Genomic DNA, 110213 nt, shown 5'->3' on the forward strand with positions numbered 1-110213 from the left:
GTGGGCCACCATTCCACCATTGAACTAGTGAAAGGCCGCAACGGGTGTGATCGAGTACCGGATCGATCGGCGCAGCGGCGTCTCCACCTACCAGCAGATCGTGCAGCAGACCAAGCAGGCGCTGCGGCTCGGTCTGCTGGAACCCGGGGACAAGCTGCCGACCGCCCGTGAGGTGGTCGAACTGACCGCGATCAACCCCAACACCGTGCTCAAGGCGTACCGCGAGCTGGAGCGCGAGGGGTTGGTCGAACCGCGGCCCGGGCTCGGCACGTTCGTCCGGCGGTCGCTGGCGCGGCCGGAGGCGGCGGCGGACGGCCCGCTGCGCGGCGAGCTGGTCGGCTGGGTGGACCGGGCCCGCGCGGCCGGGCTGGAGCGCGAGGACATCGCCGCCCTGATGGCGTCCGTCCTGGAGCAGCGCGCCGAGTGAGCAAGCGGGTGCCCGCGCCGGAGCGGCGGCACCGAACCGAGCGACACACGTAAGGGGTACCGGGTGGACGACGACCCGACACGCGCGAGTACGGCCCTGGCGGCCGTCGGACTCGGCATGCGCTACCGGGGCGACTGGGCTCTGCGCGGCTGCGACTTCACCGTCCCGGCCGGGCGGATCAGCGGGGTGGTCGGCCCCAACGGCGCCGGCAAGAGCACCCTGCTCGCCCTGGCGGCCGGCCAACTGGAGCCCTCCGAGGGCGAGGTGCGGGTCTTCGGCGAGCCGGCCGGCTCGCCCGGGCCGGGCGCCAGGGTCGCCTACGTGGCGCAGGACAAGCCGCTGTACGCCGGCCTGACCGTCGCCGAGACGCTGCGGATGGGCCGCGAGCTCAACCCGGTCTGGGACCAGGAGGCCGCCCAGCAGGTCGTCGACCAGGGCGAGTTGCGCCCACGGGCGCGGATCGGCTCGCTCTCCGGCGGCCAGCGCACCCGGGTGTCGCTGGCGCTCGCCCTGGGCAAGCGGGCCGATCTGCTGCTGCTGGACGAGCCGATGGCCGACCTCGACCCGCTTGCCCGGCACCAGCTGATGGGCACCCTGATGTCGGCCGTCGCCGAGCACGGCACCACCGTCGTGGTCTCCTCGCACGTGCTGGCCGAGCTCGACGGCGTCATCGACCACCTGCTGCTGGTGCAGCGCGGGGGGATCCGGCTCTCCGGCGACCTGGAGGACGTGCTGGACGGCCACCGGCTGCTCACCGGACCGGCGAGGGCGGACGGGCCGCCGGCCGAGCTGGTGGTCGAGCAGCGGGTCGCCGGACGGCTGGCCACCGCGCTGGTGCGCACCGGCGGGGAGGGCGCGGGCGCCGGCGGGGGCTGGCGGGCCGAGGGCTGGGAGGAGGAGCGGCCCGGGCTGGAGGAGCTGCTGCTCGGCTACCTGCGGGGGCCGGGCACTGCGGCGGGCGCTCCGGCGGACACTGCGGCGGGCGCTTCGGCGCGCTTTTCGGCGCGCGGCGGGGAGAACGACGAGAAGAACGGCGAGAAGGCGGCATGAGCACCGACGTCCTGACCGGGTCGGCGGCGCCCGCCGCCGACCAGCGGGAGCGCCCCGCGAAACCCCGCCTGCGCGGGCTGCTGTGGCTGTCGCTGCGGCAGAACCGGGTGCTGCTGCGGGTGCTGGCCGTGCTGCTGGTGCTGGCCTCGGCCGACCTGGTGTGGATCCACTTCGCCCTGCAGCACATCGTGGGCACGCTGCACCGGACCGGCTGCTACGCACCGGAGACCTGGGGGTCGAACACCTGCTGGGTGCTGCTCTCGCCGGTCAGCCGCCCGCACTTCTGGTTCATGTCCGTGCTGCAGCCGCTGGTCACCGCCCTGCCGCTGCTGGTGGGCGTGTTCGTCGGCGCACCGCTGCTGGCGCAGGAGTACGAGCGCGGCACGATCCGGCTGGTGCGCGCCCAGTCGGTGGGCCCGGCGCGCTGGCTGGCGGCCCGGCTGGTGGTCCCGGCCGCGGCCGTGCTGGTGGTGGCCGGGGTGCTGGCCTGCCTGATGACCTGGGTGTGGTGGACGGACATCGTGCACGGGGTGGCCGCCTTCGACCCGCCGTTCCAGGCCTTCACCTACCCGGCGCTCGGGGTGGCGCCGGTGGCCTGGACGCTGTTCGCCTTCGCGGCGGGCGTGCTGGCGGGCCAGCTGACCCGGCGGGTGCTGCCCGCGATGGCGTTGACGGCCGCCGTGGTGGCGGCCGGACACGGCCTGGTGCGCTGGGTCCGGCCGTACTTCCACTCGGCGGTCGAGGTGCTGGTGTCGGCCGACACCGCGCAGCCGCCGAACGCCTGGCTGCTCGACCGGACGGCGGTGCTGGCCGACGGCACCCGGGCGCGGGCCTCGTACTGCCTGGGCGGGCCGGAGTGCGCGCAGGCGCCGGAGACCTGGCTGCGCTACCACCCGGCCCGGCACCTGGTCCCGATCCAGCTGGTCGAGGCGGGGGTGCTGGCGGTGCTCGCCGCCGTGGTCCTGGTGGTGGTGTTCCGGCGGGTCGGCCGACCGCGCTGAGGCGCCGGCCGGGGACGGGGACCGGAGTCCGGCGGTGACGACGGTTCGGTGAGGACGTTTCGGTGAGGACGGTTCGGTGACGACCTGACGATTCGACCACCCACGAATTCGTCAGATGGTATGCATACGCGGTGATCATGCGTACCACCCGGCCGTTCCGCCGGGCGCTTCCCGCCGCCGTCCTGGCCGTCCTGCTCGCCTCCTGCAGCAGCTCCCCCGGCCCCGCACCCGCCCCGCCCTCCGCTCCGCAGGGCGCGTCCGCCCCGGCCTCGCCCAGCCCCACCGCGAAGCCCACCGGTGCGGACGACCCCGCGCTGCGGGCGTTCTACACCCAGCAGATCGCCTGGGCGCCCTGCCCGGACGACCCGAAGACCGGGAAGCTCGACGAGTCCGCGCTGCAGTGCGGCCGCCTGCGGGTGCCGCTCGACTACACGGACCCCGCCGGGGAGGGCATCGAGGTCGCGCTGGCCCGCAGGCCCGCGGCCGCCGCCGACCGGCGGCTCGGCTCGCTGGTGCTCAATCCCGGCGGCCCCGGCGGCTCCGGCATCCAGCAGGTGCAGTACGGCGCCGACTCGTTCAAGGACCTGAACGCCCGTTACGACCTGGTCGGCTTCGACCCGCGCGGGGTCGGCGCCAGCACCGCCGTGCACTGCCTGGACGACGCCGCGCACGACGCCTGGGCGCTCACCGACGGCCGGGCCGACGACCGGGGCAAGGCCTACGCGGACGCCTGCGCCGCCAACTCCGGCAAGCTGCTGCCCCACCTGGGCACCCGGGACGCCGCCCGCGACCTCGACGTGCTGCGCGGGGCGCTGGGCGACCCGAAGCTGAACTACTTCGGCTTCTCGTACGGCACCTACCTGGCCTCCAGCTACGCCGAGCAGTTCCCGGACCGCACCGGACGGCTGGTGCTGGACGGTGCCGTCGACCCCACCGCCGACCAACTCGACCAGCTGATGCAGCAGTTCACCGGCTTCGAGAAGTCGCTGACGGCCTTCGCCGCCGACTGCGCCGGGCGGGAGCAGTGCCCGCTGGGCAAGGACCCCGCCAAGGCCCCGCAGAAGCTCGCGGGGTTCCTCGACGGGCTACGCGAGCACCCGCTCGCCGCCGGCAAGGGCCGCGAGCTGACCTCGACGGCGGGTTGGACCGGCACGCTGAACATGCTCTACGGCAGCGAGAAGTCCTGGGAGTACCTGCGCAACGCGCTCAGTTGGGCGATGCTCCGCGACAAGGGCGACTACCTGCTGGCCATGGCGGACGACTACAACGGGCGCGGCGAGGACGGCCACTACACCAACATGTTCGACGCCTACACCGCCATCCACTGCGCCGACCCGGGCGCGGACGCCCCGAGCGCCGACCGCCTGCGGGCGGTCCTCGCCGCCGCGCACCAGCAGGCGCCGCTGGTCACCGCGCACTTCTCCGAGAAGGACATGTTCGACCCGGACTGCCGCTCCTGGCCCTACCACTCGACCGAGCAGCCGCACGTGGTCGAGGCCGCGGGCAGCGCGCCGATCCTGGTGGTCGGCTCCACCGGCGACCCGGCGACCCCGTACGCCTGGGCGGAGAAGCTGGCCTCCGGGTTCGCCCACGCCACCCTGCTGACCCGGGAGGGCGACGGGCACACCGGCTACGGCAAGAGCGCCTGCATCCGCGCCGCCGTGAACGGCTTCCTGCTCGACGGCACCATGCCGGCCGCCGGGACGCGCTGCCCCACCCCGTGATCCGCGACCGCGGCCGCGACCGCAGCCGAGGTCGCTGACCGCTGACCGCGCACCCGCCGACCGGACGGGCCCCCGGAACCGGGCGGTTTCTAGGGGTTGTTGCAACACGTGGTCGGTTTGATCAGGCCGTGATGAGTTTATGCAGGCGCTCGGCTGGGGTTTCCCAGCCGAGCGTTTTGCGTGGGCGGCCGTTGAGTTCGCCGGCGATGTCGGCCAGGTGCTCTGGACTGTGTGCCGACAGGTCGGTGCCTTTGGGGAAGTACTGCCGGAGCAGGCCGTTGGTGTTCTCGTTCGAGCCGCGCTGCCATGGGCTGGCCGGGTCGCAGAAGTAGACCGGAATGTCGGTGGCGATGGTGAACGAGCCGTGGGCGGCCATCTCAGCACCTTGATCCCAGGTCAGCGACCGCTTCAAGTGACCGGGCAGGGTGCGGACGGTTTCCACGAGGACGTCCCGCACGTGCTCGGCGGTGCGGCCGGCCGGCAGGTGCAGCAGCATCACATAGCGGGTGGCGCGTTCGACGAGGGTGCCGATGGCGGAGGCGCCGTCCTTGCCGATGATGAGATCGCCTTCCCAGTGGCCGGGCACCGCGCGGTCCTCGGCCTCGGCGGGACGTTCGCTGATCATGACCATCGGGGTGGAGAAACGCGGCTGGCGCTGCTGGGGCTGGCGGCGGGGTTTTCGGCGTGCGCGCCCGGTGCGCAGGGCAGCGGCGAGCTCGCGGCGCAGTTCACCACGGCCTTGGACGTAGAGGGCCTGGTAGACCGTCTCGTGGACCACGTGCATCTCCGGCCGATCGGGAAAGGTGTCCCGCAGAGCCTGGCAGATCTGCTCGGGGCTCCACCTTTTGCGCAGGCGGTCCTGGATGAAGCCCCGCAGTTCGGCGTTCTGGGCGATCTTTCCTGTCTTCGGCCTGCTCCGGCGGGCTTGCGCACGGGCCTGGGCCGCATGAGGACGGTAGGCGCCGCTCTCCGGGTGCCGATTGCGGTGGATCTCCCGGCTGATCGTGGAGGGGCTGCGGCCCAGCTCGGCCGCGATGGCGCGGATCGTCGCCCGCTCGCGCAACCGGTCGGCTATGTGGATCCGGTCGGCCTCGCGCAGATACCGGGACGGGCCGCAAGGCGGTGCCTCCATACGGATCGGAGGCACCGCCTTGCGGCCGCCGGACGCATGACGGCCGTTGCGCCATCGTTTGCCGGTCCGGGCGTTGATCCCGACCATCCGGCACGCTTCCAGACTGCTCACACCCTGATCCATGAGCCGGAAGTATTCCTCCCGCTCACGGACCAGCTTTCCGTGTCGCCGCCCCGCCCGGTCCTTACGGATCTCGAAGTCCATCACACCCCTTGAACTGGAGTGTTGCAACGACTCCTAGAACCCAAGCCGTTCCCGGGGGCCCGTCCGGCGTTGTCGGGGCCGGCGGTTACTGTTCCTCCGCAGGTCATCGGGGATCTGCGGGTGGCCGGGGCCGCCCGGCCGGGGCGAGGAGAGGGGTGGGCGGTGCGTCGCTGGGAGTTCACCGAGGGCGGCTCGGACAAGTTCTGGGAGGCCGGGGCCGAGGGCGCCTCGGTGACCGTGCGCCACGGGCGGTGCGGGTCGGCGGGGCGCGCGCAGGTGCGGGAGTTCGCCTCCGAGCGGGCCGCGGCCGCGCACCTGGCGAAGGCGGTGGCGGAGAAGGAGCGCAAGGGCTACCGCGAGGTCGGCGGCGCGGTCCCGGCACCCCCGGCGGCAGCGCCCGCGGACCCCGCCGACGAGGACGCGTTCGTCCTGCCGGACGGCTGGCGGCGGCTGCTGCTCCCGCGCCGGGGCGGGGCGCCCCGGCCGCCGGCGGCACCCGTCAGGGACGCGCGGGAGCGGCTGCTGGCGGGGATCGCGGAGCGACGGGAGTGGATCGAGGAGGCGCTGGCGGACCCGCGCAGCGACGGGGGCGCGGTGGCCGCGGCCCGGGCGTACCTGGCGGGTGCGGCGGATCCGCTGGGGGCGGCCGCCGTCGCCGTGCTGGCCCGGCTGGACGGCGAGCGGGCCACCGCGGACGCCTGGGTGGCCGGGCACGGCCTGGTGTTCGCCGCCCTGGCGACCGTGGAGCTGCTGGAGGTCGAGGTGGTCTGGCGGTCGTCGGCGGCGACGCGCCGTCAGGCGCCGGTGCTGTCCGCCGGTTCCGCGCACCTGCCCCCGGACCGGCTGGCCGTGGCCGGGCGGGTGCGGGCGCTGCTGGCGGCCTGCCCGGAGCCGCTGTACCGGGAGGCGGTCGGGGCGCTCGCCGGGGTCCGGACCGGCCTGTCGCGCGAGGTGGCCGCGGCCTACCTGGTGCCCACCGAGCGGGAGTGGGTGGACGCCTGCTGCCGGCCGGGGTCGGGGCACCGCGGGACGCGGCGGGCGATGCTGCTGTGCGCGCTGTCGACGCCGGAGCAGGTGGCGGCGCTCGCGGAGCCGGCCCGGCTGGAGTGGTCGGCCGCGCTGGTCGCCACGGTCGCCGACGGCCTGGGGCCGGCGGCCGCGCCGCTGCTGCTGCGGGGCGTCGAGGAGGCGTACGACGGCGTCGAGCGGCGGCTGCTGTGCGACGCGCTGGCGCTGCTGCCCTCGGACGAGGCCTTCCGCGGGCTGCTCGCCCACCAGGCGGACAAGGCGGCCCGGCAGGCGCTCCTGGCGGCGATGGGGCACTGGCCGCGGCGGGCGCTGCGGCTGCTGACCGAGGCGGTGGCGCGGGCCCGGACGGCGGCGCCGGCCCGGGCCGGGCGGTCGCGGCCGGAGGACGCGCTGGTGGCGCTGCTGGCCGGGCACGCGGCGGCGCACCGGGCGGCGGCGCTGGAGCTGCTGCCGGGCCTGCCGGCCGATCGGGCGGCGGTGCTGGCGCCGCTGACCGAGCTCGGCGACCGGCTGCCGGACGCACCGGCGGCGGACCTGCCGGCAGTGCTGGTCGACCCGCCGTGGGCGCGGGAGCGGGTGGTGGCGAAGCCGCGGGTGGTGAAGGGGCTGGTGGCGCCCGCCGGGTGCGAGGTGCGCTGGCTGCCGGGCGAGGAGCGGGAGTGGGCGGCGGCGCCGGCGGGGGCGTACCGGGTGTGGGAGTACCAGGGCGACTGGGCGGTGGCGGCGGAGTCGTTCCGGCAGCACCGGCTGCACACGTACCAGGAGTTCACCCTGCTGCTGCGGGCGCCGCGGGAGGTGGCGCGGCCGCTGTTGGCGGACTGGTCGGGCGTGGAGTACCTCGGGGAGGAGGAGGCCGCGCTGCGGCTGCTGGTGGTCCGGCACGGGGCGGACGCGCTGGAGCCGCTGCTGCGGGCGGCGCGGACGGATCCGGCGGGGCTGGGCGGGGTGCTGCTGCCGCTGCTGGGCGTCGAGGTGGCGCGGTGCATGGCGGACTGGCTGGTGCGGCTGAAGTCGGCGGGTGCGACGGCCCGTTCGTGGTTCGCCCGGCACGGGGTGGCGGCGGCGCGGCTGCTGGTGCCGGACGCGGTGGGCCGGGCCGGGGTGGCCCGGCGGGGCGCGGAGCAGGCGCTGCGGCTGGTCGCGGCGGCGCACGGGGCGGCGGCGGTGCGGGAGGCGGCGGCCGGGTACGGGGCCCCGGCGGCGGAGGTGGTCGACGCGCTGCTGTCGGCGGATCCGCTGGTCAACGCGCTGCCGGCGAAGCTGCCGGTGCTGGAGGCCTGGGCGGATCCGGCGGGGCTGCCGCAGCTGCCGCTGGTGGGCGGCGGGGCGGCGCTGCCCGTTGCCGCGGCGGGGCACCTGGTGATGGTGCTGGCGCTGTCGCGTCCGGGTGAGCCGTACCCGGGGCTCGCCGAGGTGGTGTCGAGGTGCGATCCGGCGGGGCTGGCGGAGTTCGCCTGGGCGCTGTTCGAGCGGTGGCGGCTGGCGGGCCTGCCGGTGTCGGGGGCGTGGGCGCTGCACGCGCTGGGCCCGCTCGGCGACGACGCGACGGTGCGCCGGCTGTCGCCGGTGGTGCGGGCCTGGCCGGGCGAGGGGGCGCACCACCGGGCGGTGGACGGGCTGGAGGTGCTGGCGGCGATCGGCACCGAGACGGCGCTGCTGCACCTGCACCTGATCGCCCAGCGCGTCCCGTTCAAGGCGTTGAAGGCGCGGGCCGGGGAGCGGATCGCCGAGGTGGCGGCGGGTCTCGGGCTGACGGGCGAGCAGTTGGCCGACCGGTTGGTGCCGGACTTCGGGGTGGACGCGGCGGGCACGGTGGTCGTCGACTACGGTCCGCGGGCGTTCACGGTCGGTTTCGACGAGCAGCTGCGGCCGTTCGTGCTGGACGGGTCGGGGCGGCGGCGCAAGGACCTGCCGGTGCCGGGGGCGGCGGACGATCCGGAGCTGGCGGCGGTGGGGCGGGCGCGGTACGCGGAGCTGCGGAAGGAGGTGCGGGCGACGGCGGCGGACCAGGTCCGGCGGCTGGAGGCGGCGATGGTGGCGCGGCGGTCGTGGTCGGCGGCGGAGTTCACCGGGCTGCTGGTCGCGCACCCGCTGCTGCGGCACCTGGTGCGGCGGCTGGTGTGGCTGGCCGAGGCGGCGGGCGCGGTGACGGCGTTCCGGGTCGCCGAGGACTCGACGTTCGCGGACGTCGCGGACGGGGCGTACGCGCTGCCGGCGGACGCGGTGGTCCGGGTCGCGCACCCGGTGCTGCTGGCGGCCGGGGAGCTGGCGGCGTGGGCGGAGCTGTTCGCGGACTACGAGGTGCTGCAGCCGTTCCGTCAACTCGGTCGGCCGGTGCACGCGTTGACGGAGGAGGAGCGGGCGGGGCACCGGCTGGCCCGGTTCGAGGGCGGTCCGGCGGTGCCGACCGGGCGGTTCCGGGCGCTGGGGCGGCGCGGTTGGGAGATCGGCGACCCGAGCGACAACGGCGTCTCGCGCTGGGTCTCCCGGCCGGTCGGCGACGCGGGTCACCTGGTGGTGGTCCCGGAGCACGGGATCCCGGTCGTGGGGCAGGACGCCTACCCCGAGCAGTCGGTGCGGGGCGTGTGGCTGAGCGCGCGGCCGGACGACTACCGGCGGGACGGGGAGGCGGGGCCGACGCTGGCGGCGCTGGATCCGGTGCTGGCCTCCGAACTGCTGGCCGACCTGGTGGAGTTGACCGCGCCGTGAGCCGTGCCGTGAGCCGTGCCGTGCATCGCGCCGTGGGCGCCCGGGTCCTGCTCCCCCGCCGCGTCCGGGGTCAGGCCAGGCGGGTGAGCAGGATCCGGCCGCCCAGGTAGGCCCCGCCGTCGATGGCGAGGACCCGGCCGCCCGCGTAGCGCAGCGCCTCCCGGACGCGTTCCGGGGGGATGCCGAAGTACGCGCTGAGCGTGCTGTGGCCGTGGACCAGGACGGTGCCGCCGAGGGTGTCCAGGACGCGGGCGACGGGGTCGTGCGGGGCGCCGGCCCGGGCGCCCCGGAAGGAGCCGCGCGAGCTCATCAGGCGGCTGAACTCCAGCCAGGCCTCCGGGCGTTCGTCGGCTAGGGCGGCGCGGGCGGCGGCGTTGACGGCGGTGACGCTGCTGCCGAGTTCGAGGTACCGGGTGGTGTCGGAGTGGACCAGCAGGTGGTCGTCGACCAGGGCGGCGGCGGGGAGGGCGGCGAGCCACTCCAGGTGGGAGGGGGTCAGCCGGCGCAGGTCGTCCTCCCGGCCGCCGAAGCGGAGCCAGCCGCCGTGGAACCCGTCGGGCTGGTCCCAGCCGGGGACGGGGTCGGTGCCGAAGCGGTGGGCGGCGAGCAGTTGCACCTCGTGGTTGCCGAGCAGCGCGCCGACCTCCCCGCCGGCGTCCCGGGCCTGGGCGGCGAGGCGGCGGACGTCCTCGACGACGCCGATGCCGTCCGGTCCGCGGTCGACGTGGTCGCCGAGCAGCCAGAGCCGGGCCCGGCCGCCGCTCCAGTGGCCGTCCTCGTCGACGAGTCCGGCCGCGCGCAGGACGGCGCGGAACTCGGCGCGGTGGCCGTGGATGTCGGCGGCGACGTACAGCGGGGTGCGGTGTGGGGGCACGGCCGGACGCTATCAGGGCGGCGGCGCCGGGGTGGATGCGTCGGTCCACGAATCGTTGCCGCAATCGGGGAGACTCCGGGGGTCGAACTCCGGTACGGTACGTCAGCCGAACGGCTCTTTATGCCTACCTTATGTCCAGTTATGGGATCCCTGTGAACATTGACTTCAGCCTCGACCCGGCCTTCTCCTGGTACGTCGTCATGCTGATGATCAGCGGTCTGATCACGATCTGCACCGCACTCGTCCCGGCCTCCGGCCTGAGCGCCGGCTGGCGGGTCTTCAGCACGATCGCCGGTGTCGCGATCTTCGGCTACGGCGTCTACCTCGCCTTCTTCTTCGAGGGCGGCCAGTACATCATCGCCCTGAAGGCGTTCATCGTGCCGATCCTGCTGGTCGCCAAGTTCGTCCACTCCATGGTCAACCGCGCCAAGGGCACCCCGGTGCCGCCGCAGTACCCGGCCGCCCCGGGCGCCTACCCCGGCCAGGCCCCGTACGCGGGTCAGGCCCCGTACCAGGGCCAGGCTCCGTACCCCGGCCAGGCCCCGTACCAGGAGCAGGCGCCGCAGCAGCCGGGCCAGGTCCCGGCCCAGGCTCCGGCGCCGGCCCCGGGCCAGGCCCCGGTCCCGCCGCCGGCCGGCGGCCAGGGCGTCTGACCGGCCGGTCACCCCTGCGCGAGGCTGTTCACCGGAGCGCCGTCCCCCGTCACGGGGGGCGGCGCTTTCGCCGTCCGCCCCGGCGGGGCGGGCCGACTCCGGTGCGCGCCGGGCCTGTTGACGGACTTTACGTGTTCATGGATAGTCACACGCGCGGGAGCGCCCCGCGGGCGGGAAGGGGTGGCGGAATGGGAGTCCACGGGGTGGCGGCGGCCGGTGCGCGGGAGGCGCGGTTCGATCCGCTGCTGGCCGACCGGGTGGTCGAGGCGCTGCTGCTGGTCGGACTGCCCGTCGCGCACGGCGGCCACGGGCCCGGCGTCCACCTGTTCGCCACCGGCTCGGCCGAGGACACCGGCAACGCCCACGACCTCGACCCGGAGCGCTGGCCGCTGACCCTGCGCTGGCTCTGCTCGGCCCGCCTGGAGGACGCCGCGGCGGCCGGCGGCGCCGACAGCCCGTGGCCCCGGACCCGGCGGCTGGTCGCGGACAGCATGGAGACCGCGCTCGCCGAACTCCTGCCCGCCCTCGGCCTCTCCGCCACCCGCGACACCGCGGACGGGCCGACCCGGGTCGGCCCGTCCGACTCCCCCGCCGTGGACCTCCCCGCCCCCGGCGCGACCGGGCCCGCCCCGGACCCGGTCGCCGAACTCCCGGCCGGGGCCGTCGCCGCCGTGCGCCGCGCCGCCGCGCTGGCCGGCCTCCCGCTCGCCGCGCACCCGCGCGCGGCCGGCGTCCTGCTCACCGCCTGCCTGCCCGCCCCGGACGCCGCGCCCGTCGCCGACGTCGCCTGGCGCCCCTCCCCCCGACTGCCGGACGGCCCGCCGGTGGCGACCGCCGTCCGGGAGGCGATGCACCACGCGGTGGGCTCCGTCCTGGTCGGCTGCGGACTGCGCACCTCCTGGCACCGCCCCCCGGACAGCGCCCCGCACCTGCACGCCGCCGACCACTGACCGCCCGCCCGGCCGGCCGGGCCGCTTCTCACCGGGCGCTCAGCCGCGGCTCATCGCCGCCCAAGACGGGGCGCCGAGCATCGTCCGCATGACAGCGGCATCCCCACCACCGGCATCACGAGCGTCGACCCGCGGGCGGCGGCGGGCCGGGCGGATCAGGCGTGCGGTGGTCGTGGCGGTGCTGCTCTCCGCGCTGGGGTCGTGGCTGGTGCTCTCCCGGCCGACGGGCGACGCCCGGGCGCGGGCGGCGGCCTCCGTGGCGGCGACGGCTCCGGCGTCCGCACCGGCGTCCGCACCGACGACTACCGACGCCAGGGCCGCGGACATCGCGGACGCCGCGCTCGCCGCCGCGCTCGACGGCCTGGACGGGCACTTCGCCGTCACGGTCGCCGACCCCGCCTCCGGGGCGTCCGCGGCCTGGGGCGAGGACGCCTTCGTCACCGCCTCGATCGTCAAGGTCGACATCCTGGCGGCGCTGCTGCTGCGCAACGACGGCGTGCTGACGGGCGCGCAGAAGGCCTCGGCGGTGCTGATGATCGAGCGGAGCGACAACGCGGCCGCCGGCACGCTGTTCGACGCGGCGGGCGGTGCGGCGGGGCTGGACGCGGCGAACGCGGCCTTCGGGCTGACCGGGACGGTCGCGGGGACGGACGGCTACTGGGGGCTGACGACGACCACGGCGGCCGACCAGGCCCGGCTGCTGCGGGTGGTGTTCACCGAGGACTCGCCGCTGGGCGCCGCCTCCCGCGCCTACCTGGCGGAACTGATGGGCCGGGTCGCCGACGACCAGGACTGGGGCGTCTCGGCGGCCGACCAGGGCGGCGCGGTGGAGCTGAAGAACGGCTGGCTGCCCCGGGACGCCACCGGGCTGTGGGTGGTCAACAGCATCGGCCGGATCGGGTACGGCGGCCGGAGCCTGCTGGTGTCGGTGCTGAGCGACGGCTCGGCGACCGAGGAGACCGGCATCGCGCTGGTGGAGTCGGTGGCGTCGGCGGCGGTCCGGGCATTCGCCGACGCCTCGCACTGACACCTCGCGCTGACGCCTCGCACTGGCGCCTCGGCCGGGAGCGGCTCAGCGCGCCGCGCGGGCGACCACCCGCAGGTAGCGTTCGATCGCCAGATGCTGGAGGCCGAGCGCGACGGGACGGCCGAGCCGGGCGTACCAGCTGTCCAGCCGGGAGAAGGCGGTGACCTCGAACCACACCTCGCCGTCGGCGTCCGCGCTCACCACGAACGACTCCTCGCCGCACTCGGGGTGGCCGGGGAGGGTGCCGTAGGCGAAGCCGATCCGGTCGGGCTCCTCGACGGTCCAGACCACCCGGCAGGGGAGGACCAGCCGGGGCAGCCGCAGGCCGGGCAGCGAGATCCGGAGCAGCACGGTGGCACCGGGGACGGCCTTCTCCGGCGACGGGTGGAGCGCGAAGCCGGAGCCCAGCTGGACGCCCCAGTGGAGGACGTACGAGCCCGCGCGCTCCAGGACGGCGGGGCCCCGGCCGAGGTGGACGCGGCGGCGCAGCCGGGAGTAGCCGGCCGGCAGGGCGGCGTCCCGGGTGGCGCCGACCTCGGGGTAGCCGGGGGCGGCGGCGCGGGCGGCCCGGAGGCGTTGGTGCAGGTCCTTCGACGGCATCCGCCCGTTGTACGCCGGGCGGGGGCCCGCGGCCAAGTCCCGGCCCGGGCCGGGGGGCGTTCCGCCTGGTCGGGCGGGGTGGCCGTGGCGCACCTCACCCGCGCGGCACCGCCCCCGGCCGGGCGGTCGGGTCAGCCCTGGACGGAGGCCCAGAACTCCTCGAAGGAGAGCTTGCCGTCGCCGTTGGCGTCCTTGGCGTTGATGATCGCCTGGGCGACGGTCTCGGTGACGTAGTAGTCGCCGAGCTGCGCCATGACCGTCTTGTACTCGCGCGCGGTGACCCGCCCGTCGCCGTCGACGTCCAGGCGCGCGAACGCCGTCCGTGCCGCTTCGATGTCCGCCATCGGACCCACCCCATCTTCTTGCTGTTCCACCGGTGCTGAACGCCCGGTGCTCGACCCCGTGTTCGGGCGCGCGGGCCACAATAGCCGCCCGGCGCGGGCCTCCGACAGGGCGGTCCCGTCATCGGTCCCGGTCAGCGGTTGCGGCGGTCCCGGTCAGCGGGTCCGGGCGGGTCCCGGCGGCGGGTCCGGGGCGTCCACGAGCGGGAAGGGGCACGGGCTCCCGGAGGTGGCGGCCAGCGCGGCCAGGGCTCCGGGGCGGCCTTTGGTGAAGCCGTGCTCGGGCAGGGCCGGGAGCCGGTCGCGCACCGCGAGCGCCTCCTCGTCCGCCCGGCCGTGCCAGCTGTCGCGTCCGGTGGCCGCCGCGAGCCGGCGCAGGGCGTAGAGGCGGCCGGCGTACCCGCAGCACAGGTCGTGGCCGCGCGGTCGGGCGCGCAGCGCGACGCGCATGGCGGTCTCGGCGGCCGACTGGAGGTCGGCCCGGCCGGGGGTGCGGGCCGCGGCGAGGAAGAGCAGGCAGAGTCCGGTCGCGCCGTTGCACCAGCTGGCTTCCCAGCCGGGGCGGCACCACTGGCCGAGTCCTTCGTCGTGTCCTTCGAGGTGGGCTTCCAGGGCGCGCCGGATCCGCTGGAGGGTCCGGTCCAGCGGGTCGGGGTCGGTGGCGGGTCGGCCGGTGGCGGTCTGCCAGGCGAGGAGGGCCAGCAGCCGGCCGGGGGTGCCGTGGGCCAGGCCTGGCCGGGGGGCCGGGTGGGCGGGTGGTCCATCGAGTCGCCGGGCCAGCCGGTCGCCCAGTTCCTCCAGGGCCGGTGCGTCGCCCTCGGGCACCTCGGCCAGCAGGTGGGCGTCCAGCAGGAGGCGGGAGGCCGTGCCGTGGGTGAGGTCCGGCGGCGTCCGGGGGGTGGGGCGGCCGCGGTGCTCCGCCAGGTAGGCCCGGGTGGCTTCCGCGCGGGCTTCGCGGTCGTCGAAGGCGTGGGCGACGCCGACCGCGCAGGCTAGGACGCCCGGGGTGCCGTGCCAGGCGCCGCCGTCGGGCGCGTCCGCCGCCGGGGGGCAGCCGGCGGCGTCGGTGCGGGCCTTGTCCGCCCACAGGACGGCCGCCGCCAGCAGCGCGGGGTCGTCGGTGAGGCGGCTCGCGGACAGCAGGGCGCTCGCGGTCCCGGCGGTGCCGGCGGCCTGGTCGGACGGGAGCGGCTCCGGCGGGAGGGCGGCCGGCGCGAGGTAGCCCTGCTGGTGCTCGCGGCCGGGGTGGTGGAGTCGGCCGGTCCGCTTCCCGATCCGCCGGTTCGCGCGGTCGGCGGCGTCGGTGAGGGCGGCGGCGAACTCGGCGAGGCTCGGCCAGCGTCGCTCGGGCTCCCGGCGCAGGGCGCGTTCCAGGACGGCGTAGGTCTCCCGCAGGGCCGGGTCGGCGTCCTGGCCGTACCGCGGCCGGAGGGTGCCGGCGGCCAGCCGTTCCAGCAGGTGCCGTTCGGTGTCGGCGAAGGGGTAGTGGTGTTCGCCGGTGAGCAGGAAGTGCAGGAGCGCGGCCATGCTGTACTGCTCGGCGGCCGCGGAGTTCGGGACGTCGCCGGTGCGGTCGAGCCGGGCCCGTGCCCACTGGGGGTCCATCAGGCGGGGCACCCCGTGCCGGGCCGTCGGCGCGTCGAGGGGGCAGGCGTAGGGGAAGTCGATCGCCCAGACCCGGTCGTCCTCCCCCAGCAGGTAGTTGCCGCCGTGGACGTCCCCGTGCAGCAGTCCGGCCCGGTGGACGGCGCGCAGGGTGTCGGCCGTCCGGACGCAGGTGCGCAGCAGGCGGGACGGGTCGGAGCGGCGCATGGTCTGCGCCGCCTGGTCCACCCGCCGGCCGGGGACGCGCCGCATGACGAGGAGCGGGCGCCGCTGCCCGTCCCGGGTGAGGGCCACCGGTTCCGGGACGTGGACGCCCCGGCCGCGCAGGTAGCGGAGCGCGGCGGCCTCGTGCCGCAGCAGGCGGTGCTGCGCCGGGTCCGCTCCGGTGTCCGGCCCGGCGGGCTCCGCGGGTTCGCGGGGTCCGACGGGTTCGCGGCCGAGTTTGCAGACGACCTGGCCGCCGTCGGGGTCCTCGGCCGCGTACACGTCCGCGTCGTCGTAGGACTGGAGGCAGGCGGTGACCCGCCAGCGGCCGATCGTCTCCCCGGCCGTGTGGACGGGTCCGCGGCCGCGGTCCTCGACCGGGCCGATGAGGCCGAGGTGGCGGAGGTGGGCGAGGGTGGGGTAGCACTCGTCCAGGACGAGTTCGGGGGGCCGGCCGGTGCGTCGCGCGTGGCGGATCACGGCGGTGACGACCGGGGTCGGGTCGTGGAACTCGGCGATCAGCCGCAGCACCTCGCCGTTGACGAAGGCGGCGTTGCGGCGGCCGTTGCGGCGGCCCAGGGCGGCGCCGTCCGGGTCGAAGTCCGGGCCCAGGGAGTCGCGCACGTCGGCGGGGAGGTCGCGGGCCGGGACGACGGACAGGTCGCCGGGGACGACGAGGGGCGGGTCGGCGGGCATCACGGGGCTCCGTCCGTCCAGGTCCAGTGCCGGGTGTCGACGCCGGCCAGGTGCAGCCGTTCCAGCGCGGCGGCGACCCGTTCCCGGGCGGGTGCGTGCCGGGGGGCCGCGGCGAGCGTCCCGGCGGCGAGCCGGCAGACGTGCAGGCGCCAGCTGGCGCGCTCGTACCAGGTGGGGCGGCCCGGCCAGTCCGGCGGGTCGGTGGCCCGGGTGACGAGGGGGCCGGCGGCGGTGGCGGCGGTGAAGGCGAGGGGGTGGACGTCCAGCGGTCCGACGGCGGCGGCGAGGTCGGCCGCCACCCGGTCGGCGGCGCCGGAGTCCGACAGGTAGAGCACGAACTTGTCCGGGCGCAGGACGGTGGGGAGGTCCCGGCCGAGTTTGAACCCGCTCACGGCGGGGTCGGCCAGCACCGGCACGGCCTGTCGCAGCACGGCGGGCAGGTCCTCCGGCAGGCAGCACAGGTAGAGCTTCGTGGTCGGGTCGGTCGACGCGGCCGGGGCGGCCGCCGGGTCCGTCCGGGGCGGCGGGGAGGGCTTCGTCCAGCGTCGCCAGACCCACGAGTCGGGGGTGCGCGGCAGGCTGCCGAATCCGGCTTCCGCGAGCCCGAGCAGCCCCAGCCCGAGCCAGCCCGCCACCGCCTCCTCGTCGGGGAGCCGGGCCGTCCAGCGGGGTGTGACGGGGTGCCGTCCGTGGAAGTAGAGGCGCCGGGTCAGGGTCTCGGCGTCGGGCCGCGGGAAGGCCGCGGCCCACCACAGGGCGGCGAGGTGCGCCGAGGCGTCGTCGGTGGCCTGGCGCGTCCACCGCTCGGCGGGGCGGTCGGGCGGGGTCGCGCGGAGCACGCCCTCCAGTTCGAGGACGCGGACCAGGTCCCGGTCCAGCCGCACGTCCGCCGCGCGGACCGGGCCGCCGCGGGCGACGTCTTCGACGGCTGCGGCGATGTCGGGCGGGAGCAGTCTGACGCCGTTGCGCGGCTCGTCGGCTATCAGCGCTCCTCCCCCGGGGGGAATGCGCAGCCCGGCGCACTCCTCCCGTTCCTGCGCTTCGTCGATCGACGCGTACGACCAGTCCGGGGCCAGGCCGACGCGTTGCGTGGAGTGCACGGCTCCGGGTCCTCAGCCTTGTCGCGACTGGATCGTCTGGTCCACCTGCGCCAGGGCCGATGTGAGCGATTCCCGGAGGATGTTCAGCTCGACCTCCGAGAGGTACGGTGCGTCCTGCAGTTGCGAGGTGCCGGTGCAGGTGCAAGTGCAGGTGCACGTACAGGTGCAGGTGCACCCGCAGCCGCCCTTCCCGGGACCGCCGGAGCTGTCGTCGCTCCCGAAGACCTCGTCGAACGCGGACGCGACGCGGTTGCCGCTCCGCACCAGGCCCCGCCGGAGCGCGGTGTCCTCGACCCTGACGGTGAGGTTGTTGATCCTGTAGTCAGCCACGGGTCTCGTTCCTTCCGGTCCGGACGGACCGTCAGCGGCTGGGCTTCTGCTGGGCGATCTCGTCCAGGTCGTTCAGCGCGGCCCGGAGCGACTCCCGCAGCACCGTCAGTTCCACGTCCTGGATCTCCAGGTCGTCGGTGATGGAGCTGCCGGAGGTCGAAGTGCACGAGCAGGTGCACGTGCACGTGCAGCCGCAGCCGGCCGCCTCCGCCACCACTTCGTTGTTGCTCGCCGCCGTCTTCGCGTTCCCCAGGAACCTGCCCTGACTGTGGATCACGCCGCGGGGCAGCACCTGGTCCTCGACCCGAACCGTGAGGTTGCTGATTCTGTAGTCGGCCATGACGATTTCATCTCTGTCTTCCGCGCCCGCAGGGCGCGCCGTCTCGATGAAGGAAGGGAAAAAGGGAAAGGTGCGTTCCGCCGGAAATCGTCACCCGGACGGACGCTTCAAACTGGCTCCCCTCAGACTAGACCCGTACCGTGCCCGGCGCGTGCCGGGCCGCGCGCTCCCCCGGCGCGCGGGGTGGCCCGGGGTGTGCGACCGCACGCTGCCGTAGGGCGGGGCGGAGTGGAAAGGATCGGTTCCGCACGGCGAGTCGGTTTCCACGGTTCCGGGGAGAGGCACGGTCATGGCCAACGGGTTCCAGCGCCACAAGCTGACGAACATGTTCCACGCGTTCGACACCGACGGGAACGGCTACCTCGACGAGGCGGACTTCCGGGCGCTGGCCGACCGCTGGGGGCGACTGCCCCGGGTGGCGGCGGACCCGGAGCTGGCGGCCCGGGTGGAGCGGGTGATGCTCGGCTGGTGGGACGCGCTGTACGAGGCGGCGGACGCCAACGGCGACGGGCTGGTCGACATGGACGAGATCCTGGCCATGGTGGACCGGCTGCCCGGGATGCGGGAGGCCGTGACGGCGACGGCGGACACCGTCTTCGACGCGGTCGACGAGAACGGCGACGGCCGGATCTCCCGGGAGGAGCACCGTCGCCTGGTCGACGTCTGGAACGGCCGGCCGACCGACACCACCGGCGTGTTCGAGCTGGTCGACCTGGACGGCGACGGCTTCCTCTCCCGGGCGGAGTTCACCGAGCTGTGGGCGCAGTTCTGGATCAGCGCGGACCCGGCGGACCCGGGCAACCACCTGTGCGGCGCGCTGTCCCCGGAGCCGCCGGGGGCGCGGCCGGAGGCACCCCGGGCGGCGGACCTCACCGCCGGGGCGTAGCCCTCCGGCCGTCGCCGGTCAGCGCTTGGAGATCGCGACGTTGCGGATGTTGACCGGCAGCGTCGGGAAGCCGTCGCCGGGGCCGTTCTGGTCGTCCTCGCCGCCGGCCGCGATCTTCTGCAGCACGTCGAGGCCCGCGGTGACCCGGCCGAAGGGGGTGTAGGCCGGGGAGAGCTTGGTGTCCTTCCAGACGATGAAGAACTGGCTGCCGTTGGTGTTCGGCCCGGCGTTGGCCATCGCGACGGTGCCGGCGGGGTAGGTGGCGCCGGTCAGGTTCTCGTCGGGGAAGGAGTAGCCGGGGCCGCCGCTGCCGGTGCCGGTGGGGTCGCCGCACTGCAGGACGTAGAGCCGCTGGGTGGTGAGGCGGTGGCAGTGGGTCCGGTCGAAGTAGTCCTTCTCGGCGAGGAAGCGGAACGAGTAGGTGGTGCAGGGCGCCTGGTCGGTGAGCGCCTGGAAGGTGATCGCGCCCTGGCTGGTGCGGAGGGTGGCGCTGTAGGGCTTGGCGGCCTTCTTGGCGTCGAAGACCGGGATGCCCTTGAAGTTGTCGGCGGGCACGGCCGGGGTGTACGTGCACGTGGCGGCGGTGGCCGCGTCGGCCGTGGGGGTGGCGGCGGAGGCGGTGCCCCCGGTGGTGGACAGGGCGAGCGACACCGTGGCCAGGACGGTCAGCCCGGCACCCCAGGACGTGCGCTTCATTCGACAGCCTCCGCGGGTGGAGAGGATCGAGCTACGGACAGGATTGGCAGGGACCTGCCCACCTTGCCCGCTCCGTGAACCTGTCGGCACCCTCGCCGCACCCTTCCCCTCCCCCGTCCGCCGCCCCGCCCGGGCCCGCCGGACCCTCGCCGCGCCCCGTCCCCGCACGCCCCGCCCCTCGGGCACGGGCGCCGACGCGGTCGGGGCCGCCGCGCCCGTCAGCAGTGCCGTTCGAGGTAGAGCAGGGTGAGTCCGCCCTCGGAGGCGAACTCGTGCGCGACGTACTCCGTCCAATCGCCGGGTGCGGTCGGCGCGTTGGCCTCGGCCCAGGCGGCGGCGCGCTCCTCGGGGGCGAGGTGGCGCAGTTCCCAGGGACCGCTGATCATCACGTCGGCGTCGCGGACGAGGCGGGCGGCCCGCCGGGGGTCGATCGGGGCGGTGCGGCGGCGGTGCCAGCGGTAGCCGTCGTCGTCGGTGAACTCCCGCGTGCCGCCGGGCCAGCGCCGCTCCCCGGTGAGGGGCTCGGTCCGTTCCGTCGGCGGGAGGGCGGCGACGAACGCGGCGAGACCGGGCGGTTTCGGGGGGCGGCGGGCCACTGGCGCGGGGTCCTCTCGGGTCAGGTCTGCGGCGCGCGGGGGGCGCGGGCCCGGACGACGGCCACATAGCGGACGGTGAAGACCATCGGGACGACGAAGCCCGCGACCTGAACGACCAGCGCGGGCGTGGAGTGCCCGTGGCCGCCGTGGGCGAGGGCGCCCAGGACGACGGCGCTGATCGCGAAGGCGGCCGTCCAGACCGAGGTGATGACCACGTTGACCCGGATGAACGGTTTGAGGTCCCAGAACTCGCGCGGGGTGGTGCGCTTGGCGATGCCGAGCGTGAACGGCTTGCCGATCAGCAGCGAGACGCCGGCGATCAGCGCGAGGACGGCGGAGGACAGCGCCGCGGAGTAGTCGCGGACGCCGGAGTGCGGGTCGGCGAAGGCGATCGCGGCGAGGACCGCGAAGTACAGCGCGGAGCCGGTCTCGATGATCAGCGCGTCCCAGCCGGCGCCGGCCGCGCGCTGCTGGACGACGACGGCCGCCGCGATCACCAGGCCGGCCAGCGCGGCCCACTGCCACTGGGCGGAAGGGATGACGGCGAAGACGATCCACGGCAGGAACGTGCGCAGGTATGACATGGGTCGGGTTTCCCCCTCGGTGACCGGCCGATGCTCCCTCCGGCCGTCCTTCCCCACCACGGTATCCACTGCGGGTGCCGCCCACACCGCCCTCCGGCTGGACGGATCATGACACTTCGTGAGCCGGCCGGATCATGCCACCCGCCCGCCCGCACGGGTGGCGGACGGGCGGGCGGGCGTACGAGGGGCACGGGTCGGTCCGCGGTGTTCCGTCCCCGGTCGGGTCCCTCGTGCGGCGGAGGCGCTTACCCGACGGCGATCCCGAAGGCGACCTGGGCCCGGTCGCCGGCCGAGGCGGTGACCAGGTCCGGTCCGGGCGCGCCGGCGGCGGTCAGCGCGGGGGCGACGGCGTACCCGTCGGCGTCGGTGAGGGCGTCCGCGTCGGCGCCGCCGCCGGGGAACCCGAGGCCGGGCCCGGGGGTGGCGAACCGGACGGTGGCGCCGGCCACGGGGTGGTGGTCGTGGTCGACGGCGCGCACCTTGAGCCGGACGGGCACCTGCTGTCCGGCGGGCACCCGCTGGTCGTCGCCGTCGACCGCCCACAGCCGTTCGACCCGCCCCCCGGGGTCGGCGGCGGTCGGGGCGGTGGGCACGGTGACCGCGCCGTACGCGGCGGGGCCGGTGGTGACGGTGCGCTCGGCGGGCGTGGAGTGCGCCTGGGTGCTGGTGGCGGTGAGGACGGCGCCGACGGCGAGGGCGGCGGCCGCGGCGGCGGCGCGCCGGTGGAGGGGGTTCATGCGGCTCCTGGAGGGGGACGGGGTCAGCACGGGCGGAGCGACTTGAGCGCGTCGTTGTGGGCGTTGCCCCGGCTGGCGGGTGCCATCGCCATGGCGGTGCCCTGGTAGTCCTTGCCGGGGTACCAGCAGTACGCCACGGGCGAGTTGTTGACCCAGGCGGAGATGCCCTCCCTGCCGGTGAACCGGGAGCCGTCGGGCAGCTGCAGGCGTTCGGTGTCGGGGAGTTCGGTGCCGGGCAGCAGGGCGACGGCGGCGTGGTCGAAGCCGGCGCCGTCGTAGAGGCAGACCCAGCCGGCCGGGCAGTCGACGTGCCGGGCGACCCGGCTGTCGCCGTTGAGGACGTGCACGCCGGGCGGGTTGCTGACGGGGACCGCGAGGGCGGGGGCGGCCAGGGCCGGGGCGGCCAGGGCGGGGGCGGCGCCGAGCGCCAGCGCGAGCGCGGCGGCCAGGGCGAGCGGGCGCGCGGCGGTGGGGCGCCGACGGGCGGGGATCGGCATCGGGCGTGTCCTCACTTGGAGTTGGGGAGTGCTTCGGTCCACACGGCCTTGCCCCGGACGGGGGCCTCCTCGGTGACCGGGCCGATCCGCTGGTAGCGCCGGGTCTTCTTGTCGCAGTCGAGGATCCGCTCGTAGGACCCGGTGACCTGGACGGACTCGATGCCGACGTGGCGGGTGTAGCCGACGCCGGGTCCGGCGACCAGCCGGACCTCGGTCTCCTTGTCGACCGTGTTGGTGTCGGTGACGGTGAAGCCGTGGTCGGCGCCGAACCCGGTCCGCACGCCGGCCGAGAAGGCCTCGAAGCCCGCATCCGCCTCGGAGCCGGCCTCGGTACCGGCCTCGGAGCCGAGGTCGACCCGGTGCGAGAAGGTCCTGGTGAGGGCCTCCTCGGTGCGGACGGTCCGGTCGAGCGGTTCGGATCCGTCCCGGTTGTCGAGGGTGAACGTGTCGGCGACGTCGCGCTTGAACACCGGCGTGCCCTCGGGTTCGAAGTGCCACCGGCCGTCGCACGGGACGGCGGGCTCCTGCGCGGGGGCGGCGGGGGCCGCGCCGGCGAGCAGCAGCAGGGCGGCGGCGGGGGCGGCGGCGCGCAGGGCGGTCCTCAGGAGTTCCACGGCGTCCCCAGCAGTCTGAGGTCGGTGGCCTGGTCGGTGCCGTCGGCGGTCCACCACACCTGGGCGTTGGCGCCCCTGGGGATGGCGAAGTCGGCGTGCGCCGACTCCTTGGCCCCGACCTGCCGCCAGATGACGTCGCTGGTGCCCTTCAGGCTGCCGGCGCACTTCGCGGCGTCCACGTTGGGGGCCTTGCCGCCGTCGCAGTCGTAGACGACGAGCGAGAGGTCGGCGGGGGCGCGCCCGGTGTTGGTGAAGACCAGTCGGCCGCCCTCCGGGGTGGGGCACCAGCTGACGGTGCCGCCGGTGACGGGGACGGCGGGGCCGGTGGGGCCGCTGCAGCCCGGGTCCAGGTCGCGGGCGGCGGGCGGCATCGCGGCGGCGCCGGGGGCGGGGCCGGGGACGGGGGCGGCGGCGGTCAGTGCGAGGACGCTCGCGGGGACGGCGAGGGCCGCCGGGAGGCGGCGTCGCCAGGGGGTGCGGGGCATGTCTCTCCTGCGCGGGTGGGGCGCCCGTGGGACGGGGCGGCCGCCGAACCGATCGGCGGTCACGCTCAGTCATCACCAGGACGGGCCGCCGCCTATCGTTTCGTTGACGCACTGTCACCCGATCGGCCAGCCCCGCGGCCCCGCCCGGACGATCGGCCGCTCCCCCGCCGGTGACGGAGCGTCAGCGGCGGCCGGAGCGGCCGCTCATCGGAGTTCCGCCTCCGGGGGGAGGCGGTGGACGCCGGGGAGGTGGGCGTCCAGTTCGCCGGGTTCGAAGCGGCACATGCCGACGGCGTGCCAGAACTCGCCGGCCACGTCGCCCTCGTACTTGTAGGCGCCGGAGGGCAGCAGGGCGGCCCAGCCGCCGGGGGCGCCGAGCAGGGTGGCGAGGGGGGCGGCGCGGCCGTCGGGGTCGATCCGCCAGAGCCGGACGGTGCCGTCCTCGCCGCCGCTGGCCAGCAGGGTGCCGTCGGGGTTGAAGGTGACGGCGAGGATCCGGCCGGTGTGGCCGCGCAGGCCGGCCGTCTGGTCGCCGGTGCGCGGGTCCCAGAGCCGGACCACCCGGTCGTCCCCGGCGGTGGCGAGCAGCGGCAGGGCGGGGTGGGCGGCGGCGGTCCAGAGCCGTCCGACGTGGCCGGCGAGCCGGTGCCGGACGGCGCCGTCGCGCCAGATGAGGGCGGTGCCGTCCCAGGAGGCGCTGGCCAGCCAGCCGTCGCCGTGGCCGGGGGCGCCGGGGACGGCGGCGACGGCGTAGACGCGGTCGGTGTGGCCGGCGAGTTCGGCTTCGACCCGGCCGGTGGCGAGGTCGGAGATCCGGACCTTGTGGTCGTCGCAGCCGGTGAGCAGGCGGCGGCCGTCCGGGGTGAAGGCGATGGAGCGGACCCGGCCGCGGTGTTCGCGCAGGGTGGTGAGGTGGGCGCCGGTGCGGCGGTACCAGACCCGGACGGTGTCGTCGTCGTTGGCGGTGGCCACCAGGACGCCGTCGGGGCTGAAGCCCTCGGCCCAGACGTGTTCGGTCTCCACGTCCATCTCGCGCAGGTACTCGCCGGTGCGGGCGTTCCACAGGCAGAGGTCGCCGTCGTTGGTGGCGGTGGCGAGCACCGCGTCCTCGGGGCTGAACTCGGCGGAGACCAGCCGGCTGCTGCGGCCGGAGAGGTCGCGGACCCGGCGGCCGGTGGCGGGTTCCCAGAGCCGGACCACGCCGTCGTTGCCGCCGGCCGCGAGCAGGGTGCCGTCGCCGCTGAAGCTGAGCGAGCCGATCCGGCGGCCGTGGCCGCGCAGCAGTTGGCGGCTGCGGCCGGAGGCCGGGTCCCAGAGCCGGACGAGTCCGTCGTTGCCGCCGGTGACCAGCAGGGCGTCGGTCTCGGCGCTGCCGCGGCCGGCGCCGGGGCGGAACCGGCAGGCCCAGACCGAGCCCCGGTGCTCGGGGGGCTGGCGGCGCAGCGGCACCACCCGGTGGCGGCCGCCCGGGGCGTCCCGGGTGACCCGCCAGATCCGCACCCCGCCGTCGCTGTCGCTGGCGGCCAGCCGGGTGCCGGCCTCGTCGAAGGTGACCTGGTAGATCTTGCCGGTGGAGTCCTCCGGGCGTTCGACGGGGGTGCCGTCGAGCGGGTTCCAGAGCCGGACCTGGCCCTCGGTGTCGCCGCTGGCGAGCAGGTCGCCGTCGGGGTGGAAGGCGAGGGTGTAGATCCGTCCGGCGTGGCCGGTCAGGGTGTGCAACGGGCGGCGGCCGGCCGGGTCCCAGATCCGGACGGTGCCGCCGGTGCCCTCGTCGTCGTCGCCGCCGTCGGCGGTGACCAGCAGGGTGCCGTCGGGGCTGAACGCGCTGCGGTAGACGGTGCCGCGGTGGCCGGGCAGGACGGCGCGGCGGCGGCCGGTGGCGGTGGACCAGAGCCGGGCGCCGCCGCCGGAGTCGCCGGTGACCAGCAGGGTGCCGTCGGGGCTGAACACCGCGGTGTAGACGGGTGCGTCGTGGCCGCGCAGGCGGTGCAGCGGGCGGCCGGTGGCGGTGTCCCAGAGGGTGACGGTGCCGTTCGGGTCGCCGGTGGCGACCAGGCGGCCGCCGGGGCCGAGCGAGACCGGCCAGACGCCGCCGGGGTGGACGTCGAGGCGGTGGCGGCACTCGCCGGAGACCTGGTCCCAGAGCCGGACGGTGCCGTCGGCGCTGCCGGTGGCGAGCACCTCGCCGGCGAACTTGACGGCGTAGACCCGGCCGATGTGGTCCTTGAGGGTGCGCAGCGCGGTGCCGGTGACGGCGTCGCAGACCAGCACGCTGCCGTCCTCGCTGCCGACCGCGAGCAGCCGGCCGTCGGGGCTGAAGGCGACGGGTTCGGGCAGCCGGGTGGAGCGCACGTCGAAGCCGTACGGGACGCCGACCTCGGAGGGGCTGAACCCGGCTTCGACGGGCAGGCCGGGGGCGATCGCGGCGGCCCGCAGTTCGGGGGCGGCGAGGGCGTCCGGGTCGGCGGCGGCGGAGATCAGGGCGGCGCGCTGCCAGCGGCTGCCCTGCAGCCGGGCGCCGCGCAGGTCGGTGCCGAGCAGGCGGGCGCCGCGCAGGTCGGCCGAGCGCAGGTCGGCGCCGGAGAGGTCGGCGGCGTCGAGCCGGGCGCCGGCCAGGGTGGCGCCGCGCAGGTCGGCGCCGGAGAGGTCGGTGCCGAGCAGGCGGGCGTCGGTGAGGTCGGCGCCGGACAGGTCGACGCCGGACAGGTCGCGGTGGGAGAGGTCCTCGCCGGCCAGCGGGGCGCCGCGCAGCACGGTGTGCGCGGGGACGCGCAGCCGGTCGAGCACCTTGACGGCGTTGAGCCGGGCGGCCTCGCCGGCGTCCCGGCCGTCGTCCAGGACGGCGCGGGCCCAGTCCTGGCAGGCCTGGCGGTCGGCGAGGTCGCAGAGGAACTCGACGGCGAGCCGGCTGAGCGGGCCGCGGGCGAGCAGTTCGGTCTCGCCGCGTTCCAGGGCGGCCGCGGCGGCCCGGGCGACCAGCCACTCGACCACCGAGCCGTGGATGAAGTGGAAGACGCCCTCGTCGGAGCGGACCAGCAGGCTGCCGGAGCCGACGGCGTGCGCGACCTGCGAGGTGGGCATCGGGCTGTCGGCCAGGCCGGTGAGCACGCCGGCGATGTCGACGATCTCGTCCAGCGCGATGGAGCTGCGGCCGCTCTCCCACAGCCGCAGGGCGAGCAGCGTGACGGCCTGCCAGAGCTGTTCCAGCCGCAGGCCGGGGGCGGCGCCGGGGCCGCCGTCGCCGCGCCGTTCCTCGAACCGCAGCCAGGAGGTGAAGAGTTCCTGGTAGAGGCCGGCGGCGCTGAGCGCCCGGCCGGCGCCGGCCACCGCGCGCAGCCGGTCGTGGTCGAGGTCGGCGACGAAGCTGAGCAGCCGGGGGTTGCGGCAGAGTGCGAGCAGGTCGGGGATGGCCTCCAGCAGGCGCATCCGGCGGGCGGCGGCGTCCGGGTCGCCGTAGCGGTTGGTGAGGTAGCTGCGGATCTGGTGCGGGGTGAAGTCCTGGACGGCGACGAGTCGGCGCTGCGGGAGCAGGCCGACGCGTTCGCCGAGCGCGGTGAGCACCTGTTCGTGCGAGCGGAAGTGCTGGGTGCGGCTGGTGACGACGATCTTGGCGTTGTCGACGGCGGCGTCCAGCAGGACCTGCAGGTGGTCGGCGGCGCGTTCGTAGCTGACCCGGTTGACCAGTTCGTCGAAGCCGTCGAAGAGCAGCACGACGCGGCCCTGCCGGAGCATGTAGCGGAAGGTCCGCAGGTCGAGGGAGTCGATGCCGTGCTCGGTGAGGTGGGCGGCGACCAGGCCGTCCAAGGAGTGCGCCTTGTCGAGTGCGCTGAGGTCGATGAACAGCGGGGTGAGGTACGGGAGTTCGGCGGGGATGCGGCGGGCGGTCTCGCGCAGCGCGAAGGTCTTGCCGCGGCCGAAGTCGCCGAGCAGCAGGACGAACCGGCCGTGGTCGGAGTCGAGCAGCCGGAGCAGTTCGTCGACCAGGCCGTCGCGTTCCTCGGCGCCGGGCCGTTCGGCGTCGCGGTAGCGCTGCGGCAGGTAGAGGTCGGGCTGGTACTGGCTGTCGGCGGCGAGCCGCTCGCTCTGCGCGGAGACGTAGTCGCGCAGGTCGAGCAGGCCCTGGAACTCCAGGAAGCTGCGCAGCCGCACGCCTCGGCGGCGGGCCCGTTCGCGCAGGGCGAGGGAGGGCGGCGGGCCGTCGTGGACGAGTTCGGCGTCGGGGGCGGCGCCGTCGGCGTGCACCTCGTCGACGAAGCGGTCGACGTCCTCCTCGGTGGGGGTGCGCACGCTGACCGCGACCCGCTGCTGGCGGACCAGGCCGGACTCGGCCCAGGTGACGAAGAGCTGCGGCGGCGGGCCGGCCACCTCGCGGATCTGGGCGCCCTGGTGGCGGGTGCGGCAGACCTCGGCGACCCGGGCGAGCAGGGTGTCCAGCGGCGAGGCCAGGCGGCGGACCTCGCGCTCCGGGTCGGCGGCGGGGCGGGCGCCGTCCAGCTGCGGGGGTTCGGCGGTGGAGGGCCGGGCGGCCGGTTCGGGGGCCGGGAAGACCCGGCCGGCCCGGCGCCAGGGGGTGGCCACCCGCAGCGGTTCGGTGCCGGGGGCGGACCAGCGGGTCAGGCCCTCGCGGGTGAGCTGGAGCAGTTGGTGACCACCGGCGGCCGGGGCGGCGAGAGTGGTCAGCTCGCCGGCCGAAGTGGTCAACGTGCCGAGGGCGGTGCGGGCGGCGGCCGGGCCGTGCAGCAGCAGGTGCAGCCGGGGTGCGGTCAGCCGGGCGAACCGGTCGGCGTCGCGCAGCGGCTCGTCCGGCGGTCCGCCGCGCACCGGGTGGGCGGGGGCGGCCGGGTGGCGCAGCGCGCCGATCCGCAGCCAGCCGTCGTTCTCGTACGGGCGCAGCGCCTGGGCGAACCAGGCGGTCTGTTCGGGGCCGAGCCAGCCGTGGCGGTCGTCGGGGCGGTGGGACCAGGCCATCGTGGAGTTCAGCCCGGCGACGACGGTGCCCAGCTCGGGGACGGGAAAGAGGGTCCACGGCTGGGCGCTGTCGAAGACCAGGTCGAGGCCCTGGTAGAACTCCTGGAACAGCCGGGAGTAGTGCCGCCACTTGGGCCAGTAGGGCGGGGCGGGGCGCACCTCGTCGGCCTCGCAGGTGGCGAAGTAGGCGCGCGAGGCGGCCTGGCTGACGTCCTGGCCGCCGGGGACGATCGCCACCCGGTGCGGTTCGAGGCCGAGCAGGGTGCGCATGCCGGTGAGGAAGGACAGCGCCTGCTCGCACTCGCGGGGGCTGCCGGAGGCGGTCAGGTCGCCGGTGACGACGACCAGTTCCGGGGCGGGGGCGCCGGAGTCGGCGAGTTCCACCAGGTCGCCCCAGACGGCGGCCTGCAGGTCGGCCGGGTCGGCTCCCCGGCCGAACCCGGGACCGGCCAGGTGCAGCACGGTCACCGCCTCGCGCCCGCCGGCCCGCCCGGCCGCCAGCGGGTACTCCGGCTGGACGGTGGGCCGGCGCCGGGCCGTCCGCGCGGCGGCGGGGGTGTCGGCGGGGGTGTCGGCGGGCGTCCGGACCGCCGGCGAGAGGGTGCCCGGGCGGCCGGGGGCGTCGGCGGGCCCCGGCACCCCGCCCGGGTAGCCGGGCCGCAGCTCGGGCCGGGAGCGGCCGTCCATCGCCGCCGCGACCCGGGTGAGCAGCAGTTGCCGGGCCTCGGCCGGCCGCTCGACGCCGACCAGGTCGATGTAGGTGAGGGTGGCGAGCAGCCCGTCCACCGGGATGTCCTCGATCCGGACGGTCACCAGCCGCCGCTCGGGCGCGTCCGGGTCGGCGCGCAGCGCGGCCTGCCACTCCATCCGCCCGTAGCGCGAGCGCTCGTAGTTGCGCGAGAGCAGCGCGATGACGGCGGCGGACTCGGTGATCCCGCGGTCCATGAAGTCGACGAAGTTGGTCCCGGGCACGAAGTCCCACGCCTGCAGGAACGCCCGGTAGCCGGCCTCCTCCAGCGTCCACGCGATCCAGGCCGCCCAGCGTTCGTCGGCGGGCGAGTAGCTGATGAAGAAGTCGATCGGCCCGGGGCCACCCGGGGTCGCGTCAAGAGCCCCCATACGGAGAGCATATGACCGCACCGGACGCGGGTAACCCCCTTTTCCCCCAACCCTTTTGGGTGATCCCACCCCACTCGGCCCGGCCTCGCCCGTGCGGGCGGGGCCAAGATCGCCGTGGCGTCCCGGGGGGGCCGTCTCGACCCCTCCTCGGGGGCTGTGCGACCCTGGCATCCGTGCTTGCGTACTGGCCCGCCGTCCGACGGCTGCACCCGCTCGACCTGCTGGCGGGCGGTCTGCTCGCCCTCGGCCTCCTCTTCCTCGCCACCGGACTGCTCCCGACGGAGTCCGCCGGGGCGGCCATGGGACGGATCGTGCCGCTGCTCGCCTTCCTCGGCTCGGTGGTGGTCCTGGCCGAGCTGACCAGTGCCGCCGAGGTGTTCGACGTGCTCGCGGCGCGGGTGGCGCGGGCCGGCCGGGGCAGTTACCCGGTGCTGTTCCTGCTGTGCGTGGGGTTCGCGGCGCTCACCACGACGGTCCTCAACCTGGACACCACCGCGGTGCTGCTCACCCCCGTGATGCTGGCGCTGGCCGGGCGGGTCGGCATCGCGCCGCTCCCGCTGGCGATGACCACGGTCTGGCTGGCCAACACCGCGAGCCTGCTGCTGCCGGTCTCCAACCTGACCAACCTGCTGGCGGCCGACCGGGTGGCGCTCTCCACCGCCGGGCTGGCCCGGGCGATGTGGGCGCCGCAGTTGGCCGCGCTGCTCGCCACCATGGCCTGCCTGTGGGGGTTCTACTGGCGGCGCGGACGGCGCGGCGCGGACGGGTACCTGCCGCCGGACGTCCAGCGGCCGGAGGACCGGACGCTGTTCCGGATCTGCGCGCTGGCCTGCGTCGGGTTCCTGGCCTGCAGCCTGGTCGCCGCCGTCCCGCTCTGGGCCGCGTCGGGCGGGGCCGCCGCGGTGGCCGTCGCGGCCTACGCCGTGCGCCGCCCGGGGGCGCTGCGCGCCTCGCTGGTGCCCTGGCGGCTGCTGGTCATGGTCCCCGGGATGTTCCTGGTGGTGCAGACGGTGGACGCGCACGGCCTGCACCGGCTGCTCGCCGCCGCGATCGGCACCGACGCCGGCCCGATCGGCCTGTTCCGCGCCTCGGCGGTCGGCGCGGGCCTGTCCAACGTCCTCAACAACCTGCCGGTCTACCTGGCCGGCGAGGGCGCGGTCCCGCCCGGCAACCACCAGCAGCTGCTCGCCCTGCTGATCGGCACCAACGTCGGGCCGCTGATCACCCCCTGGGCCTCGCTGGCCACCCTGCTCTGGTACGAACGCTGCCGCTCCGCGGGCCTGCGGGTGCCGCTGCGCGGTGTGGCCGGCACCGGCGCCGTCCTCGCCGTCGGCGGCGTGGCCCTGGCCACGGCGGCACTCGCCCTGACGGGCCCCGCCTGAGCGTCCCCGCCCCACCGCCGGGCGGCGTCGGGGCGGCACCGGGTCCGCCGGGTCACGCCCCCTCGGCGTCCGCCTTCCCCCGCCCGGTTCCTCCGGGGGTGCCGGGGCCGGTCGCGCGGGCGACCAGGGCGAGCAGGTGCGGGATGATCTCCGGGCGGCCCGCGACGTAGCTGCGGGCGGTGTCCGGTTGTCCGATCCGCGGGTCGAAGCCGCTGCCGTCGAAGGCCCGGACGGCGAGTCCGGCTTCGGTGGCGAGCAGGCTGCCGGCGGGGAGGTCGATCTCCTCGGCGCGGTAGCCGACGAAGCCGTCGATCAGGCCGCAGGCGAGCAGGGACCAGGTGAGCAGGGGCGCCCAGAGTTGGAGCACGCGGCGGGCGCCGCCTTCGAGGCCGTCCTTGAGGGCGCGGGCGACCGGGTCGTCGCGGGCCACGCCGTGTCCCTGGGTCCAGCCGAGGACGGGGCGGCCCGGGGCGGGCGGGCCGGCCGGGGCGCGCAGCCGTCCGGACGGGCCGTACGCGCCGCCGCCGTGCACGGCCCGCCAGGTGCGGCCGGCGACCGGGTCGTGGACGACGCCGACGACCGGTTCGCCGTCCAGGCAGAGCGCGATGCCGACGACGTAGGCGGGCAGGCCGATGACGACGTTGTTGCTGCCGTCGAGCGGGTCGACCAGCCAGGTGCGGCGGGCGCCGGGCCGGTCGGCGGTGGTGCCGCCCTCCTCGGCCAGGATGCGGTCGGCGGGGAACCGTTCGGCGAGTCGGCGGGTGACCAGTTCCTCGGCGAGCAGGTCGAGCTCGGTGACGACGTCGCCGTCCTCGCCCTTGCGGTCGACGCGGTAGGCGTCCAGGAAGCGGGCCCGCAGCAGGGCCCCGGCCTCCTCGGCGGCCCGCACCGCGGTGCGGCACTCCTCCGTGAAGTCGCCGAAGCCGCCGACGCCCCCGGCGGCCCCGGAACCCCCGGCCGGGGCGGCGGCCGGGGCGCCGCGCTCACCGGGTGCCGTGTCGTCCACTGATCCTCCTGGCTGCCTCGTCGGCGATCCGGGCGGTCCGGGCCGTGTCGCAGAGCCGTCGCACGACGCGGCGGGCGGTGCCGTCGACCGGGCCGAGCACCACGTCGACCGGCCCGGGGACGGTCCGGCCGAGGACCACGGTGGCGGCGGGCGCGGCGTCCGGCAGGAGGGTGGCGTGGAACTCGCCGGCGCCCAGGGTGTACGTCTCGCCGCGGGAACTGGTCTGCTCGGTCAGCGGCTCCCACCTGACCAGTCGCGGGGTGGGGCGGATCTCGTCGGTGCCGTCGGCGCTGCGCACCTCGTACGCCCGGTGGGTCGGCCGGGCGGGTTCGTCGTGCACGCGGACCCGCAGGTTGCCGATCCGGCCGTAGAGCACGCTGCTCTTCAGCTCCCAGCTGTGGCAGTGGATCTCGCGTTCGGCCCGGGCCGGGCCGGGGTCGAAGACGTGGACGCAGACGCCGTGGGCGCCGTCGCGCAGCACCGGCAGGCAGTAGAAGCCCAGCGGGTGCGCGACCGCGCGCAACGACCGCGCGCCGGAGGCCACTTCGGTGAGCAGGCCGCCGACCAGGCCGGCCAGGCCCGGGGTGGCGGCGGTCTGCCCGGTGGCCCGTTCGAGTGCCGTGTAGAGGTCCCTCATCCCCTCTGCCCTCCCGTGCGGGCGCGGCGCGCGCGGCTACCGTCGGTACGGGTTCTCCGCGTGCAGCGCCCGGTCGATGATGTCGTTGACGTCCCGGTCCGAGAAGGCGGTCGGCAGCGGGATGCGCAGGTGCTCGAACAGCCGCCGGGCCTCGTCCACGGTGGGGTCGTCGCCGAGCGGTTCGGTGTCCCGGAGGTCGAGTTTCACCGCCTGCTCGCGGTAGTGGTGCAGTTCGGTGACGTAGTAGTCGTAGAGCGGGCGGCCGCGTTCGACGTAGATGCTGACCCGCCTCGGGTCGTCCTGGGTGATGATCAGGCAGGAGGCGGAGACGTCGAAGCGCAGGGACGGGGCGATCTCGGAGAGGTGGACGTCGATCTCCAGGGTGTCCAGGCGCTGGCGGTACCAGGCGGCGGCGAGCACCGTCGCGTACGACTCCTTCCGGGTCCGCTCGACGCTCCAGCCCGCGTCGCGTCCCCCGGGCGCGCCGCCGGTCCGGCGGTCCGAGGTGCCGAAGGTGCCGCGGAAGCGGGCGTACGCGGCGCAGACCGCCTCGTTGCCCGGGTGCACGATGTCGATCTTCACGGTGAGCGCGCGGCGGCGCCGGCGCGCCTCCTGGACGCACTCGGGCAGGGTGACGGCCCGCAGGTAGGTGCCGGTGCCGCCCTTGAACACCCAGCGGTCGGTGTCCTGCCGGGCCCGTTCCAGGGCCCGTTCCAGGTCGACGCCGGCCAGTTCGCGCACCGACGACAGGTTCTCCAGCGCCTGCCGGGCGCCCTCGGTGGCCTCCCGGATGTCCACCACCCGCCGGCGGCGCTCGGCCAGCGAGCCGTACACCACGGCCGCCAGCACCAGCAGCGTGGCGCCGGAGACGACGTTGTCGCCCAGGCCCCCGCCGAACAGGTCGAGCAGCCCGACGGCCAGCGCCCCCGCGAGGGCCACCACGCCGTCCGAGTTCCTGAGCACCCAGGCGATCGCGCTCTCCAGCCGTCCCCCGCCGCCCGTTCCCCCGTGTGCCACGCCCGCCCCCTTCGACGCCGACATGGTACGGGGGCAAGGGATTTGGCGAACAGAGCGCCTCCGGCCGGATCGGGTCGCGGCCCGGGCCGCGAACAGCCGCACCCGCTGCTCGCGGCCGGCGCGGGCGCTACTCGGTGGTGGTGAACTCGGCCATCATCGCCATGTCCTCGTGTTCGAGGTTGTGGCAGTGCAGCAGGAACCGTCCGGCGTAGTCGGTGAACCGGACCGCGACCTCGACGCCTTGGGCGGGCAGCACGTCGACGGTGTCCTTCCAGCCGGTGTCGTTGCGGCCGGGCCCGCCGCCGGCCCGGCCGAGCACCTGGAACGGGTCGAGGTGCAGGTGGACGGGGTGGTGGAAGTCGGTGACGAACCGCCAGACCTCGACCTGGCCGAGCCTGGGCGCGGCGATCGAGCGGCCGGGCCGGTACTCCCGGCCGTTGACGGTCCAGTGCTGCTCGCCCTTGCGGAACACGAAGGTGCGGGTGTTGACGGCCTTGGCGGGGTCGAGCCGTTCGACGGTGGCGAGCTTCTCGGGGAGGCGGAAGTCCTCGTCGGTCGCGGAGCCGACCTCGAAGGCCATCACCTCGCCGGTGCGGCCGTCGCCGAGCCGGTTCAGCAGGCGCACCCGCGTCCCGGCCGGGTAGCGGGAGAAGTCGACCAGCACGTCGCAGCGTTCGGCGGGCGCGAGGTCGACGCCGTCGTGCCGCAGCGGGCGCTCCAGCAGTCCGCCGTCGGAGCCGATCTGCACCAGTGCCCCGCCGCCGGCCGGCTGCGGGTCCAGGGCGAGGCGCAGCCGGCGGGCGTTGGCGGCGTTGAGCAGCCGCAGCCGGTACCAGGCGCGGTCGACCCGGGCGAGCGGCCAGGGCGCGCCGTTGACCAGCATCACGTCCCCCAGCACGCCGTTCATGTAGGCGTCCCGCACGCCGGGGGCACCGCCGGGGAGTTCGGGGTAGGCGAAGGAGCCGTCGGCGGCGAACGAGCGGTCGGCGATCATCAGCGGCAGTTCGCGCGGGCCGTGCGGCAGGCCGAGCGCGGCCTCCTCCTCGTCCCGGACCAGGTGGAACCCGGCCAGGCCGCGGTAGACCTGCGGGCCGGTGAAGCCCATGGTGTGGTCGTGGTACCAGAGGGTGGCGGCGCGCTGCGCCATCGGGTAGGTGTGGTCGCGCTGCGGCAGGACGGTCGCGCCCTCCGTGCCGGGCATGCCCTCCATGCCGGGCATGTCGTGGTGGGCGGCGCTGCCGACCAGGTCGAGCGGGTGGCCGTCGCTGTCGTGCGGGGTGTGGCCGCCGTGCAGGTGGACGGCGGTGGGGCGGGGCAGTTCGCTGCGGTGGGTGACGACGGTGCGCCGTCCGCTGCGGGATTCGACGGTCGGGCCGGGGAAGGTCCCCTGGTAGCCCCAGACCTCGGTGTCGTGGCCGGGGAGCAGCCGGGCGGTGGCCCGGCGCGCGGTGATCTCGTAGTAGTCGGCGTCCGCGTCGCTGCGGACCGGCCGCAGCACGGCGGGGACGGGCAGTTCGACCGCGTAGCGGGCGGGCGGCGGCAGGGCGCTGCGCAGCAGCTTCCCGGGTTCGCCGCCGGGCAGCAGCCGGTTCATCAGCGGCGGCAGCCCGAACGCGGCGCCGAGTCCGAGCGCGGCGGCGCCGCCGGCGCCCAGCAGTCCGCGCCTGGTCAGCCGCCCGCTCACTCGGCGCCCGCCTCGGCCGGGACGCGCGCGGCCGGGGCGTCCTCGGCGTTCCCGGTCCCGGCGCTCCCGGCCTTGGCCTTGAAGGCCTCCACGACGGACTTCTCCGCCATCACGAACACGCCCACGCCGAGCGGGACGTGCAGCAGCAGGATCCGCTCGTCGCCGAGCGAGTACTGGACGAGGCACAGCAGCGTGAGCACTCCGTACTGGACGGCCGGTCCGCTCGGGCCGCGCGAGAGGCGCCACACCAGCAGGCCGGACACGGCGGCCAGCAGGGAGACGGCGGAGAGCGCCGTCGCGGTCTGCTTGTGGGCGTCCAGCAGGGGGTAGTAGCCCTGGAGGAAGCCGCCGGCCAGGAACGGCATGAGCAGGGCCAGCAGGGCGGTGAGCGCGGCGGTCGCCCGGAGGGCGGTCAGCGGCCAGCGCGGTGGTTCTCGGTGCTCGGACATGGTGTCCCCCGTGATCGAAATGTTCGGCGATCATACTGTCCGACGAGCACCAAGTCCGTTGATCTTCCAAGGAGGTTGAGTACCCGTCAGGCACCGGGCGTCACTCCACCGGCCGGACGCCGGGCGGGGGCCCGGCGGAACGGGCGCGGTGCCCCGCCCCCGCCGAGCGGCCTGGCGGGGGCGGGGCACCTGGTGCGGGGTCAGCTGCCGGGGACGGTGTCCTTGAACGCGGTGCCGGCCGAGCGCAGCGCGGCGATGTTCGTGGCGACCTGGGCGGGGCTGAGCACCTGGTCCTTGACGAAGTACACGTAGTCGACCTGCTGGTCGTACGAGCGCGGCGTCGTGGAGTACTGCCCGGCCAGGTCGATCAGCCAGTGGTTGAAGTCGATGAACTGCGGGGTCTCGGGCAGGTAGGGCGCGCCGTGGGTGGCGACGACCTGGCCGTCGATCCAGTAGGTGACGTTGCTGTTGTCGATGGTGAACTGCAGCAGGTGCCAGCCGTCGAAGGACTGGCGCTGCTCGCCGTGGGTGTTGACGGCGTTCCACGGGTCCGGGTTGTAGGTCTCCCAGGTGGTCTCGTACATGATGTTGCCCTGCTCGCCCCAGCCGCCGTTGGGCAGGTACTCGAAGTCCTGCTCGCTGTAGTCGGGGTCCATCGGGGCGTTGAGCGGGGTGAAGGCGAAGAAGGTCTGGTTGACGTGGTCGCCGTCGGGGCCGCTGTTGGGGGCGTCGGCGAACTTGACCCGGGCCGCGTAGGTGCCGTTCTTGAACTTCCGCGCGGTGGTCTGGATCTCGGTCTCCCTGGTGCCGGAGGCCGTGCCGTCGGTGGTCAGCCGCAGGTTGAGCACCTTGCTGCCGCCGACGGTCGGGAAGGTGACGTCGGCCGGGGACCAGGTGGCGCCGGGGACGCCGGGGCCGCCCTGGCCGGACTTGACCGTCCAGCCGTGCTGCTGGACGGCGGCGTCGGAGCTGGTGGTGTAGGAGAAGTCGTCGAACAGGACCGGCGCGTTCGGGTCGACCGGCGGGGTCGAGGTCGAGCCGGACGGGGACGGCGAGGCGGACGAACTGGGTGACGGGGACGGGTTGTTGCCGGTGGGGGCGGTGCCCCAGATCAGCGCGCCGTCCTCCTGCAGGGTGACCTTCCGCCAGTCGGCGTAACCGGTCTGGGCGCCGCCGAAGGAGTAGTCGTCGGACTGGGTGAGGGTCTGCCAGTCCGAGCGGTAGAAGCGCAGCTGCATGTCGCCGGTGGACTGGCCGGGGGCGAGCGAGCCGGCGCCGGCGGTGAAGCCGATCTCCAGGTAGCGGTCGGCGGTGGCGGTGGGGTTGGCCAGGGTGCCGAAGGTGCCGGTGATGTTGCCGCAGCCCTTGACCGCCCAGGAGCAGGCGAAGCGGTAGCTCACCGACGGGCCGTCGGACTTGAAGTAGTAGCGCAGGGTGATCCGGTTGAGCGCGACGGTCCCGCTGCCGGTGTTGGTCACCTGCAGCCAGGGCTCCGACTGGTCGGCGGTCGCACCGGAGGCGCTGGTGCGGTACTGGACGCTGAACGCGTCGGCGGCGGACGCGGGGACGACGGTCAGCGCGGTGGCGGCCAGGCCGGCCGCGGCGATCGCGGCGGCCGCGGCGAGCCGGGCGCGCCGGCTGGTCGTGCGGGGGCGTGCGGACACGGTGGTTCCTTCCGTGGGGGGAGGTGCCCCGCGGTGCGGCGGGGCGGTGGGACGTTCCGACGGTGCACGTGCGGGTGCGGCGGCGGAGCTGGTGGTCCGCGTGCTGCGGGCGGCCGCTGACGGTGGGTCGGCGGCCGGGTCTGTGGGGGCCTCAGATCGGGCTGGGTTCGCGTTCGGCGTGGTGGACGCCGAGCGCGGCGAGGCGGGGGCGGTGCGCGGCGAGGGCGGGCAGGAAGTCCCGGACGTAGTCGCTGGCGGGGTTCCAGGCCCGGTCGGCGATGGCGCACAGCCGGGGGTAGGCGAGGTAGTCGAAGTGCTCGGCGGTGGTGACGAACTCGCTCCACAGTTGGGCCTGGGTGCCGAGCACCCGGGCCCGTTCGGCCTCGTCCCAGTGCGCGGGGGCGGCCTGGTGGGCGTGCGCGGTGGCCAGGTCGACGACGTGCTCGGCCTGGCCGAGCGGTTCGTCCGGACGCCGGCTCTGCGGGTAGTCGAGGTAGGTGGCGCGGTGCGGGGCCATCACCACGTCGTGGCCGCGCCGGGCGGCCTCCCGGCCGTGCTCGGCGTCCCGCCAGGGCATCACGGTGAACTCGACGGGCAGCGTGGCGCCGTCGGTCTCGGCCCAGCAGACCGGGACCCGGCCGGCCTCCAGCAGGTGCCGGCCGACCTCGCCGAGGAACCAGCCGCGCAGCTGGGCGGGGGCGGCCAGGCCGAGTTCGGCGGCCCGGCGGCGGGCGGCGGGGCTGCGCTCCCACTCGACGGTGGGGCACTCGTCCCCGCCGAGGTGGACGTACCGGGACGGGAACAGTTCCAGCGTCTCGTCCAGCACCGTGCGGCAGAACGCCAGCGCCTCGTCGTGCACGCCGAGCACGGTCTCGCACACGCCCCACTCGGTCCACACGTCGAGCTGCCGCCCGGGCTGGTTGCCCAGCCGCGGGTAGGCGGCGAGGGCGGCCCGGGTGTGGCCGGGCATGTCGATCTCGGGGACGACGGTGACGCCGCGCTCGGCGGCGTACCCGACCAGGCGGCGCAGTTCGGCCTTGGTGTACGCGCCCTGGTGCGGCAGCGCGTCGTACGCGCCGGACCCGGCGTGGCCGGCCATGCTGCGGGCCCGGCGGGCGCCGACCTCGGTGAGCCGGGGGTAGGCGTCGACGGGCAGCCGCCAGCCCTGGTCGTCGGTCAGGTGCAGGTGCAGCACGTTCAGCTTGTGCAGGGCGATCCGGTCGACGGCGGTGAGCAGGCGCTCCAGGGGCTGGAAGTGCCGGGCGGTGTCGATCATGAACCCGCGCCAGGCGTGCCGGGGCCGGTCGGTGATCCGGACGGCGGGCAGGCTCCACTCGACGCCGGCCACCGGGTCCGCCGAGAGCGCCTCGGGCGGCAGCAGTTGGCGCAGCGTCTGCACCGCGTGCCTCAGGCCGGCGGGCCGGGCCGCGCGGAGCACCACCTGGAACGGGTCGACCGTCAGCCGGTAGCCCTCCTCCCCCAGCTCCCGGTCGCCGGGGTCGAGCGTCAGCACCACGGTGCCCTCCGCCCCGGCCGCCAACGGCAGCCCGGTCGCGGGGCGCAGCAGGGTGCGCAGCAGGTCGGCGACGGCGGCGGCCTCGCCGTCGGCCCGCACGGTGGTCCGCTCGGTCAGGGTGAACCGTCCGGCGGCGGGAACGAGATCGACCGGAGTCGGCAGGATCACGGGGGTGGTCTTCTTCCAGGGGTAGGGACTTCGGATGGGTGGGTCGAACAACCGGCAGGCCCGGTACGGCCCCGGGGCCCTCCGCCCCGGCGGCGGCCGGCTCGCCGGTCCGCCCTCGGGCGGTGCGACGAGCGCCCACGGCTCCCGGCCTCCGGCCGGCCTCGCCGGTGACGGGCCCGGGAGGCCTCCGGCACAGCCGGTCCGTCCTCGGGCGGTGTCAGCCCTTGACCGCGCCGGCGGTCATGCCGGTGGTGACCTTGTTCTGGAGGAACAGGAAGACCAGCAGGACGGGGAGCATGAAGAGCGTCGCGGCGGCCATGGTGGCGCCCCAGTCGGTGCCGAAGACGTTGGCGAAGGAGGAGAGCCAGACGGGGAGGGTCCGGGCGTCCTGGTTCTTGATGATCAGGGTGTTGGCGAAGGCGAACTCGTTCCACGCGGTGATGAAGCCGAACAGCGAGGTGGCGAGCAGGCCGGGGGCGAGCAGCGGGAGGGTGATGCGGCGGAAGGCGGCGGCCCGGGTGCAGCCGTCGACCTGGGCGGCCTCCTCCAGTTCGGCGGGGACGGCGGCGAGGAAGCCGCGCAGGGTGACGATGGTGAAGGGGAGGGTGGTCATGAAGTAGACCAGGGTGAGCATGCTGAGGCTGTCGAGCATGTCGGTGTCGCGGGCGATCACGTACATCGGGATCAGCAGCGCCTCCCAGGGCGCCATCTGCGCGGTGAAGACCAGGAGCAGGAACGCCCGGCGGCCGCGCCAGCGCAGGCGGCCGACGGCGTACGCGGCGAGCAGGGCGACGACCAGCGAGAGCAGGACGGCGCCGAGGGTGACCAGCAGGCTGTTGCGCCAGTAGCCGCCGAAGCCGGGGGCGTGCACCGCGGTGGCGAAGTGGTCGAGGGTGGGGTGCAGGGGCAGGAAGGTGGGGGTGGCGGACTGGATCTCGGCGGTGGGTTTGAAGGCGGTGGCGACCATCCAGTAGACCGGGAACGCGGCGGTGGCGAGGACGGCGAGCGCGGCGAGGTTGAGCGGCAGGCGGCGCAGTCGGCGGGGGGCGAGGAGGTTCACGCCTCGGCTCCTTCCTGGCGGTGCATCCGCCGCAGGGTGGTGACGAGCGCGGCGAGCAGGATCAGCACGGTGAGCGTGGAGGCGGCGGAGCCGAGGTCGTACTTGTGCAGGTTCTGGGCGATCTGGAAGGCGTAGACGGGCAGGGTGGTGGTGGCGCCGTCGGGGCCGCCCTGGCTGACCACCCAGATCTGGGCGAAGCACTTGAAGGTCCAGATCACTTCGAGTGAGGTGACCAGGGCGAACAGCGGCCGCAGCACGGGGACGGTGACCAGGCGGAAGGTCTGCCAGGCGCCGGCGCCGTCGATCCGGGCGGATTCGTAGAGCTCGTGCGGGATGGTGGTGAGTCCGCCGTACAGGGTGAGCGCGGCGAACGGGACGGACTGCCAGACCACCAGCAGGACCAGCACGGTGAAGGTGGCGCCGGAGTGGGCGAACCAGGCGTAGTCGTGGTAGCCGTGCAGCCCCAACTGGTCAAGCGCCCAGTTGACCACCCCGAAGCGGGACTGGAACAGCCACTGGAACACCGTGGTGGCGGCGATCACGGGGGTGGCCCAGACCAGGACCAGGGCGCTCATCACGGCCAGCCGCATCCGCTTGCCGAGCCGGACCAGCATCAGCGCGACCAGCGTGCCGAGGCCGGTGATCAGCAGGGTGTTGAGCGCGGTCCAGGCGAGGGTGCGGGCGGTGACGGTCCAGAACTTCGGGTCGGTGAGCAGTTCGGTGTAGTTGTCGAGGCCGGTGAAGGTGGCGCCGCCGCGGATGAGTTCGGCCATCCGGAAGTGCTGGACGGAGATCACCAGGTTGCGGGCGACGGGGTAGAGCAGCAGGTACGCCGCGCCCACCAGGGTCGGGGCGATGAGCAGGTAGGGCCGGATCCGGGTGCGGAGCGGCGGTGGCGCGTCGGTGGGCACGGCGGGGTGTTCTCCTGTCGGGGTCGTGCGGTGCGGAGGGGCCGGGCCCGGGGTCAGTTGCCGCTGAGCGCCTTGGTGATGGCGGTGCCGGCGCTCTTGCCGGCGGCGCCGGGGTCGGTGCCGGTGAGGACCTGGGTCATGTACTGCTTGATCGGGTTGTCGGCCTCGACGGCGGCCCAGTCGGGCGAGTTGGGGGTGGCGTGGCCGTTGGCGGCGCCGGCGGCCATCGCGGCGGCGCCCTCGTCGCCGCTGAGCGCGGAGGCGAGCGTGGTCCGGTTGGGGACGTAGCTCATCTCCTTGGCGATCGCGGTCTGCCACTTGTCGCCGGCCAGTGCCTTGACCACTTCGTAGGCGGCCTGCTGGTGGCGGGAGGACTCGGGGACGATCAGGTCGGAGCCGCCGGTGAAGACCGCGCCGGGCTTGCCGGCGCTCTTGCCGGGGATCGGGAAGAAGCCGAGCTTGTCCTTGAGTTCGGGGTTGGCCTTGAGGATCGCGGCGGCGCCGCCGGGGGTGGAGATCAGCTGGGCGGTGCGGCCCTGGGCGAACACCTCGGCCTGCGGGGGCTTGGCCTCGTCGGAGTCCTTGGGGCCGCGGCCGAGGGCCTGGAGCTGCTGGTAGAAGCCGATCGCGGCCTTGGCCTGCGGGGTGTCCAGGGTGCCGGCCCACTTGCCGTCGGCGCCCTTGGCGGCGAGGTCGCCGCCCTCGTCCCAGAGGAAGCCCGCGAAGACGTACCAGGTCTGGCCGGTGAGGTAGATGCCCTCGTTGCCGCCGGTGTTGAGCTTCCGGGTGTCGGCGATCCACTCGTCCCGGGTGGTGGGCGGGGTGGTGATGCCGGCCTGCTGGAACAGGTCCTTGCGGTAGATGACCACCCGGTTGGCCGCGTACCAGGGGATGCCGTACTGCTTGCCGTCGATCCTGCCGGGTTCGGCGAGGCCAGGGATCCAGTCCTTGCCGCCGAGTTCGGCGGTCTTGTCGCTGAGATCGTGCACGCCGCCGCTGGCCGCGTACTGGGCGACCTGGGTGTTGCCGACCTCGATCACGTCGGGGGCGTCCTTGCTGGCCAGCGCGCTGGTGACCTTCTGGCCGATGCCCTCCCACTCCTGGATCTGCACCTTCAGGGTGGTGCCGGGGTGGGTGGCCTCGAAGTCGGCCTCGAAGTCCTTGAGGAAGCCGTCGGTGACGCTGTCCTTCATGATCCAGACGGTCAGTTCGGCCGGGCCGGCCGCGTCCTGGGCGGCGGGGCCGGAGGAGCAGGCGGTCAGCGTGGCCGCGCCGAGCAGCAGGGCGAGCGCGGAGCGGAGGGTGGTCGGAAGTGCGGTGGATCTCACGGTGGGTGCCGCCTCGGGGTGCCGGAAGGGATGCCTGTGGAGGGGGTGGCGCTGGGGTGCCTGGGTGCGAGTGGATGCGCGAAGAGGGCCGACTGTTTACCAGTTGACTTGACTGGTCCGGTCGGTGGTAAGAGAAGGTGGCACAGCCGCCAGACCCCGTCAAGGCCCCGCACACTGCCCGGACACGCCTCCGAGCTGCGAGGGAACCTGCCGACCCGGGGCTTCCGGGGTCCGGGCGGCCACTGGTAAGGTCCGCGAACTGGTCTGGTATGGTCTGACCAGTTCGGAGCGAAGGGATGGAACGATGGCGACGGATTCGTCCGGCGGGGCGGGATTGAAGCGCGATCAGGTCAGGGAGTACCTGCGCGAACTGGTCGAGACACTGACCCCGGGCGACCCGGTGCCGTCGGAGCGGACGCTCTGCGTCCAGCTCGGCGTCTCGCGCCCGACGCTGCGCGCCGGGGTGGACGAGCTGGTGGCCGCAGGGCTGCTGGTGCGCGAGCACGGTCGCGGCACGTTCGTCGCCCCCGCCAAGATCGTCCAGGAACTGACCCCGTCCAGGGGCGGCGATCCGTCGTTCAGGGTGCCGCGGGCGTCCGGGAGTTGGGCCAGTCAGGTGCTGGAGTTCACCGCGCTGCCGGCGGGGGCGGCGATCGGGCGGCGGCTGCGGCTGTCGCCCGCGGCGCCGATCCTGCACATCGTGCTGCTGCGACTGGTCGACGGCGAGCCGATGGCCATCGAGCACCTGCACGTCCCGGCCGACCTGCTGCCCGGCCTGACGCCGGACGACCTGGAGCACGGCGACCTGTACCAGCTGATGGCCGGTCGCGGCGTGCACGTCCACGAGGCGGTGCAGGCGATCGAGCCCACGGTGGTCAGCGAGCGCGAGGCCCGGGTGCTGACCGTTCCCCCGCTCTCCCCCGCGCTGCGCTTCGACCGGTTGACCACGGACGCCACCGGCCGCCCCGTCGAGTACGTCCACTCGCTCTACCGGGGCGACCGCTACCGGATCGTCTCCCGGATCTCGCTCGCCGACCCGTCCCCCACCGCCCCCGGCGACTCCCGCCACCACCCCGGCATCCCGCCGGGTGACCTGACCACTCTCGGCACCGGCCCCACCGTGACCACCGGGGACGTCCAGCCGCTGCTCTGAGCGGGCGGGGTCGGAAGGCGTCCGCAGGCGGGCCTCACCCGGCCGCGGACACCTCCCCGACCCCCTCCTCGGCCGCCCCGGCCTTCTCGACCCGCTCGTCGGCCGCCCCGGCCCGCTCCGCCTCCCAGCGGAGCAGGTCGCCCGGCTGGCACTCCAGCACCTCGCAGAGCGCGGCGAGCGTCGAGAACCGCACCGCCTTGGCGCGGCCGTTCTTGAGCACCGCCAGGTTGGCGGGGGTGATCCCCACCCGGTCCGCGAGTTCGCCCACGGACATCTTCCGCCGGGCCAGCATCACGTCGACGTCGACGACGATCGGCATCAGATGACCTCGTCCAACTCGGCTCGCAGCAGGGTCGCTTCGGCGTCGCGGGCGACGGCCTGGGCGAGCAGCGCACGCAGCACGTGCACGACGAGGGCGACCCCCAGGACGGCCAGGCCGATCCCGCCCATGACGAGGGTGACCCCGGGGTCCTCCCGCTGGCCGGGCGCGTTGAGGGCGGTGACCGTGAACCACACCAGGGCGGCCGCGACGATCGCGCCGATGATGCCGTCCACGTACCGGAAGGCGGCGGGCGAGAACACCGTCCCGCGCCGCACCATGCTGACCAGGCGCCACACGCAGACCAGAACGGTCTGGGCCGCTCCGAGGCCGAGGACCGTGGCCACCCGGAACGCGGTCAGCGGGAGCGTCCCGTCCTCCGGGTCTCCCCCGCCGATCAGCATCCACAGCATCAGCGCCTGGACGAGCACGGTGCCGGTGAGCACCACCGCGAGCACGACGCGCAGCGCGCGTACCGTCAGTTTCCCCATGAGCCTGTTCCGCCCTTCCATCGTTCTGCGATGGGAATCTATCGATTCTCGATAGTCTGGGCAAGGGGTGGTCGGCCGGGGGCGCACCGCTCAGTCGCGCGGGGCGCTGTACCACCGCCACTCGGTGCGCCGCTCGTGGCCCGGCAGCTCGCCCCGGCCGGTGGCCCACAGCAGGGTGGGCCAGGGGTCGGCGCCGGTCGGCGCGTCGGGGAAGAGGCGGTGCAGCACCCGGGCGCTGATCCCGGCCGGGGCCGTCCAGGGCAGGCCGAGGCCGAGCGCCAGGTCCTGGGCGTGGGCGAAGAGTTCGACCAGGCCCATGGCGGCGCAGCCCTCGGCGTCGGCCGTGCCGAAGCCGTGGAAGGCCCGGTCCTGCGGCCGCGCCGTGCGGACCATCGCCACCAGCAGCGCCCCGCACGCCTCCAGCACCTGCACCATGCCCGCCGGACCGGACGCCCGCTGGGCGAAGACCACGTTGGCGGGCTTGCCGAGCGCCTCCCGCCGCCAGACCAGCGGCACGAACCCCTCGGCCGGCGGCGACTGCGGCCCGAGCTGGGCGGCGTAGGAGAACAGGTCGTCCGCCAGGTGCTCGGCGGTCTCCCAGCAGCTTCACTCCAGCGTCCCGGCGGGCCGCTCCCAGTCGGCGTCCGCCGCGCCCTCCAGCAACTCGACGACCAGCCGGAGGCCTTCGGCGAGGTCGTCCGCCGTCACCGGTCCGACGGCGGCGGGCCGTCCCACCTGCTCATGATCAACCATCCGCCGAGGGTACCCCCGCCCGGGCGGGGCTCAGCCGTCCGGGCAGAGCTCAGCCGTCCGCCCCGACCGCGCCGCTGATGCCGTAGAGCACGTCGCGCAGGCCGGGGGCGGCGCGCTCCTCGTCGCGGCGCCAGACCAGGCGCAGGCGCAGCGCGGGCGGCGGGTCGGCGAGGTGGAGCGGGACGAGGGTGCCGGCGGCGAGCTGCTCGCGGACGGTGAACTCGGGGAGCAGCGCCATGCCGAGGCCGCGCTCGGCGCAGGCGCGGGTGACGGTGACGCCGCCGGTGTGCAGCCGTTCGAGGCGGTCGCCGAAGTGCCGGTGGCCGGCCAGCGCGAAGGAGCACTGCGGGCTGCCGACCAGCAGCCGGGTGCCGAGCAGGTCGGCGGGGCGCAGGTCGGTGCGGTGGCGCCGAGGGTGGTCGGGGGCGGCGACCAGGACGAGCGGGACGTCCCGCAGGTCGAGGTGGTCGAGGTCGGCGGGCGGGAGGGGGAAGCCGAGGCCGCCGAGCGCTCCGGCGGTGTCGAGCAGCAGGGTGGCGTCCAGGGCGCCGCCGGCCAGGTCGGCGAGCAGCGCGCCGCGGTCCGCGCCGATCTGCAGGGTGACGCGCAACTCGGGTCTGCGCTCGGCGAGTCGGGCGAGCAGCGGGGGCAGGTGGGTGGCGGCCAGGCTCTCCAGTGAGCCGAGTCGGACGGTGGGGTGCTCGGTGGCGGTCTCGTGCCGGGCCTGTTCGGCCTGTTCGCGCAGCCGGGCGGCCCAGGGCAGCAGGCGCCGGCCGGCGGGGGTGAGTGCCATGCCGCGCGGGCGGCGGTCGAACAGGGCGGTGCCGAGCGAGGTTTCGAGGGCGCGGATCTGTTCGGAGACGGAGGAGGGGGCGAGTCCGAGCGCGCCGGCCGCCTCGGTGACGGTGCGGTGTTCGACGACGGCTTCGAAGGTTCGCAACTGCCTGAGTTCCAAGGGGTGTTCCGCCTTCCGTGCGGGCTGCCGCCCTGTCGTCCCGCTGTCCTGTCGTTCGCGGCCAGGGTACGCGTTCGGTTTCGCCGAACGCACCGTCCGGCCGGGCCGGTCGATCTTCGCCGTCCCGCCGTACGACAGTGGGCGCCTGTCCAACCCCTCCCCGTTCTCCTGGAGTTGTCACGTGTCGACCACTGCCGTTCCCCGCTCCGCCGCCGGGCCGTCCGCGCCGCCGGGCCGTTCGCGGGCGCTGCTGGGGCTGTCGCTGTCGTACTTCGCGGTGCTGCTGGACACCACGGTGCTGGCGGTGGCGGAGCCGGATCTGGCGGCGTCGCTGGGGAGTTCGACGGCGGGGCTGCAGTGGGTGGTGTCGGCGTACAGCGTGGCGTTCGGCGCGGTGCTGCTGTCGGCGGGGACGGTGGCGGACCGGTTCGGCGCGCACCGGCTGTTCCGGGGCGGGGCGGCGGCGTTCGGTGCGGCGTCGCTGCTGTGCGCGCTGGCGCCGGACGTGTGGGTGCTGGTGGCGGCGCGGGCGCTGCTGGGGGTTGCGGCGGCGGCGTCGGTGCCGGCCGGGATGGCGTTGCTGGGGGTGCTGTACCCGGTGCCGGCCGAGCGGGCCCGGGCGGTGTCGGTGTGGGCGGCGGTGAGCGGGGCGGCGATGGTGTGCGGTCCGGTGCTGGGCGGGGCGTTGGTGGGGTGGTTCGGTTGGCGGTCGGTGTTCTGGCTGAACGTGCCGCTGACGGTGCTGGTGCTGGTGTTGACGGCGTCGTCGGCGCTGCGGGCGCCGGGGCGGCCGGGCCGGGTGGACTGGTGGTCGCAGGCGGCGCTGGTGGTGGCGCTGGCGCTGCTGATCGACGCGCTGATCGCGGCGGGTTCGGGCCTCGGGTGGCACGTGGCGCTGTCGGGTGCGGGGGCGGTGCTGGCGGGCGGGTGGTTCGCCCGGCGGGAGCGGGCGGGCGAGTTGCGGCGCGGGGTGCTGGCGGCGGAGGGGGTGCGGACGGCGCTGGTGGGGGGTGCGGCGGTGAACTTCGCGGTGTTGGCGGTGCTGTTCGTGCTGCCGCTGGTGTTCGGCCGGTCCTGGGGGTGGTCGGCGGCGCTGGCGGGGGCGGCGTTCCTGCCGATGACGGTGTCGCCGGCCTGCGTGCCGCTGCTGCTGACGGGTCGGCTGGTGGCCCGGGTGGGTCCGTGGCGTCCGGTGGGGGCGGGTCTGGGCCTGCTGGCGGCGGGGTGTGCGGGGGCGGGGTGCGCGCTGGGGTGGGGTGCGCCGTACGGGGTGCTGGCGGTGGCGTTGGTGGCGGTGGGGTTCGGGGTGGCGCTGTCGCTGCCGGCGTTGGTGGCGGGGGTGGTGGGGGCGGCTCCGGCGGGGACGGCGGGGTCGGCGAGCGGGTTGCTGAACGCGGCGCGGCAGGTGGGCGCTTCGCTGGGGGTGGCGGTGGCGGGTGCGCTGGTGGGTGGGTCGGCGCCGGGTGCGGCGGGGTCGGCGGGGGCGTTGCTGGTGGCGGCGGCGGTGTGTGCGGGGGCGGCGCTGCCGGTGCTGCGGCTGGCCCGACGGTTGGCGCGGGCAGCCTCCTGAGCTGGGGCGACACCCACTCCCCTCTCTCTCGACATCAAGCATCTTGATATCAAGACACTTCTCGGGCAGAGTTGCTCCCCGCACGGACGAACGACCTTCACCGAACGGGGAGCACCATGCGCGAGCGCGCGAAGACCGAGGGCTTGGCCGCCCAGCTGCGACGCCCACCGGGCGGCCGGGACGGCCGGACCATGCTGCTGACCCTGTTCGTCGACCGCACCGGCACCGGCGTCTGGGCGGCGGTCTGCGTGCTGTACTTCACCGAGCTGAGCCGCCTGACGGCCGCCCAGATCGGCCTGCTGCTGGGCCTCTCCTCGGTGGCGGGCATCGCGGGCACCCCGCTCGCCGGGCGGCTGGCCGCCTCGTACGGGGTGCGGCCGGTGCTGATCGGCTGCCACCTGCTGCGGGTGGCGGCGCTGACCCCGGTGCTGTTCTGCTCGGCGTTCTGGCCGCTGCTGGTGCTGGTGGCGCTGGCCACGCTGGGCGACCGGGCGGCCCGCGCGATGGAGATGCTGTACGCCACCGAGGTTGCGGGCGAGCGCCGCTCGGCCTACCGGGCGCTGTCGCGCACCGCGATGAACGCGGGGTACGCGGCGGGCGCCGGCCTGGCCGCGCTGGGCCTGGCGGTGGGCACCCCGGCGGCGTACCGGGCACTGGTGCTCGCCGACGTCGCCTCCTACCTGGTCGCGGCGGCCCTGGTCGCCTCGCTGCGCGAGCCGCGCCCCGCCGGGGCCGCCGACGGCGCCGCCGCCGCGGACCCCTCGCCCCGGCCCAGCCCGTGGCGGGACGCCGGCTACCTGCGCTTCGTCGCCCTGGACGCGGTGCTCACCATCGACGACGCGATCCTCAACGTCGGGCTGCCGCTCTGGCTGATCCACTCCACCCGCGCCCCGCACGCCCTCGTCCCGGCCTTCCTGGCGGTCAACACGGTCGTGGTGGTGCTGGCCCAGCTACGGGTCTCCGCCCTGGTCCACTCCGCCCGCCAGGCGGTCCGGGTCGTGCCGGTGTACGGGTTCGCGATCCTCGGCTGCTGCGCGGCGGCGGCCCTGGCCCACCGGACGGGGGCCCCGGCCGCCTCCGCGCTGCTGCTGGTCGCGGCGGTGCTGGTGACGCTGGCCGAACTGGTCCGCTCGGTGGTCTCCTGGGAGCTGTCGGTGGCCCTCGCCCCCGAACGGGCCCGCCCGGAGTACCTGGGCGTGGCGGGCATGGCGCACTCCACCGAGAAGGCGGCGGGCCCACTGCTGCTGACCGGCGCGGTGCTGGCCACCGGCCCGCTCGGCTGGCTCACCCTGGGCGCGGCCACCACCGCGGCGGCCTACGCCCAGCGCCGCTACGGCGCCCTGCGGCTGGCCGCGCTGAGCCGCTGACGCGGCCGGGCCCGGCCGCCGGCCTCATCCGGTCACCCGGTCAGCGCGGCGACCTCCGCCACCACCGTCCCGTACAGGTCGCCGACGGTCGCCAGCGCGGCGGCGTGCAGCTGCGCCGCCGGGACGACCGTGCCGTCCGGCCCGGGCAGCGCCCGGGTCGCGCACGCCTCGGCGACCACCGTCGGCCGCCAACCGCCGCGGAAGGCGCCCTGCGCGGTGAACGCGACGCACATGTGGGTCATGAACCCGGCCAGCACCAGGTCGCGGCGCGGCCCGTCCCCGTCCAGCTCGGCCAGCACCTCGGCCAGTTCGGTCCCGTGGAACGCGTCCGGGAAGGTCTTCACCACCACCCGTTCCCCGGCCGCCGGCGCGACCGGCGCGCTGATCGCCCCGATCTCGGCCCGGACGTCGTACGGCGTCCCCGGCCCGCCGTCGTTCACCACGTGCACCACCGGGGCCCCGGCGGCCCGCGCCGCCGCCAGCAGCCGGGCGCCCGCCGCGAGCGCCTCCTCCGCGCCCTCCAGCTCCATCACGCCCTCGCGGTAGGTGTTCTGGTAGTCGATCAGCACCACCGTCGCCTCGCCGAGCTTCGGCGGCGTGCCGTCCAGTCCGATCACCTCGCGCAGGGTCGCGGACGCGTTCATCATGCTCATGACAGAAATCTCCTCTGAAAGATGGAATCCGGGAACGTCGACGACGGCCCGGGGACGGGTCCGGGGAACGGGCCCGCTACAGCCGGAACCGCTTCCGGTACGCCGCGGGCGTCGTCCCCAGCCGCCGCCGCATCGCGCGGTGCAGGGTGTCGACCGAACCGAGGCCGCTGGCGGTGGCGATCCGTTCGAGCGGCTGGTCGGTGCCCTCCAGCAGGCGGCGCGCGGTCTCGACCCGGGCGGCCTCGACGTACGCGGCGGGCGTGCTGCCCGTCTCCTGCCGGAAGACCCGGGCGAAGTGCCGTTCGCTCAGGCACATCCGCGCGGCCAGCGCGCTCGCGGAGAGGTCGCCGTCCGGGTGCTCGGCGATGTGCAGGCGCAGTTCGTCGATGTCCCGGCGGGAGGTGGGCGGGCTGCTGAGCGGGACGGAGAACTGGCTCTGTCCGCCCTGCCGCTTGAGGTACATCACCAACTGCCGGGCGACGGACATCGCCAGTTCCTCGCCGTGGTCCTCGGCGACCAGGGCCAGCGCGAGGTCCATGCAGGCGCTGATCCCGGCGCCGGTCCAGATCGCGCCGGAGCGGACGAAGATCGGGTCGGGGTCGACCGTCACCCCGGGGTGGTCGGCGGCGAGCTGGGCGGCCGTCGACCAGTGGGTGGTGGCGCGGCGGCCGTCGAGCAGTCCGGCGGCGGCGAGCAGGTGCGCGCCGACGCAGACCGAGGCGACCCGTCGGGCGGCGGGGGCCTGTCGGCGCACCCAGGCCACCACGTCCGGGTCGATCCGGGCCCGGGGCCCGTCCGTTCCGGGTTCGACCGCGCCGGGGACCAGCAGGGTGTCCACGGCCCCGGTGACCTGGTCGAAGGTCAGGTCGACCGCCAGCCGGACCCCGGCCGACGTCCGGACCAGGCCCTCGGCCGGGCCGGCCAGCTCCACCCGGTAGCCGGCCCGCCCGCCGCTCTCCCGGTTGGCGAGGGCGAACACCTCGGCCGGGCCGGTGACGTCGAGCAGGTCGACGTCCGGGAAGACCGCGATCACTACGCGGCGGTTCGTGGACATGCCCCCATCCTGGGCCGTCCGCGCCGCCGTCCGCAATGACGCGGTTGCGGCGGATCCTGCCATCGCCACCGCCTCGACCTGCGGAAACGCCGGAGCCCCGAGGACGGTCCGTCCCCGGGGCCCGGCGCGCCGCCGTCGCGGTCAGGAGCGCTGCTGCCCGAACAGGTCGACCCGGATCGGCTCGCCGCCCGCGCCCTCGCCGTCCTCGGGGTCCTGCGGGGAGAGCGCGATCGCGATGCCCGCGACCGCGAGGACGACCATGATGCCGACGGCGAGCGGCAGGGCGAACTGCGAGGCGGGCGTGCCGTCCCCGATCGCACGGCCGTCCAGGGCGACGCTGACGGCGGCCATCGCGGTGTAGTGCATGGCGACCACCGCGACGCCGGCGATCAGTGCGGCGCCGAGCGCGGCGGGCAGGCCCTTGACGTGCAGGGTCATCCAGAGCGCGGCGGTGGCGGCGGCGACGGCGATCGCCACCGAGGCGACGACCAGCGGGGTGTCGTACGAGACCTCGCCCTCGACCTGCATCGCGGCCATGCCGACGTAGTGCATGACGGCGACGCCGCAGCCGGTGAGCACGCCGCTGACCAGCAGGGTGCCGGTGCTCTTGCCGCGGTAGCCGACGTAGCCGATGCCCAGGCCGACCACGACGACGGCCACCAGCAGGCTGAGCAGGGTCAGCGGGACGTCGTAGACCAGGCGGGAGGAGTCCACCCTGAAGCCGAGCATCGCGAGGAAGTGCATGGACCAGATGCCGCAGCCGAACGCCCCGGAGGCGAGCGCCAGCCAGCCGAAACGTTTCTGCGGCTTGAGGGTCATGGCCCGCGCGGTGCAGCGCAGTCCGATCGCGGCCCCCGCGCAGGCGATCAGGTACGCCACGACCGGATTCACCCACCCGTACTGAAAACCGTCGAGGTGGGCCATGGTGTCGTGGTTCATGAAGGTCCGATCGGAAACGAATTGCCCGTGCGATATTGCCGCAGAGACAATACCGCCCCGTGACCATTGGTCCGCACCAAGGTCCGTTTCCTCCTTCACCTCCCCTTTCCCGCATCTCCACGAACCCACGCTCCGTCACCTCCGGCGACGCCCCGCCAGCCGGCGCCCCACCCGGCGCCCCGGCGTCCGTGGCAGGCTGGCACCCGTGGAACAGCTCTCCGAACCGCCCGCCCCGCTGCTGGTCGTGGACGGCGCGAACGTCGTCGGCTCGGTCCCCGACGGTTGGTGGCGCGACCGCCGGGGCGCGGCCGTGCGGCTGCGCGACGCGCTGGTGCCCGTGGCCGCGGCCGGACTGCCCGACCTGCCGGGCCCGTTGGCCGTGGTCCTGGTGGTGGAGGGCGCGGCCCGCGGCGTCGAGCCGGTGCCGGGCGTGCGAGTGGTCACCGCGCCGGGCAGCGGCGACGACCGGATCGTCGACCTGGTCGCCGCCGAGGCCGCCGCCGCACCGGGCCGCCGCCTGCTGGTGGTCACGGCCGACCGCGAGCTGCGCGCCCGGGTCACCGCCCTGGGCGCGGAGATCCTCGGCCCGCGCGCGGTGCGTCGCCGCCCCTGACGGGCCGACGGAAACCGACGCCGGGTCAGCCGACTTGCCTCACAGGCACACTGACCGCAGGTCACCCGACCCGGAAGGCACCCGGGAGGCACCCTGGAGACACCCGGGCGACCACCGCTCAGACCAGTCTGGTCCGGGCGGCGGCCGGGCGGGTGCGACCGCGGGAGGTGACCGCGGGGCGGCTGGGGCGGCGGTCCGGGCGGGCGGGGCGGCCGTCGCCCTGGGCGGGGCGGGTGGCCAGCGCGGCCTTGAGCGCACGGAGGGCCAACAGGACGGCGACGGCGGCGAGTTCGGCGGGTTCGGTGGCGCCGCGTTCGGCGGCGGCGCGCTGGCAGGGCGAGCACCAGACCGCGCTGGCCCGGCCGCCGTCGGGGTAGTCCAGGCCGACCGGCACCAGGTAGTGGCAGCCGCAGCCCTGGCAGACGAAGAGCAGCCTCACCGCCGCACCACCCCCGAGCCGCCGCACACCGAGCACGGCGACCAGTAACTGCGCCGCACCGGCTGCTGCCTCCCCTGCGCGTCGGTCTCCACCGAGTGCTCCGTCTTCTCCGTCCCGCGCGCCCCGCCGCAGCCCGGGCATGCCTGCTGCTCAGCCATCGGCCACCTCCAGAGCACAGACCGTAGCGTGCCGACCCCGTCCGCGACAGCGGTTCGCCGTCGGACCACCCGCCAATGCCACCCGCACACCCGTACGGGGCGCGCACCACCCCGCGCGCGCCGGTCCCGCGCCCCCACGCGGCGTCCGATTCCCGCCAGCGGGCCGCCCGGCGGTGCGGGATGATCCCGCGCATGAACCCGAGCACCGAGGCGAACCACCAGGGCATCCGGATCGAACACCGGGGCGCCGTCCCGCAGGTCGACCCCACCGCGTACGTCGCGCCGACGGCCACGCTGGTCGGCGACGTGCGGATCGGGCCGCGCGCCCGGGTGATGTACGGCGCGGTGCTGGACGCGGAGGGCGCGCGGATCGAGGTCGGCGAGGCGTCGGTGGTGTGCGAGAACGCGGTGCTGCGCGCCTCCGCCGTCGCCGCCGAGCAGCCGGTGCTGATCGGCGACCACGTCTTCGTCGGCCCGCACGCGACGCTGCTGGGCTGCACGGTGGAGCGCGCCTGCTACCTGGCGACCTCGGCCACCGTGCTGCAGGAGGCCGTGGTGGGCACCGGTTCGGTGGTCGCGGTGGCCGCCCTGGTGCACGCCCGCACGGTGCTCCCGGCCGAGTCCTTCGTCCCGCCGTACCTGACGGCCCTCGGCGAGCCGGTGCGGCTGCTGGCCCCGGGCGACCCGGAGCTGCCGCAGGCGATCGGGCGGCTGGGCTTCGCGGGCACGGCCTTCGGGATCGACGCCGCCTGGACCGACCGCGTCGCCCGCCACGAGCGGATCGCCGAGGTCCGCTCGGCGGAGTTCGGTGCCCACCTGACCGACCGCCCCGCACAGGACCACCCGGCGCAGGACCACCCGGCGCGGGACTGACCCGCACCGGACCGACCGGCCCGCCGGGCCGCCCCACCACGGCCCGCCGCCGGGCTCAACCGGCCGCGGGCCGCTCCCGTTCCTCCGGCGGCCGCCCGTCCGGCGCCTGCTGCTGCCGCGTCGCGTCCGGCCAGTCCGCGGGGGAGGCCTCGACGTCGTTGCCGCGCACCCAGACGGTGGAGACCCCGAGCAGTCGGCGCATCACCGCGAAGCCGCCCTCCCAGCCGTCGGGCAGCCGCAGCCGGCCGAACCGGACGGTGCCGGCGCTGAACCGGGTGTCGCCGCTCTCCAGCATGCCGGTCCAGCCGGGCAGGCCCACCTCCGGCACGCTGCCGGTGAGTTCGGCCTGGACCGGGATCTCCAGTCCGTCGGCCAGCAGCAGGGCGGGGCCCCGGTACACGGGTGAGGTCATGCCTTGAGGGTGCGGGAGGTTCCCGTATCCGCGCAAATCCCGCATTCGACCGGGAATCGGACCGGCCGAGACCGTTTCGTTGGGTGGAGTACGCCATTCCGTAGCCGAATGGCCACCTTGGGCAACACTCGATCGTGCAATATGACATTGCACAGCCGGGAAGGCCCCGGCTGGCAGCGATTGAACAGGAGAACTCTCATGAACAAGCCCCTGGCCGTCCTGGCCGGTGCGGCAGCCCTGTCGGCGGTCCTCACCGTCCCGGCATCGGCGACCACCACCGACACTCCGCAGACCACCACCGCGTGCGGCGGCTGGGCCCTGCAGGGCGGCCTGGCCACGCAGATCTGCGCGGAGCGAACCGGCGACCAGGTCCGGCTGTACGGCACCCTCGGCCTGGCCGGCCCGATCTCCCCCGGCACCCCGCTGCCGTACCGCAAGGACGTGATCGTCACCCTGACCGGCACCACCCCCTCCGGCTCGGTCAACCAGTACGTCACGTTCACCGGCTCCAACCAGCAGGTCGGCAACATCATCGGCAGCGTCCCGTGCGACGCGGCCGTCCAGGGCACCTACTCGGTGTCCTCCTTCGACCTCGGCCCCCACCCGGTCACGATCAACACCGTCATCCCCTGCTGACACCGCACCGCAGGCCGGCCCGCCCCTCCCCGGAGGCGGGCCGGCCCCGCGACCCGCTCGACGCGCCGCCCGGCGAGGACGGCCGAGCGCGGGTCAGTCGCCCATGAACCACAGCCAGCCGCCGGGCGTGGCCGCGCAGGCGCCCAGCATCCGCTCCAGGTCGACCACGGCGGCGCGCTGCTCCTCGTCAACGCACAGCGCGAGCAGCCGGTCGATCTCGCCGAGCGCGGCGGCCGCCTCCCGCTCGTCGAAGAACGTGTCGTCGTACGGGTCGATCCGCCAGAGCCTCCAGCCCCGGGTGACCGGCAACTCGTGCAGGACCCGGGCCAGCCCCTCCCCGTGCCCGTACGAGCCGCGCAGCAGGGTGGCCCGGGTTCGCTCCGGGACCGGGCGTCGCGGCCGGGCGGAGTGCAGTTCGATCTCGACGCCCACGGCGGGGTCTCCTCTCCTCGACGGGTCGTGCGGTCGGTGCTGCTGGTGGTGCGCGACCCGGTCGGCGACCCGGAAGGCGGTACCGCGGCCGGGCGCGGCGGGCTCCTCCCGGCGTCGTCCAGGACGTGGTCGGTCAGGCGGGTTCGAGTGGCGGGCACGAGTGGTCGTTCAGTTCGGTCAGGGTGCCGCCGCGTCCGTCCAGTCCGTCACGGGCCGCATTCAAGCAGGCCGGGCCGGGGGGAGGGGCGGCGGGTCACTCCTCCTGCCCGGGCTCCTCGGCGTCCGTCCCGAGGAGCCGTTCGACCAGTCCGTCGAGGTCGACGTGCTCCTGTTCGCAGCCGACCGGGACGACGCACTCGGTGCGGCGCAGGAAGTCGCGCAGGGCGGGGACGGGCAGGCGCAGCAGGGCGCTGGTCTCCTCGCCGTGCAGGGTGAGCAGGAGGTGGCCGTGGTCGGGGCCGTGGCCGGGGGTGACGGTGGTGTCGCCGAGTCCGGCGGGGTGGGTGAGTCCGGCGAGCAGGACGTCGCGGGAGAGCGACCAGGTCACGGGCTCGGGCAGGTCGACGTGGTTGTCGAGGTGGACGGTGTAGGGCTCGTCGGCGCCGTAGCGGAGGCGGGCGGCGACGGGGACGACCAGGGCGGGGGCGACGACCACCTCGACGACCAGGTGGACGGCGATCCGGGTGGTGCCGCCGCGCTGCGGTGGGACCCGGCGTGGGGCGGGGTCCTGGTACGGGTCCGGGGTCACCGGATGCCACCCCCGTCCGCTCCGGGGAGAAACGATTCTTCACTCGCCGCGCGTCGCCGCGCCTCTCGAACGTGCACGCCAGGACAACGACGCGGGGCCCGATCGGTGACACCTCGTTCGTTCCGCCCCCGAACGGACGCGGTGGGCGGGGCTCCCTCCGCCCACCGCCGACCGGTCAGCCCTGGCCGAGCCGGCGGACCAGGTCGTCCAGGTAGGCGTCCCCGTACGCGTCGGCCAGGTCGTCCAGGTCGATCATCGGCGGGATGTCGATGACGGGCTGGCGCTCGATCAGGAAGGCCACCGTCTCGCGGACGATCCGGCCCTCGTCGCCGCCGGCCAGGCCGGGGCGTTCCAGGACGCCGTCGGTGACCCGGACCCGGGTGCTGGCCCCGGCCTTCCCGTCCTCGACCTCGACCTGGTACTCGCGGTCGCCCAGCGGTTCCACCCGGATGTCAACTGCCATGGCGCGGATCGTCCTTCCGTCAGTGCTCGGCCGTGGGCGGTGCCGACGCCGCGTCACCTGCCGGTTCTCCGGCGGGCACCAGCCGTCTCCCACCATACGTCCGCCGGGGGGTTCGGCCGCGCGTCAGCTCCGGCCGAAGCAGCGGCGCAGTTCGTCCAGGTCGTAGAAGGAGGAGCCCTCGGCGATCGGCCGGCAGCCGTCCTTGAACGCGGTCTCCTTCTCGTTGTAGAGCATCCGGACCAGGTAGGCGGGCCTGCCCTTCGCACCGCCCTTCGCCTCGCCCTTCGTCTCGCCCTTCCCGCCCTCCGCCCGGTACAGGTCCCACTGGACGTTGGCGGCCATCGGCGCGACCTCGGCGCCGCGCCACGGGTTGTCGCGGTAGGTGTAGGGCCGGTCCGGGTCGGCCTGCTCGGTGCTGCCGGGGAGGCCGAGCAGGGCGGCGAGCGGTTCGATCTCCTCGGCGTGGGTGAAGCGCAGCACGGCGCCGTCGGGGTTGGTGCCGGCGGCCTTGCGCTCGGCCTGGGCGAACAGGTCGTCGAGCAGGACGCCGGCCATCTCGTAGGTGATGGTGCGTCCGGTGAAGCCGGGGCCCTTCTGGTAGAACTCCTCGGCGTCGTCGAGGTAGGCGAACCACTGGGCGTCCCGGGGCGTCAGGAAGCCGTCCAGGTCGGTGCCGCGGGCCTCGACCGCGAGGTCGGGGGCGGCGCTGTAGAGCGCGTACAGCGCGCGGGCGAAGGCGGTCTGCCGGTCGGTGTCGAGGGTGTCGGCGAACGCGGCGGTGAACAGGCGGCGGACGGTGTGCCGGGCGGCCTCGGCGGTGCGCGGGTCGGCGTCGATCGCGGCGAGGGTGGCGGCGAGCTGCGGGTCGTTCGCGACGTACGCCCGGTAGTCGGCGTTCTGCGGCTGCTTGTGGAAGTACAGCAGGTCCTTGTCGGTGACCGGGGCCTTGAGGGCGGCGGCGAGCGCGGGTTCGCCCGCGACCAGTCCGGCGGTGAAGGCGTCGGCGCTGGCGGTGGCCCGGGCCACGCCGGAGGTCTCGACCACGATCGGGGCGCCCTGGGCGGCGATCTCGTCGAACAGGCCGGGCAGTCGCCGCTCCATCCGGAGCGCGGTCTGCCGCTGTTCGTCGGCGCCGCGGGCGGAGAGGTTGCCGTAGCCGATGGAGGCCCCGGCGGCGAGCAGCGTGCGCACCCGCGGGGCGAGCCGGGCGCCGAGGCCGGTCAGCCCGCCGGCCCGCTCGGCCTCGGCGAGCAGCGCGAGCACGGCGTCGCCGTCCTCGCTGTCGCTCATCGCGCGGGAGCCGTGCCGGGCGACGTTCTCGGTGAAGACCGGCGCGTAGCCCGCGGGGATCCGCTGGTAGTGCTTGAGGTCCTGCTGCGGTTCGTACGGGGTCTTGGTGCCGTAGGCGTCGCGCTGGGCGTGGCCCTGGGCGGTGGCGGTGCCGGTGGTCGCGAGGGTCGCGGCCAGGGCGGTCGCCAGGGCGGCGGCGAGGACGGCGGTGCGCTTCACGGTGGGGAGCCTCTCGGGGCGGAGGTCGACCGGCCGGTCCGGTCGACCGCCGCACCCTGGCAGCCCGGTCCGAACGCTCCGCCACGCGGGGCCGTTGCCCCGGTGTCCTCCGGGTGAACGGCGGGCCCGGGCGGGTGTCAGCCGACGACCGCGACCGGGGCGTCCCAGGCGTTGCGGTCGACGGTGACGGCGGCGCCGCCGTAGGTCTCCTTCTGGTTGACCTGGTACTGGTGGGCGCGGCGGTGGCCGCTCCACAGGCCGCCGAACGGGAAGCTGCCGGTGGTGTCGGCGGCGCCGTCGTACTTGGCGTACCACATCGCGTCGGGCAGGTCGGGGGCGTTCTCCCCGGCGGCCTTGGCGATGCCGGCGGCGCTGGAGGAGGCGAAGCCGTAGAACCCGGCCCAGTAGCCGGAGCCGTGCACGGCGCGGTTCCAGGACTGGACGTAGGCGAGGACGGCGTCGGCGCAGGAGGTGTCGGCGGTGTTGTAGGCCTCGACGTCGAGGTAGAGGGTGCTGCCGGGGCGCATGCCGAGGGCGGCGGCCTTGGCGACCGCGTCGTTGCCGTCGGCGGTGCCGAGCGGGACGGCGGTGTCGGCGGTCAGCTTCTCGGGGCTGCTGCCGGTCTGGCAGGGCGGCTGGGCGCCGACGTACAGCGGGACGAGCTTCCAGCCGCTGGCGCTCACCGACTTGACCCAGCCGGCGGTGAGCTGGGGCTGGGCGCAGCCGCGGTTCTTGCCGCCGATGTAGACGGCGGCGGCGCCGTAGGGGCTGGTGCCGTGCCAGGCGTTCATGGTGGCCAGGCTGGGGGCGGTGCAGGTGTCGAAGGCGAGGCCGGTGAAGGTCGCGGGCGCGGTGCCGGGCTTGGCGACGGGCGCGGCGGGCGGGGCGCCGGCGGTGCTCCCCTGGCCGGCCGGCTTCGATCCGGACGCGGACGCGGAGGCGGAGGCCTTGGCGGAGCTGCTCGCGGACGCGGAGGCGGACCCGGAGGCGGTGGCGCTCGCGGAGCCGGATCCGGAGGGGCTCGCGCTGGGTGCGGCGGTGGCGCTCGTGCCGGTCGCGGGTTCGGGCGTGGTGCCGTCGGGGGCGGCGGTGTCGGCGGCGGGCGCGGCGGCCGGGGGGTGCTCGTCCCCGTCGCGGCCGGCGGCGGCGAGGGCGGCGGCTCCGGAGCCGATCACCAGGACGGCGGCCGCTGCGAGCAGTACGGCCCGGCGGCCCCGGGGGCGGCGTCCGGACGATTCGCGGGCGCGGCGGTGCGACACGTGCTCTCCACTGGCTGAGGGGGGCCGGCTGGCGGCCGGTCGTGCGGTGTTCCGGCACACCATAACGGGTACTTGGGAAAGTCTTTACCCTGCCGCCGGGGGGCCGGACGGGGGCCCCTAGGATAGGGGGGCGAACTGTCCGAGTCGGGCGCGGGGCGGCCGTGCCGGAGGGAGTCTCCCATGGAGTTGGCGGGCGTCGACCCCGAGCACGGCGACGAGGGCGGGCGGCCGCGCCGCCGCGGGCAGGGCGAGTTGGCGACCGAGGTGCTGTCGGTGCTGCACCGGGCGCCGGGGCCGGTGACGGCGTCCTGGGTGCAGGAGCGGTTGGGCGGCGAGCTGGCGTACACCACGGTGATGACCATCCTGTCGCGGCTGCTGACCAAGCAGGCGGTGGTGCGCAGCCGGGCGGGCCGGGCGTACGTGTGGTCGGCGGCGGCGGACGCGGCGGGGCTGACGGCCCGGCGGATGCGCCGGCTGCTGGACACCGAGCCGGACCGGGACGCGGTGCTGGCCTCGTTCGTGACGGCGCTGACGCCGCAGGACGAGCGGCTGCTGCGTTCGCTGCTGAACGCGGCGGAGCCCCCGCCGGGGGCGGGGCCCGGGGACCGGGACGACGGGCACTGAGCGCATGGGCTTCTTCGTCTTCCTCCCCCTGGTGCTGCCGCTGACCTCGCTGCCGATCGCCCGGCTGGCCGAGCACCACCTGCACCCGCGCAACGCGGTGCGGCTGCTGTCCTGGATCGGCGGGACGATGGCGGTGTGCAGCACGCTGGCGCTGGGGCTGCTGTTCGTGGTGGGCACCGCGCAGATCCCGGGCAACCCGCTGCCGGACAGCTGGTCGGACCCGGAGATCCGGACGGCGGTGCCGTTCCACGAGGCGGTCGGCACGGCGGCGGTGGCGGGTCTGGTGACGGTGCTGACGGCCTGTTCGCGCTCGCTCCGCCGCCACCTGCGGATCCGGGCCCGGGCGCAGCGGGTGCTGGCCCCGGTGCCGCTCGACTCGGACCCGGTGGTGCTGCCGGACCCGGAGCCGTACGCGTACGCGGTGCCGGGCGGGCCGGGCCGGGTGGTGGTGTCGACGGCGATGATGGACAGCCTGGACGCGGACGAGCAGCGCGCGCTGCTGGCGCACGAGCGCTCGCACCTGGCCAACCGGCACCACCGCTACCTGCTGGCGGCCCACCTGGCGAGCTGCGTCAACCCGTTCCTGCGCCCGCTGCAGAAAGCCGTCGGGTACGCGACGGAGCGCTGGGCGGACGAGGAGGCGGCGGGTTCGGTGGGCGACCGGCGGCTGACCGCCCGCGCGGTGGCCCGGGCCGCCCTGGTGACCCGCGGCGGCGGCCCGGCCCCGGCCTTCGCCGCCTTCGCGGCCCCCGGCCCGGTCCCGCGCCGGGTCACCGCCCTGCTCAGCCCGGCCCTCGGCGAGGCCTGGCCCCCGGCCGCCTCCCCGGCCGGTCTGGCCGCGATGGTCGCGGCGGCGGGCACCGCGGTCTCGGCGGTCTCCGCCCTGAACGCGGCCGTCGCCCTGCTCCTGCTGGTCAAGGCGGCGACGCCCTGGTGACCGCCCGCCGGTGCGCGGCGGCACCGGCGGGCGGTCGGGGGTCGGAGGTTAGGGGTCGGGGGTCAGGGGCAGCTGACGAGGACGACGGAGAGGGCGGTGCAGGTGACGGCCGCGGTGTCGTTGGCCGGGTTGGGGTCGAGGGGCGCGGAGGCGGTCCGCGTGGCGGTGACGGTGACCTGGCCGAGCGTCAGCAGGCCCAGCGGGACGCGGAAGGTCCTGCTCGCGCTCGCGCCGGCGGCGATCGGGCCGTAGGCGCAGGTCACCGTGCCGGCCGCGGCGGTGCATCCGGTGGCGAGGCCGGTGGCCGAGGCGCCCGCCGGGAGCGTGGCGGTGAGGGTCGCCGAGGCGAGGGCCCCGGGGCCGGTGTTGCGGGCGGTGAGGGTGTAGCCGAGGTAGGGCACCAGGACGCCCAGGTGCGGCTGGGCGGCGAGGGTGACGGCGACGTCCGACGTCGGCGGCGCGGGCGCGAAGGCCGTGCCGTAGGGGCCGGCGAACCCGGTGATCGTCGCGGTGACCGTGTTGGTGGCGGTGTCGATCACCGAGACGGTGCCGTCGGACTGGTTGGTGACGTACACGGCCGTGCCGGACGGGTTGGTCCTGGCCTGGGCCGGGTTGTTGCCGACCGGGACGGTCGCGGTGACCGTGCCGGTGGCGGTGTCGACCACGGAGACGGTGGCGCTGCCGTTGTCGGCGACGTAGGCCCGGGTGCCGGCCGGGTTGAACGACACGCCGTTGGGGGCGGTCCCGACCGTGACGGTGCCGGTGACCGCGTTGGTGGCGGTGTCGATCACCGAGACGGTGTTCGTGCCGTTGTTCGTGACGTACGCGAAGGCCCCGGTCGGGCTGACGGCCACGCCCGAGGGGTTGCTGCCGACCGGGACGGTCGCGGCGACCGTGTTGGTGGCGGTGTCGATGGCCGAGACCGTGTGCGTGTAGTTGTTCGTGACGTACGCGGTGCTGCCCGACGGGTTCACCGCCACTCCGTTGGGGCCGCTGCCGACCGTGACGGTCGCGGCGACCGTGTTGGTCGCGGTGTCGATCACCGAGACGGTGTCCGTGCCGTTGTTCGTGACGTAGGCGAGCGCTCCGGACGGGGTCAGGGCCACCGTGAGCGGGCTGCTGCCGACCGGGACGGTCGCGGTCACCGTGTTGGTCGCCGTGTCGAACACCGAGACGGTGTCGCTCCCGAAGTCGGTGACGTACGCCCGGGCACCGGTGGGCGAGAGCGCCACGTTGGCGGGACTGTTGCCGACCGTGACGGTGGCGGTGACGGCGTTGGTGCCGGTGTCGACCACCGAGACGGTGCTGCCGCCGAGGTTGGCCACGTAGGCGAGCGGGCCGGTCGCGGCGTGCGCGGGCGTGCCCAGCGCCACCGCCCCGGTGAGCGCCAGGGCGCCGCCCGTGGCGCAGGAGACCAGGCGGCGCCCCCAGGCGGAGAGGGAACGACGGGTGCGGGCAGGTGCAGAAGGCAAGGGACTTCCCCCCATCGGTCCGCACGCCGACGGCGGGTCCGGAGGACCCGGGGACCGGCGGCCGCGCGGTCGTGCGACTCCACTGCGGCGGGCGGCGGCGGAACCGCTGCCCGGCGGAATCAGTGGAATCATCGCGATTCCGCACCGGGAGCGCCGCGGAACGCCCGCAAGTGGCCGCATCCCGTCCGGAAAGTTGACCGCGGCAGGTCTTGACGCCACTTCGGCCCCTTCCGCACCGGGCCTCCCGGTCCTCAGTCGACGCAGGGCACGCCGCCCGCCTTCACCGGCGGCCCCTGCATCTGCAGGGTGGCGGCGGGGCTGGGCTCCCCCGGACCGCTGCCGGAGGCGGAGGCGGTGCCGCCTCCGGAGGCGGGGGTGGCGCGGTCGGCGCCGAGGACGACCTGGACGTGGCCGGGGGCGATCGCGGTGGAGGCGGTGGCGGTGACGCCGTAGTGCTCGGCGATCCGCCGGCCGGCGTCCTGCGCGCCGGTGCCGTACTTGACGGTGGTGGTCCGGAGGCGGCTGTCGGCGGTGCCGGTCCTCCCGGCCCGGTAGCCGAGTGCGACCAGGGCCCGGGACTCCTCGCCGGCCGCACCGGACACCGGCGATCCGTTGAGCACGTCGACCGTCGCCCCGGCGACCGGCGCCCCGCTGGGACTCGGGCTCGGGCTCGCGACCGGGACCGCCGGGTCGGCGTCGACCGGCTGGCCGAACAGCTGCTTGACGATCCGTCGCAGCTTGGCCGGGTCGACCTGGTTGACCTCCTGGCCGCCGACGGTGGCGAACTTGTCGATCGGCAGGGTGTTGAACTCGACGTTGCCGCCGGTCAGGTTGGGCGCCTGCTGGACGAAGTCGAGCAGCTGCCACTGGTCGTCTATCACCACGTCCTTCTTGACCACGTCCAGCAGCGCCTGCATCTTGCCGAGGTCGCCGAGCACCCCCTGCTGCTTGAGCTTGTACTCGACGGAGGCGATGAACGCCTGCTGCCGGTGGGTGCGGTCGAGGTCGCCGTTGGTGAGGTTGTGCCGCTGCCGGACGAAGGACAGCGCGTCGGCGGCGTTCAGTCGGCTGACGCCGGCGGGCAGTTTGAGTCCGGTGCCGCCGCCGGGGCGGACCACGTTGCCCTTGCTGTCGGTGATCCGGGAGACGATCGGGTCGTCGACGGCCTTGTTCAGGCAGACCGGGATGGGTTCGAGGGCCTTGGCGATGTCGTAGAAGCCGATCAGGTTGACTTCGGCGAAGTGGTCGATCGGGACGTCGAGCAGCTTCTGCACGGTCTGGATGGTGGCGGAGCGCCCGGCCTCCCGGCTCTGCTGCTCCAGTGCGGCGCCGGTGAGGCCCTTGGCGCGCAGCTTCTGCTCGGCGGCGTCCTTGGCGTAGCCGTACGCCTCCTTGATCTTGTGCATCCGGCCCTCGGTGCCGTCCGCGTTGTACGTCTGCACCCAGTCGTCGCGCGGGACCGACACCGCCTGCGCCTTCCCGCTGGGCGGGATGTGCAGCACGATCAGCGAGTTGGTGTTGTAGCCGCCGATCTCGCTGGAGCCGGCGTGCAGTTCGTCCTCGACGAACTGCTTGGGCAGGTCGGTGCCGTCCATGTTCTTCCGGCTGTCGAGGCCGATCAGCAGGATGTTGACCGAGGCGTCGAGGTGCTTGGGCGCGTTCTTCCGGGCCTGGTCCAGGGCGTGCGAGCGGTTGACGCTGTTGAGTTCCCCGGCGGTGTACCAGGCGAAGCCGCTGATGCCCAGGACGGCCAGCGAGAGGCCGCAGGCGAGGGTGCGGCCCGCGACCACCCCGGCGGCCGGACGGCGGGCCGGGCGGCGGGGGCCGGGTCGCTCAGCCACGGCGGGACCTCCGGGCCCGGGCGGCACCGGCGGTGCGGGCGGCGCGGAGCCGGCGGACGGCGACGGCCAGCAGGGCGGCGGCGAGGGCGGCGAGCATCCACGGGAACTGGCCGCTGACGAGTTTCAGGCCCTCGGTGCCGAGTCCGGCGCCGTGGTACCTGTCGGCCCGGGCCAGGTAGTCGACGCCGCCGGCGACGGCCAGCGTGACCACCGGCGCGCCGCTGACCACCCACCACCAGCCGGCCGGGGTGCTGACCAGCGCGGCCAGCGCGGCGCCGAGCACGGCGGCGGCCGCGTAGCCGGCGCCGAGGCCGGGGGCGAGCAGTTCGTCGGCGAGCGCGCCGAGCACCGGCAGGCCGAGCGCGGGCAGGACGGCGGGCATCCGGTTCGGTGCCGCGGCCTCCCGCCGGGCGGCCCGCCGCGACCGCGCTCCCCCGTCGTCCGCCGGCGCGGCGCGGTGCTCGTCCCGGTGCGGGCCGCGCTGGGCCGGCACGGGGTGGGCGATCGCGGCCGCCCGCTGCGCCGCGTCCGCCGGTTCGTCGCGCCTCGACGGCGCGTCGCCGCGCGTCCCCGTCGACCTTCGACCCGTCATCGACACCTCTCGTCCACTGCACGTGCCGCGTCCGCGGCGTCCGACCGTTCCGGTTGACAGACGCGTGGCCGGTACCACCCGGTTCCTCTACAGAGCTGTAGAGATCCGGGCGGCGCACACGGACCCGCTCCGGGTACGTAAGCTCGCCCCAGGTGCCACCCGGTGTCGGGCGACACCTGGCAGAACGCGACAGCCCGGCGGCAGGACACGGCCACCCGACGCCCTCGGGCCCGGGAGCCGGTCCGGACCGGGGAGTTGACGGTCGGACCCGAGGGGCGTCGCGACCTCGGCGGACGGAAGGAGTCACCGGTGGCGGAACACCGCGCGAAGTGGCCGTGGGCGGTGCTGGCCCTGGCCGTCCTCGGCGTCTGGGCGTACGAGCGCGTCGGCGACCCGCCCCCCGCCGCGCCGGCCGCCGGCGCGAGCGCCCCGCCGTCCGCCGCCGGCTCCCCGCCCCCTTCGCCCTCCCCCTCGCCGTCCCGGGCCCGGACCGACTACTCGCCGCCGCGCTTCGCCCCCGAGGTGAAGCGGTACGCGGCCGAGGCCGGGGTGAACCCGCAGCTGGTGATGGCCATCCTGTACAACGAGTCGTACAAGCCGCACGGGCCGGACGTCGAGCGCTCCTGGCAGAAGATGAAGCCGGACGCCTCGTTCGGCGTCGCCAACATGCACCGCGCCGCCTACGACGAGACCCGCCGGGGCCGCCCGTTCGCCGACCGCCCCTGGGAGGACCTGCCGGACGACCCGGCGCTCGCCGTCCGCGCCGCCGCCTGGCACCTGCACGACCTGGGCGCCCAGCTCCCGGCGAAGCTCTCCGGGACGCTGAACCGCGACGAGCTGATGGCCCTCGGCTACAACACCGGCGCGGGCAACATGCTGCTCTTCGCCCGCGGCACCAAGCCCGGCACCGAGGCCCGCTCCTACCTGGACCGCCTGCACGACAACTGGTCCAAGTCCGCCGACGCGCTGGCCGCCGCCCCCTGACCGCCCGTCACTGGCCCGCCGACCGCCTCCGCCCCGGCCTCGGCCGTCGGCCGCGCACCCGGAACCGGAGTCGGAGCCGCTAGGATGACGCTCCGTCAACTGCCGCCCACCGGAGGGTAACCGTGTCCGACGACCTGCTCATCGCCAAGATCAGCCACGGGTTCGACCACCTCGACGCCGACGGGGACGGGCAGCTCACCGAGCGCGACCACGTCCTGATGGGGCAGTCGGTGGCGCGTTCGCTCGGGCACCCGGCCGGGTCGGCGGAGGAGGCGCGGATCGTCGACGCGTACGTGGCGATCTGGCGGGAGCTGCACCTGCCGCACCTGCCCGCCGGGGCGGTGTCGATGGGCCGGGCCGACTTCCTGGCGTCCACCGCCTCGCTCGCCGACGACCCGAAGGCCGCCGAGGCCACCCTCGGCGCCCTCGCCCGGGCCTTCCTCGACGTCGCGGACGCGGACGGCAACGGTCGGGTCGACGCGGACGAGTTCTTCCTCTTCCAGCGCGGCCACTTCCCCCAGCTGCGCCGCAGCGACGCCGACGCCGCCTTCGCCCACCTGGACCGCGACGGCGACGGCACGCTGGACCCGGAGGAGTTCGTGACCGCCATCATCGAGTACTGGACCAGCCGCGACCCGGAGGCCCCGGGCAACTGGTGGGCCGGCAGCCCGCAGGGCGACCCGGACCAGACCACGCTCTGACCCGGCGTCAGCGCCGCCCGGCGGCCCGCTTCGGCACCCGCCGGGCGGCGCGGCGCAGTGCGGCGAGTTCGTCCAGGTCCGGCGTGACCAGGGCCTCGGCGACGGGCAGCCAGCTCCCGGCGGCGGCCGCCAGCCGCTGACGGGCCTCGCGCGGGGTGCGCGGGCGCCAGCCGGCGCCGTTGCAGTGGGACGAGAAGCGGATGCCGGCGTGCAGCAGCGCGGTGAGCGCCCGCCAGGCGGCGTCGTCCCGGCGGCGCGGGACCCGCAGGTGCCGTCCGGCGTCGATCAGCGGGCCGCGGCAGCGCGGGCAGACCGCCCCGCCGACGGCGGCCCGCTGGTAGGAGGCGCGGCAGGGCGGGCAGACGTGGTGCCGGACGGGTTCCGGCGGGGCGGAGCGCATGCCCGACATCCTGGCGCACCGCCGCGAGCTGCGGCAACGCGGTTCGCGGGCGCCGGTCAGCGCCGCCCGGACGCCCGCTCCGGCTCCCGCTCCGGCACCCGGCGGGCGGCGCGGCGGAGCGCGGTGAGGGCGTCCGGGTCCTCGGTGGTCAGGGCGCGGGCGGCGGGCAGGCCGGTGCCGGCCGAGGCGGCCAGCCGGTCGCGGACCTCGCGCGGGGTGCGGGGGCGCCAGCCGGGGCCGTCGCAGCAGCCGGAGTGGAAGGTGACGCCGGCGTGCAGCAGCGCGGTGAGGGCGCGCCAGGCGGCGGTGTCGCGGCGGCGGGGGACGTGCAGGTCCTGCCCGGCGTCGATCAGCGGGCCGCGGCAGCGCGGGCAGACCGCTGCGCCGCCCGTCCGCTTGTAGGAGGCGCGGCAGGGCGGGCAGACGTGGTGCCGGCTGCCCGTTCCTCCTCGGAAGCACATGGCGTCCATCCTGACCCGCCCTCACCGGCTGCGGCAACGCGTTTTCCGACGCCCCGTCGGTGCTGCCGGGTGCGGCGGGGCCGAGCGGGCACACTGGCGGCATGACCGCTTCCCACGCCCGGGGCATGGAGCCCGTCCCCCCGCCGGACCACGACGAGGCGCACGGCGGTGCGCTGGGCGGGCGGCTGAACTGGCTGCGGGCCGCCGTGCTCGGCGCGAACGACGGCGTGGTGTCGACGGCGGGCCTGGTGGTGGGCGTCGCCGGGGCGAACGCCTCGTCCGGCGAGCTGTTGACGGCGGGTCTGGCGGGGCTGCTGGCGGGGTCGCTGTCGATGGCCGCGGGCGAGTACGTGTCGGTGAGCACCCAGCGGGACGCCGAGCAGGCGGCGCTGGCCCAGGAGCGGCGGGAGCTGCGGCTGACGCCGGAGGCGGAGCTGGCCGAGCTGACCGGCCTGTACGAGGCGAAGGGGCTGGATCCTGAGCTGGCCCACCGGGTGGCGGTGCAGCTGACCGCGCACGACGCGCTCGCGGCCCACGCGGAGACCGAACTGGGCATCGACCCGGAGGCGTTGACCGATCCGTGGCACGCGGCGTGGGCGTCCTTCGCGGCGTTCACGGTGGGTGCGCTGCTGCCACTGCTGGCGATCGTGCTGCCGCCGCCCACCCACCGGGTGTGGATCACGGTGGTGGCGGTGCTGGCGGCCCTGGTGCTGACGGGCTGGGCGAGCGCCCGACTGGGCGGTGCGGATCCGCGCCGGGCGGTGCTGCGCAACGTGCTGGGCGGCGGCCTCGCGATGGCGGTGACGTACGCGGTGGGCGTGCTGCTGGGTGCCTCCACCGGCTGAGCCCGCCGGAGGGGCGAGGGGCCCGGGCCGGGAGCAGTTCCGGCCCGGGCCCCGGTGCGAGTGCGGGGGGGGTTGGGTCAGTAGCGCAGGTCGGCGGCGATCCGGCCGGCGTCGGAGAGGGTGCCGTCGGGGACGAAGCTGACGGTGGCGCCGGTGTCGAGGGCGCGTTCGATGACCTCGTCGACGACGTCCTCGCGGGCGCCGGGCTGGCCCTCCTCGGCGGGGACGAGGTGGTCGCCGTCGTCGCGGGCGGTGGTGCGGAAGTTCTCCTCGACCACCAGCAGGGCGATCCGGCCCTCGGCGGCGGTCTGCCAGACCTCGTCGATCCCGGCGGCGAAGGCCTGGCGCCCGCGGGCCTTGTCGAGGCGGGCGAGCGCGTCGGTGATCTCCTGGTCGGCGTGCGCGCGGACGGCGGGCTCGACGGCCTGGCGGACGGCCTCGGCGGTGGCCTGGGCCAGGCCGCCGTGCGGGATCTGCGAGGTGGTGGCCTTGGCGATCGGGCCGACCGCGTCCAGCAGGGCGAGCGCGGGGGCGTCGCCGAAGACGTACAGCGGGCGGGGGTCGGCGGCGAGCACCTTGCCGATCGCGGCGTCGGCCTGGCGCAGGAAGGTCTTGGTCTCCTCGTCGCGGAAGGTGCTGGGGGTGTCGCCGATCCGCTCCTGGCGCTCGGGGTCGGGGTTGTCGTAGACGCGCTCCAGCGGGAAGCCGTGGCCGTTCTCGGGGGTGACCTTCTCCTGGTTGCCGCCCCACAGGGCGACCCGGTCGGCGGCGACCGCGAGCACCCAGTAGGGGCGTTCGGCGATCTGCGAGGAGACCAGGTTGCGGGTGAGGTAGGTGTCGGACAGGACCACCCGGGCGGGGGCGGTGCGACCGAGTGACCAGACCTGGTGCTCGCCGGGTGCGGCGAAGATCGCCAGGCCGTCCTCGGCGTGCACCAGGTCGACCTCGGCGAGCGCCTTGTCGAGCTGCTCCAGGACGTCGATCCGGTCGGCGCGGGAGACCTCGGGGTCGGCCTGGACCCGCTCCTTCGCCTCCGCCAGCAGGTTGCGCAGGCGGACCGGGTCCTGCGCGTTGTCCGGCTCGCGGCGGTGCGTGGGCATCAGGATGGACACCGCCGGGTAGGGGCGGGGCCGGCGCAGCTCGGCGAGGACGGCGGGGCTGAGGGCGGGGTGCATGGAGACCCTTTCCGAAGGCGGTTCGGCCTTCTGTGCGTGGGCTGCGGCGCATGGGCGCGAAGCCTCATTCTGCTCCCGAATGTCCCAAATGTACCTATCTGTCGGGAGGGGCGTCGAACCGCCGTCCCGCCCGCCGCTCCGGTCCGCCCCCGTTCGGCCCCTGGTCAGCCCCGGTCAGCCCCGGCCCGGCACTCGCCCGCACCCCGACGCTCGCGCAGTCGGCGGACCGCCGCGCGGACCGCCAGGTGGACGGCGAGCGCGGCGGCCGCGCCGAGGGCGTAGCCGAGCAGGTCGGGCAGGTCGAAGGTGGTGCCCAGGACGAGCCGGGCGAGCCGGCCGTGCGCCGAGGTCGGCAGGTAGGCCGGTGGCCTGGAACAGTTCGACGGCGCAGCTCGCGGCGAGCGCGGTGCCGGCGGCGGTCCGCGGGCGGAGGCGGGGGGCGGCGGCCATCAGCAGGGTGTGCAGCAGCGCGGTGTACAGCGCGCCGCCGAGCGGGGCGGCCGCGGCGGCCGGCACCCGGGCGGGCGCGACCAGCCCGAGCAGCAGCACCGCGGCCGCGGCCGCGAGCCACCCGGCCCGGGCCCGCCACCCGCCCCGGGTCCGCCACCCGCCCCGGGCCCGCCGTCCGTCCGGCGGCCGCGCGGAGGGGCGACGCCCCGTCACTCCGGCGCCGGGGAAGGGGGGACGAGGGCGCGGCGGTCGCGGACGGCCCGGCGGCCGGGGGTCGGTGGTGCGCATCCGCCCAGCCCATCACACGGGGCGGGGGCGGGCGGCAGCGGGCCCGGCCCTACGGTGGTGGCATGCGGACCATCGAGTTGACCTGCGATCCGGCGTTCGACCGGGCGGTGCGGGCGGTGTGGCGGCGGCTGGCCGACGGCGGGGTGGACTCGCTCGCGGACAACCCGCACCCGACGCACCGCCCGCACCTGACCCTGGCGGTGTGCGGCGACGTCGCGCCGGAGCGGCTGGCGGAGGTCGAGGCGCTGCTGGCGGGGGCGCTGCCGCTGGAGGTGCGGCTGTCGGGCCTGCTGTCGTTCTCGGCGCGCAGTCGGCGCCGGGTGCTGACCTGGGGCGTGGTGCCGGGTCCGGCGCTGGTCGACCTGCACCGCGAGGTGTGGCGGCTGCTGGCGGACGAGCCGGAGCCCGACCCGCTGTACGTGCCGGGCCGTTGGATGCCGCACCTGGGCCTGACCCGCCGGGTGGAGCCGGACGGCCTGACCCTGGCGCACCGGCTGCTGGGGCGTCACCCGGATCTGGCGGGCGTCTTCGACGGGGCGCGCAGCTTCGACTCGAACACCCAGTCGACCAGGGCTTTTCCGGTCTGACGAGCCGTCAAATTCCGTTTATCGGATGATGATTGGGGCAACGCATACTGCGGGAAGCAGTCTCCGCATCGAGCCGTGAAGGACTCCCTTGCCCGACGATCTCACTCCCGCGCAACAGCAGGTCGTCCTCGACCTGGACCAGAAGATCGCCACCCTCATCACCCACCTCGGCCAGCCCGACCTGCAGGCCCTCCTGCCCGGCACGCCCGCCGGCGGGCAGCTGCAGCAGGACCTCTCCGGCCGCTTCGGCGCCCTGCTCGGCAGGCTGCCCGGACTGGGCAACCTGGTCAAGGTGAACGCCGCGCTGGACCCCTCGATGGGCGCCAACACCCTGATCACCTCCGGGGCGAACCCGCAGGTGTTCCGACTGGACCTGCGACCGGACCTGGTGCAGAACGCCACCACCTCGTACCACAACGCGCTGACGGTGGTCCACGAGCTGTCCCACACCCTCAACGAGCACAACGCCTTCCCGATCAAGGACTACGCGTACCGCAGCGGCTGGGCCTGGGGCCACCTGACGCCCGCGCTGAGCGTCCTCAACGCGGACACCTACGCCCAGTTGGCGGTGCGGCTGGCCGAACGCGCGGACAACGGGCCGGGGCGCTACAGCCTGTTCGGCCTCGTCCCGGCCCAGCGCGAGCACCTGCGCGGCGTGGCGGGGCAGACCGTCCTGGGGGCCGCGCTGGCCTGGGCCGACCTGGTGCTGAACCGCGCCTGGCTGCGCGGCAAGGATGTCGCGGCGCACGCCGGCGTCAGCGTCCTGGACGCCAACTGGGCCACCCAGCAGCAGAACTGGGCCAACGATCCGGACGCCGCCCAGCGGGTGGCCTTCGAGAACCGGCTGGTGGGCGCGAACCTGGTCAGCGCCCGCTACTCGCTGTTCGGCGTCACCGGGCTGAGCACGTACGGGAAGTGGACGGTGGAGTGGATCGCCTCCACCCTCGCGAAGGCGAAGAACCTGCTCTCCGGGCTGGAGGTGATCCCGCTGGCCGTCGACGGCGGCTCGGTCTCCTGCCACGCGGACCAGCGGACCCTGCTGGTGTCGCGCGGCGTGTTCGGGGACACCCCGGTGCAGCTCGGCGGGCGGATCCTGAACGCGGTGCTGGCGGCCGTCGCCCCCAGCGGCTTCACCGCGCCCGCCTGGGCGCCGAGGCTGCGCGACGTCGTCGACTGGCTGGTGCTGCACGACCGCCCGCAGGAACAGGCGGCCCTGGCACCGCTGCTGGCCTCCCTCGGCCAGCTGCCCGCGGTGGCCACCACGGGGGCGCAGTGGGACGCCCTGATCCAGGGCCTGCCGCGGGCGGTGCTGACCGACACCACCGCCCGCTGGCGGATGCTGGACGCCCACGCCGCCGCGGTCGTCCCGCTGGGCGCGGCCGCGCAGGCCCGGCTGCGGTACCTGGACGCCACCCTGACCGACGACCTCAGCCGGGTGGGCAACGCCGCCCGCAAGCTGGCCGCCTCCACCGCCGACGTGAACGCCCTGCTCGCCCAGGTGGACGCGATCGCCGCGCGGGTGACGCCGCTCTTCCCGGACGCCGCCGCCCGCTACGAGGACGTGCGCCGCGAGCTCAGGCCGATGCGCCACTAGCGGCGGGCCCGTCGGGCCCGGCCCTCCGGGCCCGACGGGGGGCCGGAGGACCGGCGGACGGGAGCGCGGTGAAGAACTCCCGGGCGTCGCGGGCGAACGGGTCGGGCACTTCCGGCGCGGCGAAGTGCCCGTCCCGAGCGACCGACGCCGCAGCGCCGTCGTCCCCGCCCCGCCGGCCGGGCCGAACCCACCCGCCCGCTCGGCCCGCCGACCGCCCGCCACCGGCCGTCGCACGGGGACCGGCCGCCGGAAAACCCGTGGTCAGGGAGGGCGTGGACGGCCTAGCATCCGGCCCATGACCCCCGCGCACCCCTCCCCCGCCGTCACCCTCGCCCCGCTCGACACCGACGACGCCGAGCTGCTGCACGGCTGGCTGGCCGAACCGCTGGCCGCGCACGAGCTGGGCCGCTGGCCGCTCCCGCTCTCCGCGCTGCGCGAGCGGATCGAACGGGACGTCGAGGACGACAACCACGACGCCTTCCTGGTGCTGCGCCCGGACGGCGAGCCGGTCGGCCAGGCCGAGCTGATCGCGCAGAGCATGATGGACGGCACCGCCACCGTCCGCCTCCTGATCGCCCGGGAGCACCGCGGCCTCGGCCACGGGCGCGCCGCGCTGGACGCGCTGACCGACCTCGCCTTCGGCGAACTGCCGCTGCACCGGCTGGCCGCGCGTCCGCACACCGACAACGCCGCCGCCCTCGCCCTGCTGGAGCGCGCCGGCTTCGTCCACGAGGGCGTCGAGCGCGCCGCCTGCCTGCACCGGGGCCGGCGCCACGACCTCGCGGTGCTCTCGCTGCTGCGCCCGGAGTGGGAGGCGCTGGAGCGGCCGCGCGCCTGGGAGCGCTGAGCCCCCGGCGCTCCGGCGGCCAGGGGCGCGTCCCGGTGGCACAGAGGGGTGCGGCGCGGCGCGGCGCGGGTAGCGGCGGCGTCCGACCGGGCGGGACCGGTGTTCAGCTGACGGGAGTGCCCGCCTCGTCGGACAGGCCGAGGCGGTCCTGAAGCGTACGCCGGCCGATCTCGGTGAGGGCGACGGCGCGGCCGGTGCCGATCCGAGTGATCCAGCCGGAGTCGAAGGCGTGGCGGCACAGGGCGGCACCGACGGCACCGGCCAGGTGGGGGCGGCGTTCGGTCCAGTCCAGGCACGCGCGGACGGGCGGACGCCGTGTGGCGGGCGGCAGCACGATGCCGAGCTCCGCTAGCCAGGCGGTCCCGTCGCCGGTGAGCGTCAGCCCCTGCTCCCGGTCCAGCAGCCCCCGGTCGGCCATCGCCTCGGTGATCGCGACCCCGAGGGCGCCCGCGAGGTGGTCGTAGCACGTGCGGGCGCGGGCCAGCGCCCGGCTCCGGTTGACGGCGGGCAGTGAACGTGGCGGAGCGACGCGGCGGGGAGCCATGGCGGCAAGGGTCTCGATCAGATGGGCCGTCTCGGGATCGGCGAGGCGCACGTAGCGATGGCGCCCCTGACGCTCCTGGGCGAACAGTCCTCCGCCGACCAGGAGGTTCAGGTGCTCGGTGGCCGTCGAGGCGGCCACCCCGGCATGGCGCGCCAGCTCGGTCGCGGTCCAGGCCCGGCCGTCCAGGAGGGCCAGGCAGAAGCGGGCGCGGGTGCCGTCCGCCAGAAGTCCGGCCAGAGCGGCCAGGTCCGGGCCCTCCAGGTGCGCGTCATGGTGATTCATCGTCGTCCATCATCCACCGGCGATCCTTCGGCGGTGGCCGAAGAGTCCTCACCCTACGGTCGACTCCCATGAACACCGCGACACCCAGGACCGTGCCCGGCAACCCGTCGGCCGCCCACGTGACCATCGAGCCGAGCATCCTGTACTTCGGCACGCCGGTCGTGCTGCTCTCGACGGAGAACGAGAACGGCTCCTTCAACCTCGCGCCGATGTCCTCGGCCTGGGCACTCGGCCACGTCGTCGTCCTCGGTCTGGGCGCCGGGGGACAGACCGCGCACAACCTCCTCAGCCGGCCCGATCTCGTGGTCAACCTCCCTGAGCCCGCCCAGTGGCCGGCGGTGGAGCGGCTGGCGCCGCTGACCGGACGCACCCCGGTGCCCGTGGACAAGCGCGGCGCCTTCCGTTTCGAGCCGGACAAGTTCGCCGCCGCCGGCCTGCGACCTGAACCCTCCGAGCTGGTCCGGCCGCCCAGGGCCGCCGAGTGTCCCCTCCAGTTGGAGGCCCGCGCCGCCCGGATCCGACCCGACGCCTCCGGGGCCTTCCTCATCGTCGAAGCCGACGTGCTCAAGGTCCACGCCGATCCGCGTGTCGTCGTCCCCGGCTCCCAGCACGTCGACCCGGCCACGTGGAGCCCGCTGATCTACAACTTCCGTCACTACTACGGACTGGGCCCCGAACTCGGCCACAGCTTCCGCTCCCAGACACCCCGGCCGGCCCACTGACCGGCTTCGAAGCCGGTCGACGCCGGGGCAAGGGGTACCGAAGCGTCCCGATCGAGGCCGGGGCCGCCGCCGCGATCGCCTGACCGGCAGGACCCGGGCCACCCCGGCAGCGGGCGGGCCGGGCAACGGCAACCGGCCTCGGCACCCCTGCCACCCGGCCGGTTGCCGGGACATGCTCCTAGCCGCGCCGGTGCACCTGGCAGGGGGCGTACTCGTACGGGGAGTTGAAGCCCTGGACGGGGCGGAGTTCGGCCTCCCAGTCGCCGGAGATGACGCCCCGGCGCAGCAGGAAGAGCTGGTTGGCGCGGCGGCGCAGCAGGGTGCGGTAGCGGGCGACGACCTCCTCGCCGTTGACGGCGAGTTCGGTGACGAGGTCCTCCAGCAGGCAGCTGCCGCAGGTGCCGCCCGGGTGGTGGCGGTCGCGCGGGACGCCGGCCTCCTCCAGGCCCCAGACGGTGATGGTGCCGTCGGGGCCGACGCCGGCCAGGAAGCCCTGCGGGGAGGTGTCGGCGGTGCAGATCTCCAGCAGGCGGGCGCGGAACGCGGCGGGGTCGACCTCGCGCAGCGGCTGGTTCATCCGGCGGGCGGCGGCCACCAGCAGGTGGGCCAGCAGGGTCGCGGCCAGGGTGGCGCAGCCGGCGACCAGCAGCCAGCCGGGTCCGTCGCCGAGGCCGAGACCGATCGCGGCGCCCGACCAGAGCAGCGCGGAGAAGTAGTCCAGGAGGCGCTGCCCCTGTCGGGCGAGGACCCGCAGCGCGGACCACCCGGCCAGCACCGGGATGAACACCAGACTGACGGTCTGCCACACGCCCATGCCGGCCCCCTGACTCCCCCGGGGAGGATGTCCGTTCCGGGCCCGGCCCAATCCCCTTGCGGGGAAGGGTGGTTCGCTTGTCAGTGGCGGGCGGCGCGGCCGGTGCGGGTGGGGACGGCGAGGCGGACGGGACGGTCGGCGGGGGCGGCGAGCAGGTCGGTGAGCTGGTCGGTGACGGTGCTGCGCAGTTCGTCGTCGTCGGTGAACTCGTGGTCCTGGAACAGCGAGTGGCCGGTCCACATCAGGTTGGCGCAGACCTGGGCCGGGACCTGGCCGGTCTGGGCGCCGAGGCCGACCAGGGCGACGGAGGCGATGCTGCCGGGGGTGGCGGCGTTCTGCCGGTGGACGGCCTGGAAGGCGGCGGCGCAGGCGAGGGCGACGTTCAGGGTCTGGCTGACGTCCTGCCGGGAGGTGCGCATGGTGGGGGTGGAGATCAGGAAGCGGGGGACGGCGGCGCCGGAGGGCACGCACACGGCGCTGCCGACCTTCAGGTCGCCGCCGTGGCCGTCCCGGATGGCGCGCTGGACGCGCAGTTGGATGCCCGCGCCGAGGTGGCGCTTGATCACCGCGTCGAGGCCGCCGTCCATCCGGCCGCGGGAGTTGGTGGGGCTGACCCAGGCGTCGGCGTCGACGTCGAGGATCGAGCCGGTGCGGACCTCCACGCCCGGGGTGCCGGCGAACGCGGTGCGCCAGGCGGCCACCACCTCGGTGTTGAGGTCGGTCAGCACCACGCGCAGCGGCTGGGGGGCGTGCTTGACGGTCATGCGGGCGAACTCCGTTCGGCCGGGGGCTCGTTGTCGGTTCCGACGCTATCGGCGGGCACCGACAGCGCCGCTCCGCCGGCCCGGTGCTCCGCCGGGCCGGCACGCGTCGGCGCCGGGCCGGCACGCGTCGGCGCCGGGCCGGACGCCCGGGCGGCGACGGCTACCGCGTCGCGCCCGGCCGGGGCAGGTCCAGGGCGTCGGCGACGGCCGCGGTGACGCGGGCGGCCCGCTCCGGGAGGTGGCGGGCGATCCAGTCGGCCGCCAGCTCGTGGAAGTCGGCGAGGTCGCGTTCCACGCCGGCCAGCAGGCGGTGGAGTTCGGTGACGGGCAGCTCGATCACGGGGCTGTCGCTCAGCTCGCCGTCGACGGTCAACCGGGCGGTGCTGCCGACGAGTTCGGCGCGCGCGTCGGGTTCGTGGCCGAACGTGGCCGCGCCGCCGTCGACGACCGCGTACCAGTCCCGCCATTCGCCCAGCCCGCAGCAGCAGCCGGGCAGGAGGGTGGTCCCGGTGGCGGTGTCCGTGACGCGCAGGCCGCCGGCGGCGAAGAGGGTGTCGAAGGTCAGCAGTCCGTGCAGGAAGGAGTCGGTCGGGTCGGCCGGCCGGGTCGGGCGGTCGTCGCCGTGCGCGGGATCGGGGTCGAGGTCGTTGCACTGGGCGATGCGCATGATCGCGATCCCGACCTCGGCGGGGTCGAGGCCGCCGTCGAGGGCCAGGTAGGCGAACGGCTCCCACGCGGCGACGGGCCAGAGCGCGAAGCCGTCGGGGGCGTAGACCTCGAGGACGGGTTGGATGACGATCACCCGGCAGAGCCTGGCACACCTCCCGCCCGCCCCGCCCCCGGTTTCCGGCGCCGGGCGTTCCCGTCCGTCGGTGGCGGTTGCCGTGCCGATGCCGGCGGCTGTGCCGATTGCCGTGCCGGTGCCGGTGGCCGTACCGGTGTCGGTGGCGGTGCCTAGCGTGGCACCCGTTCGCCTCCCCGACCGCCTGGAGCCCGCCATGACCGATTCCCCCTCGTCCGCCGCCTCCCCGGCCGACCCGCTGGCGCTCGCCGAGCTGTTCGGGGGCGGTGGCGAGGACTGGTTCCCGGTGCTGGGCCCGGTGATCGCGGCGCGGCCGGACGCGGCGGCGTTCATCGGTCCGGGCCGGCCGCAGGACGTGGTGCCGATACGGGAGTTGACGTTCCAGGCGCTGAAGCCGAACCCGCCCGGCAAGTGGAAGGTGGTGGTGTTCGGACAGAACCCGTACCCGCGGCCGGAGAGCGCGACGGGCATCGCGATGTTCGACAACACCTTCCACGACTGGAAGGACAGCCAGTTCGGCCGGGTGGTGAGCATCCGCTGCATCATCAAGGCGGCGGCGATGTGGAAGTACGGGATCCCGAAGAAGACGCCGATCGCCGACCTGCGGGCGCTGCTCGCGCAGCACGGCACGGTGCAGCCGCCGGAGTGGTTCCAGGCGATGCTGACCCAGGGCGTGCTGCTGCTGAACGCGGCGCTGACCGCGAGCAGCGACGGTTCGACCTCCCCGGCGGCGCACACCGCGTTCTGGAAGCCGGTGGCGGAGCGGATCGTGGAGGAGGTGCTGCGGGCCAAGCAGGACGGGCCGGAGGAGGACCGCGGCGTGGTGTTCGCCTGGTGGGGCGCGCACGCGCGGTCGCTGAAGTCGCTGGTGCAGCGGCTGGAGCGGAAGTACCCGGACGTGCGGGTGCGGCACATCGACCACCCCAACCCGGCGGCGCAGGGCGACGTCTTCTGCGACGGCGAGCACTTCGCGACGGTGAACGCGGCGCTGGAGGGCCTGGGCGCGGACCCGGTGGACTGGCTGCCCAGCGCGGGCTGGCAGGCCTCGGCGGAGGCCGAGGGCCGCACCGACGCGGGCACCGCCTCCCGGATGGGCGCGTTCATCTCCTCCACCATGGAGCTGCACCAGCTGTACCTGGAGCGGCTCGCCTCGGTGAAGGACGAGGGCCTCGAACTCCCGCCGGTCACCGGCGTGTTCGACCTGGAGCGGATGGGCTTCCGGGAGGCGGTGGAGCCGGTCGCGGCGCTGCTGAGCGGCCTGGAGCGGCACGTCGGCTCGGCGCACGAGTTCGGCAAGCGGCACGCGGACGCCCCGGCGGGCGGCGTGCTGGACGCCGAGGGCGTGGCGGCGCTGCACCTGTACACCTGCGAGTCGGCGTTCTACCGGGAGCTGAACGCGGCGCTGCGCCACCCGGACCGGGCCCGGCTGGCCCCCTACCTGCCGTACCTGCGGCTGCTGTTCGACGCGGTGGGCCGGCTGCCGGTGCGCCCGGAGCCGCTGTGGCGGGGCGTGGCGCTGGACCTGCGGGCCCAATACCCGCTGGGGCGGACGGTGACCTGGTGGGGCGTCTCCTCGTGCACCTCGCGTCCGGCGGTGGCCCGCGCCTTCCTGGGCGGCCGGGGGAAGCGGACGCTGTTCGAGGTGCGGCCGGCCCGGGCGGTGGGCATCCGGGAGTTCTCGGCGTTCACCGACGAGGAGGAGTACATCCTGCTGCCGGGCACCCGGCTGACCGTGACGGACGTGGTCGCCGAGCGCGGCGGGCTGTGCACGGTGACGCTCACCGAGTCGGCGGACGGGCCGCTGGTGTCCTGACCGTCGCGGCCCCCGGCAGCGGCGGCGCGGTCCCGGCCGGGGGCGCACCGTCGCGTCCGGGCCCCCGGGGCGGTCGTCCGCGCCGGGTGGGAGTGCGCCGTCGGGTCCGGCGTGCGCCCCTTGTCGTGGCCCCCGGGATATGCCGGGATCTTCCCTGCCGGGGGCTGGTTTGGTTGACTGCCGGTCATGACCTCCCGTGTGTTCGAGTCCGTGCCGCCCGATCCGATCGCCTACCTGGACCGGCTGGCCGTCTCCGAACTCGGCCGGGAGTACAAAGCGGTGATGCTGGCGGCGCTGGCGGTCGAGCCCGGGCAGACGGTGGTCGACCTGGGCTGCGGCCCCGGCACCGACCTGCCGGCGCTGGCCCAGGCGGTCGGCCCGGTGGGCAGCGTGCTGGGCGTGGACCACGACCGGGAGGCGGTGGACGCCGCCGCCGAGCGGACCGCCCACCTGCTGCAGGTGGACGTCCGGCTGGGCGACCTGCACGAGCTGCCGCTGGCGGACGGCGGCTGCGACCGGGCCCGGACCGACCGGGTGCTGCAGCACGTCGCCGATCCGGCGCTGGCGCTGCGCGAGGCCCGCCGGGTGCTGCGCCCGGGCGGCCTGCTGGTGCTGGGCGAGCCGGACTGGGGCACGCTGACCGTCGACCACCCGGACGGCGCGCTGACCGCCGCGTACACCCGGTACGTCACCGACCAGGCGGTGCGCAACGCCCGGATCGGCAGCCAACTCCCGCGCCTGGCCGCCGGGGCGGGCCTCGACGTGCTGGACGTCCACCCGCTCACCCCGGTCTTCCGCGAGGTCGCCGCGGCCGACCGGGTCCTGGGCCTGCAACGCGTCACCCACCGCGCGGTCGCGGCCGGCTACTTCTCCCCCGCCGACGCCGACCGCTGGCTGACCCACCTGGCCACCGGCACCTTCCTGGCCACCGTGACCTTCCACGTGGTGACCGCCCGGGCCTGAAGGCCCCCGCCGTCTCAGGACCGGTCGAGGGCCGGGCCGAGCAGGTCGGTGAACAGGCCGATCGGGTCGGCCCAGCCGCCGGCCGGGTCGGTCCAGTCGGCGTTGGTGTTGACGGCGAGCAGGCGGGCGCCGTCGGGGGTGGCGAAGGCGTACGTCCAGGAGCCGATGGTGGCACCGCCCATGCCCCAGTGGGTGGTGGTGCCGTCGGGCGAGGGGAGGGCGCAGACGCCGAGGCCGTAGGCGGCGCCGGGGAGCCAGTCGCGGGTGGGGACGGTGAGCAGCAGGTCGCGCTGCCGGGCGGGCGGCAGGAGGCGGCCGGTGAGCAGGGCGGCGAGGAAGCGGTTCAGGTCGGTGACGGTGGAGACCATGTCGCCGGAGGCCCAGAACGGGGCGGGGTCGAGTTCGGTGGCGTCCAGGACGGGCGCGTCCGGGTCGGTGCGGAACAGTTTGGTGTAGTGGCGGGCGTGCGGCTCGGGCAGGCCGTGGTCGGCGGCGGACGGCAGGTGGGTGCCGGTGAGGCCGAGCGGGCGGCTGATCCGCCGGTCGATCTCGGCGGCCAGGGTGCGGCCGGTGAGGTGTTCGACCAGCAGGCCGGCCAGCACGTAGTTGGTGTTCGAGTACGCCCAGCCGGTGCCCGGGGCGAAGGCGCGCGGCCGGGCCGCGGCGACCCGCAGCAGCGTGGTGGGCGGGTGGGCGGTGTGGGCGTTCAGGGCGGCCGGGTCGTCGGTGTGGTTGGGGACGCCGCTGGTGTGGTTGAGCAGTTCCCGGACGGTCGCCCCGGCGGCCGGTTCGGCTTCGGGGAGCGGGAGTCGGCCGGTCACCGGGTCGTCCAGGCCGATCCGGCCCTCGGCGGCCAGTTGCAGGACGACGGTGGCGACGAAGGCCTTGGTGATGCTGCCGATCCGGAACCGGTCCGCGGCGGTGCGCTCCCGGCCGGTGGCGGTGTCCGCGACTCCGGCGGTGGCCCGCCAGACCCGGCCGCGGTCGCGGACCTCGATCACCACGCCGGGGACGCCGCCCAGGGTGACGGCCCGGTCGAGGAGCCGCCGCAGTTCCGGCCGGTCGGTGTCGTCGCAGTGCCGCATGGTGTCTTCTCCCTGGTCGGTTGCGGTCAGGCCTGCCGGCGTTCGACGGCCTCCCGGGCCCGTCCGGCCAGGTGCGCGCGGTCGACGCCGGCCAGCGCGAGGGCGCGCGGGACGGTGCCGACCTCGGCGCCCAGGATGCCGAGCAGCAGGTGGGCCGAGGTCTGGTCCCGCTTGGGGGCGGTGCCGAAGCCGCGTTCGAGGGCGAGCCGGGTGGAGGCGCCCAGTCGGGGCCGCTCGGTGCCCGGGGTGGGCGGGGGCAGGCGGTGGGCGTCCGGGCGGACGCCCACGGCGCGCAGGCTGTGCGCGAACTCCCGGTCGAGCGCGGCGCGTACGGCGGCGCGGTCGAGCCCGGCGGCGGCCAGCACCCGGCGGGCGGCGTCGTCGGCGAAGGCCTCGTCGGCGTCGGCGTGTTCGTCGGTTGCGCGGTCGGGCGCGGTGGCGAGGGCGAGCAGCAGGTGGTGGGCGTCGACGGTGGCCGATCCGTCCGAGCGCGCCTCGGCCGCGGCCAGGTCCAACAGCCCTTGCAGGTACCGGTCGAACGCGCTCATCGGCCGCGCCTCCTCAGTGTGACGCCGCCCTCGATCAGCCGCTTGGCGTGCTTCTTGTGGACGGCCTGCCGGGTGACGCCCAGCGCCTCGGAGACCTGCGGCCAGCTCCAGCCGGCCCGCATGGCCTGTTCGACGGCGGCGTCCTCCAGCCGGTCGGCGAGCCGGCGCAGGGCGGCTACGGCCGCCAGGCTGTCGGCCGGGTCCGGCGGGAGGGGGGTGTCGTCGAGCGGCATGGAAGCAACCTAGGTTGACCGATCGCGGTTAGTCAACCCAGGTTGCCGAAACCCTCGCGGGCGGAGGGGCCGGCGGGCGGGGTGCGCCGAGCGGTTCGCACGGTTCCGCCTCCGAGGCGGCCTCCACCGCTCCGGTGGCCGCCGCTTCCGCGTCCGTCGGCGAGCCGAGGGCACCGGACGGCGGGGCGGACGAGGGGTGGTGGGCGCGGGTCAGGGGGTGTCGGTCGCGGCCTCGATCTGCCGGATCAGGCGCTTGAGCTGGGCGACCTCCTCGCGCAGGGCCCGTTCGCCGGCCGGGGTGAGGGTGACCCAGGTGCGGGGGCGGCGGCCCTCGTAGCCCTTCTCGATGGCGACCAGGCCGGCCTTCTCCAGGACGGTGAGGTGCTGGCCGAGGTTGCCGGCGGTCAGGTCGAGGGTGGTGCGCAGGAAGCCGAACTCGGCTCGGCGGGCCTGGTGGGCGACGGTGAGGATGCCCAGGCGGACGCGCTGGTGGACGGTGTCGTCGAGGGCCTTGGCGGGGTGCCCGCCCTGTTCCGGCGCCTCGGCGGGCGCTTCGGCGGGCGCCTCGGCCGGGGTCACGCGGCGGCCCGTGCGCGGGTGTGCCGGGAGGCGCGGGCGAACAGCAGCGCGCCGGCCAGCAGGTAGAGCGCGGGGACGCCGTACCGGGCCGTACCGGACCAGGGGCCGGCCGCGCCCCACCAGCCGGAGGTGGCGGGCAGCAGTTCGAGCAGCAGGTAGCCGAGGGCGAACAGGGCCAGCGGCCCGTTGCGTTCGATCCTGGCCAGCACCAGCAGCGGGACGCCGATCGCGGCGGCGCCGCCGAGGAAGTGCTGGAGCAGCAGGGTGCCGGTCGTGTTCGCGGTCAGGTGCAGGCCCCAGAACCGCAGGTCGGCACCGGGGGCGGGCTGGGCGGCGCCCCACCAGGTGGTGGCGGCGAGCGCGGCGACGGCCGCGACCCCGACCAGCACGTACGGGCGCACGGGGGTGCCGACGCCGCGCCGCCGGGAGCGGCGCAGGTACCACCAGGCGGTGGCGGCGTACGCGGCGAGCAGGCCGACCGTCCAGTAGGCGGGCGAGCCCTGGTGCATCGCGGTGCAGGTCTCGCCGGGGGCGCCCGGGCCGCCGGGGCAGGGGACGGCCTGCTGCCGGAAGGTCAGCCGGCCGACCGCGACCGCGCCCAGGGTGAGCAGGCCGAACAGCAGCAGCGGGATCCACGCGTCGCGCTGGACGACCCGTACCCGCCTGGTCAACTCGCCGAGGCCGGAAAGGACTTCACGAGGGGTGCCGGGCAGCGGCACCGAGGCGTCTGTCATGCAGTCAGCTTTGCATCACAGACCAGTTGCCACAAGAGAGTTGACGGAACGCGGGCACGCGAAAGGGCGGACGCCCCGGGCGCCCGCCCCCTGACCTGCCGCGCTCCCCCGTGGACCGTCAGGCCCGGCCGAGGGCGCGGAGCACGGTGATCTCGATCACCACCCGCTCGGGGTTCTCCCTCGGCTGCCGGTAGCGCTCGGCGTAGCGCCGCTCGGCGTCCGCGACCGAGGCGGCGTCCTCGCGGATCACCGCCCGCCCCTCCAGGGTGGCCCAGCGGGCCCGGTCGACCTGGCAGAGCGCGACCCGCTGCCCGGCCTCGCCGGCGGCGAGCACGTTGCGGACCTTGCGGCTCTCCCGGCTGCTGATCACCCGGGCGATGCCGGTCTCCGGGTCGAAGGTCGCACCGACCGGGACGACGTGCGGGGTGCCGTCGGGGCGCAGCGTGGTGAGGGTGCACAGCTGGTACTCGCGCCAGAACGCGAGGTAGGCCGGGTCGAGGTGGTGGATGTCGTGTGCCATGGCCGCATGCTAGTGCTCTGACCGGGCAGGTTCGCCGGGGTGCGCTTGGGCTCGCGGACTGAGTAGCCTCGGGGCCATGCCGTCCGCACCCCTGCCGACCGTCCTTGAAGGCCGTCGTGTCCGGCTGGAGCCGCTGGCGCTGCGGCACGTTCCCGACCTGTTCCGAGTCGGCGGCCGTGACGAGGACGTCTGGCGCTGGTTGAGTGCGCCGACCCCGGCCGACGAGGAGGAGCTGCGCGGGATCGTCTCCAGGCGTCTCGAAGAGGTCGATGCCGGGAGGCGCGTCGCGTTCGCGGTGGTCAGCCGGGACCGGGGCACGGCGATCGGCACCACGAATCTGCGCGGCTGGCACCGGTGGGACGGTCGCGTGGAGATCGGAGGCACCTGGTTCGGCAGGGCGTGGTGGCACACGGCGGCGAACTCGGAAACCAAGCTGCTGACGATGACCCACGCGTTCGAGACCCTCGGTTTCGAACGCGTCGTCTGGCGCGTCGATGCGGACAACTTCCGCTCCCGGGAAGCCGTCGAACGGATCGGGGCCCAGCTGCACGAGCGTCAGGCGGGGGGACTGCTCAAGCCGGACGGAACCCGCCGCGACCTTCTCGTCTACGCCATGCTTCGAGACGGGTGGACGGCGGCGAAGGCCGACCTGACCGATCGCCTGGCGAGAGGGTAGGGAACGGACTCCGGGCCGTCCCGCGGCTCTCGCCGGTGGCGCGGATCGACCGGGGCGGCCGGGGTGTTGTCGGCTCCCCCTCGTGCGCCGGTCGACGCCCCACCGGGTGTCGTCGCCGACCGAGTAGCAGCCGTGGGCTTTCCCCGGGTGGGCGGCGAGCCTCTGGATCGACCACCGGCACCCGGTTCCCGCCGGCCGGGGCCGGCGGCGCCAGCGCGCGCCGGAGCCGCACCGAACCGGTACCACCCCGCCGCACGATCTGCCGCAGCTCCCGCCCCTCCTGGTCGGTCGACCTGCGCACGGGGACAGGCTCTGCCACCACACCCCCGACAACCAGACGGACGTCACCACGCGTCCGACCACCGGAACAGCCGACCCGGCGCACCTGCCCCCGGTCAGAGCACCCGCCAGCCGACCGGCGGCGGGTGCGGAGGAGGGTCAGGACGCGTCGAGCCAGGACGAGGTGAGGGCCTGGACGGTGGAGCCGTCGGTGTCGGCGAGCTTGGCGGCGACGAAGCCGGTGGCGAGCTCGGAGGTCTGCAGCCGGAACGGGACCTGTTCGGCGGTCAGCGCGTGCACGACCGTCGCGGCGGCCTCGGCGGAGCTCTGCGCGTCCTCGAACACGGCCAGGGTGGTGGCGAGGTAGCCCTTCAGGGCGGGCTCGTACGGTCCGGCGGCGGCCAGCAGGGCGGGCACGTCGAGTTGCAGGTTGGCGACGAACTCGCTGGCCACCGGGCCGGGTTCGACGACCGTGACGGTGACGCCGGTGGTGGCCGCGACCGGGGCGAGCGACTCCAGGAAGCCCTCCAGGGCGAACTTCGAGGCGCAGTAGGCCTCGTTGAACGGCTGGCCGACCACGCCGCCGACGCTGCTGACCGCGACCAGCCGCCCGCCGGACGCCCGCAGGTGCGGCAGCGCGACCCGGGTGAGTTCGACGACGCCGAGGAAGTTCACCTCCAGCGCCTGGCGGAACAGCTCGGTGCCGGCCTGCTCGACCGTACCGATCGCGCCCGCACCGGCGTTGTGCACCACCGCGTCCAACCGGCCGTCCTCGGCGAGCACTTCGTCGACGGCGGCGGCTATCGAGGCCGGGTCGGTGACGTCGAGCCGCTTCACCCGGACGAGTTCGGTGACGCCGGCCGCCTCGGCGGCCGCGAGCAGCGGGCCCGCCTTCGCGGTGTCGCGCAGGGTGGCGACCACCCGCAGGCCCGCCGAGGCGGCGGCGATCGCGGCGGCCAGGCCGATGCCGGACGAGGTGCCGGTGATCAGGACGGTGGGGGCGTTGCTCACGGGGAGGACCTCCGGGGACGCGTGACCGGTCGCGCGCGGGCGGCGCCCGGAAGCGGGCAGGGGCGGGCGCGGACCGCCGCCGGCCGGGTGCCGGCGACGTGGGAAACCCTAGTCCGGCAGGGCCGTCCCGAACGGGTTTGCGGCCGGGCCGAAACATTGCGACGCGCCTGTGAACAGCGTGTTTTCTCCGGTGGCCGGTCGGCGCCGGGGCGGCCCCCGGCTACTGCCCGGACGCCGACCGGCCACCGACCGGCCGCTGCCCGACCGCCCTCCGGGGGCTCCCCGGGGGCTCTCCGGGTGGCCGGTCCCGGCCCGGCTCCCGGCCCGGTCCGCCCCGGCCGCGTCCGTCGCGACCGGGGCGGGTAGCGTCACCGCTGGTGGGGGCGGCCCCCGCCCTGGTCGGAGGGAGCAGCGGGTGTCGGCGGTCGAGGTCTGGGCGGATGGTCCGGAGGCGGCTGGGGCGGCTGGACTGCCGCCGCTGTCACGGGAGTTCGCGGTCGACGGGTTCGCGGGGGACGCGTCCGCGGCGCCGGCCCGCCCGTCGGTGGCGTTGCTGGAGCTGGAGGGGCTCGCGTCGACGGACGGCCCGAAGCGGCGCGGCAAGCTGCTGCGCGAGCGGGTGCCGCTGGAGTCGCACGAGCGGCTGGTGCTCTCGGCGTCCCGCCCGGAGGTGGTCGCGGCGGTGGAGTCCGCGAACGCGGGCCGGCTGCCGCACCTGGTGCCGCTGCGGGTGGGCCGGATGGCGGCCTCGCCGTTCGCGTTCCTGCGCGGTTCGGCGGGCCTGATGGCGCACGACCTGGCGACCACCCCGGTCAGCGGTGTGGCGGCGCAGCTGTGCGGGGACGCGCACGCTGCCAACTTCGGCCTGTACGGGGACGCCAGGGGCCGGCTGGCGCTGGACCTGAACGACTTCGACGAGACCGTCTCGGGTCCGTGGGAGTGGGACCTCAAGCGGCTGGCGGCCAGCCTGGTGCTGGCGGGCCGGCAGGCCGGCGCGGACGAAGTGGCCTGTCGGCAGGCGGCGTTCGACGCGGTGGCGACGTACCGGCGGACGGTGCGGCAGCTGGCGAAGCTCCCGGCGCTGGACGCCTGGAACGCCTGGGACGCCATCGCGGACCACCAGTTGGTGGAGTTCGCGGGGGCGCACGAGCTGAGCGGGGTGCTGGCGGCGGTCTCGGCGAAGGCGCTGCGCAACACCGGGGCGAAGTTCGCGGCGCGCTCCACCGTCCGCACCGAGGACGGGGGTTGGCGCTTCGTCGCGGCGCCGCCGATCCTCAGTGAGGTGACGGACCGTCAGGCTGAGCTGGTGGCGGGCGCGTTGGCGTCCTACCGGCACACCGTCCCGGCGGAGCTGCACCCGCTGCTGGCCCGGTTCCGGGTGCAGGACGTGGCGTTCCGGGTGGTCGGCACGGGCAGTGTCGGCACCCGCTCGTACGTGGTGCTGCTGACCGACCGCAGGGGCGGGCCGCTGGTGCTGCAGGTGAAGGAGGCCCGGGCCTCGGTGCTGCTCCCGCACCTGGTGCGGGCCGGGTTCCCGGTGCCGGCCGAGGACGGCCACGAGGGGCGCCGGGTGGTGCTCGGGCAGAAGCGCATGCAGGTGGTCTCCGACCCGCTGATGGGCTGGACCAGCGTCGCCGGACTCCCTTACCAGGTACGTCAGTTCCGCAACCGCAAGGGAAGTGTCGACCCGGCCGCGCTGAGCCCGGCGCAGCTCGACGACTACGGCCGGCTGACCGGCGCGCTGCTCGCCCGCGCGCACGCCCACACCGCGGACGCGGCGCTGATCGCCGGCTACTGCGGCAAGGACGAGCGCCTGGACGACGCGATCGCCCGGTTCGCGGTCGCGTACGCCGACCAGTCGGAGGCCGACCACGCGGCGCTGGTCACCGCGGTCCGCACCGGCCGGCTCGCCGCGGAGCCCGCACCCGGGGCCTGAATCCCGCCAGGCCGGTGCGACGGGACCGCAACCGCCCCGGTTGCGGTTCCGTCTCCATTCCCGTGCGGCGTCGCGCCGGAGGGCGCGGCACTGCCACATTGGTGGGAGAACTCGGCAGCTCGGATAGGGGATTGACGATGGTTTCGGGGGACGGGGTCGTGTCGGCCGCAGTCGTGGCCGACGCACTGGTGCAGCAGCGGTACGGCGGGACCGCCGGTCCGGCCGGTGCCGCACTGGACGCGGAGGCGCTCACCCGCGTCCGCCACGAGCTGCGGCGCCTGCCGCGCTGGGAGCAGACGCTGACGGCCGCCGAGGCGGCGCCGCAGGACGCCGCGGCGCGGGCCGCGCTGGTCGAGGCGGTCGGCGAGGTGCTCACCTTCAACTCGGCGTTGGCGCAGTCGCTCCCGCTCCACGGCGGGACGGCCGCCGCTCAGGCCACCGCTCAGGCCGCCGCTCCGGCCTTCGAGAAGGCGCCCGCCGCGCCGGCCACGCCACCGGCCGCGCCGCCGGTCGGACCGCAGGGCGCCGTCCCGGGACCGCCGCCGGTCCCGCCCGCGCCGCCGTCTGCTCCGCCCGCGCCCCCGTTCGCCCCCACCGGCCCGTTCGCCCCCGCCGGCCCGCTCGCCGCCGCCGGTGCGGCCGACCGGGCGGCGGCGGCCAAGCGCAAGCGGATCGTCCTGGGCGTGGGGGTGGTCGTGGTGGTGGGCGGCCTGGTCGTGCTGGGCAGCTACCTGTTCGGCGGCGGGAGCGCCCCGTCCCTGCCCAAGTCGGTGGAGGGCGAGCAGATGCGGACCAGCTCCGCCAAGGGCGACTTCCCCGACTGGGACGACATGAGCCGCAGCATGACCAAGGTGGGCGCGCGGAACCTCCAGGGCGCCACGTACGGCGTGGTCCCGAAGAGCTCGGGCAGCTCCTCCAGCAGGCAGGAGCCGCTCTGGAACGTGATCGTCGGCGAGTCCGACCAGGAGTTCCAGCGCAGCCTCGCCCGGCTGGCCGAGGGCTCCCGTTCCGACCACGCCCCGCACGTGGTCAAGTCCTCGCTGGACGGCACGCTGTACTGCGACTCCTACGACCCGGACGACAGCCCGAAGGAGCGCGCCACGGAGACCATCACCTGCGTCTGGGCGGACGACGAGTACATGATCGTCGTCACCGGCACCGGCGTGGACGAGAACCTGGTGCCCCGGGTGCTGGAACGCGTCCACGGCAACAGCGAGCACTGACCGCACCGGGGACGGACGGCCGACCGGCGGAGCATGACGGGGGATCGACGATGACGGAGCAGGACGAGGGGCCGTCCCGGGCGGGGCCCGGCCGTGGGTCCCGCGCCGGGCGGGCCGGGTGGGTGGTCGGCGCCGTCGTGGTGGCGGGCGCGCTGGCCGTGCTGGGCGGCTACCTGCTCGGCAGCGACGGCGACGGCGGGCCGCCCGGGCCGCCGCGCCTGCCGAGGAGCGTGGAGGGCGCGGCGCTCCGGGCGAGTTCCGACGAGGGTGAGGGCGCCGCCGCGTGGCGGGGGCTGCTCGGCGAGGCGGCGGCGAAGGGCGCGAAGGACCTGCACCTGGCCGCGTACGGTGCGGTCGACGGCTCCTCCGGCCCGGAGGAGTACGGCGGCGACAACCGGGCGCCCAAGTGGTTCGTGCAGATCGCCGGCTCCGACGACCCGGCGCTCCGCAGGTACGTGGAGGGCGACGGCCTGACCCGGACGGCCACCTCCCTGCCCGGGAGGATGGGCTGCCGGACGGCGGAGACGGACCCGGGTGCGGGCTCCGCCCCGACCCGGACGGCCTTCTGCGTCTGGGCGGGCGAGCGGTACTCGGTCCTGGTCTCCGGCCGGGACGTCCCGGACGACCTCCCGGCCCGGGTGATCGAGCGGATCCACGCCGGAACCGAAAGCTGACCATCCGTCGGCCTCACGCTCCGGCGAGGAAGTCGATGGTTCCCGGCCCGGCGTCCCGGCCCGGCGTCCCGGCCCGGCGCCCGCCTGGCTCCCGGACGGGGCGTCCTCGACCACCGGGCGGGCGGCGGGATCGCGGCCGGCGCGGCTCCGGCGAAGGTCTCCACCGGGCGGGTGCGCAGCGCGGCCCGGTGCACCTCGTCGTCCGCCCTGCACAATGGGCTGATGCGCATTCGTGAGGCCCGGGTCGAGGAACTGCCGCTGCTCCAGGAGATCGAGCGGGCGGCCGGATGCTGCTTCCGCGAGGTCGGGATGGACCCGGTCGCGGACGACGAGCCGCTGTCCGTCGAGGAGTTGGTGCCGTTCGTGGCGGCGGGCCTGGCCTGGGTCGCGGTGGACGACGGCGCGGCGGACGGCGGCGCGGACCGGCCGGTCGCCTACCTGATCGCGGCGCGGATCGACGGCGCGCTGCACGTCGAGCAGGTCTCGGTGCACCCCTCGCACGCCCGCCGGGGCGTCGGACGGTCCCTGCTGGAGCACCTGGCCGGAGTGGCCGCCGCCGAGGGCCTGGACGCGCTGACCCTGACCACCTTCGCCGAGGTGCCGTGGAACGCCCCGTACTACGCCCGCTGCGGCTTCCGCCCGGTGCCGGACGGTGAGCTGGGTCCGGGCCTGCGCGAGGTCCGCGCCCGCGAGGCGGCGCTCGGCCTGGACCGGTGGCCGCGCCTGGTGATGCGCCGCGCGCTCTGACGCCGCACCTCCCGCAGGCCGTCCGGCCGCCGCCGCGCGCCACCCGCCGCCCGGGCCCCGACCGGGCCCACCAAGCGCGCCGGGCCGGCCGGCGTACCCCCGCTCCCCCGTCGGCCGGAAATCGCGTGGCCGGGTCCGCTCGCCGGCAGGCATGATCGCGGGTATGCCCACCGACTCCGCCTCCCCCGGTACCGCCACCCTGCTCCTCGCGCCCCGGGTCAACGAGACCGGCCTCCAGCTGCGCACCGCCGCCGGTCGGCGCGGGCTGCGGGCGCACACGGCGGCTTCCTGGCGGGCGCCGCGCGAGCTGGTCGGCGGCCGGGTGCACCTGTACGGCGGGCCGCTGTTCGCCGACGCGGTCGGGCGGGTGCTGGGGGTCGGCCCGGTGGAGCCGGGGGACGGCTGGCTGACCGCACTGCCGCGCGAACTGACCGGCCGCCGGGTCGAGTTGACGACACTCGCCGAGGCACGCCGGCTGCGCGGCCGGGCGTTCGTGAAGCCCCCGGCGGACAAGCACTTCGCCGCCCGGGTGTATCCGGACGGCGCCGCCCTGCCGGGGCCCGACCTGCTGGACGGCGGCACGCCGGTGCTGGTCAGCGAGCCGGTCCGGTTCGCCGTCGAGTACCGCCTGTTCGTCCTGGACGGTACCGTCCGCGCTGCCTCCCGCTACGCGCTGAACGGAGAACTCGCCGTCGCCGCACCGGAGTCGGCCGGGCCGGAGCTGCTCGCCTTCGCCGCCGACGTGCTGGCCGCCGCCACCGGCCCGGCCGCGCTGCCGAGCGCGGCGGTGGTCGACCTCGGCCGCACCGACCGGGGCTGGGCCGTCGTCGAGGCCAACGCGGCCTGGGCGAGCGGGGGTTACGCCTGCGATCCGGACGCCGTGCTGGAGGTGGTGCTGCGCGCCGCCGGCCCGCTCGCCGAACTCCCGCCCGACGACCGGCCGTTCCTCCGCCCCCTGCCCACCGTCGCGGGCTGAGGGGCCTCGGCGGAAACCTCCGTGCGTCCGGGGCCGTGCTGGGCGAGGATGGCGGCCATGAGCTCTTCTCACCTCACCCACATCACCGAGCCGCCGGGCGTCGCACCGGGCACCGGCTACACCCAGGTCGTCACCGGGACGGGCCGGCTGGTCCAGGTCTCCGGGCAGGTCGCCTTCGACGAGCACGGCGAACTGGTCGGCGCGGGCGACCCGGAGGCGCAGGCCCGGCAGGTGTTCGAGAACCTGCGGCGCTGCCTGGCGGCGGCCGGGGCGGACTTCTCGGACGTCGTGAAGTTCACGGTCTTCGTCACCGACGTGGCGTTCCTGCCCGCCGTCCGCAAGGCGCGCGACGAGTACGTGGACACCGCGCGGCCGCCGGCGAGTTCGGCCGTCCAGGTGGCCGCGCTGTTCCGGCCGGAGGTGCTGGTCGAGATCGAGGCGCTGGCGGTCACCCCGGCCTGACCCGGACCGCCCGCCACCCGCACCGTTGCCCGCACGAACGTCCGCCAGTCGAACGTGAGTTGGAGTGGCGGACGCTCGGCCGGTGGCTGGTTTGGGTGCTACGCGCGGGCGGGTCGGCCGCATACGGTCGGGGGTGAGGGGCTGCCGTCCGGCAGTCCCCCGTACCGCAGGTGTCTTGCCAGGAGGACGGATGACCACCGAAGCGACCGCCGGAGCGACCACCGAGACGGCCACCGGGGCCCCCGCCGCGCAGCCGCTGGTGCCGCTGCACTGCCTGCTGCGGGCCGAGGCCGGTCCGCCCAGGCTGGCCGCGCTGCCGACCGGGACGCCGGTGTGGGTGCTGACCCGGCACGCGGACGTCCGGCAGGCGCTCGCCCACCCGGACCTGGGCCGGGCCGCGCTGTACGCGCCGGACGCGCCGCCGACCGTGCTGACGCCGAACATCCTGGACGACCCGTCCTCGATCCTGAACAGCGACGGGCCGGAGCACCAGGCGATCCGCCGCACCGTGCAGCGCGCTTTCACGCCACGCGCGATCGAGCGCTGGCGGCCCTGGGTGGACGGGGTGGTGCGGGAGCTGGTGGACGACCTGGTCGCGTCGGGTTCGCCGGCCGACGCGGTCGAGGGGCTCACCAAGCCGCTGCCGGTGCGGGTGATCAGCCGGCTGATGGAGCTGGAGGGCCTGGACACCGACCGGCTCGGCTACTGGAGCGACCACGCGCTGTCGACCACCGCGTACACCGCCGAGGAGATCGGGGCGGCGATCCGCGAGTTCGGCGAGTTCGGGCACCGGCTGGTGCAGGAGCGGCGCAAGAACCCGGGCGACGACCTGGTGAGCTCGCTGGTCCGGGCCGCCGACCAGACCGGCGGCATGACGGAGGAGCAGATCACCTCGCTCACCATCGGACTGGTCATCGCCGGGCACGAGACCACCATGACCAGCTTCGGCAACGCCCTGGTCTACCTGCTGGACGAGGAGCACGCCGGGGCGTGGCGACGGATCGGCGAGGACCTGGCGGCGGCGACCGCCGCGACCGAGCAGATCCTGCGCACCGTCCCGCTCGGCGACCGCACCACCGCACCGGGCCAGCTGCGCCGGGCCACCGCCGACGTGGAGATCGGCGGGGTGACCATCCCGGCGGGCGCGATCGTCGCCGCCGACAGCACGGCCGCCAACGCCGACCCGGAGGTCTACCCGCCGGGCCCGCTCGACCTGTTCGCGCCGCTCGGCACCCCGTCGCTGACCTTCGGCGCCGGACCGCACCACTGCCTGGGCGCCTGGCTGGCCCGGATGGAACTCGAACTCGGCCTGCACCACCTCGCCCGCGCCCTGCCCGAACTGCGCCTGGCCACCCCCGCCGACCGGCTCGAATGGCGCACCGGCCTGCTCACCCGCAGCCCGCTGCGGCTGGAGGTGGCCTGGTGAGCGACGCCCCGCGCCTGCTGGTCGCGGTCGACCGGGGCCGCTGCATCGGCAGCGGCCTGTGCGCCCGCACCGCCCCCGCCGACCTCGCCCTCGGGCCGGACGGCCGTTCCGCGCCCGTCCGTCCGAGCAGCGAGCCGTCCGACGCGCTGACCGAGGCGGCGGAGATGTGCCCGGTCGAGGCCATCACCGTCCGCGACGCCGCCACCGGGGAACTGGTCGCCCCGACCTGGTGACACCGGCCCGGTGACGCCGGCCTGGCGATGCCACCGAACCCGCCACGGCTGCGGCTGCGGCTGGCATCCGGTCCGCCCCCGGCGTCCGGGTCGGGGGACGGGCCGAAGAGAGGCGTCGCACGTGTCCACCTCCCTGAGCGCCCAGCCCGTCGCGGTGACCGGATGGGCCGGGCACCGCGACGGACCGCTGCACCACGTCGAGCTCCGGGTGCCCGACCCCGGACGGGCGCTCGGCTCGTTCGGCCGGCTGCTGGAGGCGCTCGGCTACCGCGTCTCGCAGCGCCGGGACGGCGGCCGCAGCCGGCGGCTCGGGCCGACCGGTACGACCGCCACCGGCCCGGGCTGAACCACCTGGCCTTGCACGTCGAGGACGCGGCGGCCGTCGACGCCCTGGCCGCCGAGGCGCCCCGGCACGGCCGACGCCTGCTCTTCCCCGACCGGCACCCGTACGCGGGGGGCGGGCAGCACTGCGCGGCCCACCTGGAGGACGGCGACGGCTTCGAGGTCGAACTGGTCGCCGCCACCGGGTGACCGGGAGCGCTCCGGCAACGGCGTGCCTCTCCCCCACCCCCGCGTCCCGCTCAGCCGGCCGCCGCCCCGGCGTGGTGGCGGCGGGCCTCCAGGACGACGGCCGTGCCGCCGACCGGACGCGCTTCGTGCATGGTGACGACCTGGCCGGGGCGCAGCCCGCGCCAGAGTTCGGGGCTCAGCGGGGCGAGGCGGACGGTGGCGCGTTCACCGGGGCCCAGGCTGGAGCGCCCCTCCACCCAGAGACCGGCGACGGCGAGGCTGGGCGCGCCCTCGGGGGTGCGGATGCCGATGTCCCACAGCGGGCGCAGGACCCCCGCCCCGCCGAAGGGCGTCCTGCGCCGCCCCTCCCCGGCCGGTGGGAGGGTGAGTTCGGCCCGGACGACGAGGTCGCGGTCGCGGCGGGCCTCGCCGTGGCGCCAGTGGCACCAGGCCGCGCTGCGGGCGAGGTACAGCCGTTCGGCGGCGGTGGCGAGGTCGGCCCAGACCTCGGGCGGGAGCGGACGGTCGCCGGCGGCCTCCTCCAGCAGCGTCAGCCCGGTCTCCCAGTCGTCGCCGTGGGCGAGCAGGTCGTAGGCCTCGCCGGTCGGCAGGCCCGCGCGTGCCAGCACTTCGAGGACGTCCATGCCCTGATGGTGCCTCGCCACCGCCCGGCCCGGGCCGTCGGGTCAGGCCGTCGGGTCAGGCGGTCGGGTAGGGGCGCCGCAGGACCGTCCGGCGGGGCAGCGGGGCAGCGGGGCGGCGCGCCCAAGCTCACCGCGGCCCGGGTCCTGTTCGTCTGCGGGGGCGGGTTGCCCGGCTTCGCGTCCCTCCTCGCCGGGGGCCGGGGGATGTCGAACCCGCCCCCGGTGCCACCCGCGACCGGTACGGGCCGTACTGGCCCGCGGTGTTCGAAGGGCTGGCCCTGAGGGGCCTCCCGCTCGGCGCCCTGGTCCGGTTCTCCGTGTGGCGTTCCCTGGGTCGCCGGCCGTCCGGCTCGCCTGACCCCTCCCCTCCCTCACACACACCCTCCACAGCGGACGACCTTGGCGGACCGCTGCCGCACCCGGCAGGATGGGCCCGTGCCGGAGCGCCCCCCGAAGTCGACGCAGCACCACGGCGGTCTCCAGCCGCCCGTCCGGGTGCCGGTGGGGCTGGTCGTCCTCGTGGGACCGCCGGCCTCGGGCAAGACCAGCTTCGTCCGGGCGCTGGTCACGCGCGGGCAGCTCGACGCGGAGGCCGTGGTGTCCAGCGACGGGATCCGCGCGGAGCTCTTCGGCGCCTCGCCCGCGGCAGCGGAGTCCGACGCCGCGGACGCGCGGGTCTTCGAGGAGCGCGACCGCAGGATCACCGCCCGGCTGGCCGCCGGACGGACCGCGGTCGCCGAGTCGACGAACGTCACTCCGCAGGCGCGTGCCCGGCTCATCGCCCTCGCCGGGCGCTTCGACGCTCCGGTGACCGTGCTGCGGTTCGACCCGGACGTCGCCGACCTGCTCCGGCAGTACACCGAGCGGGGCCGCACCGACCTGACCGCCGCGGACGTCCGTGTCTACGCCGCCGTCATGGCCCGGGAGGCCGGCCCCGACCGGCTCCGCTCCGAGGGCGCGACCGCCGTCCACGACGTCCCCGGGCGTCGCGAGGCGACCTCGCCCGCCGAAGCCGCCGCGCGCTTCTCCTTCGCCCGGTGACGCCGCTCCGCACGCTCCGCCCCTCCCCGGACCGGCGGCCCCGCGCCACCGGTGCCGCCGGCGCCGCTCAGGCCGACTGGCGTTCGATCAGGGTCGGTTCGAACAGGACGGTGGTCGCGGCGCGGCCGGGGCGGGCGAGGTGGTCGAGCAGGACGCGGGTCATCTCGGCGGCCATCTCCTCGACCGGCTGGCGGACGGTGGTGAGGTGGGGGCGGCCGGCCGTCGCGGCGGAGGAGTCGTCGAAGCCGATCACGGCGACGTCCTCGGGGACGCGGCGGCGCTGTTCGGCGAGGACGGCGAGGGCGCCTTGGGCCATCAGGTCGTTGGCGGCGAAGACGCCGTCCAGGTCGGGGTAGCGGCGCAGCAGGGAGGTCATCGCGCGCTCGCCGTCCTCGCGGGTGAAGTCGCCCTCGACGTGCGGGAGTTGGTTGATGCCCCGGTCGGCCATCGCCTCCCGGAAGCCGGAGAGCCGGTCGCGGGCGGCCCGGACGCCGAGCGGGCCGGAGATGGCGGCGACGCGGTGGCGGCCGCGGGCGGTGAGGTGGTCGGCGGCGATCCGGCCGCCCTCGCGGTTGTCGAGGTCGACGCAGGAGAGCGAGAGCGGCGTCGGGGGGCGGCCGAACAGGACGGTGGGGATGCCGGCGGCGAGCAGTTGGGCGGGCAGCGGGTCGCGGCTGTGGGTGGAGACGACCATCGCGCCGTCGGCGTTGCCCTGCCGCAGGTAGGTGAGTGCCTTGTCGCGGGCCTCGGCGCTGTCGGCGAGCATCAGCACGGGGTGCAGGTCGAGCGGGCGCAGGCCGGTGAAGACGCCGCTGACGACCCGTCCGAAGAAGGGGTCGGCGAAGATCTCGCCGCCGACGTGGTGGTCGGGGGTCTCGGGGGCGTCGCTGCCGGAGATGACCAGGGCGAGGGCGCCGGTGCGGCGGGTGACCAGCGAGCGGGCGGCGCTGTTGGGGACGTAGCCGGTGCGGCTGATGGCTTGGCGGACGGCTTCCTGGATGGCGGGGTCGACGTTCCGGACGCCGTTGATGACGCGGGAGACGGTGGCCCGGGAGACGCCCGCGACCCGCGCCACGTCCTCCAGGGTGGTGGCGCGCTTGAGGGCTTCGCTGCTCATGTGGCCCTTTATAGCACGCTCGGAGAGCGCTCTCCCAGTGCGCTCCGGAGCCCGGTCGGCCGCCCTGCCCGCCGACCCTCCCGGAACCGTCCCGGAACCGTCCGGGGGCAGGCCGGGGCCCGCGACCGGGGCGTTCCCCGGCCGCGCGCTCCCCGCCGCCGCCGTCACGAACTGTGCTCCTCCCAGCAGATCATGACGGTGGTGGCGGTCATCACGGCGACGTCGGCACGGCTGCGCGCCGGGGTGCCGAAGGTCTCGGGCAGCCTGGCGACGTCGACGGTGAGCACGAAGGCGTCCTTGCGGACCACGGTGGTGCCGTCGGCGCGCTTGTACGCGGCCTCGCCGAGGCCGTTCAGGTCGGTGACGGCGCCGGCGCTGCCGCGCAGGCCGTCGTACTGGGCGAGGGCGGTGGCGGTGTCGGGCAGTTCCTTGACGGAGAGCGTCATGCTGCCGCCGGCGTAGCGGTACTCGCAGCTGTAGACGCGCTTCTCCCAGGTGGGGGCGAGCGGTTGGACGATGTCGGTGCCGAGCGCCCCGGCGAGTTCCTGCCGGAAGTACGGGTTGCAGATCATCGAGGTGGCGTCGGAGGGCCGGTCAGGCGCGCCGGACGACGGGGCGGCGGACGACGGGGCGGCGGGCGAACTCGCGGCCGGGGGTGCGGCGTCGGTCGCGGGTGCGGTGCCGGTTCCACAACCGACAGCGGCGAGCAGCAGGAGCGGCGCGGCGGTGCGGCGAAGCCTCATCGGTGGTCCTCCGTGGGGGTGGGGGCGCGGGCCGGCCCCGCCGCCGGATGTGGGGTCCGTGGCGGCGGGGCCGGGGTCCGCGTTCGGGCTACGGCTCAGGGCTTACGGCAGAAGGTACTGCGCGTTGAGCGCGGCGCCCCTACCGGGCTGGGTCTCGTCGTAGCCGCGGGCGTTGCACTGGAGGCCGCCGACGATGCAGTGGTCGACCAGTGCGGCCAGGGTGGGGGCGTCCCAGGCGTTGAAGAAGTCGTAGTGGAAGGAGAAGCCCCGTCCGCTGGAGAGGTGGAGTTGGGCGAGGTGGTCCGGGTTGGCCGGGAAGGCCATCTTGAACTCGATCATCGGCAGCGCGACCGGGTGGTCGGCGGGGCAGACGCCCTCGATCGGGTAGGCCATGTGGCTCTTGTGGTCGGGGGTGTCCAGGTAGAGGCCGTTCCAGCAGCTGGGGGCCTGGAAGCGGATGTTGATCTGGCCGCCGCCGGGGCACTCGGTGGGCAGGTCGGAGGTGCGGTAGCTGTTGCCGCACTCCCAGCCGGCCACGTAGCCGGGGTGGGTGGTGAAGTCGGTGGCGCTGTCGGTGGGGCTGGCGACGACGAACCGCAGGCCGGCCGGGAAGGGGCGGACGGCGGTGTAGTCGTTGATGGCGCTCTTGTAGTAGATGGTCTGGAGGCCGACCGGGTCGACGGCGGTGCTGCCGTCGTACATGGTGGGCATCCAGTAGCCGGACTTGTCGCCGGGGGCGAGGCAGCTGGTGGCGCTGGCCTGCAGCGACTCCAGCGTGGAGTTGGCGTTGGTGTTGAGGGCGCCCATGAAGGTGTGCATGTGGGAGGCGCCGGGCTTGCCCGGGTAGACGATCGGGTCGTCGGGCAGGTCGTGGGTGGCGGTGCAGTTCGCCTGGAACTCGTGGAAGTAGGCGTGCGGGGGGTTGCCGGTGGCCGGGGTGGCGCCGGTGACCTGCGGGTTGGCCAGGACGTAGCCGGTGGTGGCGGTGGAGAGCTGGCCGTAGACCTTGAACTCCTCCAGCGAGTAGCCGTAGCCGGTGCCCCGCTTGGTGAGGTTGAGCCTGATGTAGCGGCCGCTGCCGGCCAGGTCGATCTGCTCGGTGCCGCCGGTGCCGCCGGCCTTGGTGTAGACGGTGTTCCAGCCGGTGGCGTCGTTGCTGGTCTGCACCTGGTAGCCGCTGGCGTACGCGGCCTCCCAGTCCAGTTCGACGTGGCTGATGCTCGCCGTGCCGCCCAGGTCGATCTGGATCCACTGGGAGTCGCTCCAGGCGCTGGCCCAGCGGGTGGCGAGGTTGTTGTCGGCGACGGCCGCGGCGGGGAAGCCCGCGTTCTCCACGGACGAGGCGGTGACCGGCTTGGACTGGCTGATCAGCGGGTCGGCGGCGGCGGCCGCCGGCTGGGTGAGGACGCCGCCGGTGAGGGCGCCGGCCGCGAGGATCGCGGCGGCGGTTCCGGCGAGCGCGGTGCGGTGGGGCGCGCCGCGCGACATGCGGTGTTTCATCGGACCTCCGGATGAGGAACGGTGGGTGGGGGGACCCGGTGCCGCGCGGCGCTCCCTGCCGCGCGGCACCGGGGGCTCTGGGGGTGGGGCGTCAGGCGTAGACGCCGAACTCGTACATCGAGTAGCCGTAGGCGGTGCCGCGCTGGGTCATGGTGACCCGGACGTAGCGGCCGCTGCCGTTGACGTCGATGTCGTCGATGCCGCCGGTGCCGTTGGCCTGGGTGTGGAGGGTCGTCCAGGTGGTGCCGTCGGTGGAGGTCTGGATCTGGTACGCCTTGGCGTACGCGGACTCCCAGCCGAGCTGCACGTGCTTGAACGGGGTGCTCTGGCCCAGGTCGACCTGGAGCCACTGCGGGTCGGCCCACTCGCTGGCCCACCGGGTGGACCAGTTGCCGTCGGTGGTGTGCGACGGCGGGTAGGGCGCGCCGTTGCCGACGGCCTGGTAGGTCGAGGCGGTGGTGGTCCGGCCCTTGGCGAGGTTGGTGCCGCTCGGGGTGGGGGCGACGGTGCGGAAGGACTTCGACTCGATGCCGACGTTGCCGTGGCCGTCGTAGGCGTAGACGTAGACCTTCCAGACGCCCAGGGTTTTGGGCGCGGTGACGGTGAACTGGCCGTCGCCGGTCTGGGTGAAGCGGACCTGGCTGAAGCCGGTGCCGCCGTCCACGTACTTGGAGCTGTAGTAGAGCTGGTAGCGGACCAGGTCGCCGTCGGGGTCGGTGGCGGGCGAGTTGAGGGTGAAGGTGCCGCCGGCCGGGACGTCGGCGGTCCTGCTGAGCGTGACGTTCGGCATCACCGGCGGGGTGTTGCCGTTCTTCGCGCTGCCGCCGTAGGACTTGGCGACGGAGTAGTACGCGGGCTGCTTCCAGCCGCCGGGGATCAGGTTGAACCAGGTGCCGCCGAAGTCGTTCTCGGTGCCGTAGTTGAACATGGTGGCGCCGAGCGAGACGCCGGTGTGCCCGGCGATGCAGTTCCAGGCGCTGGTGTAGCCGTCGCGCTTCTGGGTGTCGGTGGGCTGGGTCGGCACGCCGTTGGCGTCGTTCGGGACCTCCCACTCGCCGGCGTCGCCGGACTCGGTGACGATGTACGGCTTGGTGTAGCCGCCGTTGATCCAGTCCTGCCTGACGTTGCAGACCGCGCCGTAGGAGTTGACGGCCAGCAGGTCGAGGCTGGGGGCGTACTGCTTGTAGTACGTCCAGGCGCCGGTGTAGGCGTCGGTGGAGGTGACCGGGTGGTCGGGGTCGATCGCGTGGATGGCCTGGGTGACCTGTTCGACGAACTTGGCGTAGGCGACGCGTTCCTGTTCCACCGTGGCGCCGTTGTAGGCGTGGTCCTGGGTGGTGAGGATGACCTCGTTGCCGACGTCCCACATCAGGGTGCCGGGGTGGTCCTTGTAGGTGGTCACCCACTGCTTGACGGCGTCGAGGGTGCTGGTCTTGTAGGCGGTGTCGTTGACGTAGTCGGCGCCCTGGTTGAGCCAGAAGCCGTTGACCACCTTGAGGCCGTGCGCGGCGGCGGCGTCCAGCAGCGGCTTGCTGGCCGCGTCGGTGCCCCAGGTGCGCAGGGTGTTGACGCCCATCGCCTTGAGGTCGCGCATGTGCGCGTCGGCGGTGGACTGGGCGGGGCCCCAGGTGACGCCCTTGAGCTGGTAGGGCTGGCCGTTGACGCTCAGCGCCCAGTTGCCCTGGCCGCCGGTGACCTTGACGGTGTTCCTGCCGGTGGCGGCGGGCGGGTCGGCGAGCGGCGCGGGGGCGGTGCCGGTGGTGGTCGCGACGGTGACGGTCCCGATGGAGAGGGCGCCGCCGGAGGTGGTGGCGGCGGTGGGGGTGGTGCAGCCGCAGACGCTGTCGGGGAAGGAGCCGCCGACGGCGAGGTTGAAGACCAGCTTGAAGCCGTGGTCGACGGCGTTCCTCCAGTCGGTGGTGCCGACCTGCGACTCGTTGACCTGCCAGATCTGCCGGCCGTCGAGGTACCAGCGGATCTGCTCGTCGCTGACGCTGCGGTCGATGACCTGGCTGTAGGTGTGGTAGTCGCTCTGGCAGCCGGGGCAGGAGGCGAGTCCGCTGGTCATGCCGTTGTACTCGTTGCAGTTGCCGCCGGGGGCGGTTCCGCAGTGCAGGGTGGCGGAGGTCTGGCTGCGGCCGTTGACGTCCTCGAGGATGTCGGTCTCGCCGGTGCCCGGCCAGCCGCCGCTGCGGTCGTTGGCGCCGATGGCGCGGAAGGACGGCCAGTAGCCGGTGCCGTCGGCGACGCCGGGCTGCTTGACCTGGGCGGAGATCAGCAGCTGTCCGCCGGCGGGGGCGGCGAAGTCGCCGCGCTTGCTCTCCACCCGGCCGGAGGTCCAGTTGCCGGCGCCGTCGCGGACGGCGGTGAGGTTGAGGTGGCCGCTGCCGTCGATCGCGACGTTGGCGGGGTTGGCGGTGTCGTTCTGGATCTCGCCGGTGCCCCAGTTGGCGGCGCCGCCGGGCTCCGACGTCCCGGTGCGCACCGTCCAGTTGTCGGCGGACGGGGCGCTGCCGGCGCCGCCCGCGAAGGTGTCGCTGAACACGGTGGTCCAGTTGCCGGGCGGGGTGCTGCCGGTCGGCGACGGGCTGGGGGTGGGGGTGGGCGTGGGGGTCGGGCTCGTGGTGGCTCCGCCGGTGGTGAACACCCGGAACTCCCAGACGGAGTACCCGTAGCCGGTGGCCCGGGCGGTGCCGTACAGGCGGACGTAGCGGGCGGTGCCGGTGAAGTCCTGCTTCTCGGTGCCGCCGGCGCCGTTCGCGGTGCTCCAGGCGTCGGTCCAGCTGGTGCCGTCGGTGGAGAGCTGGATCCGGTACGCCTTGGCGTAGGCGCTCTCCCACTGCACGGAGGTGCCGCAGACGCCCCGCGCGGAGCCGAGGTCGACCTGCAGCCACTGCGGGTCGGCGGCCGCCGAGGACCAGCGGGTGCCGGCGTCGCCGTCGACGGCGTTGGACGCGGGGGTGCCGTAGTTCTCGGTGCTGGAGGCGGTGGCGGCCCTGCCCTGGGCGGCGTTCGCGGTGCCGCAGCCCTGGTCGCCGCCGCCGGCGGCGCCGTAGACCTGGAACTCCCAGAGCGAGTAGCCGTACCCGGTGGCCCGGGCGGTGCCGTACATCCGCACGTAGCGGGCGGTGCCGGTGACCGGGACGGTCTCGGTGCCGCCCGCGCCGGTGGCGGTGGTGTACGCGGTGGTCCAGGTGGCACCGTCGGTGGACAGCTGGATCTGGTAGCCCTTCGCGTACGCCGCCTCCCAGCGCAGCGTGACGGAGCTGAGCGCGGCGGGCGCGCCGAGGTCGACCTGCAGCCACTGCGGGTCGGTGTTGGCGCTGGACCAGCGGGTGCCGGTGTCGCCGTCGACGGCGTTGGACGCGGGGGTGCCGTAGTTCTCGGTGCTGGAGGCGGTGGCGGCCCCGCCCTGCGAGAGCAGGACGGGCGCGGCCTCGGCCCGGCCGGCGGGCAGCAGCAGGACCAGGGCCGCGACCAGCGCGGCGGCGAGGGCCGCGGCCAGGGTGCGGGCCGGGGGTGCGGAGGTGGTCGGCCGCAGGGGCCTGGGGGTGCGCGGGGGCGGGGCGGACATCGGGGCTCCCGATCGGGTGGGGTGGGGGCGGCACCGTCGAGGGCCGGTGCCCGGATCAGGGAGAGCGCTCTCTCACTACGCCAGTGATGGTTGCCCCGTTGTTTCATCCGTGTCAAGGGCGGCGACAACTGGTTCGCTGGCGAAGCTCCGTCAGAACCCCGATGCAGCAGCGATTTCCTGCGACCCAACCCCTTGACGGGGGGCGGGTGGAGCGACCAAGCTCCGGATGCCACCCCGGGAGAGCGCTCTCCCGTAGCGCCGTTTCCCGGGGGTCTCAGCTGCCATCCCCCGCGAGGAGCCGATCCATGCCCGTTTCCCTGCCCCGCACCGGCCCGAGAGGCCGCCTGCTCGCCGCCTCGGCTCTGCTGGTGCTGGCCCTGACCGCCGCGACCTCCTGCTCCAGCGGCGGCGGGGGCTCGTCCGCGGCCGAGGACCCGGACGCCGAGATCACCCTCACGGTGAACCTGTACTCCGACTTCGGCTACGCGGACCTGTACAAGGAGTACGAGCAGGCGCACCCGAACGTCACCATCAAGGAGAACCGCGCCGACATGGGCGCGCACCACCAGAACCTGCACGCCCACCTGCTGGCCGGCTCGGGCACCGCCGACATCGAGGCGGTCGAGATCGGGCAGGTCGCCGGGTTCCAGCCGGAGGCCGGCAAGTTCCTGAACTTCCTGGACAACGGCGTCAGCAAGGACCAGTGGGTGCCGTCCAAGACCGCCCCCGCGTCCAGCCCGGACGGCAAGGTGCTGTTCGGCCTGGGCACCGACATGGGCGGCCTGGCGCTGTGCTACCGCACCGACCTGTTCCGGGCCGCCGGCCTGCCCACCGACCGCGAGCAGGTCGGTGCGCTGATGAAGGACTGGCCGTCCTACCTGGCCGCCGGCAAGCAGTTCCTGGCCAACAGCCCGAACAAGGGCACCCGCTGGTTCGACAGCGGCGGCAACCTGTTCACCGCGGTGCTGGCGCAGGCCCCGCAGGGCGTCTACGACGCCGAGGGCAAGGTGGTGGTGGAGGGCAACCCGGCCGTCAAGCAGTCCTTCGACCTGGTGGCCGGGGCGATCCAGGACGGGCAGTCCGCGGGCATCCAGGCGTTCACCCCGGCCTGGGACACCGGCTTCCAGAAGAGCCAGTTCGCCACCGTCGCCTGCCCGGCCTGGATGAGCTACGAGTTCAAGGCCAACCCGCCGACCGACGGCGGCACCTGGGACATCGCCCGGATCCCCGGCGGCGGCGGCAACTGGGGCGGCTCGTACCTGACCGTGCCGAAGTCCGGCAAGCACACCAAGGCCGCCGCCGAACTGGCCAAGTGGCTGACCGCGCCCGAGCAGGAGGGCCGGCTCTTCAAGGAGAAGGGCTACTTCCCCTCCGACCAGGCGCTGTGGACCCGGCCCGACATCGCCGAGCACACCGACCCGCTGTTCAACAACGCGCCCACCGGCAGGATCTTCTCCCAGTCGGCCCGCGAGCTGACCCCGCAGCCGCTCGGCGCGCACGGCGCGGAGATCGGCACCGCCCTCGGCAACGCGCTGACCTCCATCGAGCAGGGCAAGGCCGACCCGGCGGGCGCCTGGAAGCAGGCCCTCAAGGACGTCGACAACATCGTCAACTGACGCCCCCCCCCCCCCCCCCCCCCCCCCCCCCCCCCCCCCCCCCCCGGGGGGGGGGGGGGGGGGCCCCCCCCCCCCCCCCCCCCCCCCGCGCCACCCGTCCCCGCCCTCGCCCGCCCTCGCCCGTCTCCGGGAGCTCCCCTTGGCCGCACCGACCGCCGCCACCGCGCGCGGCGCCCGCGCCCCCGCCCGGCCCGCCCGCCACCGCTGGCACCGGCTCGACCGCGCCGTCTCGCCCTACCTGTACCTCTCGCCGTTCTTCCTGGTCTTCGGCGTCTTCGGCCTGTTCCCGATGCTGTACACCGGCTACGTCTCGTTCACCGCCTGGCGGGCCGACCGCCCGGGCAGCGCGGGCCAGTGGGTCGGCCTGGAGAACTACCGCAGGCTGCTGGACGACCCGTTCTTCTGGAACGCGGTCAAGAACACCCTGGGCATCGGCGTCCTGGCCACCGTCCCGCAACTGCTGCTCGCGCTCGGCCTGGCCCACCTGCTCAACTACCGGATGCGCGGCCGCACCCTGCTGCGCCTGGGCGTCCTGCTGCCGAACGTCACCTCGGTGGCCGCCGTCACGCTGATCTTCGTCCAGCTGTTCGGCCGCGACTTCGGCATGGTCAACTGGTTCCTGTCGCTGTTCGGCGTCGACCACGTCGACTGGCAGGCCGGCACCCTCTCCTCCTGGTCGGCGATCGCCGCGATCGTCACCTGGCGCTGGACGGGCTACAACGCGCTGCTCTACCTGGCCGCGATGCAGTCCGTCCCGTTCGAGCTGTACGAGGCCGCGGCGCTGGACGGGGCGAGCCGCTGGCGGCAGTTCCGCTCCATCACGATCCCGATGCTGCGCCCAACCATCCTGTTCACCGTCATCGTCTCGACCATCGGCGCGCTGCAGCTGTTCGGCGAGCCGATGCTGTTCAGCCAGCAGCAGGACCCGACCACCGGCGGCTCGCAGCACCAGTTCCAGACCCTGGCGCTGTACTCGTACAACCAGTTCTGGGGCCGCTTCAAGTACGGCTACGGCGCGGCGATCTCCTGGGCGATGTTCCTGCTGATCGTGCTGGTCGCCACCGTCAACTTCCTGGCCGCGCGCCGGATGCGAGGTGCCGAATGACCCTCCCCGCCCTCCCCCGGCGCCGCCGGGCGAAGAGCACCCGGCAGCTGACCGCCGGACGCGGCGCGTACGTCGTCCTCGGCGTGGCCGTGCTGCTCTCGCTCTTCCCGCTGTACTGGACGCTGGTCGCGGCCTCCCGCACCAACACCGAGATCCACCGGATGCCGCCGGTGCTGCTGCCCGGCGGCCGGCTCTGGCACAACGTCACCCAGGTGTTCGCCCAGACCGACCTGCGCCTGGCCATGCTCAACTCGCTGGTGGTGGCGGGCACCGTCACCGTGAGCGTGGTGCTGACCAGCACCCTGGGCGGCTTCGCCTTCGCCAAGCTCCGCTTCCGCGGCCGGGGCCCGCTGCTGGCCTCGGTGGTCGCCACCATGATGGTCCCCACCCAGCTGGGCATCATCCCGCTGTACATCATGATGGCGAACTGGTTCCACTGGGCCGACCACCTGCAGGCGCTGGTCGTCCCGGCCGCCGCCAACGCCTTCGGCCTGTTCTTCATGCGCCAGTACCTGCTCGGCGCCGTCCCGGACGAGCTCCTGGACGCCGGCCGGATGGACGGCTGCACCACCCGCGGCCTGGTCTGGCACGTCGTCCTCCCGGCCGCCCGCCCGGCGATGAGCGTCCTGGGCATGCTGACCTTCATGGCCAGCTGGAACGACTTCTACTGGCCGAAGGTCGTGATGACCCAGCAGAACCCGACCGTCCAGCTCACCCTCTCCGAACTCGCCGGCGGCTACATCAAGGACTACTCGCTGGTCCTCACCGGCGCCCTGGTCGCCAGCGCGCCCGTCCTCGTCGCCTTCCTCCTGATGGGGCGCCAGATCATCGACGGCATCATGCAAGGAGCCACGAAGGGATGACCCAGCTCTCCATGCCCACGCAACTCACCACTCCGGCAAGCGGATCCGACCACCGGGTGCTCGACCTGGAGCGGAAGGCCCGGCTGGTCTCCGGCGGGGACACCTTCCGCACCAGCGCGGAACCCGCGCTCGGCCTGTTCCCGATCGTCTGCTCGGACGGGCCGGTCGGGGTGCGCGGCGAGCGGTGGGACGAGGCGGACACCGCGCTGCTGCTGCCGTGCGCGACCGCGCTGGCGGCGTCCTGGGACGAGGAGCTGGTGGCCCGGATGGGCGGGCTGCTGGCGGCGGAGGCGCGCCGCAAGGGGGTGCACGTGGTGCTGGCGCCGACGCTGAACCTGCACCGCTCGCCGCTGGGCGGGCGGAACTTCGAGTGCTTCTCGGAGGACCCGCTGCTGACCGCCCGGATCGGGGCCGCGTACGTCGGCGGCGTGCAGGCGCTGGGCGTCGCGGCGACGGCGAAGCACTACGTGGCCAACGACTCGGAGACCGAGCGGCTGACCGTGGACGCCCGGGTCGACGAGCGGACGCTGCGCGAGGTGTACCTGGCGCCGTTCGAGGCGGCGGTGCGGGCCGGGGTGTGGGCGGTGATGTCGGCGTACAACCGGGTCAACGGGACGTCGATGGTCGAACACCCGCTGCTGGCCGAGCCGTTGAAGGGCGAGTGGGGGTTCGACGGGCTGGTGGTGTCCGACTGGGGGTCGGTGCACGAGGCGGACGGTCCGGGTGCGGCGGGGTGCGACCTGTCGATGCCGGGGCCGAACCCGGCGTGGGGTCCGGCGCTGGCGGCGGCGGTCCGGGCCGGGCGGGTGCCGGCGGCGGCGCTGGACGACAAGGTGGCGCGGCTGCTGCGGCTGGCCGGCCGGGTCGGCGCGTTCGACCCGCCGCCGGCCGTCCGGGCCCCGGTGCCCACCGACCCGGCGATCCGGGGCGCGCTGCGGGCCGCGGCCGTCGCGGGCACCGTGCTGCTGCACAACCCGGCCCGGCTGCTGCCGCTGGACGGGTCGGCGCTGCGCCGGGTCGCGGTGCTCGGCCCGAACGCGGCGACGGCCCGGGTGCAGGGCGGCGGCAGCGCCTCGGTGTTCCCGGCCGCGCCGGTCTCGCCGCTGGACGGGCTGCGCGCCGCGCTCGACCCGTCCGTCGAGGTCACCCACGCGCCGGGGGTGCGCACCGCGCTGCGCCCGACGCCGCTGGCGGCCGCGGACTGCGTGCTGCCGGACGGTTCGGGCCCGGGCGTGCTGGTGCGCTACCTGGCGGCGGACGGTTCGCTGCTGCACGCCGAGGCGCGGGCCACCGGCCGGGTGCTGGAGCCGTCCGCGCAGGTGGACCTGGCGCCGGTGCGCACCGTGGAGGTGGCGGCCCGGTTCACCGCGCCGAGCGCCGGCCGCTGGCGCCTGGGCGTGGTGGGCCTGGGCGCGCTGCGCCTGGAGGCGGACGGCGCGGTGCTGCTGGACGAGTACGTCGAGCCGCTCTCGGACGACCCGACGTACCTGCACGTGTCGCCCTCGTACCGGCAGGTCGAGCTGGAGCTGGCGGCCGGTCAGGTCACCGCGCTGCTGGCCCGGCGGACGGTGGAGCCGGCCCACGGGCGGGTGCTGGTGCTGGCCGCCGACCGGCCGGAGGCCGAGCTGGAGCGGGAGTTCGCGCACGCGGTGGAGCTGGCCTCGGCGGCGGACGTCGCGGTGGTGGTGGTCGGCACCACGGACGAGCACGAGAGCGAGGGCTTCGACCGGGCCGGCCTGCGGCTGCCGGGGCGCCAGGACGAGCTGGTGGCGGCGGTCGCGGCGGCGAACCCGCGCACGGTGGTGGTGGTGAACACCGGCAGTCCGGTGCTGCTGCCCTGGCGCGAGCGGGTCGGCGCGGTGCTGACCTGCTGGTTCCCGGGCCAGGAGGGCGGTGACGCGCTGGCCGAGGTGCTGCTCGGCCGGGCCGAGCCGGGCGGGCGGCTGCCCACCACCTGGCCGGACGCCGAGGCCGACTGCCCGGTGTACGCGACCGCGCCGACCGGCGGGCGGCTCGACTACGCGGAGGGCCCGCACCTGGGCCACCGGGGCTGGCTGCGGGCCGGCCGCACCCCCGCGTACTGGTTCGGGCACGGCCTGGGCTGGGGCGAGTGGCGCTACCTGGCGCTCGGCGAGCCTTCCGTCCCGGCGGCGGACGGCTCGCGCACGGTGCGGGTGGCGCTGCGCAACGACGGGCCGCGCCGCTCCCGGGAGACCGTGCAGCTCTACCTCTCCCGGCCGGGCTCGGAGCTGGACCGGCCGGTGCGCTGGCTGGCCGCCTTCGGCGCCGTCGAGGCCGGGCCCGGCGAGCGGGTGGAGGTCGAACTGCGGCTGCCGGAAAGGGCGTTGCAGCACTGGTCGGTCGCGGAGCGGGGTTGGCGCACCGAGCCGGGCACCTTCGTCCTGCACGTCGGCCCGCACAGCGGCGACCTCCCGCTGGCGGCGGCCCTCCCGGTCGGCGCCTGACCCCGGCGCCCGTGCCGCCCGCCCGGCGGGGCGGGCGGCACGGCTCTCGCGGTGTGCTACTCCACGACCTCGGCGGAGAGCAGCAGCACGTCCTCCTTCGGGACGTCCGCGTGGCCGCCCTTGGAGCCGGTGGGGACGGACTTGATCTCGTCCACCACGTCCTGGCCCTCGACGACCTCGCCGAACACCGCGTAGCCCCAGCCCGGGCCGCTCTTCACGGTGTGGTCGAGGAAGGAGTTGTCCGCGACGTTGATGAAGAACTGCGCGGTGGCCGAGTGCGGGTCCGCGGTGCGGGCCATCGCCACGGTGTAGCGGAGGTTCTTCAGGCCGTTGTCGGCCTCGTTCTGGATCGGCGCGCGGGTCTCCTTGCGGCGCAGGCCGGGCTCCATGCCGCCGCCCTGCACCATGAAGTCGTCGATGACCCGGTGGAACACGGTGCCGCTGTAGAAGCCGTCCTGGACGTACTGCAGGAAGTTGGCGACCGTCACCGGGGCCTTCTCGGCGTCCAGCCGGACCACGATGTCGCCGTGGTTGGTGCTCAGCTTGACCTTGGACAAGGCAACCTCACTGTCTGTCTGCTGCATCTGATGCGTCGATACGAAGATCGTCGCCGCCCATTGTCGCAGCCCCCGTACCGCTTCCGGCCCCCGCCACCCCGCCCGGCCACCCTCGTCCGCCCCGGCCTACCCTTGCCCGGTGCCCGACCACTACCCGTACCGCGTCCAGGACCGCACCGGCGACCTGACCCTGCTCTGGTGCCTCGGCGAGGACGACGACCACCCCGACGCGTTCCGCACCGGCCCCGACGGCGCCCTGCTGCGCTTCCCGGACGCCGTGGCCGCCGAAGCCCACTGCGCCCGCCACGGGCTGGAGTTCGTCGCCGACGCCGAGGGCTCCCTCGACCTGGCCGCCGCCCGGCGCTGGACCGCCGACCCGCACCCGCGCTCGCCCGCGAGCTGCCTGCTGCTGCTCGACACCTGGAACTTCCTCACCGACCTGCCGCACCCCCTCCCGCCCGAGGGCCCGGCCCACCGCAGCGCCTACGACAAGCTCTTCGGCGGCACCGCCCTCACCCCCGGCGCGGGTCCCGACGCCTGGACCCCGGCCGAGACCTCCGCCGTCCGCGCCCTGTTCACGGCCGGCTTCACGCGCTGGGAGCGCTCACTGCGCCCGGCGCGGTAGCGTGGCGGCGGACCACGCTCCTCCCCCTCTTCCGAGAAAAGCCGCACCGGATGCACGTCCTGGACGACCCCACCGGCCTCTCCCCCCTCGCGCGGGACCTGCTGCGCCGCACCGGGCGGCGGGTGGCGCCGCCCCGGCCGCCGACGCCCCCGTCCCCGCTGCCGCTGTCGCCGCCGCTGGTCCACCGCGAAGGGTTCGAGCGGCGCTACGGCGGCCTGCGGTACCTGGTGCGCCGCGGCGGCGGCTCCGCCGAGGCGCGCGAGTGGGTCTACGCGTCGGATCCGCAGCCGTGGGCCGACCCGGGCCGCGGCTGGTACTACGGCTGGCGCGGCGAGCGGGTCTCCTCGCCGGTGGGCCACCTGCTCCACACCGACGGGCGGGTCGGGGTGGAGGACGGCGGCGGCGTGTTCCTGGAGACCGCCCGGTCGGTCCCGGCCCTGATCGAGTCGCACGCCCTGCTCGACCGGTACGCCGCCTGGGAGCGCCACACCGGGACCGCCGCCCTCGCCGCCGTCCGCCGCCTCGACGGCCTGGCCGACGTCCCCGAGGCCTCCGGCCCCACCGTCCGCTGGCGGGTCTCCGCCGACCTCGCCGTCCAGGAGTTCCGGCTCTGGACCAGCTGCCTCCCCCGCCCCTGGCACGCCTGGATCTGGACCCGCGACGCCGCGGCCCGCACCCGCCTCACCGACGCCCTGGCCCGGGCCGCGGCGGACTCTCCCTGACCCCGCCCCCGGGCGGGGTGGCGGCGGCGTCCGCGCAGGTCGGCGTCAGTGACCCGTCAACCGTTCGTCAGCGATACATCGCAGACTAACCGGAGGTCCCGCGCAGTGGCGGCGATCTCCCGCTCCCCGCACCCGTTCGAAGGGACGCTCCCATGCCTGCGACACGACCTGACCACCGACGGCTCTGCGACGGGATAGCCGAGCAGGCCGACCTGTTCCTCCGGGCCCTGGCGGACGTCGGGTTGGACCGTCCGTCGCCCAGCTGTCCCGGCTGGACGGCGGGCCACCTGATCGGGCACCTGCACCAGGCGATGGGCTGGGCCGCCATGCTGGTCGAGACCCGGGCGCCGGGGTTCGTTCCGCCGACCGGCGCGGCGGAGGGCGCCGGTTCGGGCGACGCGGACTGGACGACGGCGGTCAACGACCTGGCCCTGGGCTCGCTGGCCCGATTCGGCGGCGAGCAGGGCCGGGACAAGCTGGCCGCCTGGCTG

At 75.4% G+C, this 110213-nt stretch carries 107 protein-coding genes and 4 pseudogenes (1 of these 111 cut by a window edge); 45 read left to right on the forward strand and 66 right to left on the reverse strand.

Annotated elements, in window-relative coordinates; all coding sequences use genetic code 11:
- Positions 1 to 46: 46 nt before the first annotated feature.
- The 4 genes from ACZ3J7_RS20640 to ACZ3J7_RS20655 all read left to right on the forward strand — a co-directional run bounded on the left by ACZ3J7_RS20640 (position 47) and on the right by ACZ3J7_RS20655 (position 4202).
- A complete protein-coding gene (locus tag ACZ3J7_RS20640) occupies positions 47 to 427 on the forward strand; it encodes a GntR family transcriptional regulator (protein ID WP_465623022.1) in 381 nt (126 codons plus the stop codon).
- A 63-nt stretch (positions 428 to 490) separates the two neighbouring features.
- Entirely contained in the window at positions 491 to 1477 is a 987-nt protein-coding gene (locus ACZ3J7_RS20645; RefSeq protein WP_465623024.1) for an ABC transporter ATP-binding protein, read from the forward strand.
- Positions 1474 to 2478, forward strand: coding sequence for a hypothetical protein (locus ACZ3J7_RS20650; protein ID WP_465623026.1), 1005 nt, complete (start codon positions 1474 to 1476; stop codon positions 2476 to 2478). Before ACZ3J7_RS20645 ends, ACZ3J7_RS20650 begins: the two co-directional genes overlap by 4 nt.
- A gap of 137 nt (positions 2479 to 2615) precedes the next feature.
- On the forward strand, positions 2616 to 4202 hold the full coding sequence (locus ACZ3J7_RS20655) for an alpha/beta hydrolase (protein ID WP_465623028.1): 1587 nt from the start codon (positions 2616 to 2618) through the stop codon (positions 4200 to 4202).
- A gap of 121 nt (positions 4203 to 4323) precedes the next feature.
- Here the strand turns inward: ACZ3J7_RS20655 and ACZ3J7_RS20660 are convergent, their stop codons facing one another.
- A complete protein-coding gene (locus ACZ3J7_RS20660) occupies positions 4324 to 5538 on the reverse strand; it encodes an IS30 family transposase (protein WP_465623031.1) in 1215 nt (404 codons plus the stop codon).
- A gap of 162 nt (positions 5539 to 5700) precedes the next feature.
- Between ACZ3J7_RS20660 and ACZ3J7_RS20665 the strand changes: the two genes are divergently transcribed.
- The gene (locus tag ACZ3J7_RS20665) at positions 5701 to 9276 is read left to right on the forward strand and encodes a DUF4132 domain-containing protein (RefSeq protein ID WP_465623035.1); all 3576 of its coding nucleotides are present in this window, start codon (positions 5701 to 5703) and stop codon (positions 9274 to 9276) included.
- Positions 9277 to 9346: 70 nt separating this feature from the next.
- On the opposite strand, the gene ACZ3J7_RS20670 is transcribed toward ACZ3J7_RS20665, so the two are convergent.
- On the reverse strand, positions 9347 to 10150 hold the full coding sequence (locus ACZ3J7_RS20670) for a metallophosphoesterase (RefSeq protein ID WP_465623037.1): 804 nt from the start codon (positions 10148 to 10150) through the stop codon (positions 9347 to 9349).
- A 152-nt stretch (positions 10151 to 10302) separates the two neighbouring features.
- Between ACZ3J7_RS20670 and ACZ3J7_RS20675 the strand changes: the two genes are divergently transcribed.
- The 3 genes from ACZ3J7_RS20675 (at position 10303) to ACZ3J7_RS20685 (ending at position 12780) form a co-directional block, all read left to right on the forward strand.
- The gene (locus tag ACZ3J7_RS20675; RefSeq protein WP_465623039.1) at positions 10303 to 10803 is read left to right on the forward strand and encodes a hypothetical protein; all 501 of its coding nucleotides are present in this window, start codon (positions 10303 to 10305) and stop codon (positions 10801 to 10803) included.
- A 188-nt stretch (positions 10804 to 10991) separates the two neighbouring features.
- On the forward strand, positions 10992 to 11753 hold the full coding sequence (locus ACZ3J7_RS20680; protein WP_465623042.1) for a hypothetical protein: 762 nt from the start codon (positions 10992 to 10994) through the stop codon (positions 11751 to 11753).
- 88 nt (positions 11754 to 11841) lie between these two features.
- Complete coding sequence (locus tag ACZ3J7_RS20685; RefSeq protein ID WP_465623044.1) at positions 11842 to 12780, forward strand: serine hydrolase; 939 nt, start codon at positions 11842 to 11844, stop codon at positions 12778 to 12780.
- A 45-nt stretch (positions 12781 to 12825) separates the two neighbouring features.
- Here the strand turns inward: ACZ3J7_RS20685 and ACZ3J7_RS20690 are convergent, their stop codons facing one another.
- From ACZ3J7_RS20690 to ACZ3J7_RS20715, 6 genes are all read right to left on the reverse strand, one after another.
- Positions 12826 to 13380, reverse strand: coding sequence for a DUF1990 family protein (locus tag ACZ3J7_RS20690; protein WP_465623048.1), 555 nt, complete (start codon positions 13378 to 13380; stop codon positions 12826 to 12828).
- A gap of 131 nt (positions 13381 to 13511) precedes the next feature.
- Positions 13512 to 13724, reverse strand: coding sequence for an EF-hand domain-containing protein (locus tag ACZ3J7_RS20695; protein ID WP_465623050.1), 213 nt, complete (start codon positions 13722 to 13724; stop codon positions 13512 to 13514).
- A 153-nt stretch (positions 13725 to 13877) separates the two neighbouring features.
- Positions 13878 to 16226 carry a lanthionine synthetase LanC family protein gene (locus ACZ3J7_RS20700; RefSeq protein ID WP_465623052.1) on the reverse strand — a complete coding sequence of 783 codons (2349 nt, stop codon included), beginning with the start codon at positions 16224 to 16226 and terminating at the stop codon, positions 13878 to 13880.
- On the reverse strand, positions 16226 to 17326 hold the full coding sequence (locus ACZ3J7_RS20705; RefSeq protein WP_465623054.1) for a hypothetical protein: 1101 nt from the start codon (positions 17324 to 17326) through the stop codon (positions 16226 to 16228). Before ACZ3J7_RS20705 ends, ACZ3J7_RS20700 begins: the two co-directional genes overlap by 1 nt.
- 12 nt (positions 17327 to 17338) lie before the next feature.
- Positions 17339 to 17656, reverse strand: a complete 318-nt coding sequence (locus ACZ3J7_RS20710) for a streptolysin S family bacteriocin (protein ID WP_465623056.1) — start codon at positions 17654 to 17656, stop codon at positions 17339 to 17341.
- A gap of 31 nt (positions 17657 to 17687) precedes the next feature.
- On the reverse strand, positions 17688 to 17996 hold the full coding sequence (locus tag ACZ3J7_RS20715) for a streptolysin S family bacteriocin (RefSeq protein WP_465623058.1): 309 nt from the start codon (positions 17994 to 17996) through the stop codon (positions 17688 to 17690).
- A 289-nt stretch (positions 17997 to 18285) separates the two neighbouring features.
- Here ACZ3J7_RS20715 and ACZ3J7_RS20720 point away from each other — a divergent pair, with 289 nt between their 5' ends.
- Positions 18286 to 18882, forward strand: a complete 597-nt coding sequence (locus ACZ3J7_RS20720) for an EF-hand domain-containing protein (RefSeq protein WP_465623060.1) — start codon at positions 18286 to 18288, stop codon at positions 18880 to 18882.
- Between the two features lie 18 nt (positions 18883 to 18900).
- Here ACZ3J7_RS20720 and ACZ3J7_RS20725 read toward each other — a convergent pair whose 3' ends face one another.
- The 8 genes from ACZ3J7_RS20725 to ACZ3J7_RS20760 form a co-directional block, all read right to left on the reverse strand.
- Complete coding sequence (locus ACZ3J7_RS20725; RefSeq protein ID WP_465623063.1) at positions 18901 to 19578, reverse strand: peptidylprolyl isomerase; 678 nt, start codon at positions 19576 to 19578, stop codon at positions 18901 to 18903.
- 218 nt (positions 19579 to 19796) lie between these two features.
- Positions 19797 to 20174, reverse strand: a complete 378-nt coding sequence (locus tag ACZ3J7_RS20730; RefSeq protein WP_465623065.1) for a hypothetical protein — start codon at positions 20172 to 20174, stop codon at positions 19797 to 19799.
- Between the two features lie 20 nt (positions 20175 to 20194).
- A complete protein-coding gene (locus ACZ3J7_RS20735; RefSeq protein WP_465623066.1) occupies positions 20195 to 20758 on the reverse strand; it encodes a hypothetical protein in 564 nt (187 codons plus the stop codon).
- A 245-nt stretch (positions 20759 to 21003) separates the two neighbouring features.
- Positions 21004 to 21495, reverse strand: coding sequence for a hypothetical protein (locus ACZ3J7_RS20740; RefSeq protein WP_465623068.1), 492 nt, complete (start codon positions 21493 to 21495; stop codon positions 21004 to 21006).
- Positions 21496 to 21518: 23 nt separating this feature from the next.
- A complete protein-coding gene (locus tag ACZ3J7_RS20745; RefSeq protein ID WP_465623070.1) occupies positions 21519 to 21992 on the reverse strand; it encodes a peptidase inhibitor family I36 protein in 474 nt (157 codons plus the stop codon).
- Between the two features lie 11 nt (positions 21993 to 22003).
- Positions 22004 to 22606: a hypothetical protein gene (locus ACZ3J7_RS20750; RefSeq protein ID WP_465623072.1), complete on the reverse strand. Its 603-nt coding sequence runs from the start codon at positions 22604 to 22606 to the stop codon at positions 22004 to 22006.
- Positions 22594 to 23091, reverse strand: a complete 498-nt coding sequence (locus ACZ3J7_RS20755) for a hypothetical protein (RefSeq protein WP_465623074.1) — start codon at positions 23089 to 23091, stop codon at positions 22594 to 22596. The genes ACZ3J7_RS20750 and ACZ3J7_RS20755 overlap by 13 nt, the downstream gene beginning before the upstream one ends.
- 204 nt (positions 23092 to 23295) lie before the next feature.
- Entirely contained in the window at positions 23296 to 29178 is a 5883-nt protein-coding gene (locus ACZ3J7_RS20760; RefSeq protein ID WP_465623076.1) for a WD40 domain-containing protein, read from the reverse strand.
- A 173-nt stretch (positions 29179 to 29351) separates the two neighbouring features.
- Between ACZ3J7_RS20760 and ACZ3J7_RS20765 the strand changes: the two genes are divergently transcribed.
- Entirely contained in the window at positions 29352 to 30560 is a 1209-nt protein-coding gene (locus tag ACZ3J7_RS20765; protein WP_465623077.1) for an ArsB/NhaD family transporter, read from the forward strand.
- Positions 30561 to 30612: 52 nt separating this feature from the next.
- On the opposite strand, the gene ACZ3J7_RS20770 is transcribed toward ACZ3J7_RS20765, so the two are convergent.
- From ACZ3J7_RS20770 to ACZ3J7_RS20815, 10 genes are all read right to left on the reverse strand, one after another.
- Positions 30613 to 31566: an inositol monophosphatase family protein gene (locus ACZ3J7_RS20770; protein WP_465623079.1), complete on the reverse strand. Its 954-nt coding sequence runs from the start codon at positions 31564 to 31566 to the stop codon at positions 30613 to 30615.
- Positions 31544 to 32203: a hypothetical protein gene (locus ACZ3J7_RS20775; protein WP_465623081.1), complete on the reverse strand. Its 660-nt coding sequence runs from the start codon at positions 32201 to 32203 to the stop codon at positions 31544 to 31546. The genes ACZ3J7_RS20770 and ACZ3J7_RS20775 overlap by 23 nt, the downstream gene beginning before the upstream one ends.
- A gap of 36 nt (positions 32204 to 32239) precedes the next feature.
- Positions 32240 to 33220, reverse strand: a complete 981-nt coding sequence (locus tag ACZ3J7_RS20780; RefSeq protein WP_465623083.1) for a hypothetical protein — start codon at positions 33218 to 33220, stop codon at positions 32240 to 32242.
- A 127-nt stretch (positions 33221 to 33347) separates the two neighbouring features.
- Positions 33348 to 34904 carry a multicopper oxidase family protein gene (locus ACZ3J7_RS20785; RefSeq protein WP_465623085.1) on the reverse strand — a complete coding sequence of 519 codons (1557 nt, stop codon included), beginning with the start codon at positions 34902 to 34904 and terminating at the stop codon, positions 33348 to 33350.
- On the reverse strand, positions 34901 to 35353 hold the full coding sequence (locus ACZ3J7_RS20790) for a hypothetical protein (RefSeq protein ID WP_465623087.1): 453 nt from the start codon (positions 35351 to 35353) through the stop codon (positions 34901 to 34903). The genes ACZ3J7_RS20785 and ACZ3J7_RS20790 overlap by 4 nt, the downstream gene beginning before the upstream one ends.
- 200 nt (positions 35354 to 35553) lie before the next feature.
- Entirely contained in the window at positions 35554 to 37017 is a 1464-nt protein-coding gene (locus tag ACZ3J7_RS20795) for a cellulose binding domain-containing protein (protein ID WP_465623089.1), read from the reverse strand.
- Positions 37018 to 37168: 151 nt separating this feature from the next.
- Positions 37169 to 38701, reverse strand: a complete 1533-nt coding sequence (locus ACZ3J7_RS20800) for a beta-N-acetylhexosaminidase (protein WP_465623091.1) — start codon at positions 38699 to 38701, stop codon at positions 37169 to 37171.
- Between the two features lie 217 nt (positions 38702 to 38918).
- Complete coding sequence (locus ACZ3J7_RS20805; protein WP_465623093.1) at positions 38919 to 39761, reverse strand: carbohydrate ABC transporter permease; 843 nt, start codon at positions 39759 to 39761, stop codon at positions 38919 to 38921.
- Positions 39758 to 40672 carry a carbohydrate ABC transporter permease gene (locus tag ACZ3J7_RS20810; RefSeq protein WP_465623095.1) on the reverse strand — a complete coding sequence of 305 codons (915 nt, stop codon included), beginning with the start codon at positions 40670 to 40672 and terminating at the stop codon, positions 39758 to 39760. Before ACZ3J7_RS20810 ends, ACZ3J7_RS20805 begins: the two co-directional genes overlap by 4 nt.
- Positions 40673 to 40725: 53 nt before the next feature.
- Positions 40726 to 42000 (reverse strand): extracellular solute-binding protein, encoded by a 1275-nt coding sequence (locus ACZ3J7_RS20815; protein ID WP_465623097.1) that lies wholly within the window; start codon positions 41998 to 42000, stop codon positions 40726 to 40728.
- Between the two features lie 304 nt (positions 42001 to 42304).
- On the opposite strand from ACZ3J7_RS20815, the gene ACZ3J7_RS20820 reads away from it, so the two are divergent.
- Positions 42305 to 43153, forward strand: a complete 849-nt coding sequence (locus ACZ3J7_RS20820; protein ID WP_465623099.1) for a GntR family transcriptional regulator — start codon at positions 42305 to 42307, stop codon at positions 43151 to 43153.
- A 34-nt stretch (positions 43154 to 43187) separates the two neighbouring features.
- Here ACZ3J7_RS20820 and ACZ3J7_RS20825 read toward each other — a convergent pair whose 3' ends face one another.
- The 4 genes and pseudogenes from ACZ3J7_RS20825 to ACZ3J7_RS20840 all read right to left on the reverse strand — a co-directional run bounded on the left by ACZ3J7_RS20825 (position 43188) and on the right by ACZ3J7_RS20840 (position 45656).
- Positions 43188 to 43472: a helix-turn-helix domain-containing protein gene (locus ACZ3J7_RS20825; RefSeq protein ID WP_465623101.1), complete on the reverse strand. Its 285-nt coding sequence runs from the start codon at positions 43470 to 43472 to the stop codon at positions 43188 to 43190.
- A complete protein-coding gene (locus tag ACZ3J7_RS20830) occupies positions 43472 to 43963 on the reverse strand; it encodes a DUF2975 domain-containing protein (RefSeq protein ID WP_465623104.1) in 492 nt (163 codons plus the stop codon). Before ACZ3J7_RS20830 ends, ACZ3J7_RS20825 begins: the two co-directional genes overlap by 1 nt.
- A 90-nt stretch (positions 43964 to 44053) precedes the next feature.
- Positions 44054 to 44716 (reverse strand): annotated as a pseudogene (locus ACZ3J7_RS20835) (hypothetical protein).
- A gap of 49 nt (positions 44717 to 44765) precedes the next feature.
- Positions 44766 to 45656, reverse strand: a complete 891-nt coding sequence (locus ACZ3J7_RS20840) for a LysR family transcriptional regulator (RefSeq protein ID WP_465623106.1) — start codon at positions 45654 to 45656, stop codon at positions 44766 to 44768.
- A 196-nt stretch (positions 45657 to 45852) separates the two neighbouring features.
- Between ACZ3J7_RS20840 and ACZ3J7_RS20845 the strand changes: the two genes are divergently transcribed.
- Together ACZ3J7_RS20845 and ACZ3J7_RS20850 are read left to right on the forward strand one after the other, a co-directional pair.
- The gene (locus ACZ3J7_RS20845; RefSeq protein WP_465623110.1) at positions 45853 to 47241 is read left to right on the forward strand and encodes an MFS transporter; all 1389 of its coding nucleotides are present in this window, start codon (positions 45853 to 45855) and stop codon (positions 47239 to 47241) included.
- Positions 47242 to 47357: 116 nt separating this feature from the next.
- On the forward strand, positions 47358 to 48608 hold the full coding sequence (locus tag ACZ3J7_RS20850) for an MFS transporter (protein ID WP_465623111.1): 1251 nt from the start codon (positions 47358 to 47360) through the stop codon (positions 48606 to 48608).
- Positions 48609 to 48640: 32 nt separating this feature from the next.
- Here the strand turns inward: ACZ3J7_RS20850 and ACZ3J7_RS20855 are convergent, their stop codons facing one another.
- The 3 genes from ACZ3J7_RS20855 to ACZ3J7_RS20865 form a co-directional block, all read right to left on the reverse strand.
- A complete protein-coding gene (locus tag ACZ3J7_RS20855) occupies positions 48641 to 49252 on the reverse strand; it encodes an isochorismatase family protein (RefSeq protein ID WP_465623450.1) in 612 nt (203 codons plus the stop codon).
- Positions 49253 to 49337: 85 nt separating this feature from the next.
- Positions 49338 to 50315, reverse strand: a complete 978-nt coding sequence (locus ACZ3J7_RS20860; RefSeq protein ID WP_465623113.1) for a GlxA family transcriptional regulator — start codon at positions 50313 to 50315, stop codon at positions 49338 to 49340.
- A gap of 141 nt (positions 50316 to 50456) precedes the next feature.
- Entirely contained in the window at positions 50457 to 51254 is a 798-nt protein-coding gene (locus ACZ3J7_RS20865) for an MHYT domain-containing protein (RefSeq protein ID WP_465623114.1), read from the reverse strand.
- Between the two features lie 205 nt (positions 51255 to 51459).
- On the opposite strand from ACZ3J7_RS20865, the gene ACZ3J7_RS20870 reads away from it, so the two are divergent.
- Complete coding sequence (locus ACZ3J7_RS20870; protein WP_465623116.1) at positions 51460 to 51867, forward strand: PIN domain-containing protein; 408 nt, start codon at positions 51460 to 51462, stop codon at positions 51865 to 51867.
- A 118-nt stretch (positions 51868 to 51985) separates the two neighbouring features.
- Here the strand turns inward: ACZ3J7_RS20870 and ACZ3J7_RS20875 are convergent, their stop codons facing one another.
- Both ACZ3J7_RS20875 and ACZ3J7_RS20880 read right to left on the reverse strand, forming a co-directional pair.
- A complete protein-coding gene (locus ACZ3J7_RS20875) occupies positions 51986 to 52306 on the reverse strand; it encodes a hypothetical protein (RefSeq protein ID WP_465623119.1) in 321 nt (106 codons plus the stop codon).
- The gene (locus tag ACZ3J7_RS20880; RefSeq protein ID WP_465623121.1) at positions 52303 to 52464 is read right to left on the reverse strand and encodes a hypothetical protein; all 162 of its coding nucleotides are present in this window, start codon (positions 52462 to 52464) and stop codon (positions 52303 to 52305) included. The genes ACZ3J7_RS20875 and ACZ3J7_RS20880 overlap by 4 nt, the downstream gene beginning before the upstream one ends.
- Positions 52465 to 52656: 192 nt before the next feature.
- On the opposite strand from ACZ3J7_RS20880, the gene ACZ3J7_RS20885 reads away from it, so the two are divergent.
- A complete protein-coding gene (locus tag ACZ3J7_RS20885; protein ID WP_465623123.1) occupies positions 52657 to 53337 on the forward strand; it encodes a gamma carbonic anhydrase family protein in 681 nt (226 codons plus the stop codon).
- Between the two features lie 55 nt (positions 53338 to 53392).
- On the opposite strand, the gene ACZ3J7_RS20890 is transcribed toward ACZ3J7_RS20885, so the two are convergent.
- On the reverse strand, positions 53393 to 53749 hold the full coding sequence (locus tag ACZ3J7_RS20890) for a hypothetical protein (protein ID WP_465623125.1): 357 nt from the start codon (positions 53747 to 53749) through the stop codon (positions 53393 to 53395).
- 198 nt (positions 53750 to 53947) lie between these two features.
- Here ACZ3J7_RS20890 and ACZ3J7_RS20895 point away from each other — a divergent pair, with 198 nt between their 5' ends.
- A complete protein-coding gene (locus ACZ3J7_RS20895) occupies positions 53948 to 54385 on the forward strand; it encodes a hypothetical protein (RefSeq protein ID WP_465623127.1) in 438 nt (145 codons plus the stop codon).
- A 93-nt stretch (positions 54386 to 54478) separates the two neighbouring features.
- Here ACZ3J7_RS20895 and ACZ3J7_RS20900 read toward each other — a convergent pair whose 3' ends face one another.
- The 5 genes from ACZ3J7_RS20900 to ACZ3J7_RS20920 form a co-directional block, all read right to left on the reverse strand.
- Positions 54479 to 54817 carry a hypothetical protein gene (locus tag ACZ3J7_RS20900; protein ID WP_465623129.1) on the reverse strand — a complete coding sequence of 113 codons (339 nt, stop codon included), beginning with the start codon at positions 54815 to 54817 and terminating at the stop codon, positions 54479 to 54481.
- 253 nt (positions 54818 to 55070) lie between these two features.
- Entirely contained in the window at positions 55071 to 55565 is a 495-nt protein-coding gene (locus tag ACZ3J7_RS20905; RefSeq protein WP_465623131.1) for an SsgA family sporulation/cell division regulator, read from the reverse strand.
- 175 nt (positions 55566 to 55740) lie between these two features.
- Positions 55741 to 56028 (reverse strand): hypothetical protein, encoded by a 288-nt coding sequence (locus ACZ3J7_RS20910; RefSeq protein WP_465623132.1) that lies wholly within the window; start codon positions 56026 to 56028, stop codon positions 55741 to 55743.
- A gap of 123 nt (positions 56029 to 56151) precedes the next feature.
- Positions 56152 to 57537 (reverse strand): histidine-type phosphatase, encoded by a 1386-nt coding sequence (locus ACZ3J7_RS20915; protein ID WP_465623134.1) that lies wholly within the window; start codon positions 57535 to 57537, stop codon positions 56152 to 56154.
- Between the two features lie 137 nt (positions 57538 to 57674).
- Positions 57675 to 58796, reverse strand: coding sequence for a glycoside hydrolase domain-containing protein (locus ACZ3J7_RS20920; RefSeq protein ID WP_465623136.1), 1122 nt, complete (start codon positions 58794 to 58796; stop codon positions 57675 to 57677).
- Positions 58797 to 58976: 180 nt separating this feature from the next.
- Here ACZ3J7_RS20920 and ACZ3J7_RS20925 point away from each other — a divergent pair, with 180 nt between their 5' ends.
- Together ACZ3J7_RS20925 and ACZ3J7_RS20930 are read left to right on the forward strand one after the other, a co-directional pair.
- Positions 58977 to 59420 carry a BlaI/MecI/CopY family transcriptional regulator gene (locus tag ACZ3J7_RS20925; RefSeq protein WP_465623138.1) on the forward strand — a complete coding sequence of 148 codons (444 nt, stop codon included), beginning with the start codon at positions 58977 to 58979 and terminating at the stop codon, positions 59418 to 59420.
- Between the two features lie 4 nt (positions 59421 to 59424).
- Entirely contained in the window at positions 59425 to 60357 is a 933-nt protein-coding gene (locus tag ACZ3J7_RS20930; RefSeq protein WP_465623139.1) for a M56 family metallopeptidase, read from the forward strand.
- 62 nt (positions 60358 to 60419) lie between these two features.
- On the opposite strand, the gene ACZ3J7_RS20935 is transcribed toward ACZ3J7_RS20930, so the two are convergent.
- From ACZ3J7_RS20935 to ACZ3J7_RS20945, 3 genes are all read right to left on the reverse strand, one after another.
- Positions 60420 to 61829 carry a beta-propeller fold lactonase family protein gene (locus tag ACZ3J7_RS20935; protein ID WP_465623141.1) on the reverse strand — a complete coding sequence of 470 codons (1410 nt, stop codon included), beginning with the start codon at positions 61827 to 61829 and terminating at the stop codon, positions 60420 to 60422.
- A gap of 251 nt (positions 61830 to 62080) precedes the next feature.
- Positions 62081 to 63670 carry an LCP family protein gene (locus ACZ3J7_RS20940; RefSeq protein ID WP_465623143.1) on the reverse strand — a complete coding sequence of 530 codons (1590 nt, stop codon included), beginning with the start codon at positions 63668 to 63670 and terminating at the stop codon, positions 62081 to 62083.
- Entirely contained in the window at positions 63663 to 64262 is a 600-nt protein-coding gene (locus ACZ3J7_RS20945; protein WP_465623146.1) for a DUF6542 domain-containing protein, read from the reverse strand. Before ACZ3J7_RS20945 ends, ACZ3J7_RS20940 begins: the two co-directional genes overlap by 8 nt.
- A 309-nt stretch (positions 64263 to 64571) precedes the next feature.
- Between ACZ3J7_RS20945 and ACZ3J7_RS20950 the strand changes: the two genes are divergently transcribed.
- Together ACZ3J7_RS20950 and ACZ3J7_RS20955 are read left to right on the forward strand one after the other, a co-directional pair.
- Positions 64572 to 65246, forward strand: coding sequence for a transglycosylase SLT domain-containing protein (locus ACZ3J7_RS20950; RefSeq protein ID WP_465623149.1), 675 nt, complete (start codon positions 64572 to 64574; stop codon positions 65244 to 65246).
- Between the two features lie 122 nt (positions 65247 to 65368).
- Complete coding sequence (locus ACZ3J7_RS20955) at positions 65369 to 65947, forward strand: EF-hand domain-containing protein (RefSeq protein ID WP_465623151.1); 579 nt, start codon at positions 65369 to 65371, stop codon at positions 65945 to 65947.
- A 7-nt stretch (positions 65948 to 65954) separates the two neighbouring features.
- Here the strand turns inward: ACZ3J7_RS20955 and ACZ3J7_RS20960 are convergent, their stop codons facing one another.
- Positions 65955 to 66347: a hypothetical protein gene (locus tag ACZ3J7_RS20960; RefSeq protein ID WP_465623153.1), complete on the reverse strand. Its 393-nt coding sequence runs from the start codon at positions 66345 to 66347 to the stop codon at positions 65955 to 65957.
- A gap of 56 nt (positions 66348 to 66403) precedes the next feature.
- Positions 66404 to 66808, reverse strand: coding sequence for a hypothetical protein (locus ACZ3J7_RS20965; protein WP_465623155.1), 405 nt, complete (start codon positions 66806 to 66808; stop codon positions 66404 to 66406).
- Positions 66809 to 66909: 101 nt separating this feature from the next.
- Here ACZ3J7_RS20965 and ACZ3J7_RS20970 point away from each other — a divergent pair, with 101 nt between their 5' ends.
- Complete coding sequence (locus tag ACZ3J7_RS20970) at positions 66910 to 67653, forward strand: VIT1/CCC1 transporter family protein (RefSeq protein ID WP_465623157.1); 744 nt, start codon at positions 66910 to 66912, stop codon at positions 67651 to 67653.
- 77 nt (positions 67654 to 67730) lie between these two features.
- On the opposite strand, the gene ACZ3J7_RS20975 is transcribed toward ACZ3J7_RS20970, so the two are convergent.
- On the reverse strand, positions 67731 to 68828 hold the full coding sequence (locus ACZ3J7_RS20975; RefSeq protein WP_465623159.1) for a baeRF3 domain-containing protein: 1098 nt from the start codon (positions 68826 to 68828) through the stop codon (positions 67731 to 67733).
- A 174-nt stretch (positions 68829 to 69002) separates the two neighbouring features.
- Complete coding sequence (locus ACZ3J7_RS20980) at positions 69003 to 69566, reverse strand: ribosomal maturation YjgA family protein (protein ID WP_465623161.1); 564 nt, start codon at positions 69564 to 69566, stop codon at positions 69003 to 69005.
- Between the two features lie 62 nt (positions 69567 to 69628).
- Here ACZ3J7_RS20980 and ACZ3J7_RS20985 point away from each other — a divergent pair, with 62 nt between their 5' ends.
- The 3 genes from ACZ3J7_RS20985 to ACZ3J7_RS20995 all read left to right on the forward strand — a co-directional run bounded on the left by ACZ3J7_RS20985 (position 69629) and on the right by ACZ3J7_RS20995 (position 72594).
- Positions 69629 to 70153 (forward strand): 2'-5' RNA ligase family protein, encoded by a 525-nt coding sequence (locus ACZ3J7_RS20985; protein WP_465623163.1) that lies wholly within the window; start codon positions 69629 to 69631, stop codon positions 70151 to 70153.
- Between the two features lie 88 nt (positions 70154 to 70241).
- Positions 70242 to 71747: a hypothetical protein gene (locus tag ACZ3J7_RS20990; RefSeq protein WP_465623165.1), complete on the forward strand. Its 1506-nt coding sequence runs from the start codon at positions 70242 to 70244 to the stop codon at positions 71745 to 71747.
- A gap of 295 nt (positions 71748 to 72042) precedes the next feature.
- Positions 72043 to 72594, forward strand: a complete 552-nt coding sequence (locus ACZ3J7_RS20995; protein WP_465623167.1) for a GNAT family N-acetyltransferase — start codon at positions 72043 to 72045, stop codon at positions 72592 to 72594.
- Positions 72595 to 72697: 103 nt separating this feature from the next.
- On the opposite strand, the gene ACZ3J7_RS21000 is transcribed toward ACZ3J7_RS20995, so the two are convergent.
- Complete coding sequence (locus ACZ3J7_RS21000; protein ID WP_465623169.1) at positions 72698 to 73420, reverse strand: ArsR/SmtB family transcription factor; 723 nt, start codon at positions 73418 to 73420, stop codon at positions 72698 to 72700.
- A 68-nt stretch (positions 73421 to 73488) separates the two neighbouring features.
- Between ACZ3J7_RS21000 and ACZ3J7_RS21005 the strand changes: the two genes are divergently transcribed.
- A complete protein-coding gene (locus ACZ3J7_RS21005) occupies positions 73489 to 74142 on the forward strand; it encodes a flavin reductase family protein (protein WP_465623172.1) in 654 nt (217 codons plus the stop codon).
- Positions 74143 to 74320: 178 nt separating this feature from the next.
- Here ACZ3J7_RS21005 and ACZ3J7_RS21010 read toward each other — a convergent pair whose 3' ends face one another.
- From ACZ3J7_RS21010 to ACZ3J7_RS21020, 3 genes are all read right to left on the reverse strand, one after another.
- Entirely contained in the window at positions 74321 to 74956 is a 636-nt protein-coding gene (locus ACZ3J7_RS21010; RefSeq protein ID WP_465623174.1) for a hypothetical protein, read from the reverse strand.
- An 80-nt stretch (positions 74957 to 75036) separates the two neighbouring features.
- Positions 75037 to 75720 (reverse strand): macro domain-containing protein, encoded by a 684-nt coding sequence (locus ACZ3J7_RS21015; RefSeq protein ID WP_465623176.1) that lies wholly within the window; start codon positions 75718 to 75720, stop codon positions 75037 to 75039.
- Between the two features lie 160 nt (positions 75721 to 75880).
- Positions 75881 to 76522, reverse strand: coding sequence for a hypothetical protein (locus tag ACZ3J7_RS21020; protein WP_465623178.1), 642 nt, complete (start codon positions 76520 to 76522; stop codon positions 75881 to 75883).
- A gap of 196 nt (positions 76523 to 76718) precedes the next feature.
- On the opposite strand from ACZ3J7_RS21020, the gene ACZ3J7_RS21025 reads away from it, so the two are divergent.
- Entirely contained in the window at positions 76719 to 78335 is a 1617-nt protein-coding gene (locus tag ACZ3J7_RS21025) for an ADP-ribosyltransferase domain-containing protein (RefSeq protein WP_465623180.1), read from the forward strand.
- Positions 78336 to 78521: 186 nt separating this feature from the next.
- Complete coding sequence (locus ACZ3J7_RS21030; RefSeq protein ID WP_465623182.1) at positions 78522 to 79298, forward strand: methyltransferase domain-containing protein; 777 nt, start codon at positions 78522 to 78524, stop codon at positions 79296 to 79298.
- Between the two features lie 14 nt (positions 79299 to 79312).
- Here ACZ3J7_RS21030 and ACZ3J7_RS21035 read toward each other — a convergent pair whose 3' ends face one another.
- From ACZ3J7_RS21035 to ACZ3J7_RS21060, 6 genes are all read right to left on the reverse strand, one after another.
- Positions 79313 to 80383, reverse strand: a complete 1071-nt coding sequence (locus tag ACZ3J7_RS21035) for a serine hydrolase domain-containing protein (protein WP_465623184.1) — start codon at positions 80381 to 80383, stop codon at positions 79313 to 79315.
- Between the two features lie 26 nt (positions 80384 to 80409).
- Entirely contained in the window at positions 80410 to 80931 is a 522-nt protein-coding gene (locus tag ACZ3J7_RS21040) for a Clp protease N-terminal domain-containing protein (RefSeq protein WP_465623187.1), read from the reverse strand.
- Entirely contained in the window at positions 80928 to 81164 is a 237-nt protein-coding gene (locus tag ACZ3J7_RS21045) for a hypothetical protein (RefSeq protein ID WP_465623189.1), read from the reverse strand. The genes ACZ3J7_RS21040 and ACZ3J7_RS21045 overlap by 4 nt, the downstream gene beginning before the upstream one ends.
- Positions 81165 to 81374: 210 nt before the next feature.
- Positions 81375 to 81743, reverse strand: coding sequence for a winged helix-turn-helix domain-containing protein (locus tag ACZ3J7_RS21050; protein ID WP_465623190.1), 369 nt, complete (start codon positions 81741 to 81743; stop codon positions 81375 to 81377).
- Positions 81740 to 82477, reverse strand: coding sequence for a hypothetical protein (locus tag ACZ3J7_RS21055; protein ID WP_465623192.1), 738 nt, complete (start codon positions 82475 to 82477; stop codon positions 81740 to 81742). The genes ACZ3J7_RS21050 and ACZ3J7_RS21055 overlap by 4 nt, the downstream gene beginning before the upstream one ends.
- A gap of 118 nt (positions 82478 to 82595) precedes the next feature.
- Positions 82596 to 82997, reverse strand: coding sequence for a pyridoxamine 5'-phosphate oxidase family protein (locus ACZ3J7_RS21060; protein ID WP_465623195.1), 402 nt, complete (start codon positions 82995 to 82997; stop codon positions 82596 to 82598).
- 76 nt (positions 82998 to 83073) lie between these two features.
- Here ACZ3J7_RS21060 and ACZ3J7_RS21065 point away from each other — a divergent pair, with 76 nt between their 5' ends.
- On the forward strand, positions 83074 to 83673 hold the full coding sequence (locus ACZ3J7_RS21065; RefSeq protein WP_465623198.1) for a GNAT family N-acetyltransferase: 600 nt from the start codon (positions 83074 to 83076) through the stop codon (positions 83671 to 83673).
- Positions 83674 to 84111: 438 nt separating this feature from the next.
- On the opposite strand, the gene ACZ3J7_RS21070 is transcribed toward ACZ3J7_RS21065, so the two are convergent.
- Positions 84112 to 84963 (reverse strand): SDR family NAD(P)-dependent oxidoreductase, encoded by an 852-nt coding sequence (locus ACZ3J7_RS21070; protein ID WP_465623200.1) that lies wholly within the window; start codon positions 84961 to 84963, stop codon positions 84112 to 84114.
- 415 nt (positions 84964 to 85378) lie between these two features.
- Between ACZ3J7_RS21070 and ACZ3J7_RS21075 the strand changes: the two genes are divergently transcribed.
- From ACZ3J7_RS21075 to ACZ3J7_RS21115, 9 genes and pseudogenes are all read left to right on the forward strand, one after another.
- Positions 85379 to 86899, forward strand: a complete 1521-nt coding sequence (locus ACZ3J7_RS21075) for a DUF2252 domain-containing protein (protein WP_465623203.1) — start codon at positions 85379 to 85381, stop codon at positions 86897 to 86899.
- Positions 86900 to 87057: 158 nt separating this feature from the next.
- A complete protein-coding gene (locus ACZ3J7_RS21080; protein ID WP_465623205.1) occupies positions 87058 to 88122 on the forward strand; it encodes a hypothetical protein in 1065 nt (354 codons plus the stop codon).
- Positions 88123 to 88172: 50 nt separating this feature from the next.
- Entirely contained in the window at positions 88173 to 88796 is a 624-nt protein-coding gene (locus ACZ3J7_RS21085) for a hypothetical protein (RefSeq protein ID WP_465623208.1), read from the forward strand.
- Between the two features lie 222 nt (positions 88797 to 89018).
- Complete coding sequence (locus ACZ3J7_RS21090; protein ID WP_465623210.1) at positions 89019 to 89543, forward strand: GNAT family N-acetyltransferase; 525 nt, start codon at positions 89019 to 89021, stop codon at positions 89541 to 89543.
- Positions 89544 to 89706: 163 nt separating this feature from the next.
- A complete protein-coding gene (locus ACZ3J7_RS21095; protein ID WP_465623213.1) occupies positions 89707 to 90519 on the forward strand; it encodes an ATP-grasp domain-containing protein in 813 nt (270 codons plus the stop codon).
- 57 nt (positions 90520 to 90576) lie between these two features.
- On the forward strand, positions 90577 to 90981 hold the full coding sequence (locus ACZ3J7_RS21100; protein ID WP_465623214.1) for a RidA family protein: 405 nt from the start codon (positions 90577 to 90579) through the stop codon (positions 90979 to 90981).
- 190 nt (positions 90982 to 91171) lie between these two features.
- Entirely contained in the window at positions 91172 to 92407 is a 1236-nt protein-coding gene (locus tag ACZ3J7_RS21105) for a cytochrome P450 (protein ID WP_465623216.1), read from the forward strand.
- The gene (locus ACZ3J7_RS21110) at positions 92404 to 92640 is read left to right on the forward strand and encodes a ferredoxin (protein WP_465623219.1); all 237 of its coding nucleotides are present in this window, start codon (positions 92404 to 92406) and stop codon (positions 92638 to 92640) included. Before ACZ3J7_RS21105 ends, ACZ3J7_RS21110 begins: the two co-directional genes overlap by 4 nt.
- Positions 92641 to 92794: 154 nt before the next feature.
- Positions 92795 to 93171, forward strand: a pseudogene (locus ACZ3J7_RS21115) (VOC family protein).
- Positions 93172 to 93221: 50 nt separating this feature from the next.
- Here ACZ3J7_RS21115 and ACZ3J7_RS21120 read toward each other — a convergent pair.
- On the reverse strand, positions 93222 to 93794 hold the full coding sequence (locus ACZ3J7_RS21120) for a hypothetical protein (RefSeq protein WP_465623221.1): 573 nt from the start codon (positions 93792 to 93794) through the stop codon (positions 93222 to 93224).
- 435 nt (positions 93795 to 94229) lie between these two features.
- Between ACZ3J7_RS21120 and ACZ3J7_RS21125 the strand changes: the two genes are divergently transcribed.
- The gene (locus ACZ3J7_RS21125) at positions 94230 to 94835 is read left to right on the forward strand and encodes an AAA family ATPase (protein WP_465623223.1); all 606 of its coding nucleotides are present in this window, start codon (positions 94230 to 94232) and stop codon (positions 94833 to 94835) included.
- Between the two features lie 67 nt (positions 94836 to 94902).
- Here ACZ3J7_RS21125 and ACZ3J7_RS21130 read toward each other — a convergent pair whose 3' ends face one another.
- The 5 genes and pseudogenes from ACZ3J7_RS21130 to ACZ3J7_RS21150 form a co-directional block, all read right to left on the reverse strand.
- On the reverse strand, positions 94903 to 95952 hold the full coding sequence (locus ACZ3J7_RS21130; RefSeq protein WP_465623225.1) for a LacI family DNA-binding transcriptional regulator: 1050 nt from the start codon (positions 95950 to 95952) through the stop codon (positions 94903 to 94905).
- Positions 95953 to 96116: 164 nt separating this feature from the next.
- A complete protein-coding gene (locus tag ACZ3J7_RS21135) occupies positions 96117 to 96695 on the reverse strand; it encodes a hypothetical protein (RefSeq protein ID WP_465623227.1) in 579 nt (192 codons plus the stop codon).
- A gap of 102 nt (positions 96696 to 96797) precedes the next feature.
- Positions 96798 to 97765, reverse strand: a pseudogene (locus tag ACZ3J7_RS21140) (DUF1996 domain-containing protein); the annotation flags it as partial.
- A 7-nt stretch (positions 97766 to 97772) separates the two neighbouring features.
- Positions 97773 to 98195 (reverse strand): annotated as a pseudogene (locus ACZ3J7_RS21145) (discoidin domain-containing protein); the annotation flags it as partial.
- A gap of 91 nt (positions 98196 to 98286) precedes the next feature.
- Positions 98287 to 101769 (reverse strand): discoidin domain-containing protein, encoded by a 3483-nt coding sequence (locus ACZ3J7_RS21150; RefSeq protein WP_465623229.1) that lies wholly within the window; start codon positions 101767 to 101769, stop codon positions 98287 to 98289.
- Positions 101770 to 102074: 305 nt separating this feature from the next.
- On the opposite strand from ACZ3J7_RS21150, the gene ACZ3J7_RS21155 reads away from it, so the two are divergent.
- From ACZ3J7_RS21155 to ACZ3J7_RS21170, 4 genes are all read left to right on the forward strand, one after another.
- Positions 102075 to 103385 (forward strand): ABC transporter substrate-binding protein, encoded by a 1311-nt coding sequence (locus tag ACZ3J7_RS21155; RefSeq protein ID WP_465623231.1) that lies wholly within the window; start codon positions 102075 to 102077, stop codon positions 103383 to 103385.
- A 139-nt stretch (positions 103386 to 103524) separates the two neighbouring features.
- Positions 103525 to 104490, forward strand: a complete 966-nt coding sequence (locus tag ACZ3J7_RS21160; RefSeq protein WP_465623234.1) for a carbohydrate ABC transporter permease — start codon at positions 103525 to 103527, stop codon at positions 104488 to 104490.
- Positions 104487 to 105353, forward strand: a complete 867-nt coding sequence (locus ACZ3J7_RS21165) for a carbohydrate ABC transporter permease (RefSeq protein ID WP_465623235.1) — start codon at positions 104487 to 104489, stop codon at positions 105351 to 105353. The genes ACZ3J7_RS21160 and ACZ3J7_RS21165 overlap by 4 nt, the downstream gene beginning before the upstream one ends.
- Entirely contained in the window at positions 105350 to 107818 is a 2469-nt protein-coding gene (locus tag ACZ3J7_RS21170; protein WP_465623238.1) for a glycoside hydrolase family 3 C-terminal domain-containing protein, read from the forward strand. Before ACZ3J7_RS21165 ends, ACZ3J7_RS21170 begins: the two co-directional genes overlap by 4 nt.
- A gap of 56 nt (positions 107819 to 107874) precedes the next feature.
- Here ACZ3J7_RS21170 and ACZ3J7_RS21175 read toward each other — a convergent pair whose 3' ends face one another.
- Positions 107875 to 108375: a peptidylprolyl isomerase gene (locus ACZ3J7_RS21175; RefSeq protein ID WP_465623240.1), complete on the reverse strand. Its 501-nt coding sequence runs from the start codon at positions 108373 to 108375 to the stop codon at positions 107875 to 107877.
- Between the two features lie 139 nt (positions 108376 to 108514).
- On the opposite strand from ACZ3J7_RS21175, the gene ACZ3J7_RS21180 reads away from it, so the two are divergent.
- From ACZ3J7_RS21180 to ACZ3J7_RS21190, 3 genes are all read left to right on the forward strand, one after another.
- Positions 108515 to 109000 (forward strand): hypothetical protein, encoded by a 486-nt coding sequence (locus ACZ3J7_RS21180; RefSeq protein ID WP_465623242.1) that lies wholly within the window; start codon positions 108515 to 108517, stop codon positions 108998 to 109000.
- A gap of 50 nt (positions 109001 to 109050) precedes the next feature.
- Positions 109051 to 109722 carry a hypothetical protein gene (locus ACZ3J7_RS21185; protein ID WP_465623244.1) on the forward strand — a complete coding sequence of 224 codons (672 nt, stop codon included), beginning with the start codon at positions 109051 to 109053 and terminating at the stop codon, positions 109720 to 109722.
- A gap of 152 nt (positions 109723 to 109874) precedes the next feature.
- Positions 109875 to 110213, forward strand: partial view of a maleylpyruvate isomerase N-terminal domain-containing protein gene (locus ACZ3J7_RS21190; protein WP_465623246.1) — the 5' portion only. Its footprint extends 534 nt past the window's final position; the window shows 339 of its 873 coding nt (coding positions 1-339); it begins with the start codon at positions 109875 to 109877; its stop codon lies off the right edge, out of view.

This window comes from Kitasatospora sp. NPDC015121 (genome assembly GCF_055562955.1).

What these genes read in the sequence shown, in the direction of transcription:
- ACZ3J7_RS20650 (WP_465623026.1), top strand. Translation starts at nt 1,474, where the DNA reads ATGAGCACCGACGTCCTGACCGGGTCGGCGGCGCCCGCCGCCGACCAG.
- ACZ3J7_RS20655 (WP_465623028.1), top strand. Translation starts at nt 2,616, where the DNA reads ATGCGTACCACCCGGCCGTTCCGCCGGGCGCTTCCCGCCGCCGTCCTG.
- ACZ3J7_RS20660 (WP_465623031.1), bottom strand. Translation starts at nt 5,538, where the DNA reads ATGGACTTCGAGATCCGTAAGGACCGGGCGGGGCGGCGACACGGAAAG.
- ACZ3J7_RS20680 (WP_465623042.1), top strand. Translation starts at nt 10,992, where the DNA reads ATGGGAGTCCACGGGGTGGCGGCGGCCGGTGCGCGGGAGGCGCGGTTC.
- ACZ3J7_RS20685 (WP_465623044.1), top strand. Translation starts at nt 11,842, where the DNA reads ATGACAGCGGCATCCCCACCACCGGCATCACGAGCGTCGACCCGCGGG.
- ACZ3J7_RS20690 (WP_465623048.1), bottom strand. Translation starts at nt 13,380, where the DNA reads ATGCCGTCGAAGGACCTGCACCAACGCCTCCGGGCCGCCCGCGCCGCC.
- ACZ3J7_RS20695 (WP_465623050.1), bottom strand. Translation starts at nt 13,724, where the DNA reads ATGGCGGACATCGAAGCGGCACGGACGGCGTTCGCGCGCCTGGACGTC.
- ACZ3J7_RS20700 (WP_465623052.1), bottom strand. Translation starts at nt 16,226, where the DNA reads ATGCCCGCCGACCCGCCCCTCGTCGTCCCCGGCGACCTGTCCGTCGTC.
- ACZ3J7_RS20715 (WP_465623058.1), bottom strand. Translation starts at nt 17,996, where the DNA reads ATGGCCGACTACAGAATCAGCAACCTCACGGTTCGGGTCGAGGACCAG.
- ACZ3J7_RS20720 (WP_465623060.1), top strand. Translation starts at nt 18,286, where the DNA reads ATGGCCAACGGGTTCCAGCGCCACAAGCTGACGAACATGTTCCACGCG.
- ACZ3J7_RS20725 (WP_465623063.1), bottom strand. Translation starts at nt 19,578, where the DNA reads ATGAAGCGCACGTCCTGGGGTGCCGGGCTGACCGTCCTGGCCACGGTG.
- ACZ3J7_RS20735 (WP_465623066.1), bottom strand. Translation starts at nt 20,758, where the DNA reads ATGTCATACCTGCGCACGTTCCTGCCGTGGATCGTCTTCGCCGTCATC.
- ACZ3J7_RS20740 (WP_465623068.1), bottom strand. Translation starts at nt 21,495, where the DNA reads ATGAACCCCCTCCACCGGCGCGCCGCCGCCGCGGCCGCCGCCCTCGCC.
- ACZ3J7_RS20745 (WP_465623070.1), bottom strand. Translation starts at nt 21,992, where the DNA reads ATGCCGATCCCCGCCCGTCGGCGCCCCACCGCCGCGCGCCCGCTCGCC.
- ACZ3J7_RS20755 (WP_465623074.1), bottom strand. Translation starts at nt 23,091, where the DNA reads ATGCCCCGCACCCCCTGGCGACGCCGCCTCCCGGCGGCCCTCGCCGTC.
- ACZ3J7_RS20760 (WP_465623076.1), bottom strand. Translation starts at nt 29,178, where the DNA reads ATGGGGGCTCTTGACGCGACCCCGGGTGGCCCCGGGCCGATCGACTTC.
- ACZ3J7_RS20775 (WP_465623081.1), bottom strand. Translation starts at nt 32,203, where the DNA reads ATGAGGGACCTCTACACGGCACTCGAACGGGCCACCGGGCAGACCGCC.
- ACZ3J7_RS20790 (WP_465623087.1), bottom strand. Translation starts at nt 35,353, where the DNA reads ATGTCCGAGCACCGAGAACCACCGCGCTGGCCGCTGACCGCCCTCCGG.
- ACZ3J7_RS20820 (WP_465623099.1), top strand. Translation starts at nt 42,305, where the DNA reads ATGGCGACGGATTCGTCCGGCGGGGCGGGATTGAAGCGCGATCAGGTC.
- ACZ3J7_RS20825 (WP_465623101.1), bottom strand. Translation starts at nt 43,472, where the DNA reads ATGCCGATCGTCGTCGACGTCGACGTGATGCTGGCCCGGCGGAAGATG.
- ACZ3J7_RS20830 (WP_465623104.1), bottom strand. Translation starts at nt 43,963, where the DNA reads ATGGGGAAACTGACGGTACGCGCGCTGCGCGTCGTGCTCGCGGTGGTG.
- ACZ3J7_RS20850 (WP_465623111.1), top strand. Translation starts at nt 47,358, where the DNA reads ATGCGCGAGCGCGCGAAGACCGAGGGCTTGGCCGCCCAGCTGCGACGC.
- ACZ3J7_RS20855 (WP_465623450.1), bottom strand. Translation starts at nt 49,252, where the DNA reads ATGAACGCGTCCGCGACCCTGCGCGAGGTGATCGGACTGGACGGCACG.
- ACZ3J7_RS20860 (WP_465623113.1), bottom strand. Translation starts at nt 50,315, where the DNA reads ATGTCCACGAACCGCCGCGTAGTGATCGCGGTCTTCCCGGACGTCGAC.
- ACZ3J7_RS20865 (WP_465623114.1), bottom strand. Translation starts at nt 51,254, where the DNA reads ATGAACCACGACACCATGGCCCACCTCGACGGTTTTCAGTACGGGTGG.
- ACZ3J7_RS20880 (WP_465623121.1), bottom strand. Translation starts at nt 52,464, where the DNA reads ATGGCTGAGCAGCAGGCATGCCCGGGCTGCGGCGGGGCGCGCGGGACG.
- ACZ3J7_RS20885 (WP_465623123.1), top strand. Translation starts at nt 52,657, where the DNA reads ATGAACCCGAGCACCGAGGCGAACCACCAGGGCATCCGGATCGAACAC.
- ACZ3J7_RS20890 (WP_465623125.1), bottom strand. Translation starts at nt 53,749, where the DNA reads ATGACCTCACCCGTGTACCGGGGCCCCGCCCTGCTGCTGGCCGACGGA.
- ACZ3J7_RS20895 (WP_465623127.1), top strand. Translation starts at nt 53,948, where the DNA reads ATGAACAAGCCCCTGGCCGTCCTGGCCGGTGCGGCAGCCCTGTCGGCG.
- ACZ3J7_RS20910 (WP_465623132.1), bottom strand. Translation starts at nt 56,028, where the DNA reads ATGGCAGTTGACATCCGGGTGGAACCGCTGGGCGACCGCGAGTACCAG.
- ACZ3J7_RS20925 (WP_465623138.1), top strand. Translation starts at nt 58,977, where the DNA reads ATGGAGTTGGCGGGCGTCGACCCCGAGCACGGCGACGAGGGCGGGCGG.
- ACZ3J7_RS20930 (WP_465623139.1), top strand. Translation starts at nt 59,425, where the DNA reads ATGGGCTTCTTCGTCTTCCTCCCCCTGGTGCTGCCGCTGACCTCGCTG.
- ACZ3J7_RS20945 (WP_465623146.1), bottom strand. Translation starts at nt 64,262, where the DNA reads ATGACGGGTCGAAGGTCGACGGGGACGCGCGGCGACGCGCCGTCGAGG.
- ACZ3J7_RS20960 (WP_465623153.1), bottom strand. Translation starts at nt 66,347, where the DNA reads ATGCGCTCCGCCCCGCCGGAACCCGTCCGGCACCACGTCTGCCCGCCC.
- ACZ3J7_RS20965 (WP_465623155.1), bottom strand. Translation starts at nt 66,808, where the DNA reads ATGTGCTTCCGAGGAGGAACGGGCAGCCGGCACCACGTCTGCCCGCCC.
- ACZ3J7_RS20970 (WP_465623157.1), top strand. Translation starts at nt 66,910, where the DNA reads ATGACCGCTTCCCACGCCCGGGGCATGGAGCCCGTCCCCCCGCCGGAC.
- ACZ3J7_RS20975 (WP_465623159.1), bottom strand. Translation starts at nt 68,828, where the DNA reads ATGCACCCCGCCCTCAGCCCCGCCGTCCTCGCCGAGCTGCGCCGGCCC.
- ACZ3J7_RS20980 (WP_465623161.1), bottom strand. Translation starts at nt 69,566, where the DNA reads ATGCGCACCACCGACCCCCGGCCGCCGGGCCGTCCGCGACCGCCGCGC.
- ACZ3J7_RS20985 (WP_465623163.1), top strand. Translation starts at nt 69,629, where the DNA reads ATGCGGACCATCGAGTTGACCTGCGATCCGGCGTTCGACCGGGCGGTG.
- ACZ3J7_RS20995 (WP_465623167.1), top strand. Translation starts at nt 72,043, where the DNA reads ATGACCCCCGCGCACCCCTCCCCCGCCGTCACCCTCGCCCCGCTCGAC.
- ACZ3J7_RS21000 (WP_465623169.1), bottom strand. Translation starts at nt 73,420, where the DNA reads ATGAATCACCATGACGCGCACCTGGAGGGCCCGGACCTGGCCGCTCTG.
- ACZ3J7_RS21005 (WP_465623172.1), top strand. Translation starts at nt 73,489, where the DNA reads ATGAACACCGCGACACCCAGGACCGTGCCCGGCAACCCGTCGGCCGCC.
- ACZ3J7_RS21010 (WP_465623174.1), bottom strand. Translation starts at nt 74,956, where the DNA reads ATGGGCGTGTGGCAGACCGTCAGTCTGGTGTTCATCCCGGTGCTGGCC.
- ACZ3J7_RS21015 (WP_465623176.1), bottom strand. Translation starts at nt 75,720, where the DNA reads ATGACCGTCAAGCACGCCCCCCAGCCGCTGCGCGTGGTGCTGACCGAC.
- ACZ3J7_RS21025 (WP_465623180.1), top strand. Translation starts at nt 76,719, where the DNA reads ATGACCGATTCCCCCTCGTCCGCCGCCTCCCCGGCCGACCCGCTGGCG.
- ACZ3J7_RS21030 (WP_465623182.1), top strand. Translation starts at nt 78,522, where the DNA reads ATGACCTCCCGTGTGTTCGAGTCCGTGCCGCCCGATCCGATCGCCTAC.
- ACZ3J7_RS21035 (WP_465623184.1), bottom strand. Translation starts at nt 80,383, where the DNA reads ATGCGGCACTGCGACGACACCGACCGGCCGGAACTGCGGCGGCTCCTC.
- ACZ3J7_RS21040 (WP_465623187.1), bottom strand. Translation starts at nt 80,931, where the DNA reads ATGAGCGCGTTCGACCGGTACCTGCAAGGGCTGTTGGACCTGGCCGCG.
- ACZ3J7_RS21045 (WP_465623189.1), bottom strand. Translation starts at nt 81,164, where the DNA reads ATGCCGCTCGACGACACCCCCCTCCCGCCGGACCCGGCCGACAGCCTG.
- ACZ3J7_RS21055 (WP_465623192.1), bottom strand. Translation starts at nt 82,477, where the DNA reads ATGACAGACGCCTCGGTGCCGCTGCCCGGCACCCCTCGTGAAGTCCTT.
- ACZ3J7_RS21060 (WP_465623195.1), bottom strand. Translation starts at nt 82,997, where the DNA reads ATGGCACACGACATCCACCACCTCGACCCGGCCTACCTCGCGTTCTGG.
- ACZ3J7_RS21065 (WP_465623198.1), top strand. Translation starts at nt 83,074, where the DNA reads ATGCCGTCCGCACCCCTGCCGACCGTCCTTGAAGGCCGTCGTGTCCGG.
- ACZ3J7_RS21085 (WP_465623208.1), top strand. Translation starts at nt 88,173, where the DNA reads ATGACGGAGCAGGACGAGGGGCCGTCCCGGGCGGGGCCCGGCCGTGGG.
- ACZ3J7_RS21090 (WP_465623210.1), top strand. Translation starts at nt 89,019, where the DNA reads ATGCGCATTCGTGAGGCCCGGGTCGAGGAACTGCCGCTGCTCCAGGAG.
- ACZ3J7_RS21095 (WP_465623213.1), top strand. Translation starts at nt 89,707, where the DNA reads ATGCCCACCGACTCCGCCTCCCCCGGTACCGCCACCCTGCTCCTCGCG.
- ACZ3J7_RS21100 (WP_465623214.1), top strand. Translation starts at nt 90,577, where the DNA reads ATGAGCTCTTCTCACCTCACCCACATCACCGAGCCGCCGGGCGTCGCA.
- ACZ3J7_RS21105 (WP_465623216.1), top strand. Translation starts at nt 91,172, where the DNA reads ATGACCACCGAAGCGACCGCCGGAGCGACCACCGAGACGGCCACCGGG.
- ACZ3J7_RS21120 (WP_465623221.1), bottom strand. Translation starts at nt 93,794, where the DNA reads ATGGACGTCCTCGAAGTGCTGGCACGCGCGGGCCTGCCGACCGGCGAG.
- ACZ3J7_RS21130 (WP_465623225.1), bottom strand. Translation starts at nt 95,952, where the DNA reads ATGAGCAGCGAAGCCCTCAAGCGCGCCACCACCCTGGAGGACGTGGCG.
- ACZ3J7_RS21135 (WP_465623227.1), bottom strand. Translation starts at nt 96,695, where the DNA reads ATGAGGCTTCGCCGCACCGCCGCGCCGCTCCTGCTGCTCGCCGCTGTC.
- ACZ3J7_RS21150 (WP_465623229.1), bottom strand. Translation starts at nt 101,769, where the DNA reads ATGTCCGCCCCGCCCCCGCGCACCCCCAGGCCCCTGCGGCCGACCACC.
- ACZ3J7_RS21155 (WP_465623231.1), top strand. Translation starts at nt 102,075, where the DNA reads ATGCCCGTTTCCCTGCCCCGCACCGGCCCGAGAGGCCGCCTGCTCGCC.
- ACZ3J7_RS21165 (WP_465623235.1), top strand. Translation starts at nt 104,487, where the DNA reads ATGACCCTCCCCGCCCTCCCCCGGCGCCGCCGGGCGAAGAGCACCCGG.
- ACZ3J7_RS21170 (WP_465623238.1), top strand. Translation starts at nt 105,350, where the DNA reads ATGACCCAGCTCTCCATGCCCACGCAACTCACCACTCCGGCAAGCGGA.
- ACZ3J7_RS21185 (WP_465623244.1), top strand. Translation starts at nt 109,051, where the DNA reads ATGCACGTCCTGGACGACCCCACCGGCCTCTCCCCCCTCGCGCGGGAC.